Annotated in this window: 111 protein-coding genes, 1 tRNA gene and 1 pseudogene (1 of these 113 only partly in view); 69 read left to right on the plus strand and 44 right to left on the minus strand. The window is 63.2% G+C overall.

The window, feature by feature from the left end; all coding sequences use genetic code 11:
• A pseudogene (locus FEV53_RS00005) lies at positions 1–175 on the minus strand (IS5/IS1182 family transposase); the annotation flags it as partial.
• Between the two features lie 135 nt (positions 176–310).
• On the opposite strand from FEV53_RS00005, the gene FEV53_RS00010 reads away from it, so the two are divergent.
• From FEV53_RS00010 to hflX, 5 genes are all read left to right on the plus strand, one after another.
• Positions 311–739: a hypothetical protein gene (locus tag FEV53_RS00010; RefSeq protein ID WP_142832761.1), complete on the plus strand. Its 429-nt coding sequence runs from the start codon at positions 311–313 to the stop codon at positions 737–739.
• A gap of 186 nt (positions 740–925) precedes the next feature.
• Positions 926–2302 carry a Trk system potassium transporter TrkA gene (gene trkA / locus FEV53_RS00015; protein ID WP_142832762.1) on the plus strand — a complete coding sequence of 459 codons (1377 nt, stop codon included), beginning with the start codon at positions 926–928 and terminating at the stop codon, positions 2300–2302.
• Entirely contained in the window at positions 2302–3807 is a 1506-nt protein-coding gene (locus tag FEV53_RS00020; protein WP_142832763.1) for a potassium transporter TrkG, read from the plus strand. Before trkA ends, FEV53_RS00020 begins: the two co-directional genes overlap by 1 nt.
• 107 nt (positions 3808–3914) lie before the next feature.
• Complete coding sequence (gene hfq, locus FEV53_RS00025) at positions 3915–4154, plus strand: RNA chaperone Hfq (protein WP_142832764.1); 240 nt, start codon at positions 3915–3917, stop codon at positions 4152–4154.
• 38 nt (positions 4155–4192) lie between these two features.
• Positions 4193–5449: a GTPase HflX gene (hflX, locus tag FEV53_RS00030; protein ID WP_142832765.1), complete on the plus strand. Its 1257-nt coding sequence runs from the start codon at positions 4193–4195 to the stop codon at positions 5447–5449.
• Positions 5450–5526: 77 nt separating this feature from the next.
• On the opposite strand, the gene mepK is transcribed toward hflX, so the two are convergent.
• Positions 5527–6093, minus strand: coding sequence for a peptidoglycan L,D-endopeptidase MepK (mepK, locus tag FEV53_RS00035; RefSeq protein WP_142832766.1), 567 nt, complete (start codon positions 6091–6093; stop codon positions 5527–5529).
• Positions 6094–6482: 389 nt separating this feature from the next.
• Here mepK and FEV53_RS00040 point away from each other — a divergent pair, with 389 nt between their 5' ends.
• The 4 genes from FEV53_RS00040 to FEV53_RS00055 are packed head-to-tail and all read left to right on the plus strand — an operon-like array spanning position 6483 to position 10643.
• On the plus strand, positions 6483–8018 hold the full coding sequence (locus FEV53_RS00040) for a L,D-transpeptidase family protein (RefSeq protein ID WP_246100687.1): 1536 nt from the start codon (positions 6483–6485) through the stop codon (positions 8016–8018).
• Between the two features lie 31 nt (positions 8019–8049).
• Entirely contained in the window at positions 8050–9141 is a 1092-nt protein-coding gene (gene lpxD, locus FEV53_RS00045; RefSeq protein WP_142832767.1) for a UDP-3-O-(3-hydroxymyristoyl)glucosamine N-acyltransferase, read from the plus strand.
• Positions 9142–9171: 30 nt separating this feature from the next.
• Positions 9172–9438, plus strand: a complete 267-nt coding sequence (locus tag FEV53_RS00050) for an acyl carrier protein (protein WP_142832768.1) — start codon at positions 9172–9174, stop codon at positions 9436–9438.
• Entirely contained in the window at positions 9435–10643 is a 1209-nt protein-coding gene (locus FEV53_RS00055) for a beta-ketoacyl-[acyl-carrier-protein] synthase family protein (RefSeq protein WP_142832769.1), read from the plus strand. Before FEV53_RS00050 ends, FEV53_RS00055 begins: the two co-directional genes overlap by 4 nt.
• 69 nt (positions 10644–10712) lie before the next feature.
• Here FEV53_RS00055 and FEV53_RS00060 read toward each other — a convergent pair whose 3' ends face one another.
• Complete coding sequence (locus FEV53_RS00060; protein ID WP_142832770.1) at positions 10713–11360, minus strand: invasion associated locus B family protein; 648 nt, start codon at positions 11358–11360, stop codon at positions 10713–10715.
• A 362-nt stretch (positions 11361–11722) separates the two neighbouring features.
• On the opposite strand from FEV53_RS00060, the gene FEV53_RS00065 reads away from it, so the two are divergent.
• The gene (locus tag FEV53_RS00065; RefSeq protein ID WP_142832771.1) at positions 11723–13276 is read left to right on the plus strand and encodes a helicase HerA-like domain-containing protein; all 1554 of its coding nucleotides are present in this window, start codon (positions 11723–11725) and stop codon (positions 13274–13276) included.
• A gap of 58 nt (positions 13277–13334) precedes the next feature.
• Positions 13335–14162 (plus strand): DMT family transporter, encoded by an 828-nt coding sequence (locus FEV53_RS00070; RefSeq protein ID WP_142832772.1) that lies wholly within the window; start codon positions 13335–13337, stop codon positions 14160–14162.
• On the opposite strand, the gene FEV53_RS00075 is transcribed toward FEV53_RS00070, so the two are convergent.
• From FEV53_RS00075 to FEV53_RS00085, 3 genes are all read right to left on the minus strand, one after another.
• A complete protein-coding gene (locus FEV53_RS00075) occupies positions 14159–15223 on the minus strand; it encodes a 5-(carboxyamino)imidazole ribonucleotide synthase (RefSeq protein WP_142832773.1) in 1065 nt (354 codons plus the stop codon). The genes FEV53_RS00070 and FEV53_RS00075 overlap by 4 nt on opposite strands.
• 24 nt (positions 15224–15247) lie before the next feature.
• On the minus strand, positions 15248–15733 hold the full coding sequence (gene purE, locus FEV53_RS00080) for a 5-(carboxyamino)imidazole ribonucleotide mutase (protein ID WP_142832774.1): 486 nt from the start codon (positions 15731–15733) through the stop codon (positions 15248–15250).
• A gap of 72 nt (positions 15734–15805) precedes the next feature.
• Positions 15806–16006, minus strand: a complete 201-nt coding sequence (locus FEV53_RS00085) for a YdcH family protein (RefSeq protein ID WP_142832775.1) — start codon at positions 16004–16006, stop codon at positions 15806–15808.
• Positions 16007–16180: 174 nt separating this feature from the next.
• Here FEV53_RS00085 and FEV53_RS00090 point away from each other — a divergent pair, with 174 nt between their 5' ends.
• The 5 genes from FEV53_RS00090 (at position 16181) to mazG (ending at position 20331) form a co-directional block, all read left to right on the plus strand.
• Positions 16181–16588: an Hsp20 family protein gene (locus FEV53_RS00090; RefSeq protein WP_142832776.1), complete on the plus strand. Its 408-nt coding sequence runs from the start codon at positions 16181–16183 to the stop codon at positions 16586–16588.
• Between the two features lie 12 nt (positions 16589–16600).
• Positions 16601–16828, plus strand: coding sequence for a DUF1150 family protein (locus FEV53_RS00095; protein ID WP_142832777.1), 228 nt, complete (start codon positions 16601–16603; stop codon positions 16826–16828).
• An 88-nt stretch (positions 16829–16916) separates the two neighbouring features.
• Positions 16917–17321, plus strand: coding sequence for an META domain-containing protein (locus tag FEV53_RS00100; protein ID WP_142832778.1), 405 nt, complete (start codon positions 16917–16919; stop codon positions 17319–17321).
• Positions 17322–17388: 67 nt separating this feature from the next.
• Positions 17389–19272 carry a propionyl-CoA synthetase gene (locus FEV53_RS00105; protein ID WP_142832779.1) on the plus strand — a complete coding sequence of 628 codons (1884 nt, stop codon included), beginning with the start codon at positions 17389–17391 and terminating at the stop codon, positions 19270–19272.
• A gap of 201 nt (positions 19273–19473) precedes the next feature.
• The gene (gene mazG, locus FEV53_RS00110; protein WP_142832780.1) at positions 19474–20331 is read left to right on the plus strand and encodes a nucleoside triphosphate pyrophosphohydrolase; all 858 of its coding nucleotides are present in this window, start codon (positions 19474–19476) and stop codon (positions 20329–20331) included.
• Between the two features lie 347 nt (positions 20332–20678).
• On the opposite strand, the gene FEV53_RS20690 is transcribed toward mazG, so the two are convergent.
• Entirely contained in the window at positions 20679–20858 is a 180-nt protein-coding gene (locus tag FEV53_RS20690) for a hypothetical protein (protein ID WP_185962030.1), read from the minus strand.
• 135 nt (positions 20859–20993) lie between these two features.
• On the opposite strand from FEV53_RS20690, the gene FEV53_RS00120 reads away from it, so the two are divergent.
• From FEV53_RS00120 to FEV53_RS00205, 18 genes are all read left to right on the plus strand, one after another.
• Entirely contained in the window at positions 20994–21617 is a 624-nt protein-coding gene (locus FEV53_RS00120) for a hypothetical protein (protein WP_142832781.1), read from the plus strand.
• A 50-nt stretch (positions 21618–21667) separates the two neighbouring features.
• Positions 21668–22039: a hypothetical protein gene (locus tag FEV53_RS00125; protein WP_142832782.1), complete on the plus strand. Its 372-nt coding sequence runs from the start codon at positions 21668–21670 to the stop codon at positions 22037–22039.
• Positions 22040–22078: 39 nt separating this feature from the next.
• Positions 22079–23029, plus strand: coding sequence for a UDP-N-acetylmuramate dehydrogenase (gene murB, locus FEV53_RS00130; protein ID WP_142832783.1), 951 nt, complete (start codon positions 22079–22081; stop codon positions 23027–23029).
• Positions 23030–23109: 80 nt separating this feature from the next.
• The gene (locus FEV53_RS00135) at positions 23110–24042 is read left to right on the plus strand and encodes a D-alanine--D-alanine ligase (protein ID WP_142832784.1); all 933 of its coding nucleotides are present in this window, start codon (positions 23110–23112) and stop codon (positions 24040–24042) included.
• The gene (locus FEV53_RS00140) at positions 24030–24908 is read left to right on the plus strand and encodes a cell division protein FtsQ/DivIB (protein WP_142832785.1); all 879 of its coding nucleotides are present in this window, start codon (positions 24030–24032) and stop codon (positions 24906–24908) included. Before FEV53_RS00135 ends, FEV53_RS00140 begins: the two co-directional genes overlap by 13 nt.
• Positions 24909–24911: 3 nt before the next feature.
• A complete protein-coding gene (ftsA, locus tag FEV53_RS00145) occupies positions 24912–26243 on the plus strand; it encodes a cell division protein FtsA (RefSeq protein ID WP_142832786.1) in 1332 nt (443 codons plus the stop codon).
• Between the two features lie 173 nt (positions 26244–26416).
• Positions 26417–28000 carry a cell division protein FtsZ gene (gene ftsZ / locus FEV53_RS00150; RefSeq protein WP_142832787.1) on the plus strand — a complete coding sequence of 528 codons (1584 nt, stop codon included), beginning with the start codon at positions 26417–26419 and terminating at the stop codon, positions 27998–28000.
• Positions 28001–28211: 211 nt separating this feature from the next.
• Positions 28212–29135 carry a UDP-3-O-acyl-N-acetylglucosamine deacetylase gene (gene lpxC, locus FEV53_RS00155; RefSeq protein WP_142832788.1) on the plus strand — a complete coding sequence of 308 codons (924 nt, stop codon included), beginning with the start codon at positions 28212–28214 and terminating at the stop codon, positions 29133–29135.
• Between the two features lie 98 nt (positions 29136–29233).
• Positions 29234–30079: an outer membrane protein assembly factor BamD gene (locus FEV53_RS00160; protein ID WP_142832789.1), complete on the plus strand. Its 846-nt coding sequence runs from the start codon at positions 29234–29236 to the stop codon at positions 30077–30079.
• A gap of 21 nt (positions 30080–30100) precedes the next feature.
• The gene (gene recN / locus FEV53_RS00165) at positions 30101–31747 is read left to right on the plus strand and encodes a DNA repair protein RecN (protein ID WP_142832790.1); all 1647 of its coding nucleotides are present in this window, start codon (positions 30101–30103) and stop codon (positions 31745–31747) included.
• A gap of 62 nt (positions 31748–31809) precedes the next feature.
• Positions 31810–33480, plus strand: a complete 1671-nt coding sequence (locus FEV53_RS00170; RefSeq protein ID WP_142832791.1) for a chloride channel protein — start codon at positions 31810–31812, stop codon at positions 33478–33480.
• Between the two features lie 43 nt (positions 33481–33523).
• A tRNA-Pro gene (locus tag FEV53_RS00175) sits at positions 33524–33600 on the plus strand.
• A gap of 470 nt (positions 33601–34070) precedes the next feature.
• Complete coding sequence (locus FEV53_RS00180; RefSeq protein WP_142832792.1) at positions 34071–37694, plus strand: vitamin B12-dependent ribonucleotide reductase; 3624 nt, start codon at positions 34071–34073, stop codon at positions 37692–37694.
• A gap of 218 nt (positions 37695–37912) precedes the next feature.
• Complete coding sequence (locus FEV53_RS00185; protein WP_142832793.1) at positions 37913–38122, plus strand: hypothetical protein; 210 nt, start codon at positions 37913–37915, stop codon at positions 38120–38122.
• Between the two features lie 196 nt (positions 38123–38318).
• Positions 38319–39581: a helix-turn-helix domain-containing protein gene (locus tag FEV53_RS00190; protein ID WP_142832794.1), complete on the plus strand. Its 1263-nt coding sequence runs from the start codon at positions 38319–38321 to the stop codon at positions 39579–39581.
• 76 nt (positions 39582–39657) lie between these two features.
• On the plus strand, positions 39658–40059 hold the full coding sequence (locus FEV53_RS00195; RefSeq protein ID WP_142832795.1) for a response regulator transcription factor: 402 nt from the start codon (positions 39658–39660) through the stop codon (positions 40057–40059).
• A complete protein-coding gene (locus FEV53_RS00200; RefSeq protein WP_142832796.1) occupies positions 40056–40319 on the plus strand; it encodes a hypothetical protein in 264 nt (87 codons plus the stop codon). The genes FEV53_RS00195 and FEV53_RS00200 overlap by 4 nt, the downstream gene beginning before the upstream one ends.
• Entirely contained in the window at positions 40316–43000 is a 2685-nt protein-coding gene (locus FEV53_RS00205; protein ID WP_142832797.1) for an ATP-binding protein, read from the plus strand. The genes FEV53_RS00200 and FEV53_RS00205 overlap by 4 nt, the downstream gene beginning before the upstream one ends.
• A 7-nt stretch (positions 43001–43007) precedes the next feature.
• Here the strand turns inward: FEV53_RS00205 and FEV53_RS00210 are convergent, their stop codons facing one another.
• Together FEV53_RS00210 and FEV53_RS00215 are read right to left on the minus strand one after the other, a co-directional pair.
• Positions 43008–44618, minus strand: coding sequence for a KpsE/RkpR family capsule polysaccharide export protein (locus FEV53_RS00210; RefSeq protein WP_246100689.1), 1611 nt, complete (start codon positions 44616–44618; stop codon positions 43008–43010).
• Positions 44619–44628: 10 nt separating this feature from the next.
• Positions 44629–45288 (minus strand): ABC transporter ATP-binding protein, encoded by a 660-nt coding sequence (locus FEV53_RS00215; protein ID WP_142832799.1) that lies wholly within the window; start codon positions 45286–45288, stop codon positions 44629–44631.
• 153 nt (positions 45289–45441) lie between these two features.
• Here FEV53_RS00215 and FEV53_RS00220 point away from each other — a divergent pair, with 153 nt between their 5' ends.
• Positions 45442–46038, plus strand: coding sequence for a uracil-DNA glycosylase family protein (locus tag FEV53_RS00220; protein WP_142832949.1), 597 nt, complete (start codon positions 45442–45444; stop codon positions 46036–46038).
• Complete coding sequence (locus tag FEV53_RS00225; protein ID WP_142832800.1) at positions 46022–46801, plus strand: SseB family protein; 780 nt, start codon at positions 46022–46024, stop codon at positions 46799–46801. The genes FEV53_RS00220 and FEV53_RS00225 overlap by 17 nt, the downstream gene beginning before the upstream one ends.
• On the opposite strand, the gene FEV53_RS00230 is transcribed toward FEV53_RS00225, so the two are convergent.
• From FEV53_RS00230 to ppk2, 8 genes are all read right to left on the minus strand, one after another.
• Positions 46798–47724 (minus strand): 2-hydroxyacid dehydrogenase, encoded by a 927-nt coding sequence (locus FEV53_RS00230; RefSeq protein WP_142832801.1) that lies wholly within the window; start codon positions 47722–47724, stop codon positions 46798–46800. The two genes, FEV53_RS00225 and FEV53_RS00230, sit on opposite strands and share 4 nt — an antisense overlap.
• Entirely contained in the window at positions 47721–48869 is a 1149-nt protein-coding gene (rodA, locus tag FEV53_RS00235; protein ID WP_142832802.1) for a rod shape-determining protein RodA, read from the minus strand. Before rodA ends, FEV53_RS00230 begins: the two co-directional genes overlap by 4 nt.
• The gene (gene mrdA, locus FEV53_RS00240; RefSeq protein ID WP_142832803.1) at positions 48866–50791 is read right to left on the minus strand and encodes a penicillin-binding protein 2; all 1926 of its coding nucleotides are present in this window, start codon (positions 50789–50791) and stop codon (positions 48866–48868) included. The genes rodA and mrdA overlap by 4 nt, the downstream gene beginning before the upstream one ends.
• A complete protein-coding gene (gene mreD, locus FEV53_RS00245; protein WP_142832804.1) occupies positions 50788–51324 on the minus strand; it encodes a rod shape-determining protein MreD in 537 nt (178 codons plus the stop codon). Before mreD ends, mrdA begins: the two co-directional genes overlap by 4 nt.
• The gene (gene mreC, locus FEV53_RS00250) at positions 51317–52237 is read right to left on the minus strand and encodes a rod shape-determining protein MreC (RefSeq protein ID WP_142832805.1); all 921 of its coding nucleotides are present in this window, start codon (positions 52235–52237) and stop codon (positions 51317–51319) included. Before mreC ends, mreD begins: the two co-directional genes overlap by 8 nt.
• Positions 52238–52261: 24 nt before the next feature.
• A complete protein-coding gene (locus FEV53_RS00255) occupies positions 52262–53299 on the minus strand; it encodes a rod shape-determining protein (protein WP_142832806.1) in 1038 nt (345 codons plus the stop codon).
• A gap of 186 nt (positions 53300–53485) precedes the next feature.
• Complete coding sequence (locus FEV53_RS00260) at positions 53486–55072, minus strand: 2-isopropylmalate synthase (RefSeq protein ID WP_142832807.1); 1587 nt, start codon at positions 55070–55072, stop codon at positions 53486–53488.
• Between the two features lie 225 nt (positions 55073–55297).
• Complete coding sequence (gene ppk2, locus FEV53_RS00265) at positions 55298–56161, minus strand: polyphosphate kinase 2 (RefSeq protein ID WP_246100696.1); 864 nt, start codon at positions 56159–56161, stop codon at positions 55298–55300.
• A gap of 112 nt (positions 56162–56273) precedes the next feature.
• On the opposite strand from ppk2, the gene FEV53_RS21380 reads away from it, so the two are divergent.
• From FEV53_RS21380 to FEV53_RS00285, 4 genes are all read left to right on the plus strand, one after another.
• Positions 56274–56924, plus strand: coding sequence for a hypothetical protein (locus tag FEV53_RS21380; protein ID WP_142832808.1), 651 nt, complete (start codon positions 56274–56276; stop codon positions 56922–56924).
• A gap of 142 nt (positions 56925–57066) precedes the next feature.
• Complete coding sequence (locus FEV53_RS00275) at positions 57067–57726, plus strand: SDR family NAD(P)-dependent oxidoreductase (RefSeq protein WP_142832809.1); 660 nt, start codon at positions 57067–57069, stop codon at positions 57724–57726.
• Positions 57723–59246 (plus strand): cryptochrome/photolyase family protein, encoded by a 1524-nt coding sequence (locus FEV53_RS00280; protein WP_142832810.1) that lies wholly within the window; start codon positions 57723–57725, stop codon positions 59244–59246. The genes FEV53_RS00275 and FEV53_RS00280 overlap by 4 nt, the downstream gene beginning before the upstream one ends.
• Positions 59243–59755, plus strand: coding sequence for a hypothetical protein (locus tag FEV53_RS00285; protein WP_142832811.1), 513 nt, complete (start codon positions 59243–59245; stop codon positions 59753–59755). The genes FEV53_RS00280 and FEV53_RS00285 overlap by 4 nt, the downstream gene beginning before the upstream one ends.
• Here the strand turns inward: FEV53_RS00285 and FEV53_RS00290 are convergent.
• Both FEV53_RS00290 and FEV53_RS00295 read right to left on the minus strand, forming a co-directional pair.
• The gene (locus FEV53_RS00290) at positions 59737–60729 is read right to left on the minus strand and encodes an LLM class flavin-dependent oxidoreductase (RefSeq protein ID WP_142832812.1); all 993 of its coding nucleotides are present in this window, start codon (positions 60727–60729) and stop codon (positions 59737–59739) included. The genes FEV53_RS00285 and FEV53_RS00290 overlap by 19 nt on opposite strands.
• Before the next feature lie 78 nt (positions 60730–60807).
• Positions 60808–62214 carry an MORN repeat-containing protein gene (locus tag FEV53_RS00295; RefSeq protein ID WP_246100690.1) on the minus strand — a complete coding sequence of 469 codons (1407 nt, stop codon included), beginning with the start codon at positions 62212–62214 and terminating at the stop codon, positions 60808–60810.
• A gap of 158 nt (positions 62215–62372) precedes the next feature.
• On the opposite strand from FEV53_RS00295, the gene FEV53_RS00300 reads away from it, so the two are divergent.
• The gene (locus tag FEV53_RS00300; protein WP_142832814.1) at positions 62373–64031 is read left to right on the plus strand and encodes an NAD+ synthase; all 1659 of its coding nucleotides are present in this window, start codon (positions 62373–62375) and stop codon (positions 64029–64031) included.
• Here the strand turns inward: FEV53_RS00300 and FEV53_RS00305 are convergent, their stop codons facing one another.
• The gene (locus FEV53_RS00305) at positions 64032–64337 is read right to left on the minus strand and encodes a hypothetical protein (protein WP_142832815.1); all 306 of its coding nucleotides are present in this window, start codon (positions 64335–64337) and stop codon (positions 64032–64034) included.
• 194 nt (positions 64338–64531) lie between these two features.
• Between FEV53_RS00305 and FEV53_RS00310 the strand changes: the two genes are divergently transcribed.
• The 12 genes from FEV53_RS00310 (at position 64532) to FEV53_RS00365 (ending at position 74763) form a co-directional block, all read left to right on the plus strand.
• Entirely contained in the window at positions 64532–65392 is an 861-nt protein-coding gene (locus FEV53_RS00310; RefSeq protein ID WP_142832816.1) for an HpcH/HpaI aldolase/citrate lyase family protein, read from the plus strand.
• Positions 65389–65937: an NnrU family protein gene (locus FEV53_RS00315; protein WP_142832817.1), complete on the plus strand. Its 549-nt coding sequence runs from the start codon at positions 65389–65391 to the stop codon at positions 65935–65937. The genes FEV53_RS00310 and FEV53_RS00315 overlap by 4 nt, the downstream gene beginning before the upstream one ends.
• 4 nt (positions 65938–65941) lie before the next feature.
• On the plus strand, positions 65942–66142 hold the full coding sequence (locus tag FEV53_RS00320; protein ID WP_142832818.1) for a DUF1737 domain-containing protein: 201 nt from the start codon (positions 65942–65944) through the stop codon (positions 66140–66142).
• A complete protein-coding gene (locus FEV53_RS00325) occupies positions 66142–67170 on the plus strand; it encodes a MaoC family dehydratase (protein WP_142832819.1) in 1029 nt (342 codons plus the stop codon). Before FEV53_RS00320 ends, FEV53_RS00325 begins: the two co-directional genes overlap by 1 nt.
• Positions 67171–67329: 159 nt before the next feature.
• Entirely contained in the window at positions 67330–67713 is a 384-nt protein-coding gene (gene sdhC, locus FEV53_RS00330) for a succinate dehydrogenase, cytochrome b556 subunit (RefSeq protein ID WP_142832820.1), read from the plus strand.
• 11 nt (positions 67714–67724) lie between these two features.
• The gene (sdhD, locus tag FEV53_RS00335; protein WP_142832821.1) at positions 67725–68096 is read left to right on the plus strand and encodes a succinate dehydrogenase, hydrophobic membrane anchor protein; all 372 of its coding nucleotides are present in this window, start codon (positions 67725–67727) and stop codon (positions 68094–68096) included.
• Between the two features lie 10 nt (positions 68097–68106).
• The gene (sdhA, locus tag FEV53_RS00340; protein ID WP_142832822.1) at positions 68107–69909 is read left to right on the plus strand and encodes a succinate dehydrogenase flavoprotein subunit; all 1803 of its coding nucleotides are present in this window, start codon (positions 68107–68109) and stop codon (positions 69907–69909) included.
• Positions 69910–69923: 14 nt separating this feature from the next.
• The gene (locus FEV53_RS00345; protein ID WP_142832823.1) at positions 69924–70247 is read left to right on the plus strand and encodes a hypothetical protein; all 324 of its coding nucleotides are present in this window, start codon (positions 69924–69926) and stop codon (positions 70245–70247) included.
• A 12-nt stretch (positions 70248–70259) separates the two neighbouring features.
• Positions 70260–71039 carry a succinate dehydrogenase iron-sulfur subunit gene (locus FEV53_RS00350; protein ID WP_142832824.1) on the plus strand — a complete coding sequence of 260 codons (780 nt, stop codon included), beginning with the start codon at positions 70260–70262 and terminating at the stop codon, positions 71037–71039.
• Between the two features lie 79 nt (positions 71040–71118).
• Positions 71119–72663 carry a malonate--CoA ligase gene (locus tag FEV53_RS00355; protein ID WP_142832825.1) on the plus strand — a complete coding sequence of 515 codons (1545 nt, stop codon included), beginning with the start codon at positions 71119–71121 and terminating at the stop codon, positions 72661–72663.
• A gap of 12 nt (positions 72664–72675) precedes the next feature.
• Positions 72676–73710 (plus strand): glycosyltransferase family 2 protein, encoded by a 1035-nt coding sequence (locus FEV53_RS00360; protein WP_142832826.1) that lies wholly within the window; start codon positions 72676–72678, stop codon positions 73708–73710.
• Positions 73711–73788: 78 nt separating this feature from the next.
• Positions 73789–74763: an XdhC family protein gene (locus FEV53_RS00365; RefSeq protein WP_142832827.1), complete on the plus strand. Its 975-nt coding sequence runs from the start codon at positions 73789–73791 to the stop codon at positions 74761–74763.
• 63 nt (positions 74764–74826) lie between these two features.
• Here the strand turns inward: FEV53_RS00365 and infC are convergent, their stop codons facing one another.
• Positions 74827–75369: a translation initiation factor IF-3 gene (gene infC / locus FEV53_RS00370; protein ID WP_142832828.1), complete on the minus strand. Its 543-nt coding sequence runs from the start codon at positions 75367–75369 to the stop codon at positions 74827–74829.
• A gap of 184 nt (positions 75370–75553) precedes the next feature.
• Between infC and FEV53_RS00375 the strand changes: the two genes are divergently transcribed.
• Positions 75554–76837, plus strand: coding sequence for a hypothetical protein (locus FEV53_RS00375; RefSeq protein WP_142832829.1), 1284 nt, complete (start codon positions 75554–75556; stop codon positions 76835–76837).
• 21 nt (positions 76838–76858) lie between these two features.
• Here FEV53_RS00375 and FEV53_RS00380 read toward each other — a convergent pair whose 3' ends face one another.
• The 8 genes from FEV53_RS00380 to cysG all read right to left on the minus strand — a co-directional run bounded on the left by FEV53_RS00380 (position 76859) and on the right by cysG (position 83748).
• Entirely contained in the window at positions 76859–77248 is a 390-nt protein-coding gene (locus FEV53_RS00380) for a VOC family protein (RefSeq protein WP_142832830.1), read from the minus strand.
• Positions 77249–77318: 70 nt separating this feature from the next.
• The gene (locus FEV53_RS00385; RefSeq protein WP_185962033.1) at positions 77319–78254 is read right to left on the minus strand and encodes an aminoglycoside phosphotransferase family protein; all 936 of its coding nucleotides are present in this window, start codon (positions 78252–78254) and stop codon (positions 77319–77321) included.
• A gap of 114 nt (positions 78255–78368) precedes the next feature.
• A complete protein-coding gene (locus FEV53_RS00390; RefSeq protein ID WP_142832832.1) occupies positions 78369–79196 on the minus strand; it encodes a ferredoxin--NADP reductase in 828 nt (275 codons plus the stop codon).
• Positions 79197–79262: 66 nt separating this feature from the next.
• Positions 79263–79634 (minus strand): DUF934 domain-containing protein, encoded by a 372-nt coding sequence (locus FEV53_RS00395; RefSeq protein WP_142832833.1) that lies wholly within the window; start codon positions 79632–79634, stop codon positions 79263–79265.
• Positions 79631–80389, minus strand: a complete 759-nt coding sequence (locus FEV53_RS00400) for a phosphoadenylyl-sulfate reductase (protein WP_142832834.1) — start codon at positions 80387–80389, stop codon at positions 79631–79633. Before FEV53_RS00400 ends, FEV53_RS00395 begins: the two co-directional genes overlap by 4 nt.
• A complete protein-coding gene (locus FEV53_RS00405; RefSeq protein WP_142832835.1) occupies positions 80379–82052 on the minus strand; it encodes a nitrite/sulfite reductase in 1674 nt (557 codons plus the stop codon). Before FEV53_RS00405 ends, FEV53_RS00400 begins: the two co-directional genes overlap by 11 nt.
• Positions 82052–82351, minus strand: coding sequence for a DUF2849 domain-containing protein (locus FEV53_RS00410; RefSeq protein ID WP_142832836.1), 300 nt, complete (start codon positions 82349–82351; stop codon positions 82052–82054). Before FEV53_RS00410 ends, FEV53_RS00405 begins: the two co-directional genes overlap by 1 nt.
• The gene (cysG, locus tag FEV53_RS00415; protein ID WP_142832837.1) at positions 82351–83748 is read right to left on the minus strand and encodes a siroheme synthase CysG; all 1398 of its coding nucleotides are present in this window, start codon (positions 83746–83748) and stop codon (positions 82351–82353) included. Before cysG ends, FEV53_RS00410 begins: the two co-directional genes overlap by 1 nt.
• A 133-nt stretch (positions 83749–83881) precedes the next feature.
• On the opposite strand from cysG, the gene FEV53_RS00420 reads away from it, so the two are divergent.
• The 4 genes from FEV53_RS00420 (at position 83882) to FEV53_RS00435 (ending at position 87708) form a co-directional block, all read left to right on the plus strand.
• The gene (locus FEV53_RS00420; protein ID WP_142832838.1) at positions 83882–84343 is read left to right on the plus strand and encodes an Lrp/AsnC family transcriptional regulator; all 462 of its coding nucleotides are present in this window, start codon (positions 83882–83884) and stop codon (positions 84341–84343) included.
• 183 nt (positions 84344–84526) lie between these two features.
• Positions 84527–85543 carry a DctP family TRAP transporter solute-binding subunit gene (locus tag FEV53_RS00425; RefSeq protein ID WP_142832839.1) on the plus strand — a complete coding sequence of 339 codons (1017 nt, stop codon included), beginning with the start codon at positions 84527–84529 and terminating at the stop codon, positions 85541–85543.
• 62 nt (positions 85544–85605) lie between these two features.
• Complete coding sequence (locus tag FEV53_RS00430; protein ID WP_142832840.1) at positions 85606–86286, plus strand: TRAP transporter small permease; 681 nt, start codon at positions 85606–85608, stop codon at positions 86284–86286.
• A gap of 3 nt (positions 86287–86289) precedes the next feature.
• On the plus strand, positions 86290–87708 hold the full coding sequence (locus FEV53_RS00435) for a TRAP transporter large permease (protein WP_142832841.1): 1419 nt from the start codon (positions 86290–86292) through the stop codon (positions 87706–87708).
• Positions 87709–87775: 67 nt separating this feature from the next.
• Here FEV53_RS00435 and FEV53_RS00440 read toward each other — a convergent pair whose 3' ends face one another.
• From FEV53_RS00440 to FEV53_RS00465, 6 genes are all read right to left on the minus strand, one after another.
• Complete coding sequence (locus FEV53_RS00440) at positions 87776–88987, minus strand: MFS transporter (RefSeq protein WP_142832842.1); 1212 nt, start codon at positions 88985–88987, stop codon at positions 87776–87778.
• A gap of 125 nt (positions 88988–89112) precedes the next feature.
• Entirely contained in the window at positions 89113–89901 is a 789-nt protein-coding gene (gene pcaD, locus FEV53_RS00445; RefSeq protein ID WP_142832843.1) for a 3-oxoadipate enol-lactonase, read from the minus strand.
• A 3-nt stretch (positions 89902–89904) separates the two neighbouring features.
• A complete protein-coding gene (locus FEV53_RS00450; RefSeq protein WP_142832844.1) occupies positions 89905–90876 on the minus strand; it encodes a threonine ammonia-lyase in 972 nt (323 codons plus the stop codon).
• Entirely contained in the window at positions 90873–91691 is an 819-nt protein-coding gene (locus FEV53_RS00455; protein WP_142832845.1) for an alpha/beta fold hydrolase, read from the minus strand. Before FEV53_RS00455 ends, FEV53_RS00450 begins: the two co-directional genes overlap by 4 nt.
• Positions 91684–92370: a haloacid dehalogenase type II gene (locus tag FEV53_RS00460; RefSeq protein ID WP_142832846.1), complete on the minus strand. Its 687-nt coding sequence runs from the start codon at positions 92368–92370 to the stop codon at positions 91684–91686. The genes FEV53_RS00455 and FEV53_RS00460 overlap by 8 nt, the downstream gene beginning before the upstream one ends.
• A 60-nt stretch (positions 92371–92430) precedes the next feature.
• Positions 92431–93456, minus strand: a complete 1026-nt coding sequence (locus FEV53_RS00465; protein WP_142832847.1) for a LacI family DNA-binding transcriptional regulator — start codon at positions 93454–93456, stop codon at positions 92431–92433.
• Between the two features lie 130 nt (positions 93457–93586).
• On the opposite strand from FEV53_RS00465, the gene FEV53_RS00470 reads away from it, so the two are divergent.
• The 4 genes from FEV53_RS00470 to FEV53_RS00485 are packed head-to-tail and all read left to right on the plus strand — an operon-like array spanning position 93587 to position 97959.
• A complete protein-coding gene (locus FEV53_RS00470) occupies positions 93587–94681 on the plus strand; it encodes a carbohydrate ABC transporter permease (protein ID WP_221931561.1) in 1095 nt (364 codons plus the stop codon).
• A complete protein-coding gene (locus FEV53_RS00475) occupies positions 94681–95517 on the plus strand; it encodes a carbohydrate ABC transporter permease (RefSeq protein ID WP_142832848.1) in 837 nt (278 codons plus the stop codon). The genes FEV53_RS00470 and FEV53_RS00475 overlap by 1 nt, the downstream gene beginning before the upstream one ends.
• A gap of 35 nt (positions 95518–95552) precedes the next feature.
• Positions 95553–96827 (plus strand): extracellular solute-binding protein, encoded by a 1275-nt coding sequence (locus FEV53_RS00480; protein WP_142832849.1) that lies wholly within the window; start codon positions 95553–95555, stop codon positions 96825–96827.
• A 58-nt stretch (positions 96828–96885) separates the two neighbouring features.
• Positions 96886–97959, plus strand: coding sequence for a glycoside hydrolase 5 family protein (locus FEV53_RS00485; protein ID WP_185962034.1), 1074 nt, complete (start codon positions 96886–96888; stop codon positions 97957–97959).
• 3 nt (positions 97960–97962) lie between these two features.
• On the opposite strand, the gene FEV53_RS00490 is transcribed toward FEV53_RS00485, so the two are convergent.
• The 3 genes from FEV53_RS00490 to FEV53_RS00500 all read right to left on the minus strand — a co-directional run bounded on the left by FEV53_RS00490 (position 97963) and on the right by FEV53_RS00500 (position 100513).
• The gene (locus tag FEV53_RS00490) at positions 97963–98985 is read right to left on the minus strand and encodes a 5-oxoprolinase subunit C family protein (RefSeq protein WP_142832851.1); all 1023 of its coding nucleotides are present in this window, start codon (positions 98983–98985) and stop codon (positions 97963–97965) included.
• A complete protein-coding gene (locus tag FEV53_RS00495; RefSeq protein ID WP_142832852.1) occupies positions 98982–99719 on the minus strand; it encodes a 5-oxoprolinase subunit B family protein in 738 nt (245 codons plus the stop codon). Before FEV53_RS00495 ends, FEV53_RS00490 begins: the two co-directional genes overlap by 4 nt.
• A gap of 164 nt (positions 99720–99883) precedes the next feature.
• Positions 99884–100513, minus strand: coding sequence for a J domain-containing protein (locus FEV53_RS00500; protein ID WP_142832853.1), 630 nt, complete (start codon positions 100511–100513; stop codon positions 99884–99886).
• 71 nt (positions 100514–100584) lie between these two features.
• Here FEV53_RS00500 and FEV53_RS00505 point away from each other — a divergent pair, with 71 nt between their 5' ends.
• Positions 100585–100839, plus strand: coding sequence for a BolA family protein (locus FEV53_RS00505; protein WP_142832854.1), 255 nt, complete (start codon positions 100585–100587; stop codon positions 100837–100839).
• Here the strand turns inward: FEV53_RS00505 and FEV53_RS00510 are convergent.
• Together FEV53_RS00510 and gatB are read right to left on the minus strand one after the other, a co-directional pair.
• Positions 100836–101693, minus strand: coding sequence for a hypothetical protein (locus tag FEV53_RS00510; RefSeq protein ID WP_185962035.1), 858 nt, complete (start codon positions 101691–101693; stop codon positions 100836–100838). The two genes, FEV53_RS00505 and FEV53_RS00510, sit on opposite strands and share 4 nt — an antisense overlap.
• A gap of 140 nt (positions 101694–101833) precedes the next feature.
• The gene (gatB, locus tag FEV53_RS00515) at positions 101834–103348 is read right to left on the minus strand and encodes an Asp-tRNA(Asn)/Glu-tRNA(Gln) amidotransferase subunit GatB (RefSeq protein ID WP_142832856.1); all 1515 of its coding nucleotides are present in this window, start codon (positions 103346–103348) and stop codon (positions 101834–101836) included.
• A gap of 206 nt (positions 103349–103554) precedes the next feature.
• Between gatB and FEV53_RS00520 the strand changes: the two genes are divergently transcribed.
• Together FEV53_RS00520 and FEV53_RS00525 are read left to right on the plus strand one after the other, a co-directional pair.
• On the plus strand, positions 103555–104148 hold the full coding sequence (locus FEV53_RS00520; RefSeq protein WP_142832857.1) for a transglycosylase SLT domain-containing protein: 594 nt from the start codon (positions 103555–103557) through the stop codon (positions 104146–104148).
• A 68-nt stretch (positions 104149–104216) separates the two neighbouring features.
• A complete protein-coding gene (locus FEV53_RS00525) occupies positions 104217–104900 on the plus strand; it encodes a transglycosylase SLT domain-containing protein (RefSeq protein ID WP_142832858.1) in 684 nt (227 codons plus the stop codon).
• 3 nt (positions 104901–104903) lie between these two features.
• On the opposite strand, the gene FEV53_RS00530 is transcribed toward FEV53_RS00525, so the two are convergent.
• Positions 104904–105779 carry a 1-acyl-sn-glycerol-3-phosphate acyltransferase gene (locus FEV53_RS00530; RefSeq protein WP_142832859.1) on the minus strand — a complete coding sequence of 292 codons (876 nt, stop codon included), beginning with the start codon at positions 105777–105779 and terminating at the stop codon, positions 104904–104906.
• A gap of 100 nt (positions 105780–105879) precedes the next feature.
• Positions 105880–108423, minus strand: a complete 2544-nt coding sequence (pepN, locus tag FEV53_RS00535; RefSeq protein WP_142832860.1) for an aminopeptidase N — start codon at positions 108421–108423, stop codon at positions 105880–105882.
• Between the two features lie 121 nt (positions 108424–108544).
• On the opposite strand from pepN, the gene FEV53_RS00540 reads away from it, so the two are divergent.
• Positions 108545–108685, plus strand: a complete 141-nt coding sequence (locus FEV53_RS00540) for a DUF2256 domain-containing protein (protein WP_142832952.1) — start codon at positions 108545–108547, stop codon at positions 108683–108685.
• Positions 108686–108788: 103 nt separating this feature from the next.
• Positions 108789–109538 (plus strand): gamma-glutamyl-gamma-aminobutyrate hydrolase family protein, encoded by a 750-nt coding sequence (locus FEV53_RS00545; RefSeq protein WP_142832861.1) that lies wholly within the window; start codon positions 108789–108791, stop codon positions 109536–109538.
• Here FEV53_RS00545 and FEV53_RS22070 read toward each other — a convergent pair.
• Together FEV53_RS22070 and FEV53_RS00555 are read right to left on the minus strand one after the other, a co-directional pair.
• Positions 109491–110033, minus strand: a complete 543-nt coding sequence (locus FEV53_RS22070; RefSeq protein ID WP_142832862.1) for a GNAT family N-acetyltransferase — start codon at positions 110031–110033, stop codon at positions 109491–109493. The two genes, FEV53_RS00545 and FEV53_RS22070, sit on opposite strands and share 48 nt — an antisense overlap.
• A 32-nt stretch (positions 110034–110065) precedes the next feature.
• Entirely contained in the window at positions 110066–110824 is a 759-nt protein-coding gene (locus tag FEV53_RS00555) for an SDR family NAD(P)-dependent oxidoreductase (RefSeq protein WP_142832863.1), read from the minus strand.
• A 77-nt stretch (positions 110825–110901) separates the two neighbouring features.
• Between FEV53_RS00555 and FEV53_RS00560 the strand changes: the two genes are divergently transcribed.
• Complete coding sequence (locus FEV53_RS00560) at positions 110902–111345, plus strand: methyltransferase family protein (protein ID WP_142832864.1); 444 nt, start codon at positions 110902–110904, stop codon at positions 111343–111345.
• Between the two features lie 71 nt (positions 111346–111416).
• A protein-coding gene (locus tag FEV53_RS00565) for a Re/Si-specific NAD(P)(+) transhydrogenase subunit alpha (protein WP_142832865.1) crosses the window boundary here: on the plus strand, positions 111417–112152 show its start. 836 nt of this gene lie beyond the right edge of the window; 736 of the gene's 1572 nt are visible here — the first part of the coding sequence; the start codon lies at positions 111417–111419; its stop codon lies beyond the right edge, outside the window.

The raw sequence follows: 112152 nt of genomic DNA on the forward strand, positions 1-112152 counted from the left end.
TCGGCGTGGCAGGGCGACCGGTCTGCGACAGGAACAACCCGGCCCGTTCCCGCTCGAACACCTCCCGGTCGATCAGAGCGGCGAGCTTCACCAGTTCGTGGCGCATGTCGATCATCCCGACCCGTCGCGCGCGCAGCAGATCATCCTGCTCCGGGGAAGGCTTTCCGGGCTTCATATCGCAGCTCGAAATTGCAGGGGTCCGGCTGCAAAAATACCAAATGCTGCGCCTGAAACCTGACGGAGACACTGTGTTATATCGCAAAAACAATGGGATGGGTGTTGTTCAGGGCGAACCAATTGGAGATTAGGATTGAATATTAAACTTCTCAGTGTCGTGCTCGCTGGCGCGGCCGTTGCCGGTGCAGCTTACTTTCTGGCCCCGGAGGCGAGCTCCTCCGAAGCTGATCTGCCTGAGTGCATTGTTGCCCCGCTGGCTTATGCGAACGCCCTTGAGGCCTGTGAACCCTATAGCTGCCGGTTCAAACATCCTTTTGACGGAAAATCTCATGTCAGGTCGGTGATTGGGCGGGAGGGTGATTTGTGTCTGACGTGGCAATCCATGCCAAATGACGGCACGGAGACTTGCCGCCTTGACGATGAAACCCGTCAGGTTCTGGTCGAGGGAACGCGTTTCTCCGTGGAGATCTATGCCTTGTCAAAGGAACGCGGTGAACCTCTGGAATCGAGAACCTCGCTGAGCGATGATGGGGCCAAATATATCTTTACTATTGGAGACTAGGAGTTTGAGGCGCCGAACATGAATATCGCCTACGAAAACGGCCAGTGCGAGACGAGTGGCTACGACTAGGCGCGTCAAGCGGCTCTCGTTCCCGGAACGGATGGTGGTGCCGCGTCTTCACCGCGACTTGAACGGCGCTGCCAGCCGTGCCAGAAGCACGAGGCCCTGATCGGCAAAGAGGCGGGTATGAAGATCATTATTTGCGGCGCGGGGCAGGTAGGCTGGCAGATCGCCCGGCATTTGGCTGGCGAATTGAACGATGTCGTCGTCGTGGATACCGATGACGACCGGGTCCGGCAAGCCACCGACGCGCTCGATGTTCAGGGCATCGTCGGACATGCATCTTACCCCGATGTGCTGGACCGGGCCGGGGCGCGGGACGCGGACATGGTGATTGCGGCCACCCATTCCGATGAGGTGAACATGGTGACCTGTCAGGTGGCGCATTCGGTCTTTGCGGTGCCACGCAAGATCGCCCGCCTGCGCGCGCAATCCTACCTCGACACGATGTATTCCGATCTCTACCGGCGCGATCACATGCCCATTGATGTGCTGATCTCGCCCGAGAAAGAGGTGGCCGATGCTGCCATGCGTCGGATTTCTGTCCCGGCGGCCTTCGACCACCAGTTCTTCCTAGACGGCGAGGTTGAGTTGCTGGGACTGGCGCTGGATCCTGACTGCCCGGTTCTGCACACCCCTCTTCGCCAGTTGACCGACCTGTTCTCAACCCTCCGGGCCATCGTTGTCGGCGTTCGGCGTGGCGGGCAGCTCTGGGCGCCGGAACCGGGGGACCAGCTCTTTGAGGAAGATGAGATCTACGTCATAACACCCCGCGGCGACCGCAAGCGGGTGCTTGAGATTTTCGGAAAAACGACCCGGAGGCTCGAAAGAGCTGTGGTGATCGGCGGCGGAAATGTCGGCCTCGGGGTTGCGGAGCGGATCGAGGCGAAGCGGAATCGTGTCCGGCTGAAGATGATCGAGAAGTCCCGTGCCGTTGCCGAGCGCGCGGCCGACCGTTTGGAGCGGACCATCGTGCTGCATGGTGACGGCCTCAGCTACGATCTGCTGAGCGAAGCCAATATCCATCGCGCCGATGCCGTCCTGTGCGTCACTGATGACGACAAAACCAACATGCTGGCGGCGGTGCGGGCCAAGCAGGCGGGGTGTGCGCAGGCGATCTGCCTTGTTAATGACCCGACCCTCGAAAGCATGATGAAGCCCTTGGGAATCGACGCTTTCATCAACCCGCGGGCCACGACGGTCAGTTCGATCCTGCGTCATGTGCGTCATGGGCGCATTCGTAACGTCTACTCCATTGGCGATGCGGATGCGGAGGTGATCGAAGCTCAGGTGCTTTCGACCTCTTCGATTGCGGGACGGCTGATCCGCGACATCGACTTTCCCGAAGGTGCACTGGTGGGGGCGGTGGAAAAGCAGGGCCGCGTGGTCAAGCCTCAGGGATCGATGCGGATTGAGGAGGGCGATGTCATCGTCATCTTTGCGCTGGCGGCGGACGTGCCCGAGGTCGAGCGGCTGTTCCAGGTCTCGATCGACTTCTTCTGATGTGGGCCGCGCTCCAGAGACTGCCGTTTCCGCTGATCCTGCAGGGGATCGGCGCGGTGTCGATGTTCATTCCGGCCATCCACGCCTATCAATTGCGATATCTGTTCACCGCCCGGGCCTTTCTCTATTCCGGGCTCATCTTCAGCGTGCTCTTTGTCATGCTGGCCATCGCGCTCAGCAGCCGCGACCGACCGGCACGGGTGCGCGGACAGCTCCTCGGGCTGACGGGTGCGCTGGTCTTGTTGCCCCTCATGCTGGCCGTGCCATTTCGCGAGGCGTTGCGGGATACCTCCCTGACCCACGCGTGGTTCGAGATGATCTCGTGCCTCACCACCACAGGCGGATCTGTCTACGGAATCCGTCTGCTGCCTCCGACACTGGACCTCTGGCGGGCCATGGTGGCGTGGATGGGTGGGCTGCTCTTCTGGGTGTCGGCCCTCGCCATTCTGGCACCGTTGAATCTCGGGGGATTCGAGGTCATTTCGACGGATGTAACGGCAGCTGGCCGCCAGGCCCTGCGCGAGCGCCGCTCGGGCGAAGCCGGCGAACGCCTTTGGCGCTACACCCAAAGTCTGGCGCCGATCTATGTCGGTCTCACGCTTGTGCTATGGTTCATTCTCTCTTTTGCGGGTCATGCGGGCACGACCGGAGCCATCCTCGCCATGTCCACAATGTCCACCTCCGGAATTGTTCCGGGAACGCTTGATGACCTCGGGCTGGCCTCGGAGATGGTTATCTTTGTGTTCCTCTTCTTTGCAGTGTCACGTCTCACCTTTCGCCGGGATTATGTGACTCGCGAACGGGGCGATATCCTGAGAGACCCCGAAATACGCCTTGCGCTGGTGCTGCTTGTGACGGTGCCGGGCCTGTTGTTCCTGCGTCACTTTGTGGCCTCCATCGAGGCCGAAGAAACCGCGACCGTGGCCGAGGCCCTCAGAGCGCTTTGGGGCGCCGTGTTTACGACGCTCAGCTTTCTCACCACGACCGGTTTTGTCAGCGCGTCTCTGGAAGAGGCCCGGACGTGGTCAAATCTCGATTCGGCGGGCCTGATCCTCGTGGGTCTGAGCCTCTTCGGGGGCGGGGTCGCGACCACCGCCGGAGGGGTGAAACTGCTCCGGATCTATGCCCTCTACACCCACGGTGTGCGCGAGATGGAGCTCCTTGTTCATCCTAACTCGGTCGGGGCTGCGGGCTCGTCCGGGCGTCGGCTTCGGCGCCAAGGGGCGTTTGTGGCGTGGATTTTCTTCATGCTCTTTGCGATCACCATCGCCGCCTGCACAGCGGCCTTGTCCCTGGCCGGCGTGGATTTCGAATCAGCGATCGTGCTGTCGATCGCAGCGCTCTCCAATACCGGACCGCTGGCAACCGATGCAGCGGCGCAACCGATCCCCTACAGCGGTCTGACGCCCTTAGCCCGCGCCATCCTCGCAATGACGATGGTTCTTGGCAGACTGGAGCTGCTCGCAATCATCGCACTTTTCACCCGAAACGTGTGGCGCAGCTGATAAAATTGAAGCTGGTATATCTCCCCAAGGGATGCATACTCGGGCGCACAATATCGGGTGCCAACTATGGTGCCTCAAAGAACTAATAACGACAGGGACCCTTCGGAATGGCCGGTGACAAACAGAATCTGCAGGAAACCTTCCTGAACCACGTCCGCAAAACCAAGGTGCCGGTGACGATATTCTTGATCAATGGTGTCAAGTTGCAGGGCGTGATCACCTGGTTCGATAATTTCTGCGTGTTGCTGCGCCGGGATGGACAGTCGCAGCTGGTGTTCAAGGGCGCCATCTCGACGATTATGCCGTCGCAACCAATCCAGTTGTACGAAGGCGATACCGCCCCCTGATTTGCAGCCTCTCACGCGCTGGATGGAATTGAGTAAACATGACGACACGCGCGTGGGTTCTGCACCCCGATATTCAGACGAACCGGGATCGTAAGGACCCTCAACCCGCCCTTGAGGAAGCCATGGCGCTAGCCCATGCCTTGCCCGGTCTGGAAGTTGTTGGGGGCGAAGTGGTTCGCCTGCCCAAAGCGCATCCGGGCCAGCTTTTTGGCAGTGGAAAACTCGAAGAGCTGCGGCAGCGGCTCACGGATCAGGAGATCGGTCTGGTCCTGATCGATGGCCCTGTCTCCCCCGTGCAACAGAGAAATCTCGAAAAGGCCTGGAAGACCAAGCTTTTGGATCGGACTGGGCTGATCCTAGAGATTTTCTCAGACCGCGCCCGGACCCGGGAAGGCGTTTTGCAGGTCGAAATGGCGGCGCTGAGCTACCAGCGTACCCGGCTGGTTCGCGCCTGGACCCACCTGGAGCGGCAGAGGGGGGGCTTGGGCTTTGTCGGGGGACCAGGCGAGACCCAGATCGAGGCGGACCGCCGCGCAATTGACGAGCAACTCACGCGGCTGCGGCGTCAGTTGGCCAAAGTGGTGAAGACCCGAGAGCTGCATCGGGCGGCCCGCGCCAAAGTGCCGTTTCCGATCATTGCGCTCGTCGGATACACGAATGCCGGAAAATCAACCCTGTTCAATCGTTTGACTGGTGCAGATGTTATGGCGAAAGACATGCTCTTTGCCACGCTGGACCCCACCATGCGTGCGGTGGATCTGCCCTCGGGGCGCAGGGTCATTCTCTCTGACACGGTGGGCTTCATCTCGTCACTGCCGACGCAGCTCGTCGCGGCGTTCCGGGCCACGCTCGAAGAGGTTCTCGCCGCCGATCTGATCCTCCATGTCCGCGACATCAGCCATGACGAGACCGAAGCGCAGGACGCGGACGTGCGGCGCATTCTGTCTGATCTTGGGGTCGACGAGAACACGCGGGTAATCGAAGTCTGGAACAAGGTCGATCTGCTTGCAGAGGAGGAACAACTGGCCCTCATCCGTCAAGCTGAACGTCGGGAAGACGTAGTCGTTGTCTCAGCGCTCACGGGGCTGGGGGTCGAAGCGCTTTTGGCGGAGGCCGAGCACACGCTGGATGAGGTGCGGATGCGTAAGGAGCTGATCCTGTCTTTCTCGTCAGGGAAGCAACGCGCCTGGCTCTATGATCAGGGTGTCGTGGAAGCGGAACAGCAGACCGACGACGGCTTTGTCGTCACGGTAAACTGGACGCAAGGGCAGGCCCGTCAGTTTCACGAGCTTTGACGCTTTGCTCCAAAAAGCTCCCAGAGAAACAAAAAAGGGGCGCAACGCGCCCCCTGTGTATCACCGAAAGTCTAGCCTTAGCTTCCCCAGGACCGGACCGGGCCACAGTCCATATGAACGAATTTCGACCGCGTGTAGCGCCCGACGCCACCGGCACGGCACGATGATGCCGCACTGAAGATCTGTGCTACTGACCGCGATTTCATAGTCAGGTCGGCAGCTTCGCCCCGAAGGTGCCTGGAGTTCTTGGCCACACCAGATGACCGGCGGCGGAGCATGGCGTTGGTTTGCGGCGAGCGATAGCCAGAGACCAGCATATAAGGTTCGGACGTGTTCAGCAGATTATGGGCGGCCGACATAATGTCGATGGTCCGCGTGTCGATCTGCTTCGTCTGACCGTTCCGCCAGTCGCGCATGAAGTAGTTGATCTCGTTCAGCGCATCTTTGATGTAGTTCCCCTCGACCCAGTAGATCGTGTCGATGCTCTCGCCGGTTCGACCAGAATACATACGGAGCCTTCGAATATCTCCAGCGCCCCGAAGGAACCCAAACGCATGTGAATACGTTGGTGCTGCAGTGAGGGTCGTGGCTGCGAATACCCCGAGAAGATGGCGCCGGCTAAGTCCGGCTGTCTCTTTAATCATAGTTCAGCCCCGTGTCTTGACCTGTATGGGTTAGGCGGCGTTGTTGCGCCGCTTCGTGTGGTTCAGATCTAACGCTTTATGTCACGCAGCCGGCAAGAGAGAAAGATCAAACCGACGAGGGTTACCAGACACCCCAAATCAGGCAAAATTTTGCCCAGATCATGAAATTCCTTGGTTGGGATGAAATTTTTTTCTCGGGTGAAGCGCCGATGCATCATTGGTGCGGGGCCTTGTGGCGGTTGGAAGATCGTGTTGTCTTGAGCAGAAAGCGCAACAAGATCAGGGCGAAATTGCACGTGTTTGTTACTTTGGCCAGAATGCGCCGCATCGGACTGTGTGCCTTGCTCACATGTATTTTACCATCGCCCTCTGTCACCGCAGAGGGTATTGTGACGGCGGGCATTCATCTGGCGCGTGTGGCGGGGGGTGATGAGACGATCGGTGCGTTCTATACCGATGGGCAGGACGACCTGTTTTGGCTCGGGCATTCGGACCCGCAGCGGGCCCGGTTGTCGACGTTTCTGGCGGTGGCTGATTCGGCAGATCTGCATGGCCTGCCGCCTGATCGCTATGGATCGCAGGCGCTTCGGGAACTCCTTGCGGGTGCGCGCACGCAGAGCGATTTGATGCGGCTTGATGTCGAAATCACCCGTCGATTTGTCGAATTTGCCGATGCGCTGCGGTTCGGCGTTCTGGAGCCGGGACGAGTGGTGCCGGCAATCAAGCGCCAACCCGGAGCGCACGATCCCGCGACTTTGGTCAGGCTTGCGAAAAGCTCTGATCTGTCCCGCATCCTGTCCGCGCTGGTGCCGCCGGGGCCGGAGTATGGCCGACTTGTCTCCGAGCGTCAGAGGCTTTTGACCTTGATTTTGGAGGGCGGGTGGGGACCCGAGATCCGCGCCGGACGACTTGAGCTGGGCGATCAAGGAAGTGCGGTCGTCGCCCTGCGCAACAGGCTGGTGTTGATGAATTATCTCGACCCACGCTCAGAGACGGTCTTCGATGACGTGATAACCGAAGCCGTGCGGCGGTTTCAGGCTGACCACGGTTTGCATTCCGACGGAATTGCCGGACCCGCGACCATTGCGGCTTTGAACGTCAGTGCGCGCGACCGACTGCGCGCGGTTCTGGTGGCGATGGAGCGCGAGCGATGGGGGCCTGGCGAGCGCGGGCGTCGCCATGTCCTTGTCAATCTGACGGATTTCCATGCCCGGCTGATCGATGCGGGGGAAGAAGTCTTTCGCACTCGTAGCGTGATCGGCAAGGCCGTCCCGGACCGTGAAACCCCGGAGTTTTCCGACGTGATGACCCATATGGTCATAAATCCAAGTTGGAACGTCCCCCGGTCAATTGTAGTAAAGGAATACCTGCCCCGGCTGCGGAAAAACCCAGGCGCTGTGAGCCATCTTCAGATCATCGATCATCGCGGACGGGTGGTGAGCCGGGGGCGAAGCTTCAGCAAATACAGTGCGCGGAGTTTTCCTTACTCCATGCGACAACCGCCGGGACCGAGAAACGCCCTTGGGTCGGTGAAGTTCATGTTTCCGAATCCCTACAACATCTACCTGCACGATACGCCGTCCCAGAGCCTGTTTTCGCAGCCGGTGCGCGCGTTCAGCCATGGCTGTGTGCGCCTCGATGATCCGGCGGAGTTCGCCGAAGCGCTGCTGGCCGAGCAGTCGGATGACCCGCGCGGGCTGTTTGAGGGGATCCGGGCGACAGGGCAGGAGCGGACGGTGATGCTGGAAGAGCCGGTGCCGGTGCATCTGATCTACCGGACGGCGATCCCGAAGCCCGGCGGAGGGATGGAATACCGCGCCGATATCTACGGGCGCGACGCGCGGATCTGGCGGGCGCTGGAGGCCGAGGGTCTGACGGTGCCGGACGTTGAGGAACGGGTGGCATCCGTGGCCGCTGGCGGGTAAGTTCCCGCCACGTTCAAACATCGGAGATCCCATGCGGTATACGATCAGCGCCCTTGCCAAAGCTCTTTCCGCGCGGCTCGAAGGCGATGGCAGCCTCGAAATCACCGGCGCTGCAGAGCCCGCAGGGGCGGGGCCGGAGGATCTCGCGCTGGCGATGCAGCCGGCCTATGCCGAGGGCCTGACGCAAGGGCAGGCGCGGGTTGCGATTCTCTGGGAAGGCGCGGACTGGCGTGCGCTGGGGCTGGAAGCGGCGCTGTTTGTGGCGCGGCCCCGGTTTGCGATGGCCCATCTGACGGCCCGGCTTGATGCTGGACCGGAGATTGAGCCTGGTGTCCACTCGACCGCGATCATCCACCCGTCGGCGGAGATTGGCGATGGCGCAGCCATCGGTCCGTTCGTGGTAATCGGCCGTGGCGTGCGGATTGGCCAGAATGCCCGGATCGCTTCCCATTGCAGTATTGCTGAGGAGGCGCGGATCGGCGACGATGTGTTGCTTCATTCCGGGGCGCGGATCGGGGCGCGGGTGGTCATCGGGGATCGGTTCATCGGGCAGCCCGGCTGTGTGATCGGTGCCGATGGCTTGTCCTTTGTGACGCCGGAGAAGTCGGGTGTCGAGAAAGCGCGCGAGAGCCTTGGCGATCAGGGGGAGATCGTGGCGCAAAGCTGGACCCGGATTCATTCGCTCGGCTCGGTGCGCATCGGGGATGATGTGGAACTTGGGGCGAGTACCTGTGTCGACCGTGGCACCATCCGTGACACTGTGGTCGGGCGCGGTTGCAAGATCGACAATCTCTGTCACATCGCGCATAACGTGGTGATGGGCGAGGATTGCCTGTGCGCCGCCCAAACCGGGATCGCGGGGTCTACCCGACTCGGGGATCGTGTGATCTGTGGCGGCCAGACGGGGATCGCGGATAACCTGACTGTCGGGTCTGATGTGATCTTTGGTGGCGGCACGAAAGTTCTGTCGAAGGTTCCTGCAGGGCAGGTGATGCTGGGGTACCCGGCGGTCAAGATGGCTACCCACGTGGATATGTACAAAGCGATGCGCCGTCTGCCGCGGGTGATGAACCGCCTGTTTGCTGCTGAAAAAGCGGTTCCCAAGAGCGACGGTGATGATTAAGTGACCGTCCAGACGTAAAGGGGCGCCATGATGGCTGATACTGTGCATGACAAGGTGGTGCAGATCCTGGCCGAGCAGGCGATGCTCGAGCCCGGGGACGTGACCATGGATCAGAGCCTTGAGGATCTGGGGATAGACTCGCTCGGGCTGGTGGAATCGATTTTCGCCATTGAGGAAGAGTTCGACATTCAGGTCCCGTTCAATGCAAACGAGCCCGACAAAAGTGACTTCGACATCTCCTCGGTCGCGGCCATCATCGGCGCGGTGCAGGGGCTGGTGACGGCTCAGAAGGGATGAGGCGGGTTGTCATCACCGGCGCAGGCACGGTGAACGCACTGGGCGGCGATGTGGCTGAGACCTGGGCGGCCATGGCGGAAGGGCGCTGTGGCATCGGGCCGCTGGATATCCGCGACGTGGATCGGCTGTCGGTCAAGATCGGCGCGCAGGTTCGTGGATATGATGAAACTGCACATTTCAACCGTCAGCAGATCGCCCTGTATGATCGCTTTACCCAGTTCGCACTGCTGGCCGCAGAGCAGGCGGTATCGCAAGCGGGTATAACCTTCTCGGGCGAACTGGCGCAGCGTTCGGGCGTGGTGATGGGCACGTCCGGAGGGGGGCTTCAGACCCAGGACGATAATTATCGGGCCGTGTACGAAGAGGGAAAGAACCGGGTTCACCCCTTTGTCGTGCCAAAGCTGATGAACAACGCGGCCGCCAGCCACATCTCCATGCAGTACAATTTGCAGGGCCCGTCCTTTACTGTTGCCACGGCATGTGCGTCGTCAAACCATGCGATGGGGCAGGCGTTTCAGATGATCCGGTCCGGCCTCGCCGACGTGATGCTCACCGGCGGCTCGGAATCAATGCTGTGCTTTGGTGGCGTGAAGGCCTGGGAAGGTCTCAGGGTCATGTCCCGCGACGCCTGCCGTCCGTTTTCCGCGAACCGTAACGGCATGGTGCAGGGCGAGGGCGCGGGCATGTTCGTGTTCGAGGAATACGAGCGTGCCAAGGCGCGGGGGGCCGAGATCCTCGCCGAAGTGGCGGGCTTTGCCATGTCATCTGATGCGGCGGACATCGTCATGCCCTCCAAGAAAGGCGCAGCGCGGGCTATTGCTGGCGCGTTACGCGATGCGCGTCTCGATCCTTCTGAGATCGGGTATGTGAACGCCCACGGCACGGGCACGGCTGCGAATGACAAGACTGAATGCGCGGCGGTGGCCGACGTGTTCGGGCATCACGCCAATGATCTGATGATCTCTTCGACCAAGTCGATGCACGGTCACTTGATCGGTGGCACCGGCGCGGTGGAGCTTCTCGCCTGCATCATGGCGTTGCGGGATGGGGTGATCGCGCCGACGATCAACTATGAAGAGCCCGATCCCGAATGTGCGCTGGATGTGGTGCCCAATGAGGCGCGCGAGGCAAAGGTTGGTGTTGTGCTCTCGAACGCGTTTGCCTTTGGTGGGCTGAACGCCGTGCTGGCCCTGAGCGCGATCTGAAACGACTGGGCTCTCGACGCAAAAAGGCCGGGCGAGATGCCCGGCCTTTTTCTTTAACGAAGGCCGTCTTTACTGGGCCGCGTTGGCGTCGGCGGTCGCATCGAACCCGGCGGTAAAGCCGGACAGGCCGATTTTCAGCGTGATCTGCCGATCAGGAGCTGCGGCGGGCACGATGACCATCTGACCGGACGCACCGCGCTTGAGCTGGGCGATCTCGTCTCCCGTCAGGCCGATGCGCGAAAAGCAGCCCTGAGGGGCGCAGAACTCGAAGGGGTAGCGCTTGGCCGCGCCGCCATCGACGGAGAGGACCACCGACCGGGTCAGCAAGGTTTCCAGCGGCGTGATGATCGTGGCGCCGGCGGCGGCCTGAGAACCGGCGGGCAGCGGCAGGATTGTCATTTCCGCCACCGGGTTATTCTGTTCGTCAGCTAGGAGCTGGTAGAGCTGGCAGCGCGGCGCACCTTCGGGGGCGTCGTCCACGCAGCGCTGCTCCCAATCGCCGAATTCGGTTACGGTGAGACCGGGACGCTCGGGCGATTGCGGGCCGTCTACGGGCTCTCCCATGTTCAGCGGCGGCGTGGCAACATCGCCCGCAGGGGCTGCGGTCTCGGCGGCGTTTTCAGCAGGCGCGTCGGCATTGCCCGCGTCCTGGGCGATGGCAGGACCCGCCATAGCGATCACGGCGGCGAGGGAAAGCGACTTGAGCAGGTCGGACATAAAATGATCCATATGGTTGTTCTGAACGTCTTCGGGATCCGATTAGCAGGTCGTCAGACCCATGTCAGTCCCGCAAATATTCACTGGCAGGTGATCGCGCGTGGCGCAGGGCGGATGAGCGACGTTACCCAAAAAGAAATGGCCCCACATCCGCGAGGCCATCCCATTTCTCTCCCTGGCGGACTGTACCGCTTATAATTATGCCGTGACGCTAGGTTCTAATATGGCTCCCGTCAACAGCCAAAATCGTCAATTTCTTCGATTTGAGAACTTCGGTTTATGGCCTCTCCGTGCGGAGACTGCGGGCTGGAATGCTCAGGCGGAACCGGTATGGTCACGGCAAAGAACATCAGGGGGACCCCATGGAAGATATCTTCGTCGGCGGCGGTGGGCCGGAGTATGGTGATGCGCAGGAATTGCTGCTGAAAGCGGCCAACCGGCATGGGCTGATCGCCGGGGCGACGGGGACAGGCAAGACGGTGACACTCCAGATCCTGTCCGAGAGCTTCTCGGCGCAGGGCGTTCCCGTGTTTCTGGCCGACGTAAAGGGAGACCTGTCGGGCCTCGCGCGCGCGGGCAGCCCGGACTTCAAGCTCCACGGCGCGTTTACCTCCCGCGCGGAGAAAATCGGGTTCGCGGATCGGTACGGCTACGACGCCTTCCCGGTCACCTTCTGGGATCTGTTCGGAGAACAGGGTCATCCGGTGCGCACGACGCTGACCGAGATGGGGCCGCTGCTGCTGTCGCGTCTGCTGGGGCTGACGGACGCGCAGGAGGGGGTCCTGAACATCGCGTTTCGCGTGGCCGACGAGCAGGGGATGCCGCTCCTGGATCTGAAGGATCTGCAAGCGTTGCTGGTCTGGATCGGTGAAAATGCCGACGCGCTGTCGCTGCGCTATGGCAATGTTTCGACCCGCTCCGTGGGCGCGATTCAGCGTGACCTGCTGGTGCTGGAGAATGAGGGCGGGCAAAAGCTCTTTGGTGAACCGGCGCTGGAGCTGACGGATATCATGCGCGTGGACCCGGACGGTCGGGGGCGGATCAATATCCTTGATGCCGGGACATTGATGTCGTCGCCCAAGCTCTACGCCACTTTTCTGTTGTGGCTCTTGTCCGAGTTGTTCGAGGAACTGCCGGAGGTCGGTGATCCGGACAAGCCGCGGCTGATCTTCTTCTTCGACGAGGCGCATCTGTTGTTTGAGGACGCGCCGAAAGCGCTGGTGAACAAGGTCGAGCAGGTCGCCCGGCTGATCAGGTCGAAGGGGGTCGGAGTGTATTTCGTCACCCAAAACCCTGACGATATCCCAGAGGATATTCTGGGTCAGTTGGGCAACCGTGTGCAGCACGCGCTCCGGGCGTTTACCGCGCGCGATCAGAAGGCCTTGTCCCGCGCGGCCGAGACCTATCGGCCGAACCCGCGGTTCGACACCGAAGATGCGATCCGGGACGTGGGCACCGGCGAGGCGGTGACATCCTTTCTGGGGCCCAAAGGCGCGCCCGGGATTGTCGAGCGCACGTTGATCCGGCCGCCCTCTTCGCAATTGGGTCCAATTACGGAATCGGAACGCCGTGCTGTGATACAAGCCTCTCCGATTGCCGGGAAATACGAGGCCGTGGTGGACCGTGAGAGCGCCTTTGAAGTCCTGAAACGACGGGCCGATACGGCAGCCCGCGAGGCCGAGGAGGCGGAGCGTCGCGAGGCAGAGGCCGAGGCGGCAGAAGCAGAGCGGCGCCGGTCGCGGCGATACGATGCGCCGCAGGTGGGACGGTCCAGCTCCCGCGGGTCCTCCAGTCGCTCGCGGGAGAATGAGAGCCTCGCCGGGGCCGTGACCGAGATGCTGGTGAAGGAGCTGAAAGGCAGCACCGGGCGGCGGATCGTGCGCGGCGTGCTCGGGGGGCTCTTCAAGGGCCGGTGACGCGCGCTTTGGCTGGCGTCTGTCTCGGGTATTTTCAGACAAAAAGAGGAGCGGCCTCGTGCGGCTGAGCCTGACCACGGCGCTGGTGATGATCGCCTTCGCGGCGAATTCGCTGCTGAACCGGGCTGCTGTCGAAGGAGGGCACGCGGCGCCGCTGGATTTCGCACTGGTGCGGCTGATTTCCGGTGCGGTGGTTCTGGGGGTGCTGGTTGGCCTCTCAGGAGGCGGGCTGGTGCGCGCGTTCGACTGGCGCAATGTGGCGGCGTTGAGCCTCTACATGCTGGGGTTTTCGCTGGCTTATGTGTCGTTGCCCGCAGGAGCCGGAGCATTGATCCTCTTTGCCGCAGTGCAGGTCACCATGTTTTCGGGGGGCGTTCTGGTGGCGGAGGAGATCCCGATGCGGCGCTGGGTTGGGGTTCTCGCGGCTTTGTCGGGGCTCATCTGGATGCTCTGGCCGGGCGAGGCGGCACTGTCCCCCCGGCATGGGATATTAATGGCCATCGCCGGAATTGGCTGGGGCATCTACTCGCTCAGGGGGCGGGGAACCAGTGCTCCAATGCGGATGACAGCGACGAGTTTCATTGGCGCGGTGCCGGTGGTGGGGCTTGTGTGGCTGGTCTGGCCGGGTGGCGGGATGGATGCCGTGGGCTGGTGGCTGGCAATTCTGTGTGGCGCTGTCACATCGGGGCTGGGTTACGCGCTGTGGTATCAGGTGTTGCCCCGGCTGGGAGCGAGCCGGGCTGCGCTCGCGCAGCTCACCGTGCCGGTCATCGCTGTGGGTGCGGGTGTGGTGTTGCTGGGAGAGGCGCTGAGCCTGCGCCTCATCTTGTCCTGCGCGGTGGTGATTGGCGGCGTGGCACTGGGGCTGAGCCGTCCACGTCTTTAGCGCAGGCGGTTCACGTGGCCCATCTTGCGACCGGGACGGGTCTCGGCCTTGCCGTAGAGATGCAGGGCGGCGCCGGGCTCGGCTGCGATTTGCGCCAGCCGGTCCATGTCCTCGCCGATCAGGTTTTCCATCTCGACATCGGAATGGCGTTTGCCATCGCCCAGAGGCCAGCCCGCGACCGCGCGGATATGCTGTTCAAACTGGTCGATCTGGCAGCCATTCTGGGTCCAGTGTCCGGAATTGTGCACACGCGGCGCTATTTCATTCACCACGAGGCCGGTGTCAGTGACGAAAAGCTCGACGCCCATGACGCCCACATAGTCGAGCGCGGTCAGGATGCGCGACGCCATGAGGACGGCGTCGGTGGCGAGGCTGTGGGGGATGGTGGCGGGCACGGTGGTGGTCCGCAGGATGCCCTCGCGGTGGACATTCTCGCCGGGATCGAAGCAGGCCACGCGACCGTCGAGGCCACGGGCGGCGATCACCGAGATTTCGCGGGTGAAGGAGACGAAGCCTTCGAGGATCGCGGGGGCGCCGTTCAGGGAGGCCAGCGCATCTGCGGCATCTTCGGGGGCGTTGATCCGCGCCTGCCCCTTGCCGTCGTAGCCGAAGCGACGGGTTTTCAGGATGGCGGGTGCACCGATCCTTTCCAGGGCGGTGTCGAGGCTGGCGGCGTCTTTGATGTCGGCGAAAGGAGCCACCTGAAGGCCCAGATCGGCAAGCCAGCCTTTCTCCGTCAGGCGGTCCTGACTGATGCGGAGCGCTTCGCGACAGGGACGGATGGGGCGGTGCTGTTCGAGGAGATCCAGCGCTTCGGTGGGGATGTTCTCGAACTCGTAGGTGATCACGTCGCAGTCTTTGGCGAAGGCCGTCAGCGCGTCGTGATCTTCGTAGGGGGCCGTGGTGATCCGGTCCGCCGTCTCGGATGCGGGCGGGTTGGCGGCGGGCTCGTAGATGTGGACATGAAGGCCCAGCCGGGAGGCCGCGACGGAGAGCATCCGGCCCAGCTGGCCACCACCTAGAATACCGATGGTCGCGCCGGGGGAGAGAGGTTTGGTCATGGGGCGGGTCCCTTTGGAGGCGATTCAGTCAGTATCTTCGGGCGTCTCGGGGATCGAGGCCGAGAGGGCGTTTCGCCAGTCGGTGACACGTTGCGCCAAATCAGGGTCGGAGATCGCCAGGATCTGGGCGGCCATCAATCCCGCATTGGCCGCGCCAGCCGCACCGATGGCCATGGTGGCGACCGGAAAGCCGCGCGGCATCTGGACGATGGAGTAGAGACTGTCGACGCCCGAAAGCGCCCTTGTCTGGACCGGGACGCCCACCACCGGAACGCGGGTTTTCGACGCCATCATGCCCGGCAGGTGCGCAGCACCTCCGGCACCGGCGATGATCACCTTCAGCCCGCGCTCTGCGGCGGTCTTGCCGTAGTCCCAGAGCCGGTCGGGGGTACGGTGGGCGGAAACGATGCGAGACTCGTAGGTCACGCCCAGCTCGTCCAGAATCCGGGCTGCTTCCTGCATGGTTGGCCAATCGGACTGGCTGCCCATGATGATGCCCACATCTGCCATGCTCTGCTCCCTGATCAATTTGCGCGCGACACTAGCGGGGGGACGAAGCCTCCGCAACATGGGGGAGGCAGGTCAGGCGATGATATCAGGCAGGAGCTGATCCTCGATCTGGGCTATCTGGTCCTTGAGCTGGAGTTTCTTCCGCTTCAGCCGCTGGAGCGTCAGCATGTCGGCCCGGCCTGAGTGCTGAAGCGCGTTGACCGCGTCATCAAGATCCCGATGCTCACGGCGCAGCACTTCGAGTTTGACCCGAAGCACCTCTGTTTCCGTCATCGTGGGGGTCGATTCCAGTGTGCCGTCCATGGGGAGGAGAGTACATCGGTTGGGCGCTGCGGCAAGGGGCAAGTCTTGTCATGTGGCATAAAACTTCCCATTTATGTTCCCGAGGAGCCGGTTGCCGCTTCGGGGCCGCTCCATGGTACAGTCGCTTTGTCAAAGGACCTGTCGATGACGAAACTTGCTTTGGGATCGCATCCCTTCCTGCTGGGCTTCGATGACCTCGAACGTCTGGTTGAACGCACCGCCAAGTCGGATGCGGGAGGCTACCCTCCCTATAATATCGAACAACTGGGCGAAACCGCCTACCGGATCACGCTCGCCGTCGCGGGGTTTGCCGAGGACGATCTGGCGATCACGGTTGAGGACAAACAACTTGTGGTCCGGGGTCGTCAGGTGGACCCGGAGGACAACCGGGTGTTTTTGCACCGTGGCATCGCCGCGCGTCAGTTTCAGCGGACCTTTGTGCTGGCGGACGGCGTTGATGTGACAGGTGCGAGGATGGAGAACGGGCTCTTGCATGTGGAGCTGTCCCGCTCTCTGCCCGAGCAGATCATTCGCAAGATCGACATTTCCTGAGGAGAGATCGCTATGGAAGAGACGTTTACCGATCTGATCGAGACCCCTGAGAATATCGTCTATGTGCGCTCCGTATCCGCCGAGGAATTGCCTCAGGAGGTGCGCGAGAAGGCCGGGGATCTGCAAAACCTGTATGCTGTACACAACAGCGAGGGCGAGCGTCTGGCGTTGGTCGCCGGACGGCGTCTGGCCTTCAGCGTGGCGCGGCAGAACGACATGGCTCCCGTGTCCGTCCACTAACGGGATCGCCCGCGCCGTTGCGTCACCAGAGGTGGCGAAACCCGCGCGGGCACCCTACCTGATCTCCGAGACCTAACGGAGAGTTTTCATGCGACACACCCCGATCATCCTGACTGCCGCCGCCCTGATCGCGCTGGCGGGCTGCCAGACGAAGGACGAGACCGTGGCGGGATATGCCGACGCGACAGAGACCTACCTTCTGGAGAGCATCGACGGTGTGCCGTTTGACGGTCGCGCGACTCTGACCTTCCCCGAAGAGGGAAAGATCGCGGGTCAGGCACCGTGCAACTCATACCGCGCGGATCTGAAGGCGCCGTACCCGTGGTTCGAGACTTCGGCCATCGCAATGACCCGCAAGGCTTGCATTGATATGAACGCCGAGGCGGCCTTTACCGAGGCTCTGAACGCGATGACCCAGTCGGAAATTAGCGGCCCGGTGGTCATTTTGACCAATGAAGAGGGCCGCAAGATGGTGTTTCGCGCAAACAGTTAGCGTGAAATTGTTGCCCGGTCGGTCAACCTGAGCAATCCTCCTGTTAGCATTCAGGAGGATACGAGTGATGGGATACAGTGACGTTTACGCCGCATGGAAAGCCGACCCCGAGGGGTGGTGGATGGAGCAGGCGAAAGCCGTTCACTGGAGCAAATTTCCTGAAACCGCGCTGGCTGACGGCAACAGGGCCTGGTTTCCGGATGGGTTGACGAACACCTGCTACAACGCCGTGGACCGTCACGTGGAGAGCGGTCGCGACGATCAAGCCGCGATCATCCATGACAGCCCGGTGACGGGCACCAAGACCACAATCACCTACTCCGACTTGCAAGAGCGCTGCGCCCGACTGGCCGGCGCTCTTTCCGCACGTGGCGTCGGCAAAGGCGACCGGGTGATCATCTATATGCCCATGGTGCCCGAGGCGCTGGTGGCGATGCTGGCCTGTACCCGGATCGGGGCGGTGCATTCCGTGGTGTTCGGGGGCTTTGCGGCGAATGAGCTGGCCACACGGATCGACGATGCGCGTCCCAAGGCGATCATCGCGGGCTCCTGCGGGATCGAGCCAAACCGCGTCGTGGCTTATAAACCGCTGCTTGACGGCGCGATCGAGCAGGCCAGCCATAAACCTGACTTCTGCGTTGTGTTGCAGCGCGACGCGGGGCCGGCGGATCTGATTGAGGGCCGCGACCATGAATGGAATGCCTTTCAGGAGGGCGCCGAGCTGGCCGATTGTCTGCCGGTCGAGGGCGATCATCCGGCCTATATCCTCTACACCTCCGGCACGACCGGCAAACCCAAAGGTGTCATCCGCGCCACCGGCGGGCATCTCGTCGCCCTGAACTGGACGATGAAGTCGATCTATAACGTGGAGCCGGGCGAAGTGTTCTGGGCGGCGTCGGATGTGGGCTGGGTCGTGGGGCACAGCTATATCTGCTACGGCCCGCTGATCCACGGCAACACCACCATCGTGTTCGAAGGCAAGCCCGTCGGTACCCCCGATCCATCGACCTTCTGGCGGGTGATTGCCGAACATAACGTCAAGGCGTTCTTTACCGCGCCCACCGCCATCCGCGCGATCCGCAAGGACGATCCGGATGCGTCCTACATGCAGGGTCACGATATCTCCGGCCTGCGGGCGCTCTATCTGGCCGGCGAGCGCGCCGACCCCGATACCATCGAATGGGCGGGCAAGGTCATGGGCGTGCCGGTCTACGACCACTGGTGGCAGACCGAGACTGGCTTCGCGATTGCAGGCAACCCGGCGGGCATTGAGGCACTGCCGGTCAAGATCGGCTCCCCGACCGTGCCGATGCCGGGCTATGACGTCCACATTCTCGACGAGGCGGGCAACGAAATGCCTCATGGCGAGCTGGGGTCCATTGCGGTGAAGATGCCCCTGCCGCCAGGCACTTTGCCGACCCTCTGGCAGGCCGAGGACCGGTTCCAGAGTTCCTATCTCAATGAGTTCCCCGGCTATTATGCCACGGGCGACGCCGGGATGATGGACGAAGACGGCTATCTCTGGATCATGTCGCGCACCGATGACGTGATCAACGTCGCCGGTCACCGTCTCTCCACCGGCCAGATGGAAGAAGTCCTTGCCACCCATCCCAACGTCGCCGAATGCGCCGTTGTGGGGGTCGAGGACGCGCTGAAGGGGCAGATGCCCATGGGTTTCGTCACCCTTCAGGCTGGTACTGAGAAAACCGATGACGAAGTCTGCGGCGAACTGGTCAAACTCGTGCGGGAAAAGATCGGCCCCGTGGCGGCCTTCAAACTCGCCACTGTCGTGGACCGTCTGCCCAAAACGCGCTCAGGTAAAATCCTGCGCAAGACCATGGCCCAGATCGCTGATGGCAAGGACTTCAACACCCCCGCCACCATTGATGATCCCGCGATTATCGAGGAAATTCGCGAACGGTTGAAAAAGCTGGGCTATCCGAAAACCTGAGCTCTGATTGTCGAGGGGGCCTCCTAGTCTTCGCTCCCCCGCCTCATGATCACAGATGAGCCGGATGCAGTCTGCATTCGGCTCATTTTTTGCTCGCCTATCCTTTTTGGGGAATCCTTGTTAATGAAATTATCGGGCAGGCTTGCCAGCATAGCGCGAAATATATTCGCATTGCATCCGTCGAATGTGAGGAGGTCCGTCATGACGCAGAAGGACGATCGTATTTTCGAGACGCCCGCAGGTCTGGAGCGGTTGAAAGAGGTCATGGCGCGGCTGAGGGACCCCGAAACCGGCTGTCCCTGGGATGTCGAGCAGACCTTTGCCACGATCGCCCCCTATACCATCGAGGAAGCCTACGAGGTCGAAGACGCGATCTCGCGCGGCAATATGGAAGATCTCTGCGGCGAGCTAGGCGACCTGATGTTCCAGTCCGTGTTTCACGCACGGATGGCCGAGGAGGTCGGCGCATTCACCCTCGAGGACGTGGTGAATGGCATCACCGAAAAAATGATCGCCCGGCATCCTCACGTTTTTGGCACCGACAGCCGCGACAAGAGTGCCGAACAACAAGTCATCGACTGGGATCTGGAAAAAGCCAGGGAGCGCGCGCGTCGCAACGAGACGGGGGCTCTGGATGGGGTGGCACTGGGTCTGCCCGCGCTGATGCGCGCTGAAAAGCTGCAAAAGCGGGCGGCGCGGGTCGGTTTCGACTGGCCGGACATCAGCGGTGTGACCGAAAAGCTGATCGAGGAAGCGAGCGAGCTGACAGACGCCCGGCAAAAAGCTGACCCGGCGGAGATTTTCGAGGAAGTTGGGGATCTGCTGTTTACGGTGGTCAACCTAGCCCGGCATCTGGGGGTCGATGCGGAAAGCGCATTGCGTGCGTCCAACGACAAGTTCCACAACCGTTTCGCCTTTCTCGAAACGGCGCTGGCGGCCGCGGGTGAGAGCCCTGCGGATTTGTCGCTGGAGGAGCTGGATGCGTTCTGGGAGGCCGCCAAGCAAGCCGAGAGCGACCGCATCCGCGACCAGGATCGGGGCCAGCAAGCCGTCGCATGACCGTGTTTGGTCGCCTGGCGGCGAGAGGTGCGTCAGCTCCGGTTGGGCCTTTTAGACCTTGCGCAGTGCTATAACCTGAGCGGCGGGAACGTTGTTATTAGGGGCGCTGCCCCTGCGTCCCTGTGAGCCGCTGCCCCGGGGTATTTCGGGACACAAAGAAGGGACTTGTGCGGGGCAAGGGGGCGGGGCAGGCTGCGCGGGATGGTTGAGACTACGGACCGAGAGAGTCTTGAGCGCTGGCTGGAGGGGCGGCCGCGGGAGGACGCGCTGTTCATCGCGTCCCGCGCGGCGCTGCGGGTGGCGCCGGTGTGGTGGGATGCGGTGTCACGGGATGATGATTTGACAGATCATCTGGTGAGCCGCAGTGTGTTGATAACGGCGGTTGCGGCTCTTGTGCCAACCGCCGATATCAGGGGCGCCTCCGCCTCCGCCTCCGCCTCCGCCTCCGCCTCCGCCGCCAACGCCTCCACCTCCCGCGCCTCCGTCGCCAACGCCGCCTCCGCCGCCAACGCCGCCTCCGCCGCCAACGCCGCCTCCGCCGCCAACGCCGCCGCCTTCGCGGCCTCCGACGCCGCTTTTTTGCAGGAAAGGGGGGGGCGGGGGGCTGGCCGGAATTGTGGGCGGATGGGGTGCCGGAGCGTTTGGGGGAGATATGGGCGAGGGTGCAGGCGCGGTGGGAGGCGGATCCCGAGTGCGGGTTCTGGGTGGATTTCTATGAGCGGATGCTGGCGGGTGGACCTTTGCCGGAGGGGTATACGGAACTGCTGCTGGAAATCGCGCAGCAGGATGAGGGCTTCTGGGAGGGCGGCGATGCCGATGTGAACGCGCGGATCGCGCCGCTGTTCGACGCGTGGCGGGCGGGGCAAGTGGTCCAGGGTGAGCGGGAGCGGTTCCTGCGGGCGGCCTTCAGCAATTTCAGCTTTGACCACCAGTACCGATTGATGCGGATGGTTCCGTTTGAGAGCGACCTGAAGCATTTGCGGGACCCGGACCGGCTGAGGTCGTTTCTGGATGATGCGGAGGAGTTGCGGGACTCCATCGAGGATCTGCGGGACGCGCTGGCGGCAGAAGGCGGCCGGCAGGGCGCGGGCGCTGCGGCGAGTTTCCTGTCCAAAGTGTTGGCGGAACTCGACCGGGCCGAGGATCACCAGCATTTGCGGGTGGGGCGGCTGGTGCAGCTTGGCCGGGATCTGGAGCGTATTCAGGGCGATGAGGGGCTCAGGAGGAGCTTGGCGCGCCGCTGCATGAGGGGCTGTGCGACCGGGTTGCGGCCCTGTCAGAGCTGACACATACGCATTTTGCGGCGACCTTTACCAGGATCGCGCCGCTGCGTGAGGTGGCGACAGACCCCGCGACGGATCAATGGGACCTGCTGGCGGATCTCCGACGCGGGATCGGGTTGCTTGACCCCAATGACGCGCCGCTGGACCCGGATGATCTGGCCGTGCTGGATGATCTGGCGGATGGCATCGACCGGCTGCTGGGACAGCAGATGATGGTCGGCTCCGAAGATGTGCGCAGTGCCTTGCGGAAGGAGGCAGATTTCCGGATTGCACAACTGGCAGTGACGATCCGGCTGTGCTGGGATGAGCGCGGGGCTGCGCTGGAGATGATCGACGCGTTGCTCAAGGGCAAGAAGCGGGTGGACGGGGTCGAGGATCTCGTGGCCTGGGTGCGGGAGATCTGGCAGAAGATGGGCGGCGGCTGACCCTTTACCTCCCGCGTCATCCGGTGCACATCGGCGCGCATGACTGACATGCCTGAGACCCGGGGTCGCCTGACGCCGGACCGTTTGCTATCTGATCTGACCTGGCTGCGCGTGGGCGGGCCGGCGGAGTGGTTTTTCCAGCCTGCGGATGAAGCCGATCTGGCGGCGTTTCTGGCGGGGCTGGGGCCGGATATGCCGGTGTTTCCCATGGGGGTCGGGTCGAACCTGATCGTGCGCGATGGCGGCATCGACGGGGTGGTGATCCGGCTGGGGCGGGGCTTTAACGGCATTTCAATCGAGGGCGACCGGGTGCGGGCCGGGGCGGCGGCGCTGGACGGGCATGTGGCGCGCAAGGCGGCGGATGCGGGGCGGGATTTGACCTTCCTGCGGACGATCCCGGGGGCCATTGGCGGCGCGGTGCGGATGAATGCGGGGTGCTACGGGTCGTATGTGGCTGATCATCTGGTGGAGATCCGGGCGGTGACGCGGGCGGGCGAGATCGTCACGGTGAGCGCTGATGATCTCCGCCTCTCCTACCGCAATTCTGAGCTGCCGGAGGGCTGGGTGATCACCGAGGCGCTGTTCGAGGCGCCCGCGGGCGATCCCGAAGCGCTCCACGCCCGGATGGCCGAACAGATCGCCAAGCGCGATACGACGCAGCCGACGAAAGAGCTGAGCGCTGGCTCGACCTTTCGCAATCCGGCCGGATTTTCGTCCACCGGGCGTGCCGATGACAGTCATGAGTTGAAGGCCTGGAAGGTGATCGAGGAGGCCGGGCTCAGGGGCTATGTCCTTGGCGGGGCTCAGATGTCCGAGAAACACCCCAATTTTCTGCTGAATGCGAACGGAGCCACGGCGGCGGATCTGGAGGCTCTGGGGGAATTGGTGCGAGATAAGGTCTTCCAAAATTCGGGAATTCGGCTAGAGTGGGAAATTAAGCGGGTAGGGCGCAAAGCTCACCCCAATGAGCAGCACGAAGCTGCCAATTAAAAGGAGCAAGCGTCCGGCAAACGGGCGCGAATTTGAGGCAAGTGGTCCGATCAACGGATCCGGCAGGCGAAAGAGCGGGTATGTCGAGCAGGGCATTCCCCCATGTGGTCGTATTGATGGGCGGTCCCTCCGCAGAGCGTGAGGTTTCCCTGTCGACAGGTCGTGAATGTGCGGCCGCATTGCGGGGCGAAGGATTTAACGTCACAGAACTGGATGCGGGTCAGGATCTGGCCGCGCGGCTGGCAGAGCTGGCGCCCGATGTGGTGTTCAACGCGCTGCATGGCCGCTTTGGCGAGGATGGCTGCGTTCAGGGGCTGCTGGAATGGATGAAGATCCCTTACACCCATTCCGGTGTCGCGGCCTCTGCGCTGGCGCTGGATAAGGAGCGTACGAAGCTCTCCTACCGTGCCGCCGGGCTGCCGGTCGTGCCGTCCCTGCTGGTGGATCGCGAGGCGGTGTCCGAGGCCCACGTGATGGAGCCGCCCTATGTGGTGAAGCCCAACAACGAGGGATCCTCGGTCGGAGTGTATCTGGTTCAGGAGGGTGCCAACGCGCCTCCCAAACTGTCGCAGGACATGCCAGCCCGGGTGATGGTCGAGAAGTTCGCCCCCGGGCGCGAGTTGACCACCACGGTGATGAGCGCAAAGGGCGATCAGCCTGTGCGGGCGCTGGGCGTGACCGAGATCCTCACGGACACCTGGTACGATTACGACGCCAAATATGCAGCCGGGGGCTCGCGCCATGTGCTGCCGGCCGAGATTCCTGACGAGATCAGCGCGGCCTGTCTCCACTATGCAATCCGTGCCCATGAGGTGCTGGGGTGTCGCGGCGTGAGCCGGACCGATTTCCGCTGGGACGAGAGCCGTGGCCTTGAGGGGCTGGTGCTTTTGGAGACCAACACCCAGCCGGGCATGACGCCGACATCCCTGACGCCGGAACAGGCGGCCCACGCGGGTTACACATTCGGCCAGTTCTGCGCCTGGCTGGTGGAGGATGCGTCATGCGATCGCTGACCCATCCCCGCGGCTATCGCGATCCGGCGCCCTCGCGGCTGTCCTATCGCCTGCACCGCCTCGCTCTCACGCCGCATTTGCGGCGTGCTTTCGTGCTCGGCGGTCCGCTGGTGGCGGCTGCGTTGGTGCTGACGCTGATCTTTGCCGATCTGGAGCGCCGCGCCGCGATGGTGAGCTGGTATCATGGCGTCGTGGATCAAATCCAGAACCGCAAGGAATTCGCGGTGAATACGGTCTCGATCAATGGAGCGCTGGATCCGCTGGCCGATGAAATCCGCGCCCGGATGGATCTGCGGTTTCCCGTCAGCTCCTTTGATCTGGATCTTGAAGCCATGCGGGCGCAGGTTGAGGCGCTTGATGCGGTCGAATCTGCCCATCTGCGGATCCGGAAGGGCGGCGTTCTGGACATTGCTGTGACCCAACGTGTGCCCGCCATGATCTGGCGCACCCGAACCGGCCTGCAATTGCTGGACGCCGAAGGCAACCGGGTCTCGTCGCTCGGATTTCGCGATGAGCGCGCTGATCTGCCGCTCATCTCGGGGTATGGCGCGGATCGTGCGGTTCCCGAGGCCCTGCAGCTTTACGCTGCCGCGCGCCCCGTGCTGCCCCGCATTCGCGGGCTGGTTCGAATTGGTGAGCGCCGCTGGGATCTAGTGCTCAGCGAGGGTCAGAAGGTGAAATTGCCCGAAGACAATCCGGTTCGCGCACTTGAGCAGGTGCTTGCCATTGATGAGGCCGAGGAGCTTCTGAGCCGTCAGGTGGTGCTGGTGGACATGCGGATGCCCCGTCGCCCGACCGTCCGGCTGAAGCCGAAATCGGCAGAAGTCTCGCGTGATGAACGTGTACAACAACTCGGAGAGAAATGAGCGATGTCTGACCTGTATCAAACGCAACGGGCGATGCGTGCCATGCGGCAGGCCGCTTTGCAGCGGGGTGTCATCGCCATTCTCGACGTGGGCACCTCCAAGGTCGCCTGCCTGATCCTCCGCTTTGACGGATCTGCTGTCGAAGGCGAGGGGATCGGTGCGCTGGCCGGACAATCCGCGTTCCGGGTGATCGGCGCGGCTGTCACCCGGTCCCGTGGGGTGCGCTTTGGCGAGATCAACGCCATGCCCGAAACAGAGCGGGCCATCCGGACCGCCGTACAGGGCGCGCAAAAGGCCGCGCAAGTCAGGGTCGATCATGTTATTGCTGCCATGTCCGGGGGCGGCCCCCGCAGCTATGGTCTGGCCGGGCGGGCAGAGCTTGATGGCATGGCCGTCGAACAATGTGATGTCGCGCGGGTGCTGGCCTCCTGCGACGTGCCCGATTTTGGTGAAGGGCGTGAAGTCCTGCACGCTCAGCCGGTGAATTTCGCCATCGACCATCGCAGCGGCCTGAGCGATCCGCGCGGACTGGTTGGTGATGAGCTGTTCTGTGATATGCATGCCCTGACCGTGGACCGACGCGTGGTGGCGAACCTCATTCACTGCATAAAGCGGTGCGATCTGGAGCTCGCGGGGCTTGTCTCCGGCGCCTATGTGTCCGGCCTGTCGAGCCTCATCGAGGACGAGCAGGAGCTGGGCGCGGCCTGTATTGATCTGGGCGGCGGGACGACCAGCGTGTCGATTTTCTGGCGCAAACAGTTCATCTACGGCGATTGCGTCGCGATGGGCGGGGACCATGTGACGTCGGATATCTCCAAGGGCTTGCAGGTCTCTATGTCCACCGCTGAACGGTTGAAGACTGTCTATGGCGGCGTCGTGGCGACCTCTATGGATGACCGTGATATGGTGGAGATCGGCAGCGAGGAGACTGGCGACTGGGAAAGCGACCGTCGCACCGTCACCCGCGCCGAAATCATCGGCATCATGCGACCGCGCGTCGAAGAGATCCTCGAAGAAGTTCGGGCGCGGCTCGACGGCGCCGGGTTCAGTACACTTCCGTCTCAGCGGATCGTCCTGACAGGCGGCGGCAGCCAGATCCCCGGTATTGATACGCTCGCGCCCCGCATTCTTGGCAGCCAGGTGCGTCCGGGTCGCCCAATCCGTGTGGCTGGCTTGCCCGAAAAGGCAACCGGACCGGCGTTTTCCAGTGCGGTTGGATTGTGCCTTCAGGCGGCGCACCCGCAAGACGAGTGGTGGGATTTCGATATCCCGTCTACCCGTTATCCCGCCCGCTCCTTGCGGCGCGCGGTGCGATGGTTCCGGGATAACTGGTAAGCCCCACATATCCACGGGCCGGCAAGATGCCGCTGACAGTCGCCATAATTCCGCCACATTTCGTGCCAAGTTGCGACATTTTTGGGTGACGCGGCCGTATTTCGACGTTACGTTAGATCTCAATCGGCAGCACCGCCCAACGATGGCGGATTAAATTACAGGCGGACAGAGCAATGACATTGAATCTCTCAATGCCCAGCGTGGGTGAAGAACTGAAGCCGCGGATCACCGTTTTCGGGGTCGGTGGGGCGGGCGGCAATGCCGTCAACAACATGATCCAGAAGAACCTCGAGGGCGTGGATTTCGTGGTCGCCAACACCGACGCGCAGGCGTTGGCCCAGTCGGCCTCTCCTGCCCGGGTGCAGCTTGGCGCGAAGATCACCGAGGGCCTCGGTGCAGGCGCCCGTGCCGCCGTTGGTGCCGCTGCCGCTGAGGAGAGCATCGAGGATATCGTAAACCATTTGGCGGGCTCGCATATGTGCTTTATCACCGCCGGGATGGGCGGTGGCACCGGCACCGGGGCCACGCCGATCATCGCGCAGGCCGCCCGTGAGCTGGGCGTGCTGACCGTGGGCGTGGTGACGAAGCCGTTCCAGTTCGAAGGCTCGCGTCGGATGCGGCAGGCTGAGGAGGGGATCGAAAACCTCCAGAAGATGGTTGATACGCTCATTATCATCCCGAACCAGAACCTTTTCCGGCTTGCCAACGAGAAAACCACCTGCACCGACGCCTTTGGCATGGCTGATGACGTTCTGTATCAGGGGGTGAAGGGTGTCACGGATCTCATGGTCCGCCCCGGCATCATCAATCTCGACTTCGCTGATGTGCGGGCCGTGATGGACGAGATGGGCAAGGCGATGATGGGAACCGGCGAGGCCGAGGGCGAAGAACGCGCTCGTGAGGCCGCCGAAAAGGCCATTGCCAACCCGCTACTGGACGAGATCAGCCTCAACGGCGCCAAGGGTGTGCTGATCAACGTCACCGGTGGTGACGACCTGACCCTGTATGAGCTGGACGAAGCGGCCAACGTGATCCGCGAGAAAGTGGATCAGGACGCGAATATCATCGTCGGTTCCACACTTGATCCCGAGATGCATGGCCGGATGCGTGTGAGCGTCGTGGCCACTGGCATCGACGCCGCCGAGGTCAGCCGCGATACGCCCATGCCGCGGCGCGCCGAAGAGCCCGCTCAGGCCCCGCAGCCCGTCGTGGAAGAGCCCGCACCGGCCCCCGTTGCGAGTGTGGCCGCTGAACGCCCCGCGCCGATCCGCAGCGAAGCGTCCGAGCCTGATTTCTTCGCCGACTGGGAGACCCGCCGGGCCGAAGAGCGTCACCGCACTGATGCAGAGCCTGCCGCTCATGACCCTGCGCCGCAGCCAGTGGCCGAAGCTCAGCCGCCGCGCACCGCGGTGCCCGGACAACCGTCGCCGGAGACGCTGGCGCGATTGGAGCAGGCCGTACGCAAACAACCCGCGTCCTCGGCGCAGCAAGGCTACAGTCGGACGCATCCTCAGCCGAGCGAGGAACGCCCTCGCTTTGGTATCAACTCGCTGATCAACCGGGTGACAGGGCAGGCTGATGCGCGCCCTGCCGAGCCCCAGGCCCGTCCCGCCGCCCCCCAGCGTCAGGCCCCGGCAGCCACTGGTCTGGCCCGTCCGTCGGCCCATCCGGCGGCACGGTTCGAGGACGATGACGACAGTGGAGCATTGGACGACCGGATCGAAATCCCGGCGTTCCTGCGCCGTCAGGCCAACTGATCCATCACGTTTTACCATCTTAAGGAGCCGGCCTTGTGCCGGCTTTTTTGTTTTGACGTAGGGTTTTACCGTAATTTGTGATGGAACCCGGCGGGATGGCACCGTTTGTGACAGGTTCTGTTACAAACCGTCACAATGCTTGATTTGAGGTCTGTGCGAGGATCACTAACTGATCTTTCGTAACCCGGAGCCACCCGGAAAGGACCACCCCATGCAGGCGACCCTCGCACACCCGATCACGCTCGACGGCGTGGGCCTCCACTCCGGAGCGCCAGCGCGTTTGCGTCTCAACCCGGCCCCTGCAGATCACGGTATCGTTTTTGTCAGGCTGTTTTCAGATGGCAGGGCCGTGTCCATTCCGGCGCGCTGGAACCGTGTCGAGCAGGTGGAACTCTGCACTCGCCTGCGGAGCGATGACGGGGTCGAGATCAGCACGATTGAGCACGTGATGGCTGCGCTTGCCGGATGCGGTGTTCACAATGCCCGAATCGAGATCGACGGTCCCGAAGTTCCGATCCTCGACGGGTCTTCGGCCCCGTTCGTCAGCGAGATTCTGCGCGTGGGCATCGCGCGACAGGACGCGCCAGTGCGGGCGTTGCGTGTGCTTGACGTGGTCGAGGTCCGCAACGGCCCGGCCTATGCGCGGCTGGAGCCCGCAGACGGTCTTGAAATCGACTTTTCCATCGACTTCGTGGACGCGGCCATCGGGAGGCAGAGCAAGCATCTCTCCATGGCGAACGGCACCTTTGTGCATGAGCTCTGCGACAGCCGGACGTTCTGCCGCCGGGCCGATGTGGACGCCATGCGGGAGCGCGGCCTCGCGTTGGGGGGATCGTACGATAACGCTGTTGTTGTTGACGGGGCCGAGGTGCTCAACCCCGGCGGTCTGCGGCACGCCGATGAAGCCGTCCGCCACAAGATGCTCGACGCGCTCGGAGATCTTGCTCTGGCTGGTGGACCGATTCTCGGGCGGTATACGGGCGTTCGTGCGGGCCATGCCCTGACCAATGCGCTGCTGCGGACCTTGTTTGCGCGGTCGGGGGCGGTGCGTTGGGTTGAGGCGGATGCCGAAACCTTGGTGCGCTTGCCCGGTGCGGGTCTTCGGGCCAGCGACGCGCGGCTTCTCGCGGCCTGACGCTTCGGCGTTTTGCACCGGATTTTTCTGTGCTAACAACCCGACCAAAGGGGGCTTGCTTGGCCCTGAATGCGGAAATGGGATAGCAGGATTTGGGCATGGCAGGGTTTTCAGGGCGTCTGATCTGCGTGATCGCGTTGAGCATTGCGGTGACCGGGTGTGGGCGTTTCGGGCTGCCGGGCGGAGATCAGGAGGCTCCGCTGGAGAGTCTTGACGCCGCCAGCATCTACCAGCGTGCTGAACTGGAGCTGGAGACCAACAACCCTGAGCGCGCCGCGACCTATTTCGGCGAAGTAGAGCGTCTCTATCCCTATTCCGAATGGGGGCGCCGCGCGCTTGTGATGCAGGCTTTGTCCTATCACCGGGACGGTGATTACGAGAGCGCCCGTGGATCGGCCCAGCGCTATCTGGAGTTCTATCCCACTGGCGAGGACGCGGCCTATGCTCAGTATCTGTTGGCGCTTAGCTATTACGACCAGATCGACGACGTGGGGCGGGATCAGGGGCTGACGTTCCAGGCTCTTCAGGCCCTGCGGGAGGTGATCGAACTGCATCCTGACACAGAATACGCACGCTCTTCGGTCCTGAAATTTGATCTGGCCTTCGACCATCTGGCGGGTAAGGAAATGGAGATCGGTCGCTATTACCTGAAGCGCCGCCATTACGCCGCTGCGATCAAGCGGTTCCGCGTCGTGGTCGAGGATTTCCAGACCACCACCCACACGCCCGAAGCGCTGTTGCGTCTGGTAGAGGCGTATCTGTCGCTGGGTCTGGTGAATGAGGCCCGGACGGCGGGGGCAATCCTCGGGTATAACTATCGCTCGACGCCTTGGTATCAGGATGCCTACGCTCTGCTCACCGGTCGTGGTCTGACGCTGGAGCCTGCGGGCGAGTCGTGGCTGACCGTCATTTACCGTCAGGTGATCCGTGGCGAGTGGCTGTGAACTGAGGTCCCGGACCCGCCCATGTTGACCACCCTGACCATCCGCGACCTGCTGCTCATCGACCGGCTGGATCTGGAGTTCCAGCCGGGGCTGAATGTGCTGACCGGCGAGACCGGCGCGGGTAAGTCAATCCTGCTCGACTCGCTGGGCTTTGTACTCGGCTGGCGGGGCCGGGCCGAGCTGGTGCGGCAGGGGGCTGAGCGGGGCGAGGTCACGGCGGTATTCGATCTGGCGCCCGGTCATCCGGCGCTGGCGGTGCTGGACGAGGCCGGTTTCGAGCATGAGGGCGAGGTGATCCTGCGCCGCGTGAACAACCGCGACGGGCGAAAGACCGCATGGATCAACGACCGTCGCGCATCGGGGGAAATCCTGCGACGGGTGTCCGAGACTTTGGTGGAACTGCACGGCCAGCACGATGATCGCGGTCTGCTGGACCCTCGCGGACACCGGGAGTTGCTCGACGCGTTTGCCGGTGTAGAGTCGGAATTGGAGGCTGTCAGGACGGCATGGAGCGTGCGGCAAAGGGCGGCGCGTGCGCTGTCTGAGGCCGAGGCGCGCTTGACCGCTGCGCGGGATGAGGAGGAGTTCCTGCGCCATGCCGTGGGCGAGCTGGACCAGCTTGATCCGCAACCGGGCGAGGATGAAGCGCTGGATATCCGGCGTCGTCACATGCAGGCCGCCGAGCGGGTGCGCGAAGATCTGGCCCGTGCCCACGCGGCGCTGGGACCTGAGGGCGCGGATGGTTTGCTCAGCGACGCCTATCGCCGCTTTGACGCCGCCGCCCCGACGCTCGAAGGCGCGCTGGATGACGTGACCGAGGCGCTGACCCGCGCCATGGACGCGCTGGCCGAAGCGGAGCAGGGCGCTGCGCGGGTCCTCGAAGCGCTGGATTATGACCCGGACGAGCTGGAGCGGACCGAAGAGCGTCTCTTTGCGATCCGCGCTCTAGCCCGCAAATATGACGTGCTGCCCGATGACCTCGCCGCCCATGCGGATGTGCTGCGTGCACGGCTGATGGCGCTCGATTCAGGCGAGCGCGATCTGGAGCAGCTTCGCGCCGATCTGATCGCCGCCAACGGCACCTATGACGCCGCTTCCACAAAGCTGTCGGAGCGTCGCCGCGAGGCAGGCGGGCGGCTCGATGCGGCCATGGCGCGGGAGTTGGCGCCCCTGAAGATGGAGCGCGCGGTTTTCGCCACCCATGTGACGCCCGCCGAGCCCTCGGCCTTGGGGCGTGACATGGTGGAGTTCACCGTCGCCACCAACCCCGGCGCCCCTGCCGGTCCGTTGGGCAAGATCGCCAGCGGCGGCGAACTGTCCCGCTTTCTGCTTGCGCTCAAGGTCTGCCTGACTGGCGACGAATCGGGCCTGACGCTGATCTTTGACGAGATCGACCGGGGCGTTGGCGGGGCGACGGCGGACGCTGTGGGACGTCGGCTCGCATCTCTGGCGGAGGGCGGACAGGTGCTTGTTGTCACACACTCGCCGCAAGTGGCGGCCAAGGGCGCGCATCACTGGCGGGTGGAGAAATCCGTCGCGGACGGTCTGACGACCTCCAATGTTGTGCCCCTGTCCGAGGCCGAGCGAGTGACCGAGGTGGCGCGGATGCTGGCGGGCGACCGGATCACCGACGAGGCCCGTGGCGCGGCGCGGGCGCTCCTCGACTGAGCCACTCGCGTTTCACTTTCCCCTGCGGTGCCGTTATCACGGTGTGAGGGGGCGAAGACGGGATGACCGAGGGCGACAGCATATCTCAGCGGATCAAAGCGCGTTTGCATCGCGCTGCCCAGCTTCTGCGCGACAGGGGCCCCGATCAGCTGCAATTCTGGCTGATTGCGCTGCTGATCGGGACGGCGTCTGGCTTTGCCGCGCTGTTCTTCCGCCGTGGCATCGAAGCGCTGCAAGCCACGCTCTACCGGGTCGATGATGTGAACCGTCTGGTGGCCACGGCTAATCTGCCGTGGTTTCTGTTTCTTGTCTGGCCGATCCTCGGGGGGCTGGTGGTGGGGATTATCCTGCACCGCACGACCCCCGGCGGGCGCGTGCATTCGGTGGCGGACGTGATCGAGGGTGCGGCCTTGCGCGACGGACGGGTGGAGGTCCGGGCGGGCCTCGGCTCGGCTTTGGCCTCACTGATCACGCTGGGGTCCGGCGGCTCCTCAGGGCGCGAGGGGCCGGTGGTGCATCTGGCCGCCGTCATCGCCACCTGGGTAAATGACCTGATCCGGGCCCGCGGCATCACGGCGCGCGACCTGCTGGGCTGCGCCGTGGCTGCCGCTGTTTCCGCGTCGTTCAACGCGCCCATCGCCGGGGCGCTCTTTGCCCTCGAAGTCGTCTTGCGGCACTTCGCTCTCCACGCCTTTGCGCCCATCGTGATCGCGAGCGCCGTGGGCACGGTGATCAACCACCTGCATTTTGGTGGCGTCACGGAGTTCCGGCTGGGTGAGCAGGGTGCATTGGCCTTTTACCGCGAATTGCCAGCCTTCCTCATTCTGGGTCTGGTCTGCGGCGCTGTGGCGGTTGTGCTGATGAAGGCGATCTTCTGGACGGACAAAATCGCGGAGCACTGGCGGGCGCGGATGGGCATTCCGTCCTGGCTCCGGCCCGCCATCGCCGGGGCGCTGTTGGGCGTTCTGGCGCTGGGGTTTCCGCAGATCATCGGCGTGGGCTACGAGACGACCTCGCTGGCGCTGACCGGCCAGCTGGTGCTCTGGCACGCGGTGCTGCTGGCGGTCGTAAAGGTCATGGCTGTGGCGATCACCATGGGCGGACGGATGGGGGGCGGCGTGTTCTCGCCCTCGCTGATGGTCGGCGCGCTGGTGGGATTGTCGTTTGGCCTGATCGCCACCAGTGTCTTTCCTACCGTCTCCAGCGTCCCGACTCTCTATGCGCTGGCGGGGATGGGCGCGGTGGCGGCGGCAGTGCTGGGCGCGCCGATCTCCACCACGCTCATCGTGTTTGAGCTGACCGGGGACTGGCAGACGGGGCTAGCGGTGATGGTCGCGGTCTCCACCTCCGTCGCGCTGGCCTCGCGGCTGGTGGATCATTCCTTTTTTCTTAGCCAGCTCGAAAATCGCGGGTTGCACGTGGCGCCGGGGCCGCAAGCCTATCTGCTCGGTATGTTCCGGGTCTCCAACGTCATGCGCAAACCGAATGACAAGCATGCGGTTCCGAGTGACGAGGTCTGGGAGGCGCTGGAGGCCGGGTTCCATATCGAGCCCAATGCGACGCTGGAGGATGCGATGCCACTGTTTCGCCGCTCGATGCGGCTCTGGATCCCGGTGGTGAAGATGGGCGGGGAGGGCGAGGCACCGCAGATCCTCGGGACGCTGCACCATGTGGATGCCCTGCAACGCTACAATCAGGCCCTCGCGGCCACGGCGGCCGAAGAGCATTCCTGAGGTGCTTTTCATTCCCGCAATTTATCTCTAGAGAGACCCGTGTCGGGGCGTGGCGCAGCCTGGTAGCGCGGCGGCTTTGGGTGCCGTAGGTCGGAGGTTCGAATCCTCTCGCCCCGACCATCCAGCTCTCTCGGAGCGTGTGCGCACGGGTTTGCTCTTCCTCACATCATCTGCTGGTTGCGACTCACGGCACTGTGCCTCCCGTGCCATAACGGATCGCGGATATGGTGGTGTGGGGCCCTAATTTCACCAAGATCTTGTGTCGGCGCCGGGTGTGTCCCGACATGGGGATCCTGCCCGATTCGGTTGGTATGCCGCGCGGTTTCTCGCTTGAAACGGGTTTTCCGAAGTTTTCCACAGGGTTGCTCCACGGCAGAGACCCGACGAATCTGCACGTTTGTGGGTCAACCGGTTTCTCTTGTGGAGAAGGTAAAAAAATTCATTGTCACAGACCCACCGTCACGGCAATTTGTGCGAACAGATCAATCCGGCACCACATCTAGTAGCGACGGCGTTCCCTTGGGGTGAGTGGCCCCCGCTGCGGTGGATATGGTCCGCACACCGAACAGTTTGTATCTAACGGGGCAGCTATGAAGATCGAGCGCAGGTTTACCAAGGCAGGTCAGGACGCATACGCGGATCTGGAATTCACCACCACCGTCAGCGAGATTCGTAATCCCGACGGCACTGTGGTGTTCCGCAACGAGTCCGTCGAGGTTCCTGCGGATTGGAGCCAGGTGGCCTCGGACGTTATTGCGCAGAAATATTTCCGCAAAGCCGGGGTGCCCGCGAAACTGAAGCGCGTGAAGGAAAAGGGTGTGCCCGAGTTCCTGTGGCGCTCGGTACCTGATGGCGACTGCGAGAAGGTCGGTGAGACCTCCGCGCGGCAGGTCTTCGACCGTCTCGCCGGGGCCTGGGCCTATTGGGGCTGGAAGGGCGGCTATTTCTCCACCGAGGAGGATGCGCAGGCCTACTTCGACGAAATGCGCTACATGCTGGCCAGCCAGATGGCCGCGCCGAACTCGCCCCAGTGGTTCAACACCGGCCTACACTGGGCCTATGGCATTGACGGCCCGAGTCAGGGGCACTTCTACGTGGACTGGAAGACCGGCAAGCTCACCAAGTCGAAAACCGCCTATGAGCACCCGCAGCCCCATGCGTGCTTTATCCAGTCGGTCAGCGACGATCTGGTGAACGAGGGCGGAATCATGGATCTGTGGGTCCGTGAGGCGCGGCTGTTCAAATACGGCTCCGGCACCGGCACCAACTTTTCCTCGCTGCGCGGCGAGGGTGAATCGCTGTCGGGCGGTGGCAAATCCTCCGGCCTGATGGGCTTCCTGAAGATCGGCGACCGGGCGGCCGGTGCGATCAAATCCGGCGGCACCACCCGCCGCGCGGCCAAGATGGTGATCTGCGACGCCGACCACCCGGATATCGAGGACTTCATCAACTGGAAGGTCATCGAGGAGCAGAAGGTCGCGAGCCTCGTGGCCGGCTCCAAGATGCATGAGCGCGAGCTGAACGGCATCTTTACGGCGATCCGCGAGTATAGCGGCGAAGACGACGCCTTCGATCCGAAGGATAACGCCGCCCTGCGCACCGCCATCCGGTCCGCCAAGAAATGCGCGATTCCCGATACTTACATCAAGCGCGTGCTCGACTACGCGCGGCAGGGTTTCGGGTCCATCGAATTCCCGACCTATGACACCGACTGGGACAGCGAAGCCTACAGCTCGGTCTCGGGTCAGAACTCGAACAACTCGATCCGCGTCACCGATGCCTTCCTGCAGGCGGTGAAGGACGATGCCGATTGGGAGCTGATCCGCCGCACGGACGGCTCCGTCGCCAAAACGATCAAAGCGCGCGATCTCTGGGAGCAGGTGGGTCACGCCGCCTGGGCCTGTGCCGATCCCGGCATCCAGTTCCACGACACCGTGAATGCCTGGCACACCTGCCCCGAAGACGGGGAGATCCGCGGCTCGAACCCATGCTCGGAGTATATGTTCCTCGACGACACGGCCTGTAACCTTGCGTCGATGAACCTGCTGACCTTCCTGAAGGACGGCGAGTTCGATGCGGATGGCTATATGCATGCCACCCGGCTCTGGACCGTGACGCTGGAAATCAGCGTGATGATGGCCCAGTTCCCGTCAAAGGAAATCGCCCAGCGCAGCTATGATTTCCGCACGCTGGGTCTCGGCTACGCCAATATCGGCGGCCTGCTGATGAACATGGGCTACGGCTATGACAGCGACGAGGGCCGGGCGCTCTGCGGCGCGCTTACCGCGCTGATGACCGGCGTCAGCTACGCGACCTCCGCCGAGATGGCGGGCGAGCTGGGGTCTTTCCCGGGCTACGAGAAGAACGCACCGCACATGCTGCGTGTCATCCGCAACCACCGCACCGCCGCCCATGGCAAGGCCAAGGGCTACGAGGCGCTGGCGGTGAAGCCGGTGCCGCTCGATCACAAGAACTGCCCGGATCAGGAGCTCGTCTCCCGCGCCGTGGCCTCCTGGGATCGTGCGCTGGAGCTGGGCAAAAAGCACGGCTACCGCAACGCGCAGGTCTCGGTGATCGCGCCCACCGGAACCATCGGGCTGGTCATGGATTGCGACACCACCGGGATCGAGCCGGACTTTGCGCTGGTCAAATTCAAGAAGCTCGCGGGTGGCGGCTATTTCAAGATCATCAACCGCTCGGTGCCCGCAGCGCTGGAGACACTGGGCTATGGCTCGGCGGCGATCGAGGAAATTATCGCCTATGCGGTGGGTCACGCCACGCTCGGGAATGCGCCCGGCATCACCCATGCGGCGCTGATCGGCCACGGCTTTGGCCAGACCGAGATCGACAAGATCGAGGCCGCGCTGCCCTCGGCCTTCGACATCCGGTTTGTGTTCAACCAGTGGACGCTGGGCGAGGAGTTCTGCACCCGTACGCTGGGCATCCCTGCGGCGAAGCTGAACGATCCGACCTTCGACCTGCTGCGCCATCTGGGCTTCTCCAAAAAGGACATCGAGGCCGCCAACGCCCATGTCTGCGGTACCATGACGCTGGAGGGCGCCCCCCATCTGAAGGAAGAACATTACGCCGTCTTTGACTGCGCCAATGCCTGTGGCAAGATCGGCAAGCGTTACCTGTCGGTGGACAGCCACATCCGAATGATGGCCGCCGCCCAGAGCTTCATCTCCGGCGCGATCTCAAAGACCATCAACATGGCGAACACCGCCACCATCGAGGATTGCCAGAAGGCCTATGAACTGAGCTGGTCGCTCGGGGTGAAGGCCAATGCGCTCTACCGCGACGGGTCCAAACTCAGCCAGCCGCTGGCCGCTGCGCTGATCGAGGATGACGAAGAGGCCGAAGAGGTGCTCGCCAATGGCTCGGCTCAGGAAAAAGCCGTCGTCATGGCAGAGAAGATCGTCGAGAAGATCATCGTCAAAGAGGTCGCCCGTGGCCGCGAAAAGATGCCCGAACGGCGTCGTGGCTACACCCAGAAAGCCGTGGTTGGTGGCCACAAGGTCTATCTGCGGACCGGCGAATATTCCGACGGCTCCCTCGGTGAAATCTTCATCGATATGCACAAGGAAGGCGCGGGCTTCCGGGCGATGATGAACAACTTCGCCATCGCGGTCTCCGTAGGCCTGCAATACGGCGTGCCGCTGGAAGAATTCGTAGACGCCTTCACCTTCACCCGGTTCGAACCGGCGGGCATGGTGCAGGGCAACGAGGCGATCAAGAACGCGACCTCGATCCTCGACTATATCTTCCGCGAACTGGCCGTGTCCTATCTCGACCGCAGCGATTTGGCCCATGTGAAGCCCGAAGGCGATACCTTCGACGCGCTGGGCCGGGGCGAAGAAGAGGGCAAGCGGAACTTCTCCGAGGTGCCGGAGAGCACCGGGTCCTCGCCGCTCGACGTGCTGCGTCAGGTCGCCTCGACTGGCTATCTGCGGGGCCGTGCGCCCAAGGAGCTGGTGGTCATGCAGGGGGGCCGCGCCACCGAGGCCGTGGCGCTCAGCGACAACGGAGCCGTCGCCGTGGCACAGGTCGAGACCGAAACGACCGTTGCCGCCGCCCCCATGGATGCCCGCGCCAAGGCCCGGATGCAGGGCTACGAGGGCGATCCCTGCGGGGAATGCGGCAACTACACGCTGGTGCGCAACGGCACCTGCATGAAGTGCAACACCTGCGGCGGCACGTCGGGGTGTAGCTGAAAAGAATGAGGGTTGGGGGCTGGTGTCCTACCACCAGCCCCCAGCTTCCGGCATTCGCCTGGTGCGCTCGCCGGTAAGCTGTTTCGGCTCATCCGAGTCGATATGTTGATCAAACAACGTTCGGAGCAGTGATCAAGGGCGTGCTGAGTAATACAGGACTTATTCTGCAGAAATACACAGATTTGTAGATGGTCCTGTGGAAAAAATGAGGCTCAGATATGAGCAAGAAAAAGATATCAGTAATCTCTGAAAGCCGAACTGGACTGAACCAAGTGTTCGATGTTCTAGGGCAGGGTGCGGTTCGACGCGGCGAACTGGCTAACCAAGTTGAGCGTGGTCGACACCAAGGCTACCACGTACGTCGCGTCAACGGTCATAGGGTCATCGCGTCGAACCCCGACGGTTCGACCGACAACAATCTTGGTTGATCGCTAACGAGTCACGGGGCGGGTGCGCTCGCCCTGGGTGTCAGTCAGGCACAGGCAACGAAAAACGGATCGGGCAGTAATGTACAGATCCTGGCTGGCAAGACTGAGGGGCCTTCGGGCCCCTCTTTTCATCTGGAGCAGGCTCTTGAGGCCGGGCAGGTTTCGGGGAAACATGGGGGCGTGAGGGAGGCGGCGCATGGTCAGGGACAGAGAGCACAGGCTGACCGGCGCGCGGATCCGGGCGCGGCGGGCGGAGCGGCGGATGACGCAGGCCGCACTGGCCGAGGCGGCGGGGATCTCCGCCTCCTATCTGAACCTCATCGAGCATGACAAACGGCGCATTGGTGGCGGCGTTCTGGGGCGGGTGGCGCGGGCTTTGGGCACCGATCCGGCGACGCTGACGGAGGGGCTTGGCCCGGATCTCTACGCGGCGCTGGAGAGCGTGGCCGAGCGCATCCCCTCCAACCCGCCGCCCGAGCGCGACCGGATCGATGGACTGGCCACCGATTATCCCGGCTGGGCGGCGCTGATTGCCGCGCTCGATACCCGTGTCGCGGCGCTCGAACATCGGATCACGGCGCTGGGTGAACGCATGTCCCATGACCCGGTCTTGTCCGAAGCGGTACATGACGTGCTGTCCACTGTCACCGCCATCCGCTCGACCGCCGGGATTCTCGCCGAAGACGGGCTGGATCCTCAATGGCAGGCGCGATTCCATCGCAACCTGCATGAGGACAGCCAGCGTCTGGCGGACGGGGCGCAGCGGCTGGCGGGCTATCTGAATGTAGGGGAGGCCGCGAATTCGGACGCCGTCTCGCCACAGGAAGAGGTCGAGGCGTGGCTCAGCGCAAATGACTGGTCCTTGGACATGTCAGAGAGTTGCGGCTTGAGTGAGGCGGGAGAAACCGCTCTGGCGCGGCATACGGCGCGGGTCACAGCAGATGCAGACTGCCTGCCCGATGAGGCGCTGCGGGCGGCGCTGAAGGAGGTCGGGCTGGATCCGTTCCGCCTTGCAGACACGTTGGGCGCCCCGGTGACGCGTGTCATTCGGCGCCTCGCAGCACTCCCGGCACGGGCCATGCCACGCCCTCTTGGCCTGGTTGAGATCGACGGGGCCGGAGCGCTCTTGTTCCGGCGTCAGGTCACAGGGTTTCTCATCCCCCGCTACGGGGCGGCCTGTGCGCTATGGCCGGTCTTCGAGGCGCTTTTAACGCCGGCCCATCCGATCCACCGGCGCTTTCGCCAGCATGGCCGCGACACGAGGCCGCTGGAGAGCTGGAGCGCGGTGGACCTTACGCGTCCGGGAGGCCTCGCCGGGCCGGTCGTGGCGCGGGCGGTGATGCTTGTCGCGCCGCTCGAAGGGGTCGCCGGGGACGGGGTTCCGGAGACGGTCGGGGCCAGTTGCGCCCTGTGTCCGGCCCCCGCCTGTCCGGTGCGCCGGGAGTCCGCAGTGCTGTGATCGCTCACGCGGGCGGATGAGGCTTTGACAAGGCCCCGCCGGTCTCCAATACTCGCGCCAGCCAAGAGCATGTCAGATGCAGGGAGGAGGACCCGGCGTGTCCGACAGCAAGCGCGTTCTCCTGATCGAGGACGAGCCCAATATCACCGAAGCGATCCGCTTCGTGCTGACCCGCGAGGGTTGGCATGTGCAGACTCATGCCGAAGGCCGGGACGCGGTCGAGACGGTGCGCGAGCGCAAGCCCGATCTGGTGATCCTCGATGTTATGCTGCCCAACCGCTCCGGGCTGGACATTCTTGCGGATCTGAAGGCCGATGCGGATCTGCGGACGATCCCGGTGATGATGCTGACCGCGCGTGGGAGCAGCCCTGAGCGGGAAACCGCACTGAGAATCGGGGCGGATTGCTTCATGACCAAGCCATTCTCCAATCGTGAGATGCTCGACACGGTGCGTAGCCTGATGGCGGGATCGCCTTGAGCCGCGACCGTCGTCCTGCCTTTCTCGACCGCGCCCATTATCGCCGCCGGCGCGTTATGGATGCGGCGCGGGTGCTTCCATTTGCGGGGCTGTTTTTATTTTTTCTGCCCGGCCTCTACGGCAGTGACAATCCCCACTCAACGGCGAGCACAGGCCTCTTTCTGTTTGGCTCGTGGGCCGGCCTGATCGTTGCGGCGGCGTTCCTGTCGCGGCGTCTCGCCCGGATTGCCGAGGATGAGGGCTCCGGGCGCAAGACATGACGACCTTCAATCTGCTTGTCGCTGGTTGCCTGTTCTACGTGGCCACGCTGTTCGCGGTGGCCTTCATGGCCGAACGGCTGGTGGCGCAGGGCAAGGCGCGCTGGCTTCGCGCGCCCATCGTCTACACGCTGTCCCTGTCGATCTATTGCACCGCGTGGACCTTTTACGGTGCTGTGGGCTTTGCCGCCCGGTCGGGACTCGAATTCGTGACCATATATCTCGGGCCGTCGTTGGTGATGATCGGCTGGTGGCTCCTCCTGCGCAAGCTCGTGCGGATCGGCCATCAGCAGCGGATCACCTCCATCGCCGACCTGATCTCGGCCCGTTTCGGCAAGTCCAACCTTTTGGGCGGTGTCGTTACCGTGCTCGCAGTGATCGCGGCGACGCCCTATATCGCGCTGCAACTTCAGTCGGTTGCCCTGAGCTTCACAGCCGTGTCCGGCGCGGCGGAGACAGAGCCCGACCCCGCAATCGCGATCTGGGTGGCGGGTGGCCTCGCGGTGTTTACGATCCTGTTTGGCACGCGGCGGGTGAATGTGAACGAGCGCCACGAAGGCATCGTCACCGCCATCGCCGTCGAAGCGGTGGTCAAGCTGATGGCCCTCCTGGCGGTCGGCATTTTCGCCGTCTTTGTCGTCGCGGGCGGGCCGGTGGAAACCTTCCGCCTGATCGAAGCCTCCGAGATCGCCGTCTGGGAGTTTCAGCCGGGGCGCTGGCAAGCGCTGGTCTTTCTCTCGGCGGCGGCGTTTCTCTGCCTGCCGCGCATGTTCCATGTGATGGTGGTTGAAAACGCCGATGAGCGGCATCTGGCGACCGCCTCCTGGGCGTTTCCGCTCTATCTTCTGGCCATGTCGCTCTTCGTGGTGCCGATTGCGGTGATCGGTCTCGACCGCTTGCCCGAGGGCAGCAACCCCGACCTGTTTGTTCTTACCCTGCCGCTCGCAGAGAACGCTCAGGCGATTGCTATGCTGTCCTTTCTGGGCGGGTTTTCCTCCGCGACCTCCATGGTCATCGTGGCGGCGATTGCGCTTGCGACGATGATCTCGAACCACCTTGTGGCGCCGATCTGGCTGCGGTCGGGCGCTGCGGAGGAGGGGGACCTGCGCCGCGCCGTTCTCACCGCACGGCGCGCGGCCATTGTCGGCGTCCTCGCCCTTGGCTACCTCTACTACAACCTGTCGGGCGGGGGCGCGGCGCTGGCCTCTATCGGGCTCGTGTCCTTCGCGGGATCCGCACAAGTTTTGCCCGCGTTGCTCGCCGGGATCTTCTGGCGCGGCGCGACACGGGCGGGGGCGGCAACCGGGCTCTGCCTTGGCTTTGCGGTCTGGGCCTGGTGCCTGTTCTTGCCGTCCTTGCCGGTCGGGGAGGTGATCCCCGCCCATGTGATGCGCAACGGTCCGTTCGGCTTAGGCTGGCTGCGCCCACAGGCGCTCTTTGGTGTCGAGGGCTCGGACCCGTTGTTGCACGGTCTGTTCTGGTCCCTCTTTGCAAACACGCTTGGTGTGGTCGGGGTTTCGCTCGGGACGATTGCGACGCCAATGGAGCGGCTTCAGGGCGCGGCGATGGTGAATGTGGATACGGTGGGGGCAGGGCCGGTGAGCTGGCGGCCGGGGCAGGCTGACAGTGAGGATCTGCTGGTGATGACCCAGCGGATTCTCGGTCACTACAAAGCGCAGGCCCTGTTTCGCAGCGCCGCGTTGAGGCAAGGCAAGACAGGCTACCTGCCGGATGCCGATCAGATTTTCCTCGACAGGCTGGAGCGGGAACTCTCCGGTGCTGTCGGGGCCGCGACGGCCCATGCAATGCTGACCCAGATCACCGGGGGAGGGGCGGTTTCGGTCGAGGAGCTGATGCGCGTTGCCGATGAAACCCAGCAGATCATGGAGTATTCCGCCCAGCTTGAGACAAAGTCACAGGAACTGAGCCGCACCGCGGCGCGGCTCAGCGAGGCCAATGAAAAGCTTACCCGGCTTTCGGTGCAGAAGGACGCCTTCCTGAGCCAGATCAGCCACGAGCTGCGGACGCCCATGACCTCGATCCGGGCGTTTTCCGAACTCTTGCGCGACGGCGGCGAGGGCATGGCTCAGGAGGATCGCGAGCGTTTTGCCGGCATCATTTATGACGAAGCGATCCGGTTGACGCGGCTGCTGGATGACTTGCTGGATCTCGGGGTTCTTGAGAGCGGTCAGATCAGTCTTCGCCTCGATCACGTGCGGCTCGGCACATTGCTTGAGCGCGCTTTGGCGATGTCGGATCAGGCGGCACGGCTGAAGATCTATCGCCCCGGGCGCGAAGATCTGATGCTGGAAACCGATGGCGACCGGCTGGTGCAGGTGTTTATCAACCTTATCACCAACGCAGCGAAATATTGCGATGCCGACGTTCCGCGCCTCACGATTTCGGCAAAAATCGCGGAAGGGATGGCCGAGATTGACTTCGTGGATAACGGCTCCGGCGTGGCTGCCGAAGCGCGGGAAATGATCTTCGAGAAATTCGCCCGCGCCACGGATACGCGCGCGGCCGGTGGCGCCGGGCTGGGTCTCGCGATCTGCCGAGAGATCATGCTGCGCTTGGGCGGCACCATCCGCTATCTGCCTGGTCAGGGCGGGGCGGCGTTTCGCCTGACTGTGCCACTCTCGCCCGGCTGGCTGGAGGACGTCACCGCCGCCGGCCGGGCGTGAGCCTGTCTTAGGACGACACCTGTTCGCGCAGCACCGAAGCGGTGAGCGAGATCATCAGGTAGATGCCGGAGTAGATGAAGAACGCGACCAGTGTGTTCTCGAAGGCGCGTGGGTAGGACGGCTCATCCGGGGCGATTGGAGTCACCCCAAGAGACAGGTAGCGCACCTGCCGGTTTGCCTCGATCCGGGCGGTTTCGAGCTGTTGCAGCGCCTGCTGCATCAAGGCTGTCCGGGTGGTCAGCTCCGTCTCTGCGATGCGCAGTTCTGCCGTCACCTTGGCCAGAGACTGGGCGCTGTTGGTACCTTCGGTCAGCTGCGTCCGCAGTTCTGCGACGATGTCCTCCAGCCGTGAAATGTCTGCGCGCAGACCATTCACCCGCGCCTCATTGGGCTGTTCATTTGACATGAGCTGCTGCAGAGAGAGCTGCTTTTCCCGGATTTCCGTCTCAAACCGGGTGATCTGGCCAAACACCGCCCCCGATTCTGCCTCGGGATCCAGAATGCCGAGCTGTTCCTGCAAGGCCAGAACCCGCTGCTGGGCCTCGTACATCTTCAGCTCGGCGTCTTCGTAGCTCGCGCGGGCACCAGACATCTGGTCCTCCCGCATCCGCTGGGTCAGTTGGTCAACCCGTTCTTCGGCATAGCTGAGCAACCGGAGGGAAAACTCGGCAGAGGTCAGAGGATCCGCGGCAATCACCTCCATTTTGATGATGCCTTCGGTGGTGTCGTAGCCGATCTTCACGTTGTCTTCGTACAGCTTGTAGGCCTCTTCGTTTGTGGCCTCCTGAGGCAAACGACGGATCGGGTCGATAAAATCCTGCTCGAAATGATCCTTGAAGCTCAGCTCTTCGTCGAGGCGTAGCATGGCATCGCGCGAGGTCAGATAGGATTGAACTGTGATCGAATCCTGGCTGGTGGCAAAGCCGGTTCCCGCAAACAGACCTCCGAGTGAGGTCGAGCCCGCCCCGTCAGCCTGTTGAATCACGAATTCCGACTTTGTCGCGTACATTGGCGTGGCGAGGTTGTAATAGTAATAGCCCGTCATCGCGGTGGGCAGGCCGATGAAGAACGCAAGCCGCCCCATGAGCAGCGCAAAGCGGCGACGGCGCCGCCGGACCAGATCGCGGTGAATCTCGCGCAGATCGGATAGTTTCAGATCGGGATCGTCGGCTCCGTTGGTGTCGGGCAGGGCAAGGGCATTACCCTCGGCGGGCACCAGCGACTGTCCGGTCGGCAGCGCTTCGGTCGGCACAGGGGCGGGCGGCACTGTGGTGGAGTAGGTGCCACCGAATGGATCTATCCCGGCCTTGCGCAGCTGCCGCACCGCGTCGAGGTCGGAGCTGAAATCGAGGTTCTGCCGCTTTGCCAGACGCCGGGCGATCCGCAACTGCCGGTCGCTGAGACCTTCGTGCTTGATCGCGTCGAGTTCCGGGCTGTTCTCGGTGCCTTCTTCGAATACCGCATCCTGTGCGGGTTCGGCGGTCCGGTCATCACGAGCCAGCGTCTCTGCTTCGACGCGGTCAGAAGCCGCGATGGTTTCAGTATCCGATACGGCATCCGAAGACGGATCCGCCCTGTCCGAGCCTGTTGCAGAAGGTGCGGCAGAACTACGCCGCATACGGTATTTTTTACGAGGATTTGGTGTAGTCATACAGGCGTTTCGCTTCCGCAAGTGAGTCGAACATATGGATTTTGCCATTCTGCAAAACCGCGGCACAATCACAGTATCTTTCCACGATCCCGGGATCGTGGGAGACCAGAACCAGTGTGGTACGGGACAGGCGCTCCTTCAGGATCTTGCCGATAATCATATTAAATCTGGCATCCGTGGTGACTGGCGCGCTTTCGTCAATCAGATAGATATCAAACTCGATGGCCATAAGCAGCGCAAAGTTCAAACGCGCCCTCATCCCGGACGAATAGGTATTCACCGGCATCTCGAAATAATCACCGAGTTCGCAGATCCAGCGGCAATAGGCTTCCATATAATCTGGATCAATGCCGTAGATATCTGCGATGAAACGGCAGTTCTCGGCCGCAGTAAGTGATCCCTTTAGCCCCCCCATAAAGCCCAGCGGAAAGGACACCCGGGAGGTTCGCCGGATTGTGCCTTCGTCGGGCTGTTCGAGATTGGCCATCATGTTGATGAGGGTGGTTTTGCCCGTGCCATTCGGCGCCAGAATTCCCATGGACTTCCCGAGAGTCACACGAAACGACGCCTCGCTCAGAATGATCTTGCGCTGCGTCTTCGTCCAGAAGGACTTGGAGACTTTGTCGAACTCAATCATAGGCCTTGGTGCCACACCATAGGTTGTTTCGGTCTACATACGGCGTTTTGCCGACAGATGGGAGGCGCTCCCGAAAAAATGAGAAGCAACTCACCTGACACTGCGGTCGCAGCTTGTCTTGTCGGGGTCAAGGGGCTGGCCTATTCCGGACCCATGTCTGACATACAGTCCCGGATCTCCGCCTGTACGCTGTGCCGAGAGCGCTTTGCCTTGACTGCGACGGCCCATTCGCCGCGGCCCGTGGTCTGGTTCCGGTCTGGCGTGCGAATCTTGATTGCGAGTCAGGCGCCGGGGATTCGGGCCCATCTGGCGGATCGGCCGTTTCTGGATCCCTCCGGTGACCGGCTGCGCGACTGGATGGGGCTGGACCACGCACGCTTCTACGACCGTGAGCGGATTGCCATCGCGCCCATGGGATTCTGTTTTCCGGGTTACGACGCGCGCGGGTCAGACCTGCCGCCGCCGAAGATTTGTGCGGAGACTTGGAGAGACGCCGCGATGGCGGAGATCGGTCCTGTGCCGCTGACCCTGCTCATTGGCGCCTACGCGCAAAGGTGGCATCTGGGGACCCGTCACCCGCTGACCGAGACAGTGGCGGGGTGGCGCGACCATGCGCCCGCCATCTTCCCCTTGCCGCACCCGTCCTGGCGCAATACCGCATGGCTCAAGCGCAATCCGTGGTTCGAAGCCGAGCTGCTGCCCGCGTTGCGCGTTCGAATTGCTGAGGTGCTGGATGACCCTTCTCGATGATGCCTATGCGGCGATGGAAAATGCGCCCGAGGATGGCCGTGCAAGATTGGCATTCTATGCGGCCCTAGCCGGAGCGGAGGTCTATCTGCTGCTGACGCAGGAGCCTGAGCGAGGCGGTTCCCTCGATCCGCAGCTATTTGAGACGACCGAAGGCAGCTTCGTGCTGGTTTTCGACACGCTGGAGCGGTTGGCGGAGTTTGCGGGCGATCATTCGCCCTATGCCGCTCTGCCGGGGAGGGTGCTGGCAGAGATGCTCGGCGGGCAGGGCATCGGGATCGCCCTGAACCCAGACGTCGCCCCGTCGAGCCAGATTCTAGGGTCCGACGCGATGGACTGGCTGGCACAAACGACCGGCGAGCGCCCCCAAGAGGTCGAAGCTCGCCCCGAAGAGCTCTTTGCCCCCGGTGAGTTACCTGAAGCCCTGCTGACTGCTCTCGATGCCCGTCTCGCAGCGGCGCAAGGCCTGGCGGCGATGGCCTATCTGGCGCAGGTCCGTTGGCGCGATGGGGGACGCGGTCACTTGCTGGCGCTGGTTGATCCGGCTCCCGGCGCAGAGCGCGCACTGGCCCGGTCGGTCCGAGATGCACTGGTGTTCTCGGGGCTGGAGGCAGGCGTGCTCGATGTGGCATTTTTCCGCGCCAGCGACCCGGTCTCGGCGCAACTCGCCAAGGTCGGGCTGCGCTTTGACATCCCCCGCTACGAGCCCACGTCGGAGCCCAAGGCTCCCGGCATGGACCCGGACAGCCCGCCGAAACTGCGTTAATACCCTGCCTGCCGGTCCACCACATGAAGGAGCGGCAGGCCCGCCTCGGCGCGGCGGATGTTTTCGGCGATGACCGGGGCGGCCGTCTCGGGGCGGGTCTCGGAGGCGATATGAGGCGTGACGGTCACGCTCGGATGGCTCCAGAACGGATGCTCGGCGGGCAGCGGTTCGGTGTGAAATACGTCGAGCGTCGCGTGGCCAACGTGTCCGCTGTCCAGCGCCGCGAGGAGCGCTGCGTCTTCGATCAGCGCGCCGCGACCTGGGTTGATGAGGACTGCACCATCGGGCAGCACCGCCAACCGTTCCACATTCATCAACTCCTCGGTCTCCGGCGTGCGGGGCAGAAGGAGGACGAGGATTTCTGCGGCGGACAGCGCCTCGGTCAGCCCCTCTTCGCCGTGCAGGCAGCGGATGCCCGGTAGCTCCTTGGGCCGCCTCGACCAGCCGGTCACGCGGAAGTTCAACGCTGCAAGCGCCTGCGCGCAGGCCCCGCCCAGAGCACCCAGCCCGAGAACGGTGACAGAGCGGTTGCGGGCCAGTGGGGGCACGCGCGGCTCCCACCCGAGCGCGCCGGTGATATAGGGGTCCATGCCCAGATGATGACGCAGGACGTGGCCGGTCACATACTCGACCATGCCTTCGGTGAGGCCCGGATCGACCATCCGCGTCAGAGGCACGGCGAGGGTTTCATTGTCCGTGATATGCTCCACCCCGGCCCAGATATTCAGCACCGCCCGGAGCTCCGTAAACGGACGGAAGTCCTGCACTTCGGACCCCGGCGCATAGACGATGTAACGAACCGCGTCAGGCGCATGGTCCTGCGACAGATCTGCCGTGACCCCGACCTCTCGGAACGACCGCTCCAGCGGATCGCGCCACGCGTCCCACCGCTCCGCGCCTGCCGCAAACAGGATGGGGATCATTTGACGCCCCGGGGCTTATGCACATGGGCCGATTGCGCGAGGCCAAAGCCCAGCATCAGCACCAGCATGGCCGAGCCGCCATAGCTGACCAGCGGCAGAGGAACCCCCACAACCGGCGCGAGGCCCATGACCATGGCCATGTTCACTGCGAAGAACAGGAAGAACGTCGCGCCGATTCCCAGCGTAAGGAGTGAGCCAAAGCGGTCGCGGTTGCTGACTGCCGAGATGATACAGAAGGCGAGGATGCCCACATAGACGCCGAGGAGAGAAAACGCGCCAACGAATCCGAACTCTTCGGCCAGCGTCACAAAGATGAAATCCGTGTGCTTCTCCGGCAGGAAGTTCAGCCGTGACTGGGTGCCTTGCATGAAGCCGCGCCCGTTAAAGCCACCGGAGCCCAGTGCGATCTTCGCCTGCGTGATGTGATATCCGGCGCCCAGTGGGTCCGATGAGGGGTCGAGGAAGGTGTCGATGCGGCGGAACTGGTAGTCTTTCAGGAGTTGCCAGTCAGTGCCGCGGGATTTGAACACGGCGGTGACGACGCCGACTCCCGCGCCGATCACGGCGGCGAAATACCACCAGGAGACCCCTGCGAGAAACATGATGATACCACCGCCCGCAACCAGCAGGATCGACGTGCCGAGATCCGGCTGTTTCAGCACCAGCAGGGTCGGCAGGGCGATGAGGATCAGGGGCAGCAGCACCCAGATCGGACGCGAGACCTTTTTCACATCGAGCCAGTCGTAATAGGCCGCCAGCATCATCACGAGGGCTATCTTCATCAGCTCGGAGGGTTGCAGCCGCATGAAGCCGAGGTCGATCCAGCGTTGCGCACCCATGCCGACCGAGCCCACGAACTCAACCGCCACAAGCAGCGCCAGCGAGATCCCATAGGCGAGCCCCGCGAGGTTGCGCCAGATATGGATCGGGACCATGGCAACAGTGAACATTACCGCGACCCCGAGACCAAAGCGCTTCATCTGCGGCTCGGCCCAAGGGTTAAAGGACCCGCCGGCAACTGAATAGAGCATCAGGAACCCGATGCTGGCCACGGCGCAGAGCAGCAGGAAGAGCGGCCAGTTCAGGTAGAGGATCTTACGCAGCCCGGATGGAGTTCGGGCGACGGTATATTCGAGATAACTCACGCCCGGCTTCTCCCGGTCTCGCTTGGCCCGAAATCCTGCCTCAGATCAAGCTGGCCGAACGTCTCGGCGATCTCGCCTTGCTGACCAGCGGGGTAGGCGTCGAGGGGCGGCAGCTTGCCATGCAGAGCAAAAAGCAGGATGTCCCGCGCTACTGGCGCCGCCGCCGCCGAGCCACCGCCACCATGCTCAACGACGACAGAGACGGCGTATTTCGGGTTGTCAAAGGGGGCAAAGCCCACGAACAGCGCGTGATCCCGCTGTTCCCAAGGGACTTCGGAGTTCTTTACCACGACCGAGCGGACCTGACTGGTCCCGGTCTTCCCGGCGATCTGCATGCTGTCATCGGCGATGCGCGAGCGGTAGGCGGTCCCCCGGCGGCTGTTCGACACCGAAAACATCCCCCGCCGCACCAGCCGCAGGTGGTTTCGGTTCACATCGAGCGGCTCGGCGCCCACCACCGGGGTCTCGACGCCGTCGATGGACTTGATCAGCCGGGGCTGGATGGACGTGCCCGAGGCCAGCCTCGCAGTCATCACCGCCAGTTGCAGGGGGGTGGAGAGCACATAGCCCTGACCGATGGAGGCGTTGAGGCTGTCGCCCACGCGCCATTCCTGATCATAGGCGCTGCGGATCCAGTCCTTGTCCGGCATGACCCCAGCACTGACGGCCGACATGGGCAGATCGAACCGCTCCCCGATGCCAAACTTGCGCGCCGTCTCGGCGATCCGGTCGATGCCGATCCTTTGGGCAAGTTCGTAGTAATAGACGTCGCAGCTTTGCTGGAGGCTCTTTTCGAGATTAACGGTGCCGTGCCCGCCACGCCGCCAGCAATGGAAGCGCCGGTTGCCCAGCTGGGTGTAGCCCGGGCAATAGAACGTGTCCGCCGAGGAGAGCATTCCGGCCTCCATCGCGGCCATGGCTACCATCATCTTGAAGGTCGAACCGGGCGGGTAGGCGCCCTGTACGGCCTTGTTCGCAAGCGGACGATACTTGTTCTCCGTCAGATCACGGTAGTCCGGCACCGATATCCCGCGCACAAATTTATTGGCGTCGAAGGACGGCGCATTGCCGACGGCCAGCAGATCGCCATTGCGCACATCCATCACCACGGCGGCAGCGGAGAGGCCGAGGGCCAATCGCGCTTCGGTAAAGTTCTGAAGGCGGCTCTCCACCGTGAGCTGGAGATTGGCGCCGGTCTGCCCTTCATCCCGGCCCAGTTCGCGCATGACCCGTCCGGCGGCGTTCACCTCAATACTCAGCGCGCCAGCCTTGCCGCGCAGCATTTTGTCGAATTTCTGCTCGACCCCGGTCTTTCCAATCTGGAATTTCGGGATCTGCAAGAGCGGGTCGTCATCGTCCAGCCGGGACAGGTCGTAATCGGACACCGGCCCCACATAGCCGACCACATGGGCGTAGTCTTGCTCCAGCGGGTAGTTCCGCGTCAGGCCCACATCGGGTGTGATGCCGGGCAGGGCGGGTGCATTCACTGCGACCGTAGCCACATCCTCCCAGCTGCGCTGATCGGTGATGGTGACGGGTACAAAAGGCGAGCGCCGCTCAATCTCGCGCAGAGCCCGCTCGACCTCGATATCGTCGAGCTGAATAAGCTGGCGCAGATCGGAAATTGCCTTTTCCACGTCACCGGCCTCTTCGCGAACGATGACAATACGGTAATTCTGAGCATTTTCAGCCAGAGAAATGCCGTTGCGGTCAAAGATCATGCCCCGCCCGGGCGCGAGCAGCCGGATATTGACCCGGTTTTCTTCTGCAAGCAGCCGGTATTCATCGGCCTGCTCCACTTGCATTTGCCGCATCCGCCAACCCAGAAGGCCCGCCACTCCGAGCTGTACGCCGCCGAGCACCATGGACCGACGCCCGATGGTCCGGACCGAGAAATCGGTATCGTTGCGCGTGCGTCTCATATGCGGGCCTCTGCGTCTTTTTCCGCCGGGCTGGCCTGTCGTATCCCGAGACCATAGGCGTTAAACACCATCACGAAGGGGTAGGTTACCACGGTGACCGCTAGCGGCACGAGGGCTTCGCCCAGAGGTGGGTGCGGGGCTGCCAGAGCCGCCATGGCAAACCACTGAAACAGTGTCGTGCCCAAAAGCACGGCCGCAACCAAAGCCCACTCAACTACAAAAGGCTGCTCTGAGACCACGTAGGACCGCCGCCGCAGAAACTCCGTCCCAACGATCAGGGCAATCGCTCCGAGCCCCGGCGGCCCCATCAGCAGGATATCGGCACAGAACCCGGCCAGCGCGATGAGCCAGACGGGAATGTATTCGGGACGCCGGAGAACCCAGACAAAGCAGATCTGGCTGATCAGATCCGGGGCGGGGATGTCGTCGCGCCCTAAATGCAGCGGCATGAGCTGAAGAAAAATGGTCAGCACCACGAGCGACAGGAACACCGCCCAATGACCCAGCCGCCGATAGGTTACCGCGTCAACCATCGCCAGCTCCGTCGGTCAACTCACCCCTCGATTCCGGCATCGAGACAAGGGGCGTCTCGCTCAGCGGTGGCACAAGATCGCCGGTGCCGCCGATGGCTTCTGCGGGAAGGGCGCGCAGCACACGCAGGAATTCCAGACGTTCGTAATCGGCGGCCAGACGGACCCGCAACCTCCGGTCCGCTCCGATCACCAGAGAGCCGACCAGCAGACCCGCCGGGAGCATCCCGCCATCGCCGGACGTTACGACCCGATCGCCGGGCCGGACCAGATCAGTCGGTTCAAGAAAGTCGATCAGCGGCAGAAACTGATTGTTGCCGCTCAGGATGGCCTGTTGCCCCGAGGGCTGAATGGTCACCGGAACCCGGCTGTTCGAGTCCGTGAGCAGAATCACCCGGCTGGAACTGGCCCCCACGCCTGAAATGCGACCGACTAACCCCAACCCGTCAGTCGCAGCCCAGCCGTCCTGAATGCCATCCTGCGCCCCGATATTCAGCAGGACAGACTTGTTGAACGGGCTGCCCGAATCGGCGAGCACAACCCCGGTGACAAAGGTAAGCTTCGGGTCGAGGTTGACCTTGTTCAGATCCAGAAGTTTCGCGTTCTCCTGCTCAAGCTGGAGCGCGGCCTCCTTCCAGGCGCGCATCTGTTGCAACTCGCGCCGAAGCTCGCGGTTTTGTTCGTAAATCCGCGAGTAGCTCTGAAAGTTCTCAACCATCCCCATAAACTTTGTGACCGGCAGCAAGGCCCAGTCCATCGGCGGGATAACCCGATCCACGACCTCCGCCCGCATTCGTTCGGCCCGCGGGCTATCGATCCGCCAAAACACCAAGACGGCGAGCAGGCACACGATCAATGTGCCGATCAGGATCCGCCGGGTTGGGGTTGAGAAGTCATCGCTGCGCTGACGTGCCATGGCGAGATCTTACACGATCCGGGCTCAACTTTCGTAGTCGATAACGTGGCGCAGCTGTTTTTCGTACTCCATCGCCTTGCCCGTTCCGAGAGCGACGCAGTTCAGCGTCTCATCAGCAATGGAGACGGCGAGACCAGTTCGCTCCCGCAGAGCGAGGTCAAGCTCTCCCAGGAGCGCACCGCCCCCCGTCAGCATGACGCCACGATCCACAATGTCGGCAGCCAGATCCGGCGGGGTGGTTTCCAGCGCGGTCATCACGGCTTCGCAGATGGCCTGAACCGGATCGGAGAGCGCCTCGGCGATCTGTGCCTGCGTGATCTCGACCTCGCGCGGCACGCCATTCACCAGATCCCGTCCCCGGATCAGCATCGATTGCCCGCGACCGTCGGAAGGCATACGGGCCGAACCGATGGTGGTCTTGATGCGTTCGGCGGTCGCGTCGCCGATCAGGATATTCTGCTGGCGGCGCAGGTAGTTGATTATCGCTTCATCCATGCTGTCGCCGCCGACGCGGACGGAGCGCGCATACACGATATCGCCCAGCGACAGCACCGCGACTTCGGTCGTGCCGCCGCCCACATCCACAACCATGGAGCCGGTGGGATCGGTGATCGGCATGCCCGCGCCGATGGCCGCCGCGATGGGTTCGGCGATCAGGCCCGCCTTGCGCCCACCTGCGGAAATCACCGACTGGCGAATCGCACGCTTTTCCACCGGGGTCGCGCCATGGGGGACGCAGACGATGATCTTCGGCTTGGAAAAGGTCGTGCGCTTATGCACCTTGCGGATGAAATGCTTGATCATCTCTTCGGCGACGTCGAAATCGGCGATCACCCCTTGGCGCATCGGACGGATGGCCTGGATGGAACCGGGGGTCCGACCGAGCATCAGCTTGGCATCTTCGCCCACGGCAAGCACTTGCTTACGGCCATCTTTCACATGAAACGCCACCACGGAGGGTTCGTTCAGGACGATGCCGCGCCCCTTCACGTAGACGAGGGTGTTTGCCGTTCCGAGGTCGATGGCCATATCCGACGAGAAAAGGCCGCTGAGACTGCTCATATCCTAGTCCTTCCGAGGGGCAGTGCCGCGACTCTATGCCGGTCGCGCTGACGCGGCTTATATCAACCAGTCATGGTTAAGAAAGAGGCAGCAGCGAAAAACTGCGTGGGGTCACCTGATGGGATCACGGCGATGCGAGGTCAGTGGACCCGGGGCCGCGACACCGGGTCCGTTCTGAGTATCACGTTATACGGTGTCGCGATAGCTGATCGTGCGCTTATCGGCGCCTTCGGGCGTGGTTCCGCGGCGGACGATCAGCCGGTTCAGCGCCGCGATATAAGCACGGGCTGAGGCCACCACCGTGTCGGTGTCCGAGGATTGCCCTGTGACAATGCGACCGGATTCCTCCATCCGCACGGTGACGGTGGCCTGTGCGTCGGTGCCTTCGGTCACCGCATGGACCTGATAGAGCTGCAAGCGGGCGTTGTGGGGGACCAGCGCTTTGATGGCGTTGAAGGTCGCGTCTACCGGCCCGTCCCCGGTCGCGGTGATCTGCTGGGTCTCGCCCCCCACCCGCAAGGTCAGATCGGCCGATTGCGGCGCCTCGGTGCCACAGATCACCCGCAGGAATTTCAGCTCAACGTGGTCCTCGGCATCACCCTGCGCCTGCACCAGCGCCTCGATATCCTCGTCATAGACCTCTTTCTTACGGTCGGCCAAAGCCTTGAACCGCACGAAAATGTCCTGAAGCTGGTTGTCGGCCAGTTCATAGCCCAGATCCTTCAGCTTCGAACGGAGCGCGGCGCGGCCAGAATGCTTGCCCATGACGATATTGGTCTCTTTCAGACCCACATCGGCGGGGCGCATGATCTCAAACGTCTCGGCGTTCTTCAGCATCCCGTCCTGGTGGATGCCGCTCTCATGGGCAAAGGCGTTCTTGCCCACGATCGCCTTGTTGAACTGGACCGGGAAGCCCGCGACCGTGGCGACCCGGCGGGAGATATGCATGATCTTCGTGGAATCGATGCCCGTGGAGTAGGGGATGATGTCGTGGCGGACCTTCATTGCCATCACCACCTCTTCGAGCGCGGTGTTGCCCGCACGCTCGCCCAAGCCGTTGATCGTGCACTCAATCTGCCGCGCGCCGCCCTCGACAGCCGCCAGCGCATTTGCCGTAGCCATGCCGAGGTCGTTGTGACAATGGGTGGCAAAGATCACGTCGGAGGCGCCGTCCACCTCGGCGAGCAGCCGCCGGATCAGGTCCGCACTCTCGTTCGGGGCGGTGTAGCCTACGGTGTCGGGGATGTTGATCGTGGTCGCGCCGGCCTTGATGGCGATCTCGACCACGCGCCTCAGGTAGTCCCACTCGGTCCGCGTCGCATCCATGGGCGACCACTGCACGTTCTCGCAGAGATTTCGGGCGTGGGTCACGGTGTCGTGGATCCGCTCTGCCATCTCATCCATGGTCAAGTTCGGGATCGCCCGGTGCAGCGGTGAGGTGCCGATAAAGGTGTGGATGCGCGGGCTGGCGGCATGTTTCACGGCCTCCCAACAGCGGTCGATATCCTTGTAATTGGCGCGCGCCAGACCGCAGATGGTCGAGTTTTTCGAGCGCTGGGCGATTTCGGAGACGGCGGCAAAATCCCCCTCAGAGGCGATCGGAAAGCCCGCCTCGATGATATCGACGCCCATCTCGTCGAGCAGTTCGGCGATTTCCAGCTTTTCGGCATGGGACATGGTGGCGCCGGGCGATTGTTCCCCGTCCCGCAGCGTCGTGTCAAAGATCAGCACGCGCTGGGGGTTGTCGGCGATGGCCTGCTTTTCGCGGTTCATGGGTAAGGTCCTCGGATCGTGTCTGTTTCTGCTGTCCGGCGCTGGGTCCACCTCTGAGCGGCGCACCGGGAGACGGCACGCTCAGAGGCGCATAAGCAGAAGCAGGGTGTCGAGGCAATGTCTCATGGCGGCAAGATGCGACAGTTTCGGGCCGGGAACAATCCCGAAAAGCACGAAACTGTCGCGAGCCGTGTCAATGGCGGCGCCCCCGCGGGGGCGCGGCTCTTAGCGATGGCGTTTGCCCGGATGAACCGAGGCCGAGATGATTTCATCGTGGGAATGCACGATATCGTCGGCGTGATAGACGATCTTCGGGTCGGGAGGCGTGGCCACGTCGTGGTTCTTGTTCGGGTAGTCGATCTTCGACAGGAAGTGACGCATGCAGTTCAGACGGGCGCGTTTCTTGTCGTTCGACCGGATTACCGTCCAAGGCGCATCGGCGGTGTCCGTGTAGAAAAACATCGCCTCTTTTGCCTCGGTGTAGTCGTCCCACTTATCGAGGCTGGCGCGGTCCACCGGTGAGAGCTTCCACTGTTTCAGCGGGTCGTGCTCGCGCGATTTGAACCGGCGGAGCTGCTCGTCACGGGTCACCGAGAACCAGTATTTGAACAGATGAATCCCGCTGCGCACCAGCATCCGCTCAAACTCAGGGGTCTGGCGCATGAATTCGAGGTAATCATTCGGCTTACAGAAGCCCATCACTCGCTCGACGCCCGCGCGATTGTACCAGGACCTGTCGTAGAGGACCAATTCGCCGGCGGTGGGCAGGTGCTTGATATAGCGTTGGAAAAACCACTGCCCCTTTTCCTCTTCGCTGGGCTTGTTCAAGGCGACGACGCGGGAGGCGCGGGGGTTCAGGTGCTCCATAAAGCGCTTGATCGTCCCGCCCTTGCCGGCCGCATCCCGGCCCTCGAACAGGAGCACGTATTTCTGACCGGTTTCCTGAATCCAAAGCTGTGCCTTCAGAAGTTCGACCTGTAACTCAGCCTTCTGATCTTCGTACTCTTTGCGCTTCATCTTATCCGAGTAGGGATAAGTTTGCTCGAAGCCCGCAACGTTTTCGTCGCGTTCGACCTTCAGCTCAGGCACTGCCGCTTTGGCAGCGGTGGCGGGCTTTTCGGCAGTAGTGGTGGTTTTCGCGGTGGTGCTGGTGTTCGTCACATTGATCTCCGTTTGATCCGGTTCTCCTTAGCAACGAACCGTGCGACGCGCATTGACGCAGGTCAATCATTCCATCTGCCAGCGAAAAAACACTTACCAATTCAGCCTAGCGACGACCCTTGCCGTTTCCGCGACCGTTGCCGCCCCGATCATCGTCATCGTCATCGTCATCGTCACGGTCATTACTTCCGCCGTCATCATCGTCATCGTCCTGGTCATCACTTCCGCCATCGTCATCATCATCGTCGCGGTCATCACTTCCGCTGTCGTCGTCATCATCGTCATCGTCGCGATCATCGGAGCGGCCCAACCCGCGTCCGCGTCCACGGGCGTCATCCGCGACAGCGCGACCGTCCTCACGCGCCTGTTCAGCGGTGCTCTGGCCGTGGCGTCGGCCCTCACCACCTCGGTCCTCATCATCGTCGTCATCATCATCGTCATTGGCCGACACGGCCCGGACCTCGTCCGCGGTGACGACGCCATCTCTGTCGCTATCGTATTTTTCGAGAGCCCGACGGGCGCGACCGTTTCCGAATTCGCTGACGAATTCCTGCAAGCTGAGGACGCCGTCCCCATCGAGGTCCAGTGTGCCGAAGCTCTGCGCGGAAACGGGGCCTGCGAGGGCTGTCATGGCAATGGCTGCGGCGGTGGATCTGAGGAACGAACCGGACATGTGCTGTCTCCAATATGATATGTGTCACTCGCCATAGTAGCACGTTCTGAATAATCTCTGAACGATGACGGCAGGTCTCAGCACCAGAGCGCCGAAACGCCCCATGTTCTTTTTCGGTCATCCTGCTAGTTGCCCGTCAGCTAAACATAGAGGTGTGTGCATGAAGAGGGCTTTGGTGATCGGGGCCACAGGGGGCGTAGGCCGGGCGGTTGTAGCCGAGTTGCAGACACGAGGCCTCGACGTGGTCTCGCTGTCGCGGGCCGATGGGTTCGACATTACCGATGAAGACAGTGTGGTGGCGGGGCTTGCCAACGTTCCGGACCCGCTCGATCTGGTCTTTGTTGCGACAGGCGCGCTGGCCTCCACGCGTGACGCGCCGGAGAAGTCTCTCGCGGATTTCGGCGCCGACGAGGTGATCGAACAGGTGCGGCTGAACGCGCTGGGGCCTGCGCTGGTGCTCAAACACCTGCGTCCCCGGATCCCGCGTGCCGAACGATTCGTTTTTGCCTGTCTTTCGGCGCGGGTGGGGTCCATCGGCGACAACCGGCTCGGCGGCTGGTACTCCTACCGCACATCCAAAGCCGCTCTGAATGCGCTGATCCACGGGGCGGCGGTAGAGATCGCACGAACCCGGAAACAGGCGATTCTCACTTGCCTGCACCCTGGCACGGTCGAGACGCGCTTTACCCTCAATTACCCCGACCACGCCAAGGTCACGCCCCAGACCGCTGCCCGCAACCTTCTTAACGTGATCGAGGGGCTGACCCCCGCCGATTCGGGCAGGTTCTTTGACTATGCCGGAAAGGAGATCCCCTGGTGACACGGCTTATCCTCGTTCTCGGCGATCAACTGACCCGCGATGTGGCGGCGCTGCGGGAGTATCGCGATGGCGATGTGGTGGTGATGGCCGAGGTGGCCGAAGAGGCCAGCTATGTGCCGCATCACCCTAAGAAGATCGCATTTTGTTTTGCCGCCATGCGCAAATTCGCCGCCGCGCTGAAAGAAGACGGACTGAACGTCGCCTATACGACCCTCGACGATCCGGAGAACGCGGGCTCCATCACCGGCGAACTTCTGCGCCGCGCCGAAGAATTCGGCGCCACCGAGGTGATCGCCACCGAGCCCGGCGAATGGCGTCTGATCGAAGCGCTGGAGGACTGCCCGCTCGATGTGCGGCAGCTTGAAGATGACCGTTTTCTCGCATCCCATGCTCAGTTCGAGACCTGGGCCAAGGGGCGCAAAGAGCTGCGGATGGAGTGGTTCTACCGGGAAATGCGCCGCCAGACTGGTCTGCTGATGGAGGGCGGTGAGCCAGTGGGGGGGAAGTGGAACTACGACCACGACAACCGCAAGCCCGCCCCCGGTGAGGTCGATCATTCCGGTCCGATGAACTTTACCCCCGATGAGATCACCGAAGACATCCTGTCCCTCGTGGAGAGGAAATTCAGCATGAATTTCGGGACCCTTGACGGGTTCTTCTTTGCCACGGAGGCCGGTCAGGCGCGGCGGGCGCTCGCCCATTGGGTCCGCTACGCCCTGCCGAAATTCGGCGATTATCAGGATGCGATGCTGCCCGATGAGCCCTTCATGTGGCACAGCTTCATCGCGCTTTATCTCAATGCCGGGCTGCTGTCGCCGATGGAGGTCTGCCGCGCCGCCGAGGATGCGTGGAAGGCCGGAGATGCGCCGCTGAATGCCGTCGAGGGCTTCATCCGTCAGGTCATTGGCTGGCGCGAATATGTGCGTGGGATTTATTACCTGAAGGGGCCGGATTACGCGCAGGAAAACTGGCTGGACCAAAACCGCCAGTTGCCGGAGTTCTTCTGGGGTGCGGAGACGCGGATGCGCTGTATCGCCCAGACCGTCTCCCAGACCCGCGACCATGCCTATGCGCACCACATCCAACGTTTGATGGTCACCGGCAACTTTGCCCTTCTCGCGGGCATAAACCCGCAGGAGGTGCAGCACTGGTATATGAGCGTTTACGCCGACGCTTATGAATGGGTGATGTCGGCCAATGTGATCGGCATGAGCCAGTTTGCCGATGGCGGCGTGGTGGCCTCGAAACCTTATGTGTCCTCGGCCAATTATGTCGACAAGATGTCGGGCTATTGCAGCGGCTGCCACTATAAGCCAAAGGTCAAAACCGGCGAGGGCGCCTGTCCGTTCAACCTTCTGTACTGGCATTTCCTCGACCGCCACCGCGAGACGTTCAAAGGAAATCCACGCATGGGTCAGATGTATGCCACATGGGACCGCATGGCGGAGGATAAGCGCGCGACGATCCTGTCTGAGGCCGAGACCTTCCTCAATCGGATGGCGCAGGGCGGGCTGGTATGACCCTGGCCGACCGGTTTCGCGCCCATGTTCTCGCTGCTAACTCGGTGACGCTGGCCATGGAGGACTGGTGCCGGGAACATGGCATCGGCGCCTTGCCGCTGCACTCTGCCGTTCATATCCGGGCGGATGAGGCCGAGCTGCCGCGTGGGTTGGGTCTGGGCCGGGAGGCGGGCGAGGAGGTCTGTTTTCGCCAGATCACCCTGATGGCGGGCGATGTGCGGCTGCTCGATGCGGATAACTGGTTTCTGCCCGGACGCTTGCCCGCAGAGGCCGTGCGGCTCCTTCGGGAGACGGACACGCCCTTTGGGGCGGCGCTTCGGGGCGGGCGGCAAACCCGCCGCAGCGCCGAAGTCCTCTTGCCCGAGGGCGCGACGGGGCAGGGGCATCCCGCGCCCGGCGTCGCGCTGCTGACCTTGCGCGGGGTCGTATCGCTGGACGGGCGGCCCGTCTCATTTGTGGAGGAACGGTTCCGCCCCGAAGCGCTGGGCGCTCAGGCCGCCACGGACTGAAGGTCCGCGAGGGCTTCGCTGGCCAGCCGGAAAGACTTCAGTCGCGCGGCGTGGTCGTGGATCGCGCCAGTCAGGATCAGCTCATCAGGCCGGAGCCAGTCGATCAGTGACGCCAGTTGCCCCGACACATCGGTCCGTGTGCCGGTGGCGGTGACAGCCATCATATGCTGCACCCGCCCCAGCACCGGCTCTGCCACGACCGAAGTGATGTCGGCGACCGGGGCGGGCAGCTTCGACGGGCGGCCCTGCACCAGATTGGCAAAACTCTGCTCGGCGGAGCTGCGCAGATAGCGCGCCTCGTCGCGGCTTTCGGCGGCAAAGACGTTCACCGCGACCATGGCGTGGGGTTGGTCCAGTTGCGCGGAGGGGCGGAAGTTTTGACGGTAGACCGTCAACGCTTCCTCCAGCGCGTCGGGGGCAAAGTGGGAGGCAAAGGCATAGGGCAGACCCAGTTGCGCGGCGAGCGAGGCGCCGTAGAGCGACGACCCGAGGATCCAGATCGGGACGTTTGTGCCCTCGCCCGGGACCGCGCGGACCTTCGCGCTGGCCTCGATGGGGCCCAGCAGCCGTTGCAGCTCCTGCACATCCTCCTGAAAATCGTCATGGGGCCCCCGGCGGAGCGCGCGGATCACCGCCATATCGCCCCCGGGTGCGCGACCGAGCCCGAGGTCGATCCGGCCCGGGTAGAGTGTTTCGAGGGTGCCGAAGGCTTCGGCCACCACCAGAGGCGCATGATTCGGCAACATGATGCCGCCGGAACCCACGCGAATCTGGTTGGTGGCAGCGGCAATCTGGCCCAGCATCACTGCCGTGGCGGACGACGCGACACCGCGCAGACTGTGATGCTCGGCCAGCCAGAAGCGGTGATAGCTCCACTTTTCTGCGTGGCGGGCCAGATCAATCGACTGTTCAAGAGCGTCCCGCGGGGTCCCGGTATCGGTGACATGGGCGAGATCGAGAATGGAATAACGCATGAGAGATCTCCTTTGATCTCCATGTGGGCACAGCGGCCGCATGTTCCAAATCCCGCGACGCAGCGTCAGTCCGCGCGCTCAGTTCACGCCCGCAGGTTCCGTGATCTCGCCCAGAAAGCCGTCGAGCCAGATCCCCGTCTCCACCTCGCCCGACGCGTAGCGGAGCGTGCCCTGTCCATCCCGCTGGCCATCCACAAACTGGCCTTCGTAGACGTCGCCATTGGCATAGGTCGCGCGGCCCTCTCCCTCGATCCGGCCCTGGACCCATTCGCCCTCATAGCTGGAGCCGTCAGGGTAGGTGATCTTGCCCAGTCCGTCGCGCAGATCTTCGGCAAAGTCGCCCTCATAGACCGTGCCATCCGTATACCGTGCTGTGCCATCGCCCGAGCGCAGCCCGTTCGCCCACTCGCCCTCATAGGTGGAGCCGTCGGGTAGGGTGAGCGTGCCTTGTCCCGAACGCTTGGCCGCGACGAATCCGCCCTCGTAGACGGCGCCATTGGCGTATTCGGCGCGTCCCTGTCCCTCGATCTGACCGCCTGCCCAGGCACCAGCATAGCTGGAGCCGTCAGGATAGGTGACAGAGCCGGTGCCTTCGGGAAGATCTTCGGCGAACTCTCCCTCATAGACGGCGCCGTCGGGATAGGTCAGCGACCCTTGCCCCGCCATGCGCCCCGCTTGCCACATGCCTGCATAACGGTAGCCATCGGGCCGGCTGAACGTGCCGTCCCCGTTGCGAAGGTCGTCTTCGAAATTGCCTTCGAACACATCCCCGTTGGCATATTCCATGCGTCCGGGACCCTGCCGCAAACCGTTGACGAAGCTGCCGGTAAAGACATTCCCGGTCGGCATCGTCAGCGTGCCCTCGCCAGTGCGTTCGCCCGCTTGCCAGCCGCCCTCGTAGATCAGCCCATCCGGCGCCTCAAGCCGCCCCTGACCGTCGCGCAGCCCCTCTGTCACGTCGCCGGTATAAACGGATCCGTCCGCGTAAGTGATTGTCGCCGTTCCGGTCTTGGCGCCATCCTGCCACGCGCCTTCGTAAATGTACCCGTCCGGCGTCTCGAGCCGTCCTTCGCCGTGACGTTGGGCCTGACGGAACGCGCCCTCATAGCGCATGCCGTTGGGATACGTCGCGACCCCGGTGCCTTCGATCACGCCTTCACGCCACTGGCCCTCGTAGACCGACCCGTCGGCAAAGCTCATCCGGCCCTCGCCATCGGGCTTGCCGGCGGCGAACTGGCCTTCATAGACCGATCCATCGGGAAAGCGCGCTGTGCCATTGCCGCGGATCTCGCCCGCCACCCATTCGCCTTCGTAGCGGTAGCCGTTGGGCAGGGTATACGTCCCCATACCGTGCTGTTTGCCGTCTTTGAGCGTGCCCTCATAGATGCCGCCATCGGCATATTGCGTGCTCACGCTCTCCTGAGCGGCAGCGTACCCCGTCAGAGCCAGTGTTGCGGTCGTGATCCAGATCAGCGGATGTCGCACTATCGCTCCCTTCCATGCCGTTGCGTCATCTTTTTGCCCAAACGGTAGGCGGATGGTTCGGGAACGGCAACGCTTTTGCCGCAGACCCTTCCCATCCTGTGTCTTTCTTATTAGTCCCGCACTGATGCGGCCCGACCCGATGATAGCAGGTGTGTGACATGACTGACAGGTTCCGACTGACCCTCGCGCAGCTCAACCCTGTGGTGGGCGATCTGGCCGGAAATGCCGCGAAGGCGCGTGCGGCGTGGGCAGACGCAAAGGCCGCGGGCAGCGATCTGGTGGCTTTCCCGGAGATGTTTATCGCAGGCTATCAGTTGCAGGACCTCGCGTCGAAACCTGCCTTTCAGTGCGATGTCATGATGACCGTAGAGGAACTCGCCCGCGACTGTGCGGACGGCCCGGCCATTGCCATGGGATGCCTGACGGTCGAGGGCGACAAGCTCTATAACTCCTACTGGATCTGTGAGGGGGGCACGGTCACGGCCCGCCTGCACAAACACCGCCTGCCGAACGAGGACGTGTTCGACGAGGTGCGCGTCTATGACAGTGGGCCGATTTCTGAGCCCTACCAAATTGGCCCGCTCCGGATTGGGTCGCCGATTTGTGAGGATTCTTGGCATCCCGAAGTCGCCGCCGCGCTGGCTGGGCGAGGGGCGGAGATTCTGCTGGTGCCCAACGGCTCCCCCTATCGCCGGGACAAGCATGCCCTGCGCCAGCGTCTGATGCGCGAGAGGGTCGCTGAGACGGGCCTGCCGCTGGTCTATCTCAACATGTGGGGCGGGCAAGACGATCAGGTCTTTGACGGGTGCAGCTTTGCGGTAAATCCGGGCGGTAAGATTGTCCGGCAACTGGGTTTTGTCAGCGACGATGTGACCCATCTGGATTTCGAGCGGACCAGCGACGGCTGGCGCGCCGTGCCGGGCGATGTGGTCCCGGTGCCCGACGCCTATGAGGCCGATTACCGCGTCATGGTGCAGGCCCTGCGCGATTATTGCGCCAAGACCGGCTTTGGCAAAGTGCTCCTCGGCTTGTCCGGCGGCATCGATTCGGCGCTGGTGGCGGTGATTGCTGCGGACGCGCTGGGGCCGGAGAACGTGCGCTGCGTGATGCTGCCGTCGGAATATACCTCGCGCGAGTCGCTTGAGGATGCGGCGGCGGTGGCAAAAATGCTCGGCTGTCAGCTCCACGAATTGCCGATCTCGGGTCCGCGTCAGGCGGTAACCGAGGTGCTCGCGCCGCTCTTCGAGGGGATGGCTGCGGACGTCACCGAGGAGAACATCCAGTCCCGTTTGCGCGGCGTTCTGCTGATGGCACTGTCCAACAAGTTCGGCGAGATGCTCCTGACCACGGGCAATAAATCCGAGGTGGCCGTGGGCTATGCGACGATTTACGGAGATATGTCGGGCGGCTTTAACCCGATCAAGGATCTCTACAAGACCCGCGTTTTCGAGACCTGCCGTTGGCGCAACACCCATCACCGTGACTGGATGATGGGGCCTGAGGGTCCAGTGATGCCCGAGCGGGTGATCGACAAACCGCCCAGTGCGGAGCTTCGCCCTGATCAGAAAGATGAGGATTCCCTGCCGCCTTATGCCGTGCTCGACGAAATCCTGCATATGCTGATCGACGAGGATGCCTCGGTTGCTCAGGTGGTTGCGCTGGGTCATGACCGGGCCCTGGTCGAGAGGGTGGAAAAGCTGATCTACATCAGCGAGTACAAGCGTTCCCAATCCGCGCCGGGCACCCGATTGACGAAACGCGCCTTCTGGCTGGACCGGCGCTATCCGATTGTAAACCGCTGGCGCGACCGCCGCTGATCAGGACGGTTCGCCCGCGATAGCGGCCCCCGCAGCCACCTGTTCATAGGACTTGCCCGCGGCGATGAGACAGGTGGTCCCGTCGGGCTTCGTCACGGTGATGGTCCAGCTACCGCCATCGGCCGCGAAGGTTTCCATCATCCAGCCGTTCGAGGTCAGCCCCACAGAGGTCCGGACCTCGCCGTATTTCTGGCTTAGCGCATCAAGAATGCCGTCGCGTTGTCCGCATGGCTGGGTCTCGGCGAGAGCCGGAGACATGCACAGCGCGCTTGCTCCGGCGATCAGGAAGGTCAGTGCTTTGGTCATGTCAGTCTCCGATCTGTACAGACAGTGTGACCCAGCATGGTTTACGTAGGGTTGATAATGACCCGGAGATGAGAACGGTGCATTCATCATGGACGCCGCGCCGCAGCAAAACACGCTGCACCTGCGCGGAAAAGCCTTGCATGATGTGACTCGGACATGTCATCCAGCGACACAATATTACCCGGAGGTGCCCTATGACCGCAGCGACCCGTCCCTGGAGATCGGTTCTCTATATTCCCGGCTCGAACGAACGCGCGTTGGAAAAAGCGCGCTCGCTGGAGGTGGATGCGATCATTTTCGACCTGGAGGACGCGGTGACCGTGTCTGAGAAGGAGACAGCCCGCGAAACTCTGGCGAAGGAACTCCATGTTGGCGGCTACGGCGACCGGGCGACCATCGTGCGGATCAATGCGCTTGATACGTCTTGGGGCGTGGAGGATTTCGAGGCCATCGCCGATGCGGAGCCCCATGCGATCCTGTTGCCCAAAGTGAACTCCGCAGGCGATGTGCAGCGGCTGGTCGAGATGATGGAGGCTCATTCCGCCGCTGCCGAGACCCGCGTCTGGGCGATGATGGAAACCGCCCGCGCCATGTTCAACGCCGCCGAGATCGCGCGCGCGCCACGCATTGAGGGGTTTGTCATCGGGACCAACGATCTGGCCGCCGAATTGGGTTGCCAGACGGGCGGTGATCGCCTGCCTCTGATGATGGGGCTACAGGCATACCTGGCGGGCGCGCGGTCCAACGGTCTCGTTTGCGTGGATGGCGTGTTCAATGCGTTCAAGGACGAGGCGGGCTTTCGCGCGGAATGTGAGCAGGGCAAGGCGCTTGGGATGGATGGTAAAACCCTGATCCACCCGGCTCAGGTGGCGATCTGCCACGAGGTGTTCAGCCCGTCCGAGGCCGAGGTCGAGCTGGCCCGCCGCCAGATCGCGGCCTTTGAAGAGGCCGAGGCTGCGGGGCAGGGCGTTGCCGTGGTCGACGGGAAGATCGTCGAGAACCTTCATGTGGCCACCGCGCGCAAGACGCTGGCAAAGGCGGGAATTGTCGAATGACTTTACTGATTATCGGCCTCATCCTTTGGTGGGGCGCCCATATCTTCAAACGCGTCGCCCCTGACGCCCGCGCCCGCATGGGGGACAAGGGCAAGGGCGTGTTCGCGCTGCTGCTCCTGCTGTCGGTGATTCTCATGGTGATCGGCTATCGCGGTGCCGATTTCATCCCCGTCTACACCCCGCCAAGCTGGACCGTGCATCTGGTGGATCTGTTCATGATCGCCGCCATCGCCCTGTTCGGTCTTGGAAAATCGAAATCCACCCTGCGGGGCAAACTGCGCCACCCGCAGCTTACAGGCTTTGGCCTCTGGGCGTTTCTGCACCTGATCGTGAACGGCGATCTGGCCTCTGTGGTCCTCTTTGGCGGGCTTCTGCTATGGGTTTTCGTCCAGATCCCGCTGATCAATCGCGCCGAGCCTGCACCCGCTCCTTGGAAGGGTGGCAGCATGGCCGGAAATATCCGACTGCTGGTGATCTCGCTCGTCCTCTACGCCATCATTGCCGGGATCCACACGTGGCTCGGTGTCTCGCCGTTCGGGGGGTGAGCCGATGATCTACAGGTTGCTCACTGGCGACGACACGTCGGCCTTTTGCCACAAAGTGTCCGAGGCCCTGTCAAAAGGCTGGGAGCTGTACGGCTCCCCCTCCTATGCCTTTGACGCGCAGAACGGCGTGATGCGCTGCGCGCAGGCGGTGGTAAAGCACGACCACGCCCCCTACGACCCGGATATGAAGCTCGGAGCGCAATGATGACGAAGACCAATCCCGGCTATTTCTTCGAGGATTACCGCATCGGTCAGGTGATCCGCCACGCCGTGCCCCGCACTGTGGCCGAGGGGGAGAGGGCGCTCTATCACGCGCTCTACCCGGCGCGACACGCGCTCTATTCCTCCGACGCTTTCGCGCAGGATTGCGGTCTTGAGTCGAGCCCGCTGGATGATCTGATCGCGTTTCACACGGTGTTCGGTAAGACGGTTCCAGATATCTCCCTGAACGCGCGGGCTAATCTGGGCTATGCCGAGGGACGTTGGCTGTCCCCCGTCTGGCCCGGCGACACGCTGACCTCCGAGAGTGAGGTGATCGGGCTGAAGGAGAACTCCAACGGCAAAACCGGCGTTGTCTGGGTCCGCACGCGTGGCCTCAATCAGGTGGGCGAAGAGGTGCTCTCCTACGTGCGCTGGGTCATGGTGCTGAAGCGCGACCCGGCTGCGCCTGCACCTGAGACGGTCGTGCCCGAGCTGGCCAAGGTGGTCGCGCCAGAGGATCTGGTGATCCCCGAGGGGTTGAGCTTTGACGGCTATGACTTTGATCTGGCGGGTGAACCCTACCGGATGGCCGATTACGAAATCGGCGAGGTGATCGACCATGTCGACGGCGTCACCGTCGAAGAAGCCGAGCATATGATGGCCACGCGTCTGTGGCAGAACACCGCTAAGGTGCATTTTGACGCCACCTTCCGCGAGGATGGCAAGCGGTTGATCTATGGCGGTCACGTGATCTCTCTGGCCCGGGCGTTGTCCTTCAATGGGCTGGCGAATGCGCAGATGATCGTGGGTCTCAATGGCGGCGCCCATGCCAACCCGCTTTTTGCCGGGCAGACGGTGCGCGCATGGTCGGAAGTGCTGGACAAGGCAGAGACCGGCACGCCCGGTGTTGGTGCGATCCGGTTGCGGCTGGTGGCCACCAACGGACCCGGCGCGGGACTGAAGGGCGAGGACGGGAAATACCTGCCCCATGTTCTGCTCGACCTCGATTACTGGGCGCTGATGCCGAGCTGAGGGCTCTGTGATCACAGTTTTCAGAGCTGTGATCACAAAAGACGATGTTAGCGACCTGCGACCGCCGGTCCCATGCGGGTTCTGCGTGACACCGTGGCCGAAGGTGATACAACTTGGTCCAAAGGCGGGAGCGACCGCCCCAACAAAGAAGGGATCCAGATGGCTGATGTGAACCGGGGCAACCGGCCCCTGAGCCCGCACCTGCAGATCTACCGTCCGCAGCTTAACATGGTAACGTCAATTCTCACCCGCATCACCGGCAATGCGCTCATTCTGGGTGGTATCCTTGTGACCTGGTGGTTTGTCGCGGCGGCATCAGGGCCCGAAGCCTTCGAGAGTTTCAACGGTTTCCTGACCTCGTGGTTTGGTGATCTGATCCTGTTCGGTTCGCTCTGGGCGCTGTGGTATCATCTGCTTGCGGGCCTGCGTCACCTCTACTGGGATACCGGACGCGGTCTCGACAAATCCGAGATCAAGAACCTCAGCCTCGCGGTCCTCGGCGGCTCCGCCGTGCTGACCATCCTGACCGCCCTGATCGTCTGAAGGAGGCCCACATGTCTTATCTGACCGCAAGAAAGCGCGCCTCCGGGCTGGGCTCCGCCAAGTCGGGCACCGAGCATTACTGGTCGCAGACCATCTCCGCCGTGGCGCTGTTGTTCCTCGTTCCGTCCTTCATCTTTACCTTCGGGTCGGTGCTCGGCTCGTCTTATGAAGAGGTCGTGGCCTATTATTCCCGCCCCTATCCGGCGATCATCGCTCTGCTGACCCTCACGGTCGGTTGGCTGCACTTTAAGAACGGCGCGCAGGTCATGCTCGAAGATTATGTCCGCGGAATGCCCCTGAAGATCGCCGTGATCGTCCTGAACTGCATTTCCTACGCCGCGCTGGCCGCGGGTGCCCTGGGCATCCTGCGCATCGCGCTCTGAGGAGACCGAAATGGCAAGCTACGACTACGTCACCCATAATTACGATGCCATCGTCATCGGCGCCGGTGGCTCCGGCCTCCGCGCGACGCTGGGTCTGGCCGAGCAGGGGTTGAAAACCGCCTGCGTCACCAAGGTCTTCCCGACGCGCTCCCACACCGTGGCCGCGCAGGGCGGTATCGCCGCGAGCCTCGGGAATATGGGCCCCGATCACTGGCAGTGGCACCTCTATGACACGGTCAAAGGCTCCGACTGGCTGGGCGATCTGGATGCGATGGAATACCTCGCCCGTGAAGCGCCCAAGGCCGTCTATGAGCTCGACCATTATGGCGTGCCCTTCTCCCGCACTGAGGAAGGCAAGATCTACCAGCGTCCCTTCGGCGGCCATACCACCGAGTTCGGCGAAGGCCCCCCGGTGCAGCGGACCTGCGCCGCCGCCGACCGGACCGGCCACGCGATTCTTCACACGCTCTACGGTCAGAGCCTGAAACAGGGCGCCGAGTTCTTCATCGAGTATTTCGCGATCGACCTGCTGATGAGCGATGACGGCCAGTGTCAGGGCGTGGTGGCCTGGTGCCTCGAAGACGGCTCCATCCATGTCTTTAACGCCAAGATGACTGTGCTGGCGACCGGCGGCTATGGCCGGGCCTATTTTTCGGCGACCTCCGCCCATACCTGCACCGGCGACGGGGGCGGCATGGTAGCGCGCGCTGGTCTGCCGCTGCAGGACATGGAGTTTGTCCAGTTCCACCCGACTGGGATCTACGGCGCGGGCTGCCTGATCACCGAAGGCGCCCGGGGCGAGGGCGGCTACCTCACCAACTCCGAAGGTGAGCGATTTATGGAGCGCTATGCGCCGACCTATAAGGACCTCGCCAGCCGTGATGTAGTCTCGCGCTGCATGACCATGGAGATCCGCGAGGGCCGGGGCGTCGGCAAAGACGGCGACCATATTCACCTGCACCTGAACCACCTGCCCGCCGAAGCGCTGGCCGAGCGGCTGCCGGGTATCTCCGAGAGCGCCCGCATCTTTGCCGGGGTGGACGTGACGAAGGAGCCGATCCCGGTTCTGCCGACGGTTCACTATAACATGGGCGGCATCCCGACCAATTACTGGGGCGAGGTGCTGAACCCGACCGAAGGTAATCCCGACCGCGTGGTGCCCGGCCTGATGGCCGTGGGCGAGGCGGGTTGTGCCTCGGTGCATGGGGCGAACCGGCTGGGCTCGAACTCGCTGATCGACCTCGTGGTCTTTGGTCGCGCCGCTGCGATCAAGGCGGGCGAAGTTGTTGACCGGGGCGCGGCACCGGCTGCGGTGAACACCGGGCAGGTCGATAAGGCGCTCGACCGCTTCGACGGGCTGCGCCACGCCAAGGGCGGCACGCCCACCGCCGAACTGCGGCTCGAGATGCAAAAGGCCATGCAGGACGACGCGGCCGTGTTCCGCACTGACAAGACGCTCGCTCAGGGCGTCGACCGGATGTACAAAGTCGCGGAGAAAATGGACGATCTGCAGGTCACCGATAGGTCGCTGATCTGGAACACCGACCTCATGGAGACGTTGGAACTCACCAACCTGATGCCGAACGCGCTGGCGACCATCGTTTCCGCCGAGGCCCGCAAGGAAAGCCGGGGCGCTCACGCGCACGAAGATTACCCGGATCGCGACGACGAGAACTGGCGTGTGCATACGCTCGCCCGCATCAATGGCAAGGTTGAGCTCGATTATCGTCCCGTCCACGTGGATCCGCTGATCGGTCACAATGAGGGCGGCATCGACCTCGACAAGATCAAGCCCAAGGCGCGGGTCTACTGATGCGCCGGAGGTCGATGGTCACCCGCTGTTGTCTGTCAGGTGCGCTCGTTGCGGCGACGCTCCTGACGGGGTGCAGCGAGACCAAGGATGGGATCAGTCCCGACGCAACGTCGCAGGCGATCCTGCAGGTGGCCGGGGACGGGTTCACCTATGGACAAAAGAAGAGGGGCGTGCGCTGCCTGATGTTCCATGCCACGGAAGCCGAGCGCGCGGCGCTTGCGTCCGATGCGCGTCGGGGCATTGGTGCGGCTACGGTGCAGACTGTTCAGGTCATCGCCCAACGCCCTCAGACACAGCGGTGCCTGAGGGAAAGCAACGTTCTCACAAAGACCCGTTGAGGGAGACATCACATGGTGCAACTGACGCTGCCCAAGAACTCGACCATCCGGACGGGCAAGACCTGGCCGAAGCCGGAAGGCTCCACCAACCTCAAGCGGTTCGATATCTACCGCTGGAACCCGGATGATGGCGAGAACCCGCGGGTCGATACCTATTTCGTCGATCTCGACAGCTGCGGGCCGATGATGCTCGACGCGCTGATCAAGATTAAAAACGAGATCGACCCAACCCTGTCTTTCCGCCGCTCATGCCGTGAGGGCATCTGTGGCTCCTGCGCGATGAATATCGGGGGGATCAACACGCTGGCCTGTATCTTCGGCATCGACGAGGTGGATGGCGACGTAAAGGTCTATCCGCTGCCGCATATGCCGGTGGTCAAGGATCTGATTCCTGACCTGACGCATTTCTACGCTCAGCATGAAAGCGTCATGCCGTGGCTGGAGACCAAGACTAACCTGCCGCAGAAAGAGTGGCGCCAGTCCATCGACGACCGCAAGAAGCTCGACGGTCTCTATGAATGCGTCATGTGCGCCTGCTGCTCGACTTCCTGCCCCAGCTACTGGTGGAACGGTGACAAATATCTCGGCCCGGCCGCGCTGCTCCATGCCTATCGCTGGATCATCGACAGCCGGGACGAGGCGACGGGCGAGCGGCTGGACGACCTTGAAGATCCGTTCAAGCTCTACCGCTGCCACACCATCATGAACTGCACCCAGACCTGCCCCAAGGGTCTGAACCCGGCCAAGGCCATCATGCAGATCAAGAAGATGATGGTCGAACGTGCGGTCTGAGGCCGTCTGACACGAGATCCCCGGGCGGCGCCGAGACGAGCGCCGCCCGTTCTGTTTCCGGCCTTCGGGAGTGTGCCCCATGCCTGACGCCAGCTACGCCGCCAATCACCTCGCCCGGAGCCTGCGCGCCGCCAGTCTGGGTCACGCGGACGCGCCGTTTCTCGAGCACGGGCTCACCAGTGAGATCAGCAGTTATCGTAGGTTTTTCGAAGGTGCCGAGCAGATGGCGGCGGCTCTGGTCGCGCTTGGGGTAGAGCCGGGCGATAGGGTGGCCGTGCAGGCCCCGAAGACGGTGGCCATGCTGCAACTCTACGTGGGAACGGTGCTGGCCGGTGCGGTGTTTCTCCCTCTGAACACGGCCTATACCCCCGCTGAGGTCGACTATTTTCTCTCCGACGCCAGTCCCCGTGTCTTGGTCTGCGATCCCGGCGCTCTTGATGCTCTGGCCCCGGTGGCAACCGCCTGTAACGTCGCCCATGTCCTGACGCTCGGACCCGATGAGACAGGCACGCTCACCGACGCCCGCGACGAACACGCCCCCGGCTTTGCGGCGGTCCGGCGGGAGGCAAGCGATCTTGCCGCGATCCTCTATACCTCCGGCACAACGGGGCGGTCCAAGGGTGCGATGCTGACCCATGGCGCGCTGGCCTCGAACTCGGAAACCCTGCGCGATGTCTGGCGGTTCACCCGCGACGATGTGCTGATCCACGCCCTGCCGATCTACCATACCCACGGGCTCTTTGTGGCGACGAATGTGACCTTGATGGCTGCAGGGTCGTGTCTGTTTCTTCCGGGTTTCGACGCCGACGCCATCTTGCGCCTGATGCCGCGCGCCACCGCCATGATGGGCGTCCCAACCTTCTACACACGTCTGCTCCAACGTCCCGGTCTGGTCGGGGCCGCCGGTAACATGCGGCTCTTTGTCTCGGGCTCCGCGCCGCTCCTCGCGGAAACCCATGACCGCTGGCGCGAGATCACGGGCCACGCGATCCTCGAGCGCTACGGTATGACAGAGACCAACATGAACACGTCAAACCCCTATGACGGCGACCGTCGTGCGGGCACCGTGGGTTTCCCCTTGCCCGGGGTTGAGCTGAAGATCACAGACCCCGAGACCGGCTCCGAAATGCCACAGGGGGAGACCGGCATCCTCGAAGTGCGCGGTCCCAACGTCTTTGCCGGGTACTGGAAGATGCCTGAAAAGACCGCCGAGGAACTGCGCGCTGACGGGTTTTTTATCACCGGCGATCTGGGCCGGGTGGATGAAGATGGCTACGTAACCATTGTGGGCCGCGCCAAGGACCTGATCATCACCGGCGGACTGAATGTCTACCCCAAGGAAATCGAGGCCGAGATCGACGATCTTCCCGGCGTGGTCGAAAGCGCGGTGATCGGCGTCCCCCACGCGGATTTCGGAGAGGCCATTGTCGCCGTGGTGGTGCCGCAGGTTGGCACGGAAATCGACCCCGGCGATATTCTCGATGGCCTCCGAAACCGCCTCGCAGGGTTCAAGCTGCCGAAAGAGGTCATCCTCACCCCGGCGCTACCCCGCAACACCATGGGCAAGGTCCAGAAGAACATCCTGAGAGACGAGCATCAGGGCCTGTTCCGGATCTGTCGTTAGGGCGGGGCGGTCATGCGGCTCACCATCATCACGGCGGTCCGGGACGAAGCCCACAACCTCGTTGACTGGATTGCCCATCACCGGGCTTTGGGCGCCACGGATTTCCTCATCTTCACCAACGATTGCGCCGACGGCACCGAGGCGCTGCTCGACGCGCTGGCTCCTGCCGGTGTCACCCATATCCACAATGAGATCCCCGAAGGCCGCACCCCCCAATGGTCGGCTCTGAAACAGGCGCGCGCCCATCCGCTTCTGAAAGACGCGGACTGGGTGGCGGTGCTGGATTGCGATGAATACGTCAATCTCCGCTCGCCACTGAACAGCTTTGCCGGCCTCATCGCCGCTTGCGACGCCGACGCCATTGTCCTGCCATGGCGGCTCTTTGGCCATTCCGGCCATGCCCGCCGTTCTGACCTGTCGCCGCTCCGGGCCTATACGAAAGCGATCCCCGAGGACGCCCTCTATCCGGCGTTGGCGCGGTTCTTCAAAACCCTTTACCGCCCCGCCGCCTTCCGCGAACCCGGCGTCCACCGACCTAAAGCTCGTAAGGGAGACAGCCCTCGCTGGTCCAACGGCTCAGGCCAGCCCTTGCCTCCGGACTTTCGCGCCCAGCAACAGCGTATCATGCTCTGGGGTGCGCCCATGGCGACGGATCTGGTGCAGCTCAACCACTACTCCCTGCGCTCCGCAGAAGATTTCATCATCAAGCGCAGTCGCGGTTTGCCCAACCACACCGATAAGGAGGTCGGGCTCACCTATTGGGTGGAGCGCAATTTCAACAGTGTCGAGGACAAGACGATCCTCCGCCATGCCGACGCCACCGAGGCCGAAGCCACCCGCCTCCGCGCTTTGCCACAAGTGGCCGACATCGAGGCAATCGCCCGCACACACCACGCCCGCCGCTTCGAAACGTTGCTCAAAAATCCCGATCTGGCGAGGCTTTATGGACGCCTGATCCTCGCCGAGAACAGCGTTCCGCCTCCTGAGTCGCTCGCCCGCGAGCTCGTTCGCATCTACGCGGCCGCACAAACCAAAGGGGAAAGCTGACATGGGCTTCATCTTTCTGAAAATACCCCGGGGGCTGCCCGGAGGGCAGCGGGGCAGCGCCCCTCCGCCGGTTCCGTCATGCTGATGCGGTTTGAGCATATCCCGACCGTCGCTCTCGACTGGCACGATGCGGGTCGCGGAGCCGCTCTGGCGACCGTTGTCGAGACCTGGGGTTCCGCACCGCGCCCCACCGGCAGTCAGATGGCCATTTCGGGGGATGGGGAGATCGCCGGGTCGGTCTCAGGGGGATGCGTCGAGGGTGCGGTGCTGCTCGAAGCACAGGATGCAATCCAAGAGGGCGGCGCCCGCCTCCTCGAATTTGGGGTGTCCGACGATGATGCCTTTGCGGTGGGTCTTGCCTGCGGGGGGCGCATTCTGGTTCTGGTCGAACCCGTTGCCGACGGTGATCTGGCGCCCGGGCTGCTGGCCGAGCTTGTCTCAGCACGGCAGGCGCGCCGGGCGGTTGCCTATGAAGTGACACTCGACGACTTCAGCCGGCGGATCGTGGCGCCGCCTGCCCATGGTGAGCGGTTTCGTGCGGATCGGTCCGGGGTTCTGGAGGACGGGCGCAGTTTCGTCGCTATCCACAATCCCCCGCTCCGCATGGCTGTGATCGGGGGCGTGCATATCGCACAGACCCTGATTCCCATGGCGGGTTCTCTGGGCTTTGACGTGACGCTGATCGACCCGCGCGACAGTTTCGCTTCTGAGGTCCGGTTTCCCGGGGTCACGATCCGCCATGACTGGCCCGACGAGGCGCTGGCGGACCATGGGCTTGATCCCCGTACTGCGGTCATCACGCTGACCCATGATCCGAAGATCGACGATCCGGCGCTGATTGCCGCGTTGCGGTCGGAGGTCTTCTATATCGGTTCCCTCGGGTCCACCCGCACCCATGGCAAACGGCTTGAGCGGATGCGGCAGGAGGGGATTGCCGAGACTCAGCTGTCACGAATCCACGGCCCGATTGGCCTCGATATTGGGGCGCGCAGCCCGGCCGAAATCGCGGTGTCGATTGTTGCCGAGGTTGTGCAGGTCCTGCGGAGCGGTTGATCTTTGAGCATAAAAAAAGCCCGGCACACGCGCCGGGCTTTCGTAGCTTTGAGGGTCGGGCGACTACTTGAGCGGGCCGATCATCATCACCATCTGGCGACCTTCCATCTTCGGGAAGTTCTCGACCTTGCCGATCTCTTTGGTGTCCTCAGCCACGCGCTCCAGCAGTTCGCGCCCGAGGTTCTGGTGCGCCATCTCGCGCCCACGGAACCGCAGAGTGACTTTCACCTTGTCGCCGTTCTCAAGAAACTTGAACACGTTCCGCATCTTGACGCCGTAATCGTGGGTGTCGGTGTTCGGGCGGAACTTGACCTCTTTGACTTCGATCGTCTTCTGCTTTTTCCGGGCTTCGGATTCCCGCTTTTGCTGTTCATATTTGAACTTGCCGAAATCCATGATCTTGCAAACTGGCGGGTTTGCATTGGGGGAAATCTCCACCAGATCAAGCCCGGCTGCGTTGGCGAGGGTCATGGCGCGTTCGGGTGTCACGACTCCGACATTTTCCCCTTCGGGGCCAATGAGGCGAATTTCCTGGGCACGGATCCGGTCGTTGACACGGGGTCCGGTGTCGCGCGTCGGGGGCGCGTTGTGCGGTCTGCGGGCGATGGGAGGCGTCCTTTCTGATAAACTCCTACGGCCTTAAAATAACGAGCCCACCGGGCCTGTTCAAGCCGCCAAGATGCGATGAGCCGCTTATCTCACGGGAGTTTCCCGTAATCCGCTTGCCGATCCGTCGAAATACGTCATATGCCCTACCCACACTACGGAATCCGAGAAACGGAGCGTATCTATGATTACACGTATGACGTCGATCGCAGCCCTTCTGGCTGCTGGTATGGTTCTGGCCGCGTGCCAGGAAGATGAGGCCGAGACCTCCACCACCGAAGAGAGTGCGGTGGAAGAGACGGCTGCCGAAGAGGCATCGGACGCCGCTGATGCGGCGGGTGAAGCCGCTGAACATGCCGGCGAAGCAATGAAGGCCGCCGGCGAGGCCGTCGTCGAAGGCGCCAGCGCCGCTGGTAAGGCTGTCGTTGAGGCCGGTGAAGCGGTGGCTGACGCTGCCGGTGAAGCGGTCGAGGCCGCCGGTGAAATGGCTTCCGACGCTGCCGATGCCGTCAGTGACGCCGCCGAAGCGACTGTCGAAGCCGCTGGCGATGCGGTTGATGCGGCCGGGGAAATGGCCTCTGACGCTGTCGACGCCACTCAGGAAGCTGCTGCCGAAGCGGCTGATGCCGCTGAAAGTGCTGCCGAAGCGACCGCCGAGGCTGCCGGTGATGCGGTGGACGCCACCCAGGAGATGGCCTCCGACGCCGCCGAAGCGACTGCTGAGGCTGCGGATGCTGCTGTCGACGCCGCAGATGCGGCTGTCGAAGGCGCCGCCGAGGCGACCGGTGACGCTGTAGAGGCCGTTGGCGATGCCGCAGGTGCTGCGGGTGAAGCCATTGATGAGGCCACCGACAATGCGGGCGAAGCGGCTGCCGAGGCCGTTGATGACGCTCAGGAAGCTGCGGCTGACGCTGCCGAGGCGACGGGTGAGGCGGTCGAGAATGCGGCCGAAGCGACCGCCGAAGCCGCTGGCGACGCAGTAGATGCCACGCAGGAAGCGGCTGCCGAGGCCACTGAGGCCGCTGCCGAAGCGACCGCGGACGCCGCCGAAAACGTAGCGGAGGCCGCGGACGAAGCTGCTGACAACGCCGAAGCTGCCGCCGCTGAGGCCGCTGCCGAGTCCGCCGAAGCTGCGGAAGAGGCTGCCGACGCCGCCGAGGAAGCGACTGATGAGGCCGCTGCCGAAGCCAACGAGGCTGCCGCTGAGACCGAAGCAGAGGCCGATGCCGCCAGCGACGACATGGCTGAAGAGGCCGCCGAGGCTGCCGATGTCACCGAGCCGCAGCTGCGTGACATCCTGACCGTGGATGGCTTCGACTATGACAAGGCCGTTGAGGCCATTCAGGGCTCCGAGCTGAACGCGCTGGCCAAAACCGGGCTGGAGCAGGCGATCACCGCCGCCAAGGACAACCCGGACCTGCTGAAGATGGCGCTTGAGAAGGCACGCGAAGCGCTCGGCCTTCAGTAAACTCCGGTTGACCTCCTCGCGTCACAGCGGCGCGAAGAGGTCGATCTGGTAACCATCGGGGTCAGCGATCACCGCGTATCGCTGACCCCAGAATGCGTCCCAGGGCGCCTTGAGCAGCGCAAACCCCGCGCGCTCTACCTTCTCCGCCACAGCATCCACCTCCGCCGCACTGTCCATCAGCAGGGCGAAATGCGCATGATTCGAGGGGCGTGGCGGCTCTCCGATCAGTTTGGTCGCCAGGTCGTGATGGTCGATCATCAGTCGCGGCTGTCCGGGTTCGGTCTTCGGCTCCACATGCTGCGCCTCCAGATCGGCACCGTCGAATTCAAAACCCAACAGCTCATAAAAAGCGACAGTCCGCGCCATGTCGGTCGCGGTGACGCCAATGGCGTCAATGTGAACTTTTGGCATTGTGAGGCTCCCGCTTTACGGGATCGACAATCGCGCGCAGCTCAACCCGTGGCAAGCCCCGTTGCTCCGGTTATGCAGGGTCGCGGTCAACGTCGCTCAACAGGCGCCGGATGTACTTCGCTGCCACATCAAAACGGTGTTCCTTGCCCGGCAGCCGGGCCCGGGAGGCGTGATGCATAGCAACGGCGATTGAAAAAGAGGCAACCATGTCAGGGCAGATCTGCGTGGCTCCATAACCGCGAAGAACTTTGCCACAGATCTCTGGGCCGTGAAAGTACAGCAGAGAGCCCAGATCCCAGTGCTGATCCATGAGGGTGACGTCGCCGAAATCAATCAGCGCGCCGAGGTCGTCACCCGAGCAGATGAACTGTCGCTCGTGCAGATCGCTGTGGCAGAGTACACCGTGACCCTGTTGAACCCTCTCTGTGACACGTGCCAGCCGGGACAGAATCTGATCCCTTAGTTCCGGTAGTCTCGTCAGGAGCGGATGCGTGTATCCCCGCGGCCAGCATTCTGGCAGCGGATTTTCAAAGCGATGCCTGACCCCGTCCATGGGGGCCTCGCAGGGACCAATGGCGGTTCCCTCTGCCATCCCCGACGGACGCCCAAACCCACGCGCAGGGAGGTGGTGCAGCAGCGACAGGGTCTGGCCCAGCTGCACTGCCGCCCGGTCCGGCAGGCAACCGCGGGCGGGATGGACGCCATGGATGAACCGATCCAGACTCCAGTCGCGTCCGGCGATGGGCTGCAACTCCGCCGAGGTCAGAACAGGTTCTGCCACGTGACCGCCGCGGTCAAAGAGTTCACGACGGATAGCGTATCCAACCTGATCTTCTGCGCCGCGATTACCGGTCACAATCCTCAGCGCCCACGTTTTGGAGGCGCTTTCAAGCTTCCACACCTGAGCTGTCGCACCTGAGGCGACAAACGAGACGCGCGCGACGGATATCCCCGCAGGATTGAGCACGGCGCGTGCGTCTCTGAGAACCTGTTCGGCTTCCTCCATATCGTCCCCTTTGTCAGGGCCAAATGCTCCGGGAGGTGGCATCAAATTGCAATGCGGCAGACATAAAAAATGGACCCCGAAGGGTCCACTTTACCACGTCACTTCAGCTAGGGATCAGCCAACGAAAGCCTTTTCGACCACGTATTCGGCGGGGTCGCTGTTGGCGCCTTCGCGGAGGCCGTAGCTTTCGAGGATCTCTTTGATGTCCATGTTCAGTCCCATGGAACCGCAGACCATGGCGCGGTCGGTCTCGGCAGAGATGCCGTCAATGCCCAGATCGCGGAACACCTCGCCCGATTTCAGCAGATCGGTGATCCGGCCCATCTTCGGGCTCTCTTCGCGGGTGGTGGTGGGGTAGTAGACCAGCTTATCCACGCCGCCCTCGGTCAGTTCGCGCAGCATTTCGTCGGATTTGACCTCTTCGACCAGCTGGCGGCCATATTCCAGATCGGCCACTTCGCGGCAGGTGTGGGTCAGGATCACCTGATCGTAATCCTCGTAGGTCTGCGGTTCGCGGATCAGCGAGGCAAAAGGCGCGATACCGGTGCCGGTGGAGAAGAACCAAAGCCGCTTGCCGGGCAGGAGCGCGTCATGGACCAGCGTGCCTACTGGCTTGGGGCGCAGGATGATCTGGTCGCCGGGCTGTATGTGCTGGAGGCGCGAGGTCAGCGGGCCGTCCTGCACCTTGATCGAGTAGAATTCCAGCTCATCGTCCCAGGCGGGGGAGGCGATGGAGTAGGCGCGCAGGAGCGGCTTGCCGTCATCTTTCAGGAGGCCGATCATCACGAACTCGCCGGAGCGGAACCGGAGTGTCTGGGGGCGGGTCACGCGGAACGAGAACAGCCGGTCGGTCCAGTGCTTGACCGACAGGACGGTCTGGGCGTCCGGCAGGGTTTTGACCTGCGGCTTTTTCGAAGTGTCCAATGGGGTCATGTCATTCATGGGTCGTTGCGGGAGATCGGCTCCCGCCCTCTCTACAGATTGGAATGCGGTTGGGGAAGGGGCGGCTCAGCCGCGCAGGCGTGACTGATAGTCGTGAGCGCGCCAGTCGGCACGGGCCTGCCACTGATCCTCGGGCTGGCGGGCCGCCAGATCCGCGTCGATCTCCACCTCGTCAAAGCCCGAGCGGCGGGCCATGGCGTATTGATCGGCGATCACGTGACCCCGGGCGCGCAGGCGGCCCGTATAGCCCAGACGGCGGAGCTGCCGGGCGAGGGTGAAGCCGCGCCCGTCGGCAAAGCTGGGGAAGTCCACGCGGACCATCTCAGCCCCTGCGGCCAGTTCGCCGAGCGCGGCGGGGTCGGTGTCGGAGGCGAGGTCGACGACCTCGCCCTGCCAGTCATCGGAGCCGAAACCCCGGTCGGTGACGATCACGCTCATGTGTCGTTCTCCTGTTCGATCGGTCCACGCACGGCCTTGCCGTTGATGAAGTGGATGCCGCATTCCGTTTTGTCACTGCCGCGCCAGCGTCCGGCGCGCTCATCCTCGCCCTCGGCCACCGGGCTGGTGCAGGGCGCACAGCCGATGGAGGGATAGCCCTGCCGCACAAGCGGGTGGCGGGGCAGGCGGTTGTTGACGACGTAATCCTGCACGCCGTCCTTGTCCCAATGGGCGAGCGGGTTGATCTTGATCCGGTCGGCTCCGGGCTCGCGCTCAAAGAACTCCAGCTCCGCCCGTGTCCCGCCCTGAAAGCGTTTGCGCCCGGTGATCCACGCATCGAACGGCTCCAGCGCGCGGGCCAGTGGCCGGGTCTTGCGCAGAGTGCAGCAGGCGTCGGGATCGGTCTTATGCAGGTCGCCCTCGGGGTCTTCGCCGACGATCCCGGTACGGGGCGCGCGCAGGACCCGCACCTCCTCAAGCCCGAGCTTTTCGGCCAGCTCGACCTGATAGGCGCGGGTTTCGGGGAACAGCATCTCCGTGTCTATGAACAAAACCGGCGTGCGTGGATCGACGACCGAGACAAGATGCAGGAGTGCCACCGATTCCGCCCCAAAAGACGACACCATCGCCACACGGCCCACATCGCGATCCCTGAGCGCGAGGCGCAGAACGTCGATGGCGGCGTGATGCGCGTAGCGCCGGTTCAGCCCGGCGACCCGCGCATCAATCTCTGCGAGGCCAGGATCATGCCGCATCGGCGCGGTCTCCGGCCTCGGTCTCATAGAGGGCCGCTTTGAACGGCGCCATGCCGAGCCGCCGATAGGCGTCGAGGAAGGTCTCCTGGGGGCCCTCGCGCAGATCCAGATAGGCCATGAGGAGGCGCTCGATGGCGGGCACGATCTCGTCATAGGCAAAGCCTGGACCCGTGCGCGTGCCGATCACCGCATCCTCGGCGCCGGAGCCGCCCAGCGTGATCTGGTAGTTCTCCACACCGGCCCGGTCGAGGCCGAGGATACCGATATGGCCCACATGGTGGTGGCCGCAGGCGTTGATGCAGCCGGAGATCTTGATCTTCAGCGGGCCAATCTCATGCTCCAGCCGCAGCTCTTCAAAGCGCTCTGCGATCTCCGTTGCAATGGGGATCGAGCGGGCGGTCGCCAGCGCGCAGTAATCCATGCCGGGGCAGGCGATGATGTCAGAGACGAGACCGATATTCGCTGTGCCGAGACCGGCTTCCTTCAGCGCTTCGAACAGCGCGGGCAGGTCGGCGCGAGCCACATGAGGCAGAATCACGTTCTGCTCATGGCTGATGCGCAGCTCGTCATAGCCGATGGATTCGGCCAGCGCGGCAAGCACTTCCATCTGCTCCGAGGTCGCGTCGCCGGGGGTCTGGCCCGGGGCCTTCAGCGAGACGGAGACGATGGCGTGATCGTCGCGCTTATGGGCGGTGACGTTGGTGTCTACCCAAGAGCGGAACACCGGGTTGCTGTCATAGGCTACGGTGAACTCGGTCAGGTCGCGTCGGGCAAAGTCGGGCGCGGCGAACTGGGCGCGAATGCGGTCCAGCCATTCCTGATCGACACCTGAGAACTGCGGCCGGATCTCGGTAAAGCGCGTTTCGACCCGGCTCCGGATTTCCTCGATGCCGTTCTCATGAACGGTGATCTTGATCCGGGCCTTGTACTTATTATCCCGCCGACCCAGCAGGTTGTAGACCGAGACGATGGCCTCGCAATAGGGCAGCAGGTCTGCTTCGGGCAGGAACACCCGCAGTACTTTACCGATCATCGGCGTCCGGCCAAGACCACCGCCGACGAAGACGCGAAAGCCAATCTCGCCGTCCTGCTCGACGATCTGGAGGCCGATATCATGGGCGCGGATCACCGCCCGGTCGGCCTCTGCGCCGGTGACGGCAACCTTGAACTTGCGCGGCAGGAACTGGAATTCCGGGTGGTCGGTGGACCACTGGCGCAACAGTTCCGCATAGGGACGGGGATCCGTCACCTCATCGGCGGTGGCGCCCGCGAAATGGTCCGAGGTCACGTTCCGGATGGTGTTGCCCGAGGTCTGGATGGCATGCATTCCCACATCGGCCAGCGCGTCCAGCATCTCCGGCACGTCCTTGAGCTCGGGCCAGTTGTACTGGATGTTCTGGCGCGTGGTGAAATGGCCGTATCCCTTGTCCCACTTGCGCGCAATCCGGGCGAGCTGGCGCATCTGGCGCGCGTTCAGCGTGCCGTAGGGGATGGCCACCCGCAGCATGTAGGCGTGAAGCTGGAGATAGAGTCCGTTCATCAGCCGCAGGGGCTTGAACTCATCCTCGGTCAGGCTGCCATCGATGCGCCGCTCCACCTGTCCCCGGAACTGGGCTACGCGCTCGCGGAGGAAAGCTTCGTCGAAGTCGTTGTATTGATACATCACGCGCGCTCCTGCTTGCCGTGGGCATAGTTCGAAGGACCGCGGGTGCGGAACACTTCGCGGAAATGGGTTGGCTCGGGACCGGTCGCCCCGGCTTTGGCATCCGCCAGATAGGGACCGACGGCGATCTCCGGCTGCGCGGCGGCGAGGGCCAGACGCGCCTCGGCGCGGGCTTCGGTCTCGATCAGCTCGGCCTCGGAGATGTCGGCGCTCCAGTCGCCTTCCGCAGTCAGCCAGATGGCATCGCCGCGCATCAGGTGGTTGGCGGTCACGACCTTGGGGGTAAAGGGGCGGGGCATCAAAGGGCCTCCTGCAAATCGGGTGTTGAGAGGGCACGGGCCGCGCGGCGGGGCGCAAGGCCGATGAAGACGAGGGCGGGGCCGGACAGGCCGGCATTGCCGAGATCCGGCTCCAGCGTGAAGAGGCGGGTTTCCAGCACCCGCTCATCGGCGCGGCTGGCATTCTCGATCACGGTCACCGCCGTGTCGGGATTGGCTCCATGCATCAGCAGACGGCCCTGGATAAAACGTGCGGCCTTTTTGCCCATGTAAATGGCAGTCACCTCACCGGGGCGGGCGAGCGCGGCCCAGTCATGGTCGGCAAACCCCGCCACGTCATGCCCGGTCAGGAAGCGCACCGACTGGTTCCGACCCCGACGGGTGAGGCTCTGGCCGATGGAGGCGACGGCAGCGGAGGCGGCGGTGATGCCGGGCACCACGGACCAGTTCAGCCCCTCGGCCTCGACGGCCTCGATCTCTTCGTCGAGCCGTCCGAACACCGTAGGATCGCCGGATTTCAGCCGCACCACCTGTGCGCCATCGGCGACATGGCGAACGATCAGAGCGTTGATATGCTCCTGCGGAGTGTGACGGCCAAAGCCTTCTTTGCCCACGTCGATCATCTCGGCTTCGCGGCGGGCCAGTTCGAGGATCTCGGGCGAGACCAGCCGGTCAAAGATCACCACATCCGCCGCGTCGAGCGCTTTGCGGGCCTTCATGGTCAGCAGGTCCGGGTCGCCCGGGCCCGAGCCGACAAAGGCCACATGGCCTTCGGTCGCGTCGCCCTTCAGATGACGGTCGAGCAGGGATTTGAGCGCCGGGCGCAGGGCCTCTTCGCCGCCTTCGGCGAGGGCCCGTGGTCCCGTTTCGTCGTAATAGGCGGACCAGAAGTCCCGGCGCGCGCGACCAAAGGGCAACGCTTCGACGGCGTGGCGAAAGCCCTTACCGATCCGCGCGAGCGTGCCGAGATTCGGGGAGAGCCGTTCTTCGAGGTCGCGCTTGATCCGGCGGGCGAGGACAGGAGCCGCGCCCTCCGTACCGATGGCCACGGTGACCGGATCGCGGTCCACGATGGCGGGCGTGATGAAATCGGAGCCGTGGAGATTGTCCACCATGTTCACCGTCGCCCCGTCTGCGCGGGCAAGCGCCGCCACGCGGGCATCCTCGGCGTCGTCGTCATTGGCGGCGTAAAACAGTACGGCGCAGAGGGCATCGCCGGGCTCGACCGGGCGCTCGATCAGCGTCAGACGGCCCTCAAGCGCCCAGCGCATGATCTGCGGCGCGGGGTCGGGGGCGATGACGGTCACGCGGGCCTCAGTCTTCAGCAACAGGCGCAGCTTGGCCAGCGCGGCATCGCCGCCGCCCGACAGGACAATCCGGCGGCCTTCGACAGACATGAAAACGGGAAAATGTTTCATCAGGCGCTCCTCTTCGCCGAGCAATATAGAATAATTTCCCGGTTCAGAGTAGATATGGGCAACGGATAGGGATATTGTTCCGGATAACTCATCCGCGGGCGTCGACCGTTCGCCTTTTCACCGGAGAACTGAAATGAATGTCCGCCTCGACGATCTGGACCGGAAAATTCTCCGGGAAATGCAGCAGGATGCGGGACAATCCTTGGATGAAATCGCGCGCCGGACGGGCTCGTCCAAGACCCCGGTCTGGAACCGGATCCGGAAATTGCGTGAGGCGGGAATCATGGGCGCGCCGACCGTGCGGCTGGACGCGGAGGCGCTGGGGTTCGATGCGTGCTTCTTCGTGCTGATCCGCACGTCAGAGCATGAGGCGGAGTGGCAGCAGAAATTCCTCGCGGCCCTGCGTGCCCGGCCCGAGGTCCAGGAAGCGCACCGGCTGGCCGGGGATATCGACTATATCTTAAAGGTCCGCGTTCCCAATGCCCGCGCGTACGACACTTTTTATCAAGCACTTATATCTGAGGTTCGAATCCACAATGTGACCGCGCTTCTCTCCATGGAGGAGCTGAAGTTCACGACGGAACTGCCGCTATAGGTTGTTTGGCCGCAGCCCAAGGATGAGGCTTGTTAGGACCCAGTCGCGCCAACAGAATAGTTATCGCAACCTGATATCGCTAATTTGTCATGAATGGTTGACGTAAAGGCGGTCGAGGCGTCTAGAATGGCGGGTCAATACGACGCGGGGTCAACCCGCAGACCAATCAGGGAGTGATTATCGATGAAATTCATGACGACCAGCGTGCTGGCGCTGACCATTGCCGCGAGTGGCGCTTTTGCCGCCGAGCATGAGGGCGGCTGCGATGACGGCGAAACGGTCATCAAGTTCAGCCACGTCACCAATACCGACCGCCACCCCAAGGGCATCGCCGCGTCGCTGCTGCAGGAGCGGGTGAATACCGAGATGGACGGCGCCGCCTGTATGGAGGTCTACCCCAACTCGACGCTTTATAATGATGATCAGGTGCTTGAAGCCATGTTGCAGGGCGATGTGCAGCTCGCAGCGCCCTCCTTGTCGAAATTCGAAGCCTTTACCAAGCAGTTTCGCCTGTTCGACCTGCCCTTCATGTTCCTGAACATCGAGGCGGTGGACGAGTTCCAGAAATCCGAGGCCGGTCAGGCGATGAAGGATTCCATGCAGCGCCGTGGCTTGCAGGGGCTCCAGTTCTGGCACAACGGGATGAAGCAGTTCTCGGCCAACAAGCCGCTGATCGCGCCGGGTGACGCCGCTGGCCTGAAATTCCGTGTCCAGCCCTCTGACGTGCTTGTCGCGCAGATGGAAGCGCTGGATGCCTCGCCGCAGCCCATGGCCTTCTCCGAGGTGTACGGTGCGCTGCAACAGGGCGTTGTGGACGGTCAGGAGAACACCTGGTCGAACATCTATGGCCAGAAGTTCTTCGAGGTTCAGGACGGCACCACCGAGACCAACCATGGCGTGCTCGACTATCTGGTCGTGGCCTCCGTGGACTGGCTCGACGGGCTGGATGAGGGTGTCCGCGACCAGTTCCTGACCATCCTTCAGGAGGTGACCGACGAGCGCAACGCTGCCGTCGCGCAGGTCGATGCCGATGCCCGCCAGTCCGTGCTCGATGCGGGTGCCGAGATCCGTGAGCTGGACGCCGATCAGCGTCAGGCCTGGGTTGATGCGATGAAGCCTGTCTGGGAGCAGTTCACCGATGATGTGGGGCAGGAGAACATCGACGCCGCACAGAAAATCAACATGAAGATGGCCCAGTAAGGCCCTCACGCGCCCCCGGAAAATCTCCGGGGGCGTTTTTCTATTCTGCCGCGGGAAACCCCATGTCCTATGAACCGCAAGGCGCGCTGGCGGAGGCTGTCGACAGCCTTGAAAAGACCGCTATCGCATTGCTCCTTGGGCTCATGACGCTGGTGACATTCGTCAACGTCGTGCTGCGCTATCTTTTCAATTCGTCGCTTATCTGGGGGCTCGAAGTCACGCTGATCCTGTTCGCGTGGCTGGTGCTGTTCGGAATCAGCTACTGCGTCAAAGTCACTGCCCATCTGGGTGTGGACGCGCTGCTGAATGTCCTGCCGAACAAGCCGCGTTTCATTCTGACCGTCATCGCCGGGCTCTGTTGCCTCGTTTATGCCTTCCTTCTGATGAAGGGCGCGTGGGACTACTGGGCGCCTTACGCGTCTCTCGACCGCACTTCGGGACGCTGGTTCCCGATGGGGTTTGAGGAGACCCGCGATCAGGCGTGGTATGTCACCGATCAGGTGCCGATGGTTCCGTTCCTGCGCTGGCTGGAGCCGCTGATCAACATGGGCGAGGAGTATGAAAAGCTGCCCCGTGTGGTTGGCTACACCATGCTGCCGGTGGGCATCGCGCTCTTTTCCTTCCGTCTGGTGCAGGCCTTTATCGCCGTGCTCCGGGGACAGCGGGAGAGTTTCATCGTCAGCCATGAGGCCGAAGACGACGTGCACGAAGCGCAGGAAAAACTGCGCGATCAGGAGATCTGAGACATGGACGTCATTCTTCTTTTCGGCATGGTCGTCGCCTTTCTGCTGATCGGTGTGCCGATTGCGGTTTCGCTCGGCCTCAGTTCGACCCTGTTTCTGCTGTGGTTCTCGGACACGTCGCTGGCCTCCATCGCGCAGAGCTTCTATCAGGCCATGGCCGGGCACTACACGCTGCTGGCCATTCCATTCTTCGTGCTGGCCTCCAGCTTCATGTCCACGGGCGGGGTGGCGCAGCGGATCATCCGGTTCTCCATCGCGATCGTCGGGCATTTGCCGGGCGGTCTTGCCATCGCGGGCGTTTTCGCCTGTATGATGTTCGCCGCGCTTTCGGGTTCGTCGCCGGCCACCGTGGTGGCCATCGGGACAATCGTCATCGCGGGCATGCGGCAGGTGGGCTACTCCAAAGACTTCGCAGCCGGTGTGATCTGTAACGCGGGCACGCTCGGCATCCTGATCCCGCCCTCCATCGTCATGGTCGTCTACGCTTCGGCCACCGATGTGTCCGTGGGGCGGATGTTCCTTGCAGGCGTCATCCCCGGGCTGCTTGCGGGCTTCATGCTGATGGCGACGATCTATGTGATCGCCAAGATCCGCCACCTGCCCAAGGGCGAATGGCAGGGCTGGGGCGAAGTCTGGGCTGCGGGGCGCGAAGCTTCCTGGGGCCTGTTCCTGATCGTGATCATTCTGGGGGGCATCTACGGGGGGATCTTCACCCCGACCGAAGCCGCTGCGGTTGCCTCGGTCTACGCCTTCCTGATTGCCTGCTTCGTCTATCGGGACATGGGGCCGCTGGCCGCGCAGGATTTTGAGCACGCACGGATGGAGCGACGCGGCAGCGCCGTGGCACCGGGCCGCAAGGCGACGCTGCTGGAGCGCCCCTATGCGCTGGTCACGGCGTTCTTCCACCCGGACACGCGGGACACGCTGTTTGAGGCTGGCAAGCTGACGGTGACGCTGATGTTCATCATCGCCAACGCCCTGATCCTCAAGCACGTTCTGACGGACGAGCAGATCCCCCAGAGTATCGCGGGGGCCATGCTGCAGGCGGGCTTCGGGCCGATCATGTTCCTCGTGATCGTCAATGTGATCCTGCTGATCGGCGGTCAGTTCATGGAGCCCTCGGGCCTCATCGTCATCGTTGCACCGCTGGTTTTCCCCATCGCCATCCAGCTTGGGATCGATCCGATCCATCTGGGCATCATCATGGTGGTGAACATGGAGATCGGGATGATCACGCCGCCGGTGGGTCTGAACCTCTTCGTGACCTCGGGCGTGGCGAATATGCCGGTGATGGGCGTCGTCCGCGCGGCGCTGCCCTTCCTCGCCGTGCTGTTCGTGTTCCTGATCATGGTGACCTACATCCCGGTGCTCAGTACGTGGTTGCCCACGACATTCATGGGGCCGGAGATCATCACGAACTAGACGAACGCGGCCTCGGTCGTCACAACGCCCGGCCCGGGATCTCCGGGGCGGGCGTTTTCTTTTGGGGTCAGCGGCGCGGGGTCATCCGCTTGCGGCCCAGAAACACCACGATGCAGGCCAGCATGAGGGCCATGGAGACGAGGAAGGGGGCGCCGGGCAGGTGATAGCTGGTGGACTCAGCGGTGGCGAACCAGAAGACCTGGCTCATGAAAAACGGGCTGACCACCATGGCCAGGCCCCCGGCGCTGGTGAGGAGGCCCTGCAGACCGCCCTGAGCGTTGTCGGGGATCGCGCGTGACATCATGGATTGCAGGGCCGGGGGCACGATGGCGCCCAGCGCGGCCAGCGGGGCGAGGATCAGCGCGGTCCGGCCGCTTTGCACCAGCCCCATGGCGAGGAATGCCAGTGCGTTGAAACACAGCCCCCAGAGAACCGCCCCCCGGTCATCGAGTACGCGGATCACCACCCGGATCAGCAGTCCCTGAACCAGCGCCAGAGAAATGCCAAACAGCCCCAGCGAGGCGCCGATCATCCTCGGTCCCCAGCCGAATTGTTCCTGCGCAAAATAGGGCCAGATGGCCGGGTAGGCGAAGAACGCGGTCTGGTAGAGGAAGAAGAGAAGGGTAAGCCGCCCGATCCGCTCCTGACGGCCCAGATGCAAGAGGATTCCCACCGGGTTTGCCTGCCGAAACCGAAACCGGCGGCGCATCCGCCGCGTGACCGTTTCGGGCAGGACGATCAGTCCCAACAGCAGGTTCGACACCGCCAGCGCTGCGGCCCCCCAAAAGGGCGCACGCGTACCGACCTCCGCCAGTTGCCCGCCGATCAGCGGCCCGATGACGAAGCCAAACCCGAACGCCGCGCCGACCAGTCCGAACCGGGCGGTCTTTTGCTCCGGCGTTGAAATGTCGGCGATGAAGGCCGTCGCGACGGAGCGGGTCGAGGCGGCGATCCCGCCGATCATCCGACTGATCAGGACGATCCAGATGCTGCTGGCCAACGCCAGAACAACGTAGTCGAGCACCAGCACCGACAGGGTTAAAAGAAGGACCGGACGGCGGCCGTAGCGGTCTGACAGGGCGCCGAGTGCCGGGCCAAACAGGAATTGCATGCCCGCATAGGTGGTCGACAGGATGCCTCCCCAAAGCGCCGCCTGTGCCAGAGTCCCGCCGTTCAGCTCCTGAATGAGGCGCGGCATGACCGGAATCAGCAGGCCGATCCCCATGGCGTCGATCATCAGCGTGATCAGGATGAACAAAAGAGGCAGGCGCGCGCGCATCGGGGCTCCGGTCAGATCAGCTGGCTATGGCGGGACAGGTGGCTTGGGTCAAGCTGCGCTGGCCCGTGGTGGCAGCAAGGCGCCATCCGGCAATGGGATGTTCGCGCAACTCCAGCTGCGCCCGGTCAGATGTGACCGATCCGACGCAGGAACACGGTCACTGCGTCGGCCCAGTCCTCCGGCTGATCCAAGTGGGGCAGGTGGCCCGCGCCGCGGATCAGGCGGAACTCCGCCCCCGGGATCAGCTCGGCGGTCTCACGCACCAGATCAGGCGGGGTCGAGCCGTCCTCGGCGCCCGCCAGCACCAAGGTGGGCAGGCGCAGGCCAGAGGTGGGTGTGATCAGATCGGTCCCGGAGATCGCGGCGCAGCAGCCGGTATAGCCCGTCGGATCGGTGGCAGCGAGGATCGCGCGCATTGCAGCGGCCGCAGCACTGTCCCGCCGCTTTTGTCCAAACCATTTTTCCAGCGTCGCGTCGGCGATAGCCTCTGTTCCGCCTTGTTCGACAACTGCGATACGCTGGGCCCACAGGGCGGGGGTCCCGATTTTGGCGGCTGTTCCGGACAGGATCATCGCGCGCACGAGGTCGAGGCGCTTGACCGCCAGCGCCTGAGTGACCAACCCGCCCATGGAGAGGCCCAGCACCACCGCGTCGCGGACACTCAGATGGTCTAGCAAGCGCTCCAGGTCGCGGACCAGTGCCCCCATGGCATAGGGGGCGGGCGGTGCGTCTGACAGGCCGTGGCCTCTGGCGTCATAGCGGATTATCCGCAGCCCCTCGGGCAGCAGCGGCAGGACTGCATCCCAGAGCGTCAGATCGAGACCCAGCGCATGGGTCAGCACCAGCGGGGCACCCGCAGGATCGCCGTCCTCACTGTAATGCAGCCGGATGTCACCGAGATCCGCGTTGGGCATGGGTTACTCCTCCAGCGTTGCGAGGGCGCGGGTAAGGGTGGCCGGGTCAGCATTTCCGCCGGTGATCACAACCACCACGTCATCGCCTTCGATTTCATCACAGCGCCAGAGGGCAGCGGCCAGCGCGACGGCGCCGCCGGGTTCGGCGACGAGTTTCAGTCGCAGGGCGGCTTGGGCCACAGCGCGCAGAGCCTCACTGTCGGAGACGGTCAATCCGGCGCCGCAAAGCCGGTGCATGATCGGAAAGGTCAGTTCCCCCGGCGAAGGGGTCACGATGGCGTCGCAGATCGAGCCCGAAAGGGCAGCGTTCTCCTCGCGGGTGCCGGAGCGGAGCGAGCGGGTGACATCGTCGAAGCCGTCGGGCTCCACCGGGCGAACGCGGAGCTGCGGGCGGTGCGCCTCCAGCGCCAGCGCGATCCCGGAGGTCAGTCCGCCGCCCCCGCAACAAACGAGCACGTCGGCCTCCAGCCCGTCAGGCAGTTGCCGCGCCAGTTCCAGCCCCACCGTGCCCTGACCGGCGATCACCTGCCGGTCGTCATAGGGTTTGACGAGGGTCAGGCCGCGCGCCTCGGACAGCTGCCGCCCCAACGCCTCGCGGCTTTGGCCGCCCACGCGATCATAAAGCACCACCTCGGCCCCGAGAGCGCGGGTATTGGCGATCTTCAGCGCGGGCGCGTCGTCGGGCATGATGATCACTGCGGGCACGCCAAGCCGCTGCGCCGCCAGAGCCACGCCCTGTGCATGGTTGCCCGAGGAGTACGCCAGCACGCCACGGGCACGGGTCTCCGCGTCGAGTGCGGTCAAAGCCGAGGTTGCGCCGCGCAGCTTGAAGCTGCCGGTGCCTTGCAGACACTCGGCTTTGACGTGGACCCGCCGCCCGGCGATTTCATCCAGAAACGGGGAGCGCAGGACCGGGGTCTCAACGATCCGGCCCGCGATCCGTGCGTAGGCCGCTTCGATCTGTTCGATCTTCACAGAAGCGCTTTCCAGCGAGCGAGGGCCTCTGCGGCTTCCGGCTCATCCAGGAACGGCACATGTCCGCGATCAGGCACCTCGACGGCGATCATGTCCGGGCGACGCTCCTGCATTTGCGCGAGGGTCTCTTGGGTTAGCAGGTTGGAGTTCGCCCCCCGGATGCAGGCCAGCGGCAATCCCGCCAAAGCGTCGAAGAAAGGCCAGAGATCGGGGACAGCAGCCTCGATATTGGCCTTGACCTGCTCGGCCAGAGCCGGGTCATAGCTGAGGCCCAGCCCGTCCCCGGTATCGACGAACTGAGCGTGCGTGTCCTGCAACCAGCGTTCATGGGGCACGTTGTCAAAGCCCAGCATCATCTTTGCCCGAGCCCGCGCGGCCTCCTCAAACGTGCGGGAGACGGGGGCTTTGCCGATATAGCCCTTGATCATTTCGATCCCCTCCATGGCGATCTCAGGGCCGATATCGTTGAGGCAGACGCCGGTGATCCGGTCGTGCTGGGTGGCGGCGAGCGCCATTGCGATGATGCCGCCGCGAGAGGTGCCCAAAATGGCAGACTTGTCCACGCCAAGATGGTTCAGAAGCTCGATCGCATCGCGCGCTTCGATGGCGATATCATAGGTCTCGGGCGCACCCCAGTCGGACTGGCCCCGACCGCGATAGTCCATGCGGATCAGACGCATGTCGGAGAATTGCGTCGCCACGTAATCGAAATCGCGGGAATTGCGGGTGAGGCCGGCAAGGCAGAGAACCGGGGTGCCGGTGCCTTCGTCCTCGTAATGGAGGCGCAAGCCATCGGAGGTGGTGAAATCAGCCATGGAGGATCTCCGGAATGGGGGTGAGGTCTGAGAGAATGTGATGGGGGCGACCGGGCAGGCGGTCCATGGGTTGGGCCGCGCGGTTCACCCAGACGGTCTCAAAGCCATAATCGGCGGCGCAACCTGCGTCCCAGCCGTTGGAGGAGACGAAGAGCACATCGTCGCGCGTGCCGCCAAAGCGTTTGCCCACAAGGTCGTAGACGGCGTCGGCAGGTTTGAAGACGCCCACCGCCTCGACCGAGAGCACATCGTCCAGCAGCGCGCCGAGGCTGGCGGAGTTGACGGCGCCCTCCAACATGGCGGGGGCACCGTTGGAGAGGATCGCGGTGGTGTGGCCTGCGGATTTCAATGCCTGCAGCATCTCTGGCACCTCCGGGTAGGCGTCGAGCTCCCAATAGAGCGCGAGCAGCCGGGCGCGCAGCTCCGCGTCCCCATCGAGTCCGGCGGCCTCCAGCGCCCAGTCGAGCCCGTCCTGAGTTACCTGCCAAAAGTCACAATGCCGCCCGGTGACGGCGCGGAGCCACGTGTATTCCAGTTGCTTGGCGCGCCAGTCGCGGGCCAGCGCCTGCCACGCCCCGGCCAGCGCATTGCGCCCCGGCTCGGACGCCGCGCGACGGGCGGCGGCGGTCACGTCAAACAGCGTGCCATAGGCGTCGAAAACACAGATGCGTTTGGTCATGTGGGGCCTCCCGGCCAGAGGCTGGCACGGGTGCGGCGGCAGGGCAAGAGAGACGGCGGGTCAGCGGCGCAGATGGGAAGCCCGGGGAATGAGCGGGCAAGCCATACGCTCCTGGAACGGTGGAGAACCTTCGGGCTCCAGCAGCCGCTCCACACACCACTGGCCCATCTCCCGATGGGGCAGCAGGACGGTGGAGAGAGCCGGGGTCAGGTGCTGGGCGATCTCCTGATCGTCATAACCCATCACGGCGATGGCCTTGCCCACGGTTTCCCCCAGTTCCTTCAAAGCCTCGTAACACCCCACGGCGGTCAGGTCGTTGGCGCAGAAGATTGCATCGGGACGGACCCGGCTGGCCATCAGGCGCAGGGTGGCGTTGCGCCCGCCCGAGGGCAGGAAATTGCCCTCGACGATCAGCCCTGACTCGAGCGGCAGCCCGGCTTCGGTCATGGCGCGGCTGTAGCCTTCGAGCCGCTGGAGCGACGCGTCCATCCACGGCTCGCCGGTGATGAACGCAATCCGCCGGTGCCCCGCCGCGATGAGCGCGCGGGTGGCGATCTCGCCGCCGCGTCGTTCTGCCGGGACAACCGACGTCATCTGACCGGCCGCGTCGTAACAGTTCAGAAGCACCGCCCGGTGCTTCATCAGCGCTGGGGGCGGGTCCACCTCGCGCGTGAGGATCGAGCCGTAAATCACCCCCGAGACCCGGTCGGCGGCCCATTTCGACAGGATCGCCGCCTCGTAATCGGGATCGCCGCCGGTCATCACCACCTCGGCCATAACGCCGTGTTTCCACGCCTCGTCCTGAATGCCCTCGATGGAGATCGTGGCAAAGGGGCTGGTGGCCAGCTCGTCAAACATCACACCGATCGTGGGTTGGCTCACCGATTTTGGCGGGCGTCCTGCGGCGCGGGGGCGGTAGCCCAGCTCTTCGGCGGCCTTCAGCACACGCGCGCGGGTCTCTGCGCTGATCCGCATGGCCTCTTTGCCGTTCAGGACAAAGGACACAGTGCTCTGGGACACGCCCGCATGGACGGCAACGTCCTTCATTGTGGCGCGGGGGCTGACGGGATTAGAGCGGTTCGACATGATCTTACTCTACGCGGCAATCGCAGACTAATAAATATTGCTAATAATTTTAGCTCGCGGCATATTCGTATCAGGCGGGTCCGATTCGGGAGGGTCGGGCCCCGTGGAGTGATCCGGTTGGGAGGAGCCCGTGGGACAGCAGACATCCGGACGGAGAGGTTTGAGCGAAACCGGAGCGGCCCTGATCCTCATCAGCCCGTTCCTTGCCGTCTACGGTTTGTTTCTGGTCTATCCGTTTTTCAAGGGCGTCTGGATCAGCCTGCATGACTGGAACCTGCTCGAAGTCGCCTTTAACCCCGATGCAAAGGAATATGTGGGCCTGCGCAATTACGAGCGGGTCATGTGGGGCAAGGGGATCACCTGGGGCGCCTTCGCTGCCCCGGTTCTACAAATCCTCGGTCTGATCGGCATCGGCGCGGCCCTGTGGCTCGGGCGCACCGCGCGGGTCAGCCGTGCGACGGCCATCGCATTGGGCATCGCGGCGCTCTTGCTGTTCGTCTTGCCGGGCTTCCATCCGGGCGAAGGCGGGCGCTGGTACGACCGCCGCTTCTGGCCGACAGTGGGCAATACGCTGGTCTTTGTGGCGCTGGCGGTGCCGGGTGTCACCATCTCCGCACTGTTGCTGGCCGCTGCGCTGAACCGTGAAACCCGCGCCATGTCGGTGCTCAGGACGCTGTTTTTCCTGTCACAGGTGCTGTCCGTCACCGTGGTCACGCTGATCTGGCAGATCATGTTCTCCCCGCGTCAGGGCCTGATCGCCAACATCACCGAGTTGTTCGGCGGCTCGCCCATCGTGTGGCTGACGGATGAACGGTTTGCCATGGCGGCGATTGTGATCACCACGGTCTGGTGGAGTCTCGGGATCGCGATGATCCTGTTCCTCGCGGGCCTGCAAGACATCTCCAAGGACCTTTATGAGGCCGCTGCCCTCGACAATGCGACGGGGATGAAAGCGTTCTGGCACATCACTCTGCCAAACCTGAAGCGCACCATCACCCTTGTGATCGTCCTGCAAATCATCCTGCACTTTCAGGTCTTTGGGCAATCGCACCTGATGACGCAGGGCGGGCCCAACGACACAACGCAGGTGCTGGTCCGCTACATCTACCAGACGGCCTTCCGCGACAGCGAGCTGGGGCGCGCCTCGGCGATGGCGGTGTTCCTCTTTGTTATAATGGGTGGCTTTTCGATCCTGCAATTCGTGCTTGGCCGGGAGAAGGACTGATGCAGAACCGCGGTTACTACTGGCTCGTCACGCTTCTCGCCATCCCGGCTTTTATCTGGTTGGTGCCGACCCTCTGGATGGTGTCCCTGTCGCTTCAACCCAATGAGGTGCTGGCGCGAACCACGTCGAGCACTGCACTGGGGCTGGTCCCGATCCCATTCACCACCGAGAATTACGCCGCGCTGTTCGCCTTTGGCCAGACGCCGCTGTGGTTCCTGAACTCCGTTATCGTGGCGCTGGGCATGACGCTGGGGGTGCTCGCGGTCTCAACAACGGCAGGCTACGCATTGGCACGGCTCGATTTTCCACTGAAAACCCCGGTCATGGTGCTCTGCCTCATCGGCCTTATGGTGCCGGAGCAAGCGGTGTTCATCCCACTTTACACCATGTTCGCTGATCTCGGCTGGCATAACTCCTACCACGCGCTGATCCTGCCGCGCATGGCGGTGCCGATCGGCGTGTTCCTGATGATGCAGTTCTTCCGCGCAATCCCGAAGGACATCGAAGAAGCGGCCCGCATTGATGGGGTGGGATGGTTGGCGATTTTCTGGCATGTGATGCTGCCGTTGGCCCGCCCGGCCATGATGACCCTGGCCATCCTGACGTTTCTCTATGCGTGGAACGACTATCTGTGGCCGCTCGTATCGGCGCAAAAGCGCGATTATTTCACCATTACCCTCGGCCTTGCTTCGATCCAGTCGAACTTTGCCCAGTCCGAGGGGCTGGGGCGGGTCATGGCCTCCGGCGTGATCGCTTCGCTGCCGGTGGTGGTGCTGTTCCTGATCTTCCAGCGCTACGTGGTGCAGGCCATGACCGTCGGCGGAAGCAAAGGCTGACCCAAATCAAACGACAACCCAAAGGGAGGAAAACGATGAAAAAATTCCTGATGACCGCCGCCATGGCGACCTGTCTGATGAGCCCCGCGATGGCCACGGATATCTCGCTGGCGCGCTTCTTCGGTGCCTGCGAGGATGCCGGGACCGACACCAAAGCCAGCGTCGGCGAGGCGTGCATTATCCAGTCGATCATCAACGCGGCGAGCGAGCAGATTGACGGCGTGACCGTCGAGACCCTGCCCACCGATTGGGGCAATTATTATGACCAGCTGAAGGCCGCCTTTGCAGGTGGCACGCCCCCGGATGTCTTCGTCATGCACCGCCACCGGGTGCCGGAATTCGCGGGTCTCGGTGCGCTGGGCGAGATTTCCGGCGATCTGGAGGGCGTGGGCATCGACTCCGGCGACTGGAGCGAAAACGCTCTCGCTGCTGTGAGCTATGAGGATGGCGTTTACGGCGTGCCGATGGATTTCCATGCCAATCTCTGGCACGTGAACATGGAACTGATGGAGAAGGCCGGTCTGGTCGAAGACGGCAAGCCGATGCTGCCCAGCTCGCCCGAAGAGATGCTGGAGCACGCGCAGAAGGTCAAAGACGCCACCGGTCAGAACTACCTCGCCGCCGATTTCGCCCAGTTCCCCATTGGGGTGCGGCTGGTGCTGGCGATGATGTGGCAGCAGAACGCCAACATCTTTGACGCGGACGGCAACGCCACAGTGGACAGCGAGGCGGCGCGCAACGCGATCACCGCGATCACTCAGCTCTTCGATGCCGAACTGGCCGATCCTCAGCTGAACTACGCGGACAGCCAGCAGTCCTTCCTGAATGGCGAAGCGGCGATCCTCGTGAACGGCACCTGGGTGGTGGATTTCTACACCGCCGAAGCCGCCAAGGAAGAGGTCGCTCTCGATACCTACTACGCGGCTGATTTCCCGACGCTGTTCGAGACCGGCGCCACCTGGGCGGACAGCCATATGTGGGCGGTTCCCTCTACGCTGGAGGGCGAGAAGAAAGAGGCTGCACTGAAGGTTCTGGCCTTTATCAACGACCACAATATCGACTGGGCCCGCACCGGTCACATGGCGGTTCGGACCTCCGTGCTGGAGAGCGACGACTATGCCGCGCTGCCCCACCGCTCGGAATATGCCGGGACCGCTGAGATCGCCCGCGACACCCCCCCGTCCGAACGCTACGGCGCCATCCAGGACGTGCTGAACCGTGAGCTGCAGGCCATCTGGCTGACCGGCAAATCGGTGGATGACGCGCTGGCCGATGCGCAGATCGAGGTTCAGGATCAACTGGATCGCTAAGAACGACACGCCCGGCCCGGCCATGTCGGTCGGACCGGGCCTTGCCGGGGATCATTCCATGACGAGATGGAGCATCGAGCGCGCGCAAGCGTGGTGGGCGGAGCTTGGCTGGGTCTGCGGGTTCAACTACCTGCCGTCCTCTGCGGTGAATTTCCTTGAGATGTGGCACCCCGAGACGTTCGACCGGGACACCATCTCGCGCGAGCTAGTCTGGGCGGGCGAGGCGGGGTTCAACGCGGTCCGCATCAATCTGCATTATCTTGTGTGGAAACATGATGCGGACGGTCTGATGGAGCGTCTGCGCTGGTTCGTCAGGGCGGCGGCGGACCGGGGTCTCGGCGTCGTGATCTGTCCCTTTGACGACTGCGGCTTCGGCGGGTTTGAGCCGGTCTATGGGGCCCAGCCCGACCCGGTTCCGGACGTCCATAACAGCCGCGCCGTGGCGAGTCCCGGCCGCGCGGCGCTGCTGGATGGCAGCGAATGGGCCAGTTTTGGCGCCTATGTGCGAGAGGTCGTCGGAAGCTTTCGCGATGATCCGCGTGTTCTGTTCTGGGATCTCTACAACGAACCCGGCAATCGGATGATGTTTTCCGCTGACGGGTATGGGACCTATGAGCCGGACTTTACCCCGGCCAGCCTGCGCCTGATGCGTGACAGTTTTCGTTGGGCAAGGGACGAGGACCCAATGCAGCCGCTGACCGTCGGTGCCTGGGTCACCCCCGAGCCGGGCTCTGACGCAGATCCCTACCAGACCGAGGCCGACCGCATCGCGCTGGAGCTATCGGACATCATCACCTTTCACGCTTATTGGGATGCGCCCCATGTGGCGCGGTTCATTGATCATCTGGCGCAGCACGACCGGCCAATGCTGTGCACAGAATGGATGGCGCGCCCCATTGGCAGCGTGATCGACGATCAGCTGGACCTGTTCCGGGAGCGCGGCGTGGGGTGCTTTCAGTGGGGCCTCGTGCAGGGGCGCACCCAGACCAATCTGCCCTGGCCTGCGGAACTGGTCAGGCTCCATGGCGGGCACGCGGACCGCTCGGTCTGGTTTCACGACCTCTTCGATGCCGAGGGCACACCCTACCGGCCCGAAGAAGTCGCGAAAATCCGTCAGGTTGCCGGGCGCTGAGACTCAGCGCCGCTCCAGATCGTCGCCCTTGGTGACGCCACCGATGAGGGAGTAGGAGAGCAGATCGCGCATCTCCTCTGGGCGTCGGATCAACCGCTCGCGGCTCTGGCGCAAGGCCTTTTTCCGGGTGGCCTCCGTCTCCTCGACCCGCACGGCCTCATCCAGCGCCACGAAGGCAAAGCGCAGCGAGGCGCCGGAACGGGCCTGTGCAACGCGGGGCAGATCGGCGGGCAGGACGGTCCCGATCCGGGTATAACCGCCTGTCGTCTGGCATTCCGACAAGAGCACAAACGGCGTGCCATCGCCGGTGATCTGGATGTCGCCGGGGGTAATCACCTCGGACAAGACCGAGAGGCCGCCATCACTGGCAAAACCGTCCCCGTCCAGCACCAGAGGTACGCCCATCCGGTTGCCGCGCATGTCGCGCCGGAACGCGGTCTGGACAAAGCGTGTCCGTTCGGCCTCGGAGAAGAAGCCGGTCTGCAGGCTCGGCACGATGCGCACGGTGCCACCGGCAAAACGATCGGCGACCGTGAGCTTGTAGCCCACGGCAGCGGGATCCGCGTCGTGGCCGACGGGCAGGGTGTCGCCCACCGCGCAGGGGGCGCCGAGACCCGCCGCCAGATGCACGGACCGCGATCCCAGCATCTCCGGTGTCGAGATCCCGCCGCCCAGATGCAGATAGCCATAGGTGCCGGAGAGGGCGCCACCGATGCTGAGTTTCGCGCCCTTGGGCAAGAGGTGACTGGCATTCCACGCAATCGCCGCGCCATCGATCTCGGCCCGCATGGGCGCACCGGTCAGAGCGATGCGCAGGTCACATGCGGCCTCGAACACGCCGCCTGCCCCCGCCATTTCCAGCGCTGCGAGGTCTCCCGATTGCTCCAGCAGCGCCGCGCCTTCGGCAAGTGCCAGCCGGTCAGCAGCCCCTCCGCGGGACAGGCCGCGCCCGAGATAGCCGGGACGCCCCGGGTCCTGCACGGTCATCATCGGACCCGCTCGACGAATGATCAGGCTGCGGCTCATGACAGCTTCTCCCAACGGGCGCCGTCTTCGCCGGCGGGCATGGCGTGGTAGGTCTCGGGCGAGATCTGCTCGAACAGCACCTCGTCGCCGGGGCTGAGCACGAAGGGCGTGTTGCTCTCGGGTCGGAACGCGCGAAACGCTGTTTGCCCGATATGGCGCCAACCCGTGGGGGTCGAAACAGCGAACAGCACCAATTGCCGGATCGCGACCGTCAGGGCGCCTACGGGGACTTTTGCGGTGAGGCTGGTCTGGCGCGGGATGTCCCACTCGGCAGGCAGTTCTCCCAGATAAGGCTGCCCGGCGGCGAACCCGATGGTCTGCACACGGACCCGCGTCTCGGAAATCGAGCGGATCGCCTCCTCGGGGCTCATCCCGGCCATGGCGGCTGCTTCGTCGAGCTGCGGCGCGAGGTCGGTGCCGAAGACTGTGGGGATATACCAGAGGCGGCGGCCCCGGGGCAGGGGCGCAGCGTACCAGTCCTGCGAGGCGATGAGCGCTTGCAGATCTGCTTCGATGCGGGCGTGGGGGCAGGCCAGCGGATCAAAGCGCAAATAGGTCGATGTGAGAGAGGTCGAGGTTTCCTCGCATCCCGGCAAATCGGCGCTCTCAATAGCGGCGCGAAAAGCCAGAGCGGCACGGTTAGCGGCTTCGCTGAGGCGGTCGCCAAAGGTCACGAGCAGACCGTCCACGCCCACGCGGCGCAATTGCGGCTGGAGGTTGGATTTTTCGGTCATCGGGCCACGACGCCCCTGAAACCGGAAATATGGGTCCGGGAGATGAGCGTGTGGGGCATGGGCGCGTTCCGTTGATTCCGTTGCGCGTTGGTCCCATGCCGGGGGGCACCGTGTCCAGTGCCGTTACGTTAGTTCCGGAGCGCTGTGGCTCCGGAATGGTGGTCTCAGCCGGTAAAGTTCCGGCTGTCCTTGATCTGATCCCAGGCCCACACGACCTCGTTCAGCTGCTCTTCATGTCCGCGATCACCGCCGTTCATGTCGGGGTGAAGAACCTTGATCAGCGCCTTGTAGGCTTTGCGGATCTCCGGCTTCGTCGCGGTGTCCCTGACATCGAGGATCTCCAGAGCCTTTCGTTCCTTGGGCGGCAGACGACGGGTCGAGCCACCGGTGGCCTTACCCGGATTGCGGGTGGCATTGGTGCCCAGCACCTGATGCGGGTCATCCACACCCAGCCGCGCCCAGGCACGCTGTTCGTCATCGCGCCAGGGCTTCGTCTCGCGGCCCCAGACCCGATCCTTGGAGATCTGTTCGTCGAACTCTTCTTCGGTCGAGCCGTTAAAGAAGTTCCATTTCAGATTATATTCGCGAATATGCTCCTTACAGAACCAGAGATACTCGTCGAGGTGGTCGGGCGACTTGGGCGCTCGATAGAGGCCTTTTTCTTCGCAGCCCTCATGCTCGCAAACCCGCATCGAGGTTTCGAAGGCACCGGACATGCCTCTTCTGCCTCGCGGATTCCTCTTCTTGGCGGAGGATACGCTGATGTCGAAACCGAACGGGTCATTCTTGACCATACCGGGCTCCTTATTCATTCCGGGGCGACAGTCTAGACTTTTATGGCGAGAGTGAAAGAGGGGAATGACGCATGAGTGTCGCAGATAAGATTAAATCAAGGCTCGATGCCGCGTTTCAGCCGACAGAACTTGATGTGGAGGATCAGTCGGCGATGCATGCGGGCCATGCGGGGGCTCCCGCGGAGGGCGAGAGCCATTTTGCAGTCCGGATCCGTGGGGGCGGGCTTGGTGATCTCAGCCGCATTGCACGCCACCGCGCGGTGCATGACGCCATTGGCAAGGAACTCATGGCGCGCATCCACGCGCTGTCGATCGACGCGGGTTAGTTCAGGAACAGATCTGGCAGTATCGCATCTGCGACGGTGCGAACCGGTTCGGTGGCCGAAAGATCCGCAGCTTGCATGTGCCCGGCAGTCATCTCGAACGGTTCGAACGCAAAGCCTGCGTCCAACGCTTCAAGTGTCTCGTTCAGAACCGGGAGCCAATCGCCGTTGATCGCGGAGACGTCGTCCTCTGTCAGCAAAAACGTGGATTGCTTGTCCGACGAGTCCAGAGCTCCATTGCGAATCGCACGCAATGAGTGTGTCACAGACCGCTCAAGAGCGGAAAACGGTGCGCCTTCCAGCCGGGTTTTGACTTCGTGCAACAGCCGCAATCCGTCGAGGTTCAGGGACCGATTGGGGTCGCTTACGTTCTTCTGAAAATCTCCTCGTCTGTCGCGCCCGACACCAATCCAGTCGAGGAAGGTGTCGATCAGATCGTCAGCGCCGTACTCCACGATATTCACAGACGACACTGACGCGTTGGCCTTCCATCGGGCAATATGGGTCGTCAGATCGAAGAATCGGAACACCTCGGCGTTCGTGGGTCCGGCGTTTCTGAAGTCATCGATGGTGGTCCGGTGAGACTTCAGCATCTGGTTGCGCCAGGAATTCAGCCATTTCACGGGATGCCGCACGACGAGCATCAGGTCGACCGCCTCGTGTCCCGCAGTGATCTTTCGACACATATCCGCGTCCGCCAGATATCCGGTCTCATAAGACAGAACCGGTCGATACGGCCCCTCTGACAACTGCGCCAGCCGATTTTTATGGCGCGGACCAAACCGCTCGAATATGTCCTGATGCCAGACACCGCCGGACAGTTTGGTTGGATACACACGATCAAATTCGCGCAACATCAATGCGTTATTGGTGCAGAAAGTTTGAATCGCTTTAGATCCGGTCTTTTGCATCCCAAGATGAATAAACATTGAACGTCCCCGGCTTTGCACAGAGTAAAAAGGCCTAGTTAATTTTCAACGTTTTCTCAAGTCTTGGGTTACAGACCTAGCTTTTCCTTCACGATCTGGTTAACTGAGCCGGGGTTCGCCTTGCCGCCGGTGGCCTTCATCACCTGACCCACGAACCAGCCCGCGAGTTTCGGGTTGGCCTGCGCCTTTTCCACCTGTGCCGGGTTGGCGGCAATCACCTCATCCACAGCGGCCTCGATGGCGCCGGTGTCGGTCACCTGCTTCATGCCGCGGGATTCGACGATCACGGCTGGATCGCCGCCTTCGGAATAGACGATCTCGAACAGGTCCTTGGCGATCTTGCCGGAGATGTCACCGGCCTTGATCAGGGACACGATTTTCCCCAGTTGCTCCGCCGAGACGGGGCTTTCGGTGATGTCGTGGTCCTCTTTCTTCAACCGGCCAAACAGCTCGTTGATCACCCAGTTGGCGCTGAGTTTGCCGTCGCCTGAGACTGCCGCGACCTCTTCAAAGAACGCGGCATTCTCGACCTCAGCCGTCAGCACCCCCGCGTCATATTCGGTCATGCCGTACTCTGTCACAAAGCGGGTCTTCTTCTCATCCGGCAGTTCGGGGAGCGACGCAGCGATCTCGTCCACCCAGGCCTGCTCGATTTCTAGCGGCAGAAGGTCGGGATCGGGGAAGTAGCGGTAGTCGTGGGCTTCTTCCTTCGACCGCATGGAGCGGGTCTCGCCCTTGTCGGGGTCAAAGAGCCGGGTCTCCTGCACCACCTCGCCGCCATCCTCGACGATGGCAATCTGGCGCCGCGCCTCGATCTCGATGGCCTGCTGGATAAAGCGCATGGAATTCATGTTCTTGATTTCGCAGCGCGTACCCAGATGGGAGAAATCTCCGGTTTCCTGATATTTCTCGTAATCGCCGGGACGACAGACCGAGACGTTCACATCGGCCCGCAGGTTGCCGTTCTGCATGTCGCCGTTGCAGGTGCCGAGGTAGCGCAGGATCTGGCGCAGCTTGCCCACATAGGCGGCGGCCTCTTCGGGGCCTCGAATGTCGGGGCGGGAAACGATCTCCATCAGCGCCACGCCGGTGCGGTTGAGGTCCACAAAGGACATGGACGGGTCCATGTCGTGGATCGACTTGCCCGCGTCCTGCTCCAGATGAATGCGCTCGATCCGCACCCGCCGCGCCACGCCGGGGCCCATATCGACGATCACTTCGCCTTCGCCGACGATGGGTTCATAGAGCTGGCTGATCTGGTAGCCCTGCGGCAGGTCGGGATAGAAGTAGTTCTTGCGGTCGAAGGCCGAGCGCAGGTTGATCCCTGCCTTCAGCCCCAGCCCGGTTTTCACCGCCAGAGCCACGCAGCCCTCGTTGATCACCGGCAGCATGCCCGGCATACCCGCATCCACAAAGGCCACGTTCGAGTTTGGCTCGGCGCCGAATTTCGTCGAGGCGCCGGAGAACAGCTTGGCATTCGAGGCGACCTGCGCGTGCACCTCAAGGCCGATAACCAGCTCCCAGTCTTCTTTGGCGCCCTGAATCACTTTGGGCTTCGGCGGCTCATAGGTCAGATCGAGCATCTGGGCTGGCTCCTGTGGCGAACGGTTCGGCTGTGGGAGGTAGCGCCCCTTCGTCATTTGCGCAAGCGGCGGCGGACCGCCGATCGCTCCCTTACGTCACTGGCAGGAGACCGCCGATCCCATCTGGACAGGGTAGGCAGGGGCGGGACGGCTCAACTACATACCGATCCGCCGGCCACACTGTCGGTGCTGCCCTATAGGTTTCCATGCGACGTTTGATTCTCTCGCTGAGCTTGCTTGCCCTGTCCGCCTGCGCGGACCTGACCACGACGACCGAGGCCCCCGAACCGGAGTCGCCTGCCGTCGAGCAGACCCCCGTCATGCGGTGGGATTTCCGGCCCAATGGCGAAAACTGGACCCGCGCGACCCTGAACGCGCTGGACAGCCACGGCGCAGTTCTGCCCTCCATGGTCCCTGCGGACATTGCGACCTGGTGCCCGGGCTACACGACTCAAACCCGTGAGAATCGCGCAGCTTTCTGGGCCGGGCTGTTTTCCGCACTGGCCAAGCATGAGAGCACCTGGCGCCCCGAGGCTGTTGGTGGCGGTGGGCTGTGGTACGGTCTGGTGCAGATCGATCCGCGCACGGCCCGCGCCTATAACTGTCGCGCCCAGAGCGGCGAGGCCCTGAAGAACCCCGAAGCCAACCTGAGCTGCGGCGTGCGTATTGCAGCCAAGCAGGTGTCCAAGCGCGGAACGGTCAATCGCGGAATGCGCGATTGGGGGCCGTTCCACAGCAGCGCCAAGCGCGCCGAGATGTCCGCATGGACCCGCGCGCAGGACTACTGTCAGCCGGTCTGAGGCAGACGCGATAAAGAGACGGAGGTGCTAACTTGTTGTTAGCGCCTCTTTCTTTATAGTTTGACGTTATGCGTACCCTCTTGGCGATTCTCTCGATACTCGCAGGCCCGATCTGGGCCGAAGAGGTGCGCCCGAAACCCCGCCCCGCCCCGGACTTCATCCCTGTGACCCGATGGGATCACCGGAGCGAGGCGGATGACTGGAGCCGCGCCGCGTTGCAGGCTCTGAAAACCCACGGGAGAAGTCTCGTGCGGACGGTGCCCCGTGACATCGCCCAGTGGTGCCCCGGCTACGAGCACGCCTCGGACGCGGCGCGCCGGGCATTCTGGGTCGGTTTGTTGTCCGGTGTCGCGAAATACGAAAGCACCTGGAATCCTCGCGCCGTGGGTGGGGGGCAGTGGTACGGGCTGATGCAGATCTGGCCCACCACGGCGCGCCATTTCGGCTGTCGGGCCCAGAACGGGGCGGCGCTGAAAGACGGCAGCGCGAACCTGTCCTGCGCCATCCGGATCCTGTCGAAGACGATTCCCCGGGACGGGGTTGTCCATGCCCGCTCGCCCCGCTGGTCCGGGGTCGCGGCGGATTGGGCGCCCATGCGCAAGCCCGGCGCACGGCGCGATATTCGCAAATGGGTGCGCGGTCAGCATTACTGCCAGCTCACGGCCAGCCCGCGTCCGGTTCCGCGTCCTGTTGCAGAGATCGAGATCTACGGACCGCAACCGCTTGATGTTGAGCTGACTGATGCGGGGTAACGCTCAGGACGAGCCAGACACCCAGCTGGGACGCCGGGTCATATCGACCAACGACACTTCGGGCGCGTGACGCCCGCCCAGCGACAGGGTCGCCTTGCGGAGCAATTCGATGGAGGCATCTGCGTCTTTCGAAAGTGCGGAGGGCGAAATTGGGTCGCCTACCGTCACCCGATAGGGCTGCTCGGCCTTATTCAGCGTCTCGTGGAACAGAGTGATGTCACGCAACGATGGATGAATGAAATCAAACAGATAGAACAGCGCCGAATTGCGTGCACGGATGTTCACCGGGATGATCGGCACGTCAAACTTACGCGCGATCATCGCCGCTGACGTCATCCAGGGTCGCTCATAAAGGCGCAGGCCCCGCCGTTTCGCCAGACGCCCTGACGGGAAGATAATCCCAAGCCGGTTTTCATTCATCGCCTTGCGCGTATAGGCCATGGTCTCGCGCATTTTCGCGTGGTTGCGCTTGTCCTCGCGCCATTCGACCGGAGCGATCATCACCTCCAGTTGCGGAACCACCTTCAGGATGTCGGAATTGGCGTAAAAGAACAGATCGGGCCGCGCCTCGCGCAGCAGATGATACAGCACCACTCCGTCGGCGATGCCTGTCGGGTGGTTACACACCATGAGCGCGCCGCCGTGACGCGGGATCCGATCAAAGCCTGTGACCTCCACGTCACGGGCGAGCATGTGACCCAGACGAGTCATCATTGCATCCCCGGACCAGTCCTCCATCTCGTTGGCCAGAGCGATTGTTTTGTCATAGCTCAGCATCTTGTGCAGAACCCGGCGCGCCGCCGCCACGGCAGGCCCCGGCTGGTCGAGCCACGCGGCGCGTTCGACGATCTGCTCGTCAATCCGATCCTTTATGGTCATGGCTCACCCACTTGCATTTGCTCAGCACGTTTTGGTGTCTCGGGAGCGAAAAGGCAAGAAATGTGTAAAATTTCACATCTCCGGGATCAACTTTGCCGTGTCAGCTTTCGAGGATCCTCCGGACCATTTCACCGGTATCGCGCGACAGGGTGGCGGCCTCTGAAATCCGACGCAAGGCCGCCTCCGCGAGGGCTTTGCGGTCCGCGTCGTAGCGGCGGAACGTCTGGAACACCGTCATGGTCCGCGCGGCCACCTGCGGCACGACCGGATCCATGCGCAGGATCCACTCGGCGACAAACGCGTAGCCCGATCCGTCGCCCGCATGGAAACCCGAGTGATTCGCACCTAGCGCGTGAACCACGGCGCGGAAGCGGTTGGGGGTCTTCCAGGTGAAGTCTGGATCATCGGCCAGCTCTCGTGCGATGCCGACGCCGGTTTCTCCGGGCGCGGTGCCGACCTTCAGCGCAAACCATTTGTCCATCACCAGCCGGTCGCTTTGCCAGCGTTTGCGGAAAGTCTCGGCTTCGGTCACGCCGTCGCCAATCCGCAAGAGGCAGGTCAGTGCGGCAAGGCTATCGGTCATGTTGCTGGCGGTGTCGAACTGCGCCCGGGCCCGGTCGCCGTTATCAATCCGCGTCAGCAACGCAAGTGCTGCGTTTCGAAGCGACCGCTTCGCCGCGTCACCAGCATCGGGGCTGAACGGTCCGGTTGGGGCCAGGCTGTCATGGATGTTGGCGAGTGTGTCGCGGTGTTGTCCGGCGACGGCGGTCGAGAGTGCGACGCGGGCTGCCTCGATCCGGAGCGGATCGGGGGTCGCGCCGCCCTCAGCAAGGGTTTGCGCCATGTCTTCGTCCGAGGGTAGGGCCAGCACCAGCGCCTGAAAAGCAGGGTCCAGATCCATGTCCGAGAGCACCTTACCCAGCGCGTCGAGATAGGTGGGGTCGGGTGCGGCATCGTCGAGGATCATCGCCATCAGGGCTTCCTTGCCCAAACTGCGACCCGCGTCCCAACGGCTAAGAGGGTCGGTGTCATGGGCCAGCAGCAGCGCCTTGTCGGCGGTGGAGAGCGGCTGGTCGAGTATCACCGGCGCGGAAAAGCCGCGCAGAACCGAGGGGACGGCTTCGGGCGTTTGGCAGGGCAGGCGAAATTCCTGCTTGGCCTCGGTCAGTTCCAGCACTGTGTCAGCCACCACCTCCTGCCCATCTGGCGCGATGGCGCCAATGCGGATCGGCATGTGCAGGGGCGATTTCTCCGGCTGGCCGGGGGTCGGACGGGTCTCCTGGGCCAAGGTGAGGATCAGCTCACCAGCTTCATGCCGGGATGAGACGCTGAGCCGCGGCGTGCCCGCCTGATGATACCAGCGGGCGAAGTGAGACAGGGCCCGGCCTGAGGCGTCCTCGAACACCTTCAGCCAGTCTTCGATGGTGCAGGCCTGCCCGTCATGGCGCTCAAAATAGAGCTTGCAGCCCTGTTGCCACGCCGCGTCCCCGATCAGAACCCGCAGCATTCCGATTAGCTCGGCACCCTTTTCATAGACGGTTGCGGTGTAGAAGTTGTTGATCTCCACATAGCTCTCGGGCCGAACCGGATGGGCGAGGGGGCCTGCATCCTCGGGGAACTGGCGCGCGCGGAGCATCTGCACATCTTCAATCCGCTGCACCGCGTGACTGCGCGCGTCGCCGGAGAATTGCTGATCGCGATAGACGGTTAGACCTTCCTTCAGACACAGCTGAAACCAGTCCCGACAGGTGATCCGGTTCCCGGTCCAGTTGTGGAAATACTCATGGGCGATCACCGATTCGATGCGCTGGTAGTCGGCATCGGTGGCGGTCTCCGGCGAGGCGAGGACAAGGCGGGAGTTGAAAATGTTCAGCCCCTTATTTTCCATAGCGCCCATGTTGAAATCATCCACGGCCACGATGTTGAATACGTCCAGATCATAGGCGCGGCCATAAACCTCTTCGTCCCAGAGCATCGAACGTTTCAGCGCGTCCATGGCGTAATCGCAGCGGTCCTCATCACCGGGTCGCACCCAGATGTTCAGCGCCACATCGCGACCCTCCATGGTGCGAAAGCGGTCGGAACGGGCGACCAGTTCGCCCGCAACGAGGGCGAAGAGATAGGCGGGCTTGGGCCAGGGGTCGTGCCAGAGAGCAAAGCCATCGCCGCGCTCGATTTCCTCGCCATTGGACAGCAGGACGGGCAGGTCGGACTCAATGCGGACCTCGAACGGCGCCATGACGTCCGGGCGGTCCGGGTAATAGGTGATCCGGCGGAATCCCTCGGCCTCGCATTGGGTGCAATACATGCCGTTCGACATGTAGAGGCCGTTGAGCGTGGTGTTGGCCTCGGGGTCGATCTCGACCTCGGCCTCCCACGTGAAGGCGTCCGGCGCGTCGATCTCAAGGCCTGTCCCGGTGAGCGTCGGCGTAATCGGGGTGCCGTCAATCTGCGCGGAGATCAGTGTGAGCTTGTCCCCGTCGAGTTTCAGCGGTCCGCCGGGTCCATCGGGATTGCGGCGAAAAGCGATGCGCGACAGCACCCGCGTGGTATTGGGCGCGAGGCGGAAGGTGAGGGAGACCTTATCAACCAGAAAAGCGGGCGGCTGGTAATCGGCGAGGCGGATCGGCGCGGGATTGTCCATGGAGGGCTCCGTCGGATAAAAATCGAAATGGCTCCGTGGGGAGCGCTTCGGCGCAACCATGTCTTGCGGAGCGTCCAAGCTCAAGCGGATCCCGGAGGCTGACATGGCACGAAGCGGCAAAATGGTGCGCAAGGGCGATTTGCCTACTAAGATCTGTGCGACCTGTGGGCGGCCATTCACATGGCGGAAGAAGTGGCGGGAGGTTTGGGACGAGGTGAAGTATTGCAGCGACCGGTGCCGGGCTGGGCGTCCCAAGGGTTAAGATCCTCGCGTTCGGGTATTTTTCCGACACAAAGAGGGGGTAGCTTGTGGACGGGGTGGCGGGGGCGTTATTGGGATGTGACGTGTGCGAGGAGAGAGACGCCATGGGGCGACCATTGGTGGCCATTATCGGCAACAGGCATCTGATCAATGACAGCTATGAGATCCATGGCGGTGGGCTGATGAATTCCGAGGCGATCTCGGAGGTGAGCGGCGCGCTGCCGGTGATTCTGCCGTCCGATCCGCGTTTTTTGCCTGTACCTGAGCTGCTGGAGCGGTTTGATGGCTTCCTGTTCACAGGCGGACGGCCAAACGTCCATCCTGAGGAATACGGTCACCCAGAGACGGAGGCCCATGGGGAGTTCGACCGTCCCCGGGATCAGGTGGTCTTGCCCTTGATCCGGGCGCTGGTGGAGCGGGGGCAGCCGTTTCTGGGGATCTGCCGGGGCTTTCAGGAGGTTGCGGTGGCCATGGGCTCGACCCTTCATCCTGAGATCCGGGAGTTGCCGGGGCGGATGAATCATCGGATGCCGCCCGACGGGACCATCGAGGAGAAGTTTGCGCTGCGCCACGAGGTGCGGTTTGCGGAAGGCGGGCCGTTTCATAAACTGATGGGGTCGGACGTGGTGATGACCAACACGCTGCACGGTCAGGGGGTGATCGAGGCGGGCGAGCGGTTTGTCATTGACGGCTGGGCCGATGATGGCACGCCCGAGGCGGCCTTTGTCGCGGACGCGCCGGGCTTTACGCTGTCGGTGCAGTGGCATCCTGAATATCAGGCTGCTGCGAATCCGGTGTCGCGGGCGCTATTCGAGGCGTTCGGAGATGCGGTGCGAGAGTGGGTCTCTCGCTGACCGGTCGGTTTCGCATCCTTTCAAAATGCTGTCTCGGGGTGCTGCCGAAGTGGGGACCGCGCGAGTCCTGCTCAGCATAAAGAATCGTTCGATTCGCTGGCCGCGCCGGAGCACGCACTCGGTCCGGACTGTGGTCCAGCCGCGCCGCTCCAGAAACGGGCGCAGGAGGTGGCTTGCATGGGCGGACATTTGCGGGACGCCAGATCGCTCGCACCAGCGCGCGCAGTCGTTATAGAGCGCGGGCGCCACCGGCCCTCCGCGCTCGGAGGGATATACGAAAAACAGCGCCAGATATCCGTCGGTGCGAGCGGTGAGAAATCCCCGGAGTTTCGGTCCAGCGATCCGCGTCCGACCGGATCTGAGGGTCGAGGATAGCCAGGACGGTGGCTGGCGCTGCCCAGCCCACGCCCTGAGCTGGCGGGCGGTGTATTTTGGTGAAGCGCCTTCGATCACGGCGCTTTGGAACAACCATCCCAGCCCGGATAAATCGGCCATCCCGGCGGACCGCAGAACGGGATGCGTTTGGCTCAAGACTGACCGCCCGAGATGTCGATGCACTGACCGTTGACCGATCCGCTGGCCGGGTCGCAGAGCCACAGCGCGGCGGCGGCGACTTCATCTGAGCCGAGGAGTCTGCCGTGGCGGTTCTGGGCGACCATCAGGCCGAGAGCCTCGTCCTCTCTGATTCCAGCGCGCTGACTGATCGCGGTGATGTTCCGGCGGACGATATCCGTGTCCACATAGGCGGGGCACAGAGCGTTGAAGGTGATCGGTTTCCCCAGATAATCCTCGGACAGCCCCCGGATCAGGCCAATGAGTCCGTGTTTTGACGCCGTATAGGCGGGTGCCCCCTTCAGGCCCCTGATACCGGCAATAGAGCTGATGGCAATGACGCGCCCGTAGTCGGTTTGACCCATGCTGCGCAGGCACTCGCGGATGGTCAGGAATGCACCGTCAAGATTGGTGGCCATGATTTGCCGCCAGAAATCGAGATCGGTTTTCAGCAGGTTGCGCCCTTCGGCGATGCCCGCATTGGCGACGCAGATCTGGACCGGACCCCGGGCCGCGACAGCCGCAGCAATGTTGGTGACCACGGCCGTCTCATCGGTGACATCCATGGTCATGGGGTGCAACCCATGGGCGTCTCCGGCCTCGGCCAGCCGCTCGGCATTGCGCCCGGTGATGGTCACCTGGGCGCCGGCCTCTGCAAGCGTGCGGGCGATGGCAAGGCCAATCCCCGTTGCACCCCCGGTGACAAGCGCGTGGCGTTGGGACAGATCGGGCATGGCGGTCTCCTCGTTTTAGTCTAGCTTAGCAAAGCATGACCGCTCGGATGAGCACAGAGGGAAACGGAGGGTGCCGGATGTTGAAATGGCTCGATGTGCCGCCTGTGTGGCTCGGATTGTGCCTGGTTCTGGCCGGTGCGCTCCGTGATATGCCTCCGGTTGTCTCGGAGCTGGTCTGGGACCGGGTCGGGCAGGGGCTGATCCTGCTCGGGCTGGCACTCATGGTCTGGGCCGCCGTCACAATGATCCGGGCCCGCACGACGGTCATCCCGCATCAGCAGCCGGACGCTCTGGTGACCTCGGGGCCGTTCCGCTGTAGCCGCAATCCGATCTATCTCGGCGACGCATTGGTGTTGACGGGCGCGGTCCTGTGGTGGGGCAATCTGCTCGCTCTGATCCTCGTGCCGGTCTTTATGGCGGTGATTTCCTGGCGCTTCATCCGTCCGGAAGAGAGCAGGTTGCGAGAGGGGTTCGGCGACAGTTTCGACACGTGGTCACATCAGGTCCGACGTTGGGTCTGATATCCCTGCCGGTTGCGCAATAAAATTGCTCACGCTACAGGGATATCAACAATTGAAGGAGTCAGCACAGAATGAAATTCGGTGTCATAAAGGAAACATATGACGGGGAGGCCCGCGTCGCGCTTACGCCGGATTCGGCGGAGCGGATCGTCAAGCTCGGCCATACCTGTGTGGTGGAGGCTGGCGCGGGCGCGGCGGCTGATATCTCAGATGATGACTACCGCAATGCGGGTGTCGAAGTGCTGAACAGCGCGGCAGAGGTCTTCGCCGCCGCCGATGTGATCGGCAAGGTCCGCCCGCCCTCTGAGGCCGAGGTCGACCAGCTGCGCGAAGGGCAGACGCTGATCTCCTTCTTCTATCCTGTGCAGAACGAAGACCTGATGAAGCGCGCGGCAGAACGCGGTGCAACACTGGTGGCCATGGATATGGTGCCGCGCATCAGCCGGGCCCAGAAGATGGACGCCCTGTCGTCGATGGCGAACATCGCGGGCTACCGTGCTGTGATCGAGGCGGCGAATAATTTTGGCCGCTTCATGACCGGGCAGGTGACCGCCGCCGGTAAGGTCCCCCCGGCCAAGATCCTCGTCGTCGGGGCAGGTGTGGCCGGTCTGGCTGCCATCGGCGCCGCGACCTCGCTGGGCGCTGTGACCTATGCCTTCGACGTGCGGCCCGAAGTGGCCGAGCAGGTCGAATCCATGGGTGCCGAGTTCGTCTATCTGGATTTCGAGGAAGAGCAGCAGGACGGTGCGGCCACGGGCGGGTACGCCTCGGTCTCCAGCCCCGAATTCCGCGAGGCGCAGCTGGCGA

The organism is Palleronia caenipelagi (genome assembly GCF_007004065.1).
Lineage (GTDB): Bacteria > Pseudomonadota > Alphaproteobacteria > Rhodobacterales > Rhodobacteraceae > Palleronia > Palleronia caenipelagi.

Excerpts from the sequence above, each read along its gene's own strand:
- trkA (WP_142832762.1), top strand. The coding sequence starts at position 926 with ATGAAGATCATTATTTGCGGCGCGGGGCAGGTAGGCTGGCAGATCGCC.
- FEV53_RS00020 (WP_142832763.1), top strand. The coding sequence starts at position 2,302 with ATGTGGGCCGCGCTCCAGAGACTGCCGTTTCCGCTGATCCTGCAGGGG.
- hfq (WP_142832764.1), top strand. The coding sequence starts at position 3,915 with ATGGCCGGTGACAAACAGAATCTGCAGGAAACCTTCCTGAACCACGTC.
- hflX (WP_142832765.1), top strand. The coding sequence starts at position 4,193 with ATGACGACACGCGCGTGGGTTCTGCACCCCGATATTCAGACGAACCGG.
- mepK (WP_142832766.1), bottom strand. The coding sequence starts at position 6,093 with ATGATTAAAGAGACAGCCGGACTTAGCCGGCGCCATCTTCTCGGGGTA.
- lpxD (WP_142832767.1), top strand. The coding sequence starts at position 8,050 with ATGCGGTATACGATCAGCGCCCTTGCCAAAGCTCTTTCCGCGCGGCTC.
- FEV53_RS00050 (WP_142832768.1), top strand. The coding sequence starts at position 9,172 with ATGGCTGATACTGTGCATGACAAGGTGGTGCAGATCCTGGCCGAGCAG.
- FEV53_RS00055 (WP_142832769.1), top strand. The coding sequence starts at position 9,435 with ATGAGGCGGGTTGTCATCACCGGCGCAGGCACGGTGAACGCACTGGGC.
- FEV53_RS00060 (WP_142832770.1), bottom strand. The coding sequence starts at position 11,360 with ATGTCCGACCTGCTCAAGTCGCTTTCCCTCGCCGCCGTGATCGCTATG.
- FEV53_RS00065 (WP_142832771.1), top strand. The coding sequence starts at position 11,723 with ATGGAAGATATCTTCGTCGGCGGCGGTGGGCCGGAGTATGGTGATGCG.
- FEV53_RS00075 (WP_142832773.1), bottom strand. The coding sequence starts at position 15,223 with ATGACCAAACCTCTCTCCCCCGGCGCGACCATCGGTATTCTAGGTGGT.
- purE (WP_142832774.1), bottom strand. The coding sequence starts at position 15,733 with ATGGCAGATGTGGGCATCATCATGGGCAGCCAGTCCGATTGGCCAACC.
- FEV53_RS00085 (WP_142832775.1), bottom strand. The coding sequence starts at position 16,006 with ATGACGGAAACAGAGGTGCTTCGGGTCAAACTCGAAGTGCTGCGCCGT.
- FEV53_RS00090 (WP_142832776.1), top strand. The coding sequence starts at position 16,181 with ATGACGAAACTTGCTTTGGGATCGCATCCCTTCCTGCTGGGCTTCGAT.
- FEV53_RS00095 (WP_142832777.1), top strand. The coding sequence starts at position 16,601 with ATGGAAGAGACGTTTACCGATCTGATCGAGACCCCTGAGAATATCGTC.
- FEV53_RS00100 (WP_142832778.1), top strand. The coding sequence starts at position 16,917 with ATGCGACACACCCCGATCATCCTGACTGCCGCCGCCCTGATCGCGCTG.
- FEV53_RS00105 (WP_142832779.1), top strand. The coding sequence starts at position 17,389 with ATGGGATACAGTGACGTTTACGCCGCATGGAAAGCCGACCCCGAGGGG.
- mazG (WP_142832780.1), top strand. The coding sequence starts at position 19,474 with ATGACGCAGAAGGACGATCGTATTTTCGAGACGCCCGCAGGTCTGGAG.
- murB (WP_142832783.1), top strand. The coding sequence starts at position 22,079 with ATGACTGACATGCCTGAGACCCGGGGTCGCCTGACGCCGGACCGTTTG.
- FEV53_RS00135 (WP_142832784.1), top strand. The coding sequence starts at position 23,110 with ATGTCGAGCAGGGCATTCCCCCATGTGGTCGTATTGATGGGCGGTCCC.
- FEV53_RS00140 (WP_142832785.1), top strand. The coding sequence starts at position 24,030 with ATGCGATCGCTGACCCATCCCCGCGGCTATCGCGATCCGGCGCCCTCG.
- ftsA (WP_142832786.1), top strand. The coding sequence starts at position 24,912 with ATGTCTGACCTGTATCAAACGCAACGGGCGATGCGTGCCATGCGGCAG.
- ftsZ (WP_142832787.1), top strand. The coding sequence starts at position 26,417 with ATGACATTGAATCTCTCAATGCCCAGCGTGGGTGAAGAACTGAAGCCG.
- lpxC (WP_142832788.1), top strand. The coding sequence starts at position 28,212 with ATGCAGGCGACCCTCGCACACCCGATCACGCTCGACGGCGTGGGCCTC.
- FEV53_RS00160 (WP_142832789.1), top strand. The coding sequence starts at position 29,234 with ATGGCAGGGTTTTCAGGGCGTCTGATCTGCGTGATCGCGTTGAGCATT.
- recN (WP_142832790.1), top strand. The coding sequence starts at position 30,101 with ATGTTGACCACCCTGACCATCCGCGACCTGCTGCTCATCGACCGGCTG.
- FEV53_RS00170 (WP_142832791.1), top strand. The coding sequence starts at position 31,810 with ATGACCGAGGGCGACAGCATATCTCAGCGGATCAAAGCGCGTTTGCAT.
- FEV53_RS00180 (WP_142832792.1), top strand. The coding sequence starts at position 34,071 with ATGAAGATCGAGCGCAGGTTTACCAAGGCAGGTCAGGACGCATACGCG.
- FEV53_RS00185 (WP_142832793.1), top strand. The coding sequence starts at position 37,913 with ATGAGCAAGAAAAAGATATCAGTAATCTCTGAAAGCCGAACTGGACTG.
- FEV53_RS00190 (WP_142832794.1), top strand. The coding sequence starts at position 38,319 with ATGGTCAGGGACAGAGAGCACAGGCTGACCGGCGCGCGGATCCGGGCG.
- FEV53_RS00195 (WP_142832795.1), top strand. The coding sequence starts at position 39,658 with ATGCAGGGAGGAGGACCCGGCGTGTCCGACAGCAAGCGCGTTCTCCTG.
- FEV53_RS00205 (WP_142832797.1), top strand. The coding sequence starts at position 40,316 with ATGACGACCTTCAATCTGCTTGTCGCTGGTTGCCTGTTCTACGTGGCC.
- FEV53_RS00210 (WP_246100689.1), bottom strand. The coding sequence starts at position 44,618 with ATGCGGCGTAGTTCTGCCGCACCTTCTGCAACAGGCTCGGACAGGGCG.
- FEV53_RS00215 (WP_142832799.1), bottom strand. The coding sequence starts at position 45,288 with ATGATTGAGTTCGACAAAGTCTCCAAGTCCTTCTGGACGAAGACGCAG.
- FEV53_RS00220 (WP_142832949.1), top strand. The coding sequence starts at position 45,442 with ATGTCTGACATACAGTCCCGGATCTCCGCCTGTACGCTGTGCCGAGAG.
- FEV53_RS00225 (WP_142832800.1), top strand. The coding sequence starts at position 46,022 with ATGACCCTTCTCGATGATGCCTATGCGGCGATGGAAAATGCGCCCGAG.
- FEV53_RS00230 (WP_142832801.1), bottom strand. The coding sequence starts at position 47,724 with ATGATCCCCATCCTGTTTGCGGCAGGCGCGGAGCGGTGGGACGCGTGG.
- mrdA (WP_142832803.1), bottom strand. The coding sequence starts at position 50,791 with ATGAGACGCACGCGCAACGATACCGATTTCTCGGTCCGGACCATCGGG.
- mreD (WP_142832804.1), bottom strand. The coding sequence starts at position 51,324 with ATGGTTGACGCGGTAACCTATCGGCGGCTGGGTCATTGGGCGGTGTTC.
- mreC (WP_142832805.1), bottom strand. The coding sequence starts at position 52,237 with ATGGCACGTCAGCGCAGCGATGACTTCTCAACCCCAACCCGGCGGATC.
- FEV53_RS00255 (WP_142832806.1), bottom strand. The coding sequence starts at position 53,299 with ATGAGCAGTCTCAGCGGCCTTTTCTCGTCGGATATGGCCATCGACCTC.
- FEV53_RS00260 (WP_142832807.1), bottom strand. The coding sequence starts at position 55,072 with ATGAACCGCGAAAAGCAGGCCATCGCCGACAACCCCCAGCGCGTGCTG.
- FEV53_RS00275 (WP_142832809.1), top strand. The coding sequence starts at position 57,067 with ATGAAGAGGGCTTTGGTGATCGGGGCCACAGGGGGCGTAGGCCGGGCG.
- FEV53_RS00285 (WP_142832811.1), top strand. The coding sequence starts at position 59,243 with ATGACCCTGGCCGACCGGTTTCGCGCCCATGTTCTCGCTGCTAACTCG.
- FEV53_RS00290 (WP_142832812.1), bottom strand. The coding sequence starts at position 60,729 with ATGCGTTATTCCATTCTCGATCTCGCCCATGTCACCGATACCGGGACC.
- FEV53_RS00300 (WP_142832814.1), top strand. The coding sequence starts at position 62,373 with ATGACTGACAGGTTCCGACTGACCCTCGCGCAGCTCAACCCTGTGGTG.
- FEV53_RS00305 (WP_142832815.1), bottom strand. The coding sequence starts at position 64,337 with ATGACCAAAGCACTGACCTTCCTGATCGCCGGAGCAAGCGCGCTGTGC.
- FEV53_RS00310 (WP_142832816.1), top strand. The coding sequence starts at position 64,532 with ATGACCGCAGCGACCCGTCCCTGGAGATCGGTTCTCTATATTCCCGGC.
- FEV53_RS00315 (WP_142832817.1), top strand. The coding sequence starts at position 65,389 with ATGACTTTACTGATTATCGGCCTCATCCTTTGGTGGGGCGCCCATATC.
- FEV53_RS00320 (WP_142832818.1), top strand. The coding sequence starts at position 65,942 with ATGATCTACAGGTTGCTCACTGGCGACGACACGTCGGCCTTTTGCCAC.
- FEV53_RS00325 (WP_142832819.1), top strand. The coding sequence starts at position 66,142 with ATGACGAAGACCAATCCCGGCTATTTCTTCGAGGATTACCGCATCGGT.
- sdhC (WP_142832820.1), top strand. The coding sequence starts at position 67,330 with ATGGCTGATGTGAACCGGGGCAACCGGCCCCTGAGCCCGCACCTGCAG.
- sdhD (WP_142832821.1), top strand. The coding sequence starts at position 67,725 with ATGTCTTATCTGACCGCAAGAAAGCGCGCCTCCGGGCTGGGCTCCGCC.
- sdhA (WP_142832822.1), top strand. The coding sequence starts at position 68,107 with ATGGCAAGCTACGACTACGTCACCCATAATTACGATGCCATCGTCATC.
- FEV53_RS00345 (WP_142832823.1), top strand. The coding sequence starts at position 69,924 with ATGGTCACCCGCTGTTGTCTGTCAGGTGCGCTCGTTGCGGCGACGCTC.
- FEV53_RS00350 (WP_142832824.1), top strand. The coding sequence starts at position 70,260 with ATGGTGCAACTGACGCTGCCCAAGAACTCGACCATCCGGACGGGCAAG.
- FEV53_RS00355 (WP_142832825.1), top strand. The coding sequence starts at position 71,119 with ATGCCTGACGCCAGCTACGCCGCCAATCACCTCGCCCGGAGCCTGCGC.
- FEV53_RS00360 (WP_142832826.1), top strand. The coding sequence starts at position 72,676 with ATGCGGCTCACCATCATCACGGCGGTCCGGGACGAAGCCCACAACCTC.
- FEV53_RS00365 (WP_142832827.1), top strand. The coding sequence starts at position 73,789 with ATGCTGATGCGGTTTGAGCATATCCCGACCGTCGCTCTCGACTGGCAC.
- FEV53_RS00375 (WP_142832829.1), top strand. The coding sequence starts at position 75,554 with ATGATTACACGTATGACGTCGATCGCAGCCCTTCTGGCTGCTGGTATG.
- FEV53_RS00380 (WP_142832830.1), bottom strand. The coding sequence starts at position 77,248 with ATGCCAAAAGTTCACATTGACGCCATTGGCGTCACCGCGACCGACATG.
- FEV53_RS00385 (WP_185962033.1), bottom strand. The coding sequence starts at position 78,254 with ATGGAGGAAGCCGAACAGGTTCTCAGAGACGCACGCGCCGTGCTCAAT.
- FEV53_RS00390 (WP_142832832.1), bottom strand. The coding sequence starts at position 79,196 with ATGAATGACATGACCCCATTGGACACTTCGAAAAAGCCGCAGGTCAAA.
- FEV53_RS00395 (WP_142832833.1), bottom strand. The coding sequence starts at position 79,634 with ATGAGCGTGATCGTCACCGACCGGGGTTTCGGCTCCGATGACTGGCAG.
- FEV53_RS00400 (WP_142832834.1), bottom strand. The coding sequence starts at position 80,389 with ATGCGGCATGATCCTGGCCTCGCAGAGATTGATGCGCGGGTCGCCGGG.
- FEV53_RS00405 (WP_142832835.1), bottom strand. The coding sequence starts at position 82,052 with ATGTATCAATACAACGACTTCGACGAAGCTTTCCTCCGCGAGCGCGTA.
- FEV53_RS00410 (WP_142832836.1), bottom strand. The coding sequence starts at position 82,351 with ATGCCCCGCCCCTTTACCCCCAAGGTCGTGACCGCCAACCACCTGATG.
- cysG (WP_142832837.1), bottom strand. The coding sequence starts at position 83,748 with ATGAAACATTTTCCCGTTTTCATGTCTGTCGAAGGCCGCCGGATTGTC.
- FEV53_RS00420 (WP_142832838.1), top strand. The coding sequence starts at position 83,882 with ATGAATGTCCGCCTCGACGATCTGGACCGGAAAATTCTCCGGGAAATG.
- FEV53_RS00425 (WP_142832839.1), top strand. The coding sequence starts at position 84,527 with ATGAAATTCATGACGACCAGCGTGCTGGCGCTGACCATTGCCGCGAGT.
- FEV53_RS00430 (WP_142832840.1), top strand. The coding sequence starts at position 85,606 with ATGTCCTATGAACCGCAAGGCGCGCTGGCGGAGGCTGTCGACAGCCTT.
- FEV53_RS00435 (WP_142832841.1), top strand. The coding sequence starts at position 86,290 with ATGGACGTCATTCTTCTTTTCGGCATGGTCGTCGCCTTTCTGCTGATC.
- FEV53_RS00440 (WP_142832842.1), bottom strand. The coding sequence starts at position 88,987 with ATGCGCGCGCGCCTGCCTCTTTTGTTCATCCTGATCACGCTGATGATC.
- pcaD (WP_142832843.1), bottom strand. The coding sequence starts at position 89,901 with ATGCCCAACGCGGATCTCGGTGACATCCGGCTGCATTACAGTGAGGAC.
- FEV53_RS00455 (WP_142832845.1), bottom strand. The coding sequence starts at position 91,691 with ATGGCTGATTTCACCACCTCCGATGGCTTGCGCCTCCATTACGAGGAC.
- FEV53_RS00460 (WP_142832846.1), bottom strand. The coding sequence starts at position 92,370 with ATGACCAAACGCATCTGTGTTTTCGACGCCTATGGCACGCTGTTTGAC.
- FEV53_RS00465 (WP_142832847.1), bottom strand. The coding sequence starts at position 93,456 with ATGTCGAACCGCTCTAATCCCGTCAGCCCCCGCGCCACAATGAAGGAC.
- FEV53_RS00475 (WP_142832848.1), top strand. The coding sequence starts at position 94,681 with ATGCAGAACCGCGGTTACTACTGGCTCGTCACGCTTCTCGCCATCCCG.
- FEV53_RS00480 (WP_142832849.1), top strand. The coding sequence starts at position 95,553 with ATGAAAAAATTCCTGATGACCGCCGCCATGGCGACCTGTCTGATGAGC.
- FEV53_RS00485 (WP_185962034.1), top strand. The coding sequence starts at position 96,886 with ATGACGAGATGGAGCATCGAGCGCGCGCAAGCGTGGTGGGCGGAGCTT.
- FEV53_RS00490 (WP_142832851.1), bottom strand. The coding sequence starts at position 98,985 with ATGAGCCGCAGCCTGATCATTCGTCGAGCGGGTCCGATGATGACCGTG.
- FEV53_RS00495 (WP_142832852.1), bottom strand. The coding sequence starts at position 99,719 with ATGACCGAAAAATCCAACCTCCAGCCGCAATTGCGCCGCGTGGGCGTG.
- FEV53_RS00500 (WP_142832853.1), bottom strand. The coding sequence starts at position 100,513 with ATGGTCAAGAATGACCCGTTCGGTTTCGACATCAGCGTATCCTCCGCC.
- FEV53_RS00505 (WP_142832854.1), top strand. The coding sequence starts at position 100,585 with ATGAGTGTCGCAGATAAGATTAAATCAAGGCTCGATGCCGCGTTTCAG.
- FEV53_RS00510 (WP_185962035.1), bottom strand. The coding sequence starts at position 101,693 with ATGTTGCGCGAATTTGATCGTGTGTATCCAACCAAACTGTCCGGCGGT.
- gatB (WP_142832856.1), bottom strand. The coding sequence starts at position 103,348 with ATGCTCGATCTGACCTATGAGCCGCCGAAGCCCAAAGTGATTCAGGGC.
- FEV53_RS00520 (WP_142832857.1), top strand. The coding sequence starts at position 103,555 with ATGCGACGTTTGATTCTCTCGCTGAGCTTGCTTGCCCTGTCCGCCTGC.
- FEV53_RS00525 (WP_142832858.1), top strand. The coding sequence starts at position 104,217 with ATGCGTACCCTCTTGGCGATTCTCTCGATACTCGCAGGCCCGATCTGG.
- FEV53_RS00530 (WP_142832859.1), bottom strand. The coding sequence starts at position 105,779 with ATGACCATAAAGGATCGGATTGACGAGCAGATCGTCGAACGCGCCGCG.
- pepN (WP_142832860.1), bottom strand. The coding sequence starts at position 108,423 with ATGGACAATCCCGCGCCGATCCGCCTCGCCGATTACCAGCCGCCCGCT.
- FEV53_RS00540 (WP_142832952.1), top strand. The coding sequence starts at position 108,545 with ATGGTGCGCAAGGGCGATTTGCCTACTAAGATCTGTGCGACCTGTGGG.
- FEV53_RS00545 (WP_142832861.1), top strand. The coding sequence starts at position 108,789 with ATGGGGCGACCATTGGTGGCCATTATCGGCAACAGGCATCTGATCAAT.
- FEV53_RS22070 (WP_142832862.1), bottom strand. The coding sequence starts at position 110,033 with ATGGCCGATTTATCCGGGCTGGGATGGTTGTTCCAAAGCGCCGTGATC.
- FEV53_RS00555 (WP_142832863.1), bottom strand. The coding sequence starts at position 110,824 with ATGCCCGATCTGTCCCAACGCCACGCGCTTGTCACCGGGGGTGCAACG.
- FEV53_RS00560 (WP_142832864.1), top strand. The coding sequence starts at position 110,902 with ATGTTGAAATGGCTCGATGTGCCGCCTGTGTGGCTCGGATTGTGCCTG.